The sequence below is a fragment of the Brevundimonas sp. UBA7506 genome (genome assembly GCF_002479495.1).
GTDB lineage: Bacteria > Pseudomonadota > Alphaproteobacteria > Caulobacterales > Caulobacteraceae > Brevundimonas.
In genome coordinates, this window is the sequence record NZ_DLNQ01000007.1 from 1 (window position 1) to 114724 (window position 114724).

103 protein-coding genes and 1 tRNA gene (1 of these 104 cut by a window edge) are annotated in these 114724 nt (G+C 66.7%); 68 read left to right on the forward strand and 36 right to left on the reverse strand.

The window, feature by feature from the left end; translation table 11 throughout:
• From tolB to B3K53_RS06740, 9 genes are all read left to right on the forward strand, one after another.
• Positions 1 to 1114: Tol-Pal system beta propeller repeat protein TolB (tolB, locus tag B3K53_RS06700; RefSeq protein ID WP_292083389.1), on the forward strand; the 1114-nt coding region annotated here is incomplete at its 5' end.
• Between the two features lie 152 nt (positions 1115 to 1266).
• Positions 1267 to 1821 carry a peptidoglycan-associated lipoprotein Pal gene (pal, locus tag B3K53_RS06705; RefSeq protein ID WP_292083390.1) on the forward strand — a complete coding sequence of 185 codons (555 nt, stop codon included), beginning with the start codon at positions 1267 to 1269 and terminating at the stop codon, positions 1819 to 1821.
• Between the two features lie 109 nt (positions 1822 to 1930).
• Entirely contained in the window at positions 1931 to 3082 is a 1152-nt protein-coding gene (locus tag B3K53_RS06710; RefSeq protein ID WP_292083391.1) for a DUF3667 domain-containing protein, read from the forward strand.
• A gap of 56 nt (positions 3083 to 3138) precedes the next feature.
• Positions 3139 to 3981: a tetratricopeptide repeat protein gene (locus tag B3K53_RS06715; RefSeq protein WP_292083392.1), complete on the forward strand. Its 843-nt coding sequence runs from the start codon at positions 3139 to 3141 to the stop codon at positions 3979 to 3981.
• Positions 3982 to 4094: 113 nt separating this feature from the next.
• The gene (locus B3K53_RS06720; RefSeq protein WP_292083393.1) at positions 4095 to 5384 is read left to right on the forward strand and encodes a tRNA lysidine(34) synthetase; all 1290 of its coding nucleotides are present in this window, start codon (positions 4095 to 4097) and stop codon (positions 5382 to 5384) included.
• A gap of 42 nt (positions 5385 to 5426) precedes the next feature.
• The gene (gene ftsH, locus B3K53_RS06725; RefSeq protein WP_292083394.1) at positions 5427 to 7400 is read left to right on the forward strand and encodes an ATP-dependent zinc metalloprotease FtsH; all 1974 of its coding nucleotides are present in this window, start codon (positions 5427 to 5429) and stop codon (positions 7398 to 7400) included.
• A 279-nt stretch (positions 7401 to 7679) separates the two neighbouring features.
• Complete coding sequence (locus tag B3K53_RS06730; RefSeq protein WP_292083395.1) at positions 7680 to 8894, forward strand: acyltransferase family protein; 1215 nt, start codon at positions 7680 to 7682, stop codon at positions 8892 to 8894.
• A gap of 64 nt (positions 8895 to 8958) precedes the next feature.
• Positions 8959 to 9597 (forward strand): hypothetical protein, encoded by a 639-nt coding sequence (locus tag B3K53_RS06735; protein WP_292083396.1) that lies wholly within the window; start codon positions 8959 to 8961, stop codon positions 9595 to 9597.
• Positions 9598 to 9601: 4 nt separating this feature from the next.
• A complete protein-coding gene (locus B3K53_RS06740) occupies positions 9602 to 9904 on the forward strand; it encodes a winged helix-turn-helix domain-containing protein (protein WP_292034477.1) in 303 nt (100 codons plus the stop codon).
• 197 nt (positions 9905 to 10101) lie between these two features.
• Here the strand turns inward: B3K53_RS06740 and B3K53_RS06745 are convergent, their stop codons facing one another.
• A complete protein-coding gene (locus B3K53_RS06745; RefSeq protein ID WP_292083397.1) occupies positions 10102 to 10533 on the reverse strand; it encodes a GreA/GreB family elongation factor in 432 nt (143 codons plus the stop codon).
• 28 nt (positions 10534 to 10561) lie between these two features.
• Positions 10562 to 10705 carry a hypothetical protein gene (locus B3K53_RS06750; protein WP_292083398.1) on the reverse strand — a complete coding sequence of 48 codons (144 nt, stop codon included), beginning with the start codon at positions 10703 to 10705 and terminating at the stop codon, positions 10562 to 10564.
• 284 nt (positions 10706 to 10989) lie between these two features.
• Between B3K53_RS06750 and folP the strand changes: the two genes are divergently transcribed.
• From folP to B3K53_RS06770, 4 genes are all read left to right on the forward strand, one after another.
• Positions 10990 to 11778, forward strand: coding sequence for a dihydropteroate synthase (gene folP, locus B3K53_RS06755; RefSeq protein WP_292083399.1), 789 nt, complete (start codon positions 10990 to 10992; stop codon positions 11776 to 11778).
• Positions 11779 to 11819: 41 nt separating this feature from the next.
• The gene (locus B3K53_RS06760) at positions 11820 to 12164 is read left to right on the forward strand and encodes a DMT family transporter (protein WP_292083400.1); all 345 of its coding nucleotides are present in this window, start codon (positions 11820 to 11822) and stop codon (positions 12162 to 12164) included.
• The gene (gene thiD, locus B3K53_RS06765) at positions 12161 to 12958 is read left to right on the forward strand and encodes a bifunctional hydroxymethylpyrimidine kinase/phosphomethylpyrimidine kinase (protein WP_292083401.1); all 798 of its coding nucleotides are present in this window, start codon (positions 12161 to 12163) and stop codon (positions 12956 to 12958) included. Before B3K53_RS06760 ends, thiD begins: the two co-directional genes overlap by 4 nt.
• Before the next feature lie 225 nt (positions 12959 to 13183).
• A complete protein-coding gene (locus B3K53_RS06770) occupies positions 13184 to 13750 on the forward strand; it encodes a nucleotidyltransferase family protein (RefSeq protein WP_292083402.1) in 567 nt (188 codons plus the stop codon).
• A 267-nt stretch (positions 13751 to 14017) separates the two neighbouring features.
• On the opposite strand, the gene B3K53_RS06775 is transcribed toward B3K53_RS06770, so the two are convergent.
• Entirely contained in the window at positions 14018 to 14392 is a 375-nt protein-coding gene (locus tag B3K53_RS06775; protein WP_292083403.1) for a hypothetical protein, read from the reverse strand.
• 262 nt (positions 14393 to 14654) lie between these two features.
• On the opposite strand from B3K53_RS06775, the gene B3K53_RS06780 reads away from it, so the two are divergent.
• The 18 genes from B3K53_RS06780 to B3K53_RS06865 all read left to right on the forward strand — a co-directional run bounded on the left by B3K53_RS06780 (position 14655) and on the right by B3K53_RS06865 (position 33805).
• Positions 14655 to 14993, forward strand: coding sequence for a hypothetical protein (locus B3K53_RS06780; RefSeq protein ID WP_292083404.1), 339 nt, complete (start codon positions 14655 to 14657; stop codon positions 14991 to 14993).
• Entirely contained in the window at positions 14994 to 15674 is a 681-nt protein-coding gene (locus B3K53_RS06785) for a response regulator transcription factor (RefSeq protein WP_207825428.1), read from the forward strand.
• A 3-nt stretch (positions 15675 to 15677) separates the two neighbouring features.
• Positions 15678 to 17126: a sensor histidine kinase gene (locus B3K53_RS06790; RefSeq protein WP_292083405.1), complete on the forward strand. Its 1449-nt coding sequence runs from the start codon at positions 15678 to 15680 to the stop codon at positions 17124 to 17126.
• Positions 17127 to 17280: 154 nt separating this feature from the next.
• Positions 17281 to 17658, forward strand: a complete 378-nt coding sequence (locus B3K53_RS06795) for a hypothetical protein (protein ID WP_292083406.1) — start codon at positions 17281 to 17283, stop codon at positions 17656 to 17658.
• 227 nt (positions 17659 to 17885) lie between these two features.
• Entirely contained in the window at positions 17886 to 19196 is a 1311-nt protein-coding gene (locus B3K53_RS06800; protein WP_292083407.1) for a hypothetical protein, read from the forward strand.
• Positions 19197 to 19293: 97 nt separating this feature from the next.
• Complete coding sequence (locus B3K53_RS06805; RefSeq protein ID WP_292083408.1) at positions 19294 to 20658, forward strand: hypothetical protein; 1365 nt, start codon at positions 19294 to 19296, stop codon at positions 20656 to 20658.
• A gap of 18 nt (positions 20659 to 20676) precedes the next feature.
• Complete coding sequence (gene ccmI, locus B3K53_RS06810) at positions 20677 to 21492, forward strand: c-type cytochrome biogenesis protein CcmI (RefSeq protein WP_292083409.1); 816 nt, start codon at positions 20677 to 20679, stop codon at positions 21490 to 21492.
• A gap of 33 nt (positions 21493 to 21525) precedes the next feature.
• Complete coding sequence (gene ccmE, locus B3K53_RS06815) at positions 21526 to 22017, forward strand: cytochrome c maturation protein CcmE (RefSeq protein ID WP_292083410.1); 492 nt, start codon at positions 21526 to 21528, stop codon at positions 22015 to 22017.
• Positions 22014 to 24002 (forward strand): heme lyase CcmF/NrfE family subunit, encoded by a 1989-nt coding sequence (locus B3K53_RS06820; RefSeq protein ID WP_292083411.1) that lies wholly within the window; start codon positions 22014 to 22016, stop codon positions 24000 to 24002. The genes ccmE and B3K53_RS06820 overlap by 4 nt, the downstream gene beginning before the upstream one ends.
• Positions 23999 to 24490, forward strand: coding sequence for a cytochrome c-type biogenesis protein (locus tag B3K53_RS06825; RefSeq protein WP_292083412.1), 492 nt, complete (start codon positions 23999 to 24001; stop codon positions 24488 to 24490). The genes B3K53_RS06820 and B3K53_RS06825 overlap by 4 nt, the downstream gene beginning before the upstream one ends.
• Positions 24491 to 24626: 136 nt before the next feature.
• Positions 24627 to 26189: a trypsin-like peptidase domain-containing protein gene (locus tag B3K53_RS06830; protein ID WP_292083413.1), complete on the forward strand. Its 1563-nt coding sequence runs from the start codon at positions 24627 to 24629 to the stop codon at positions 26187 to 26189.
• Positions 26190 to 26255: 66 nt separating this feature from the next.
• Complete coding sequence (locus tag B3K53_RS06835) at positions 26256 to 26927, forward strand: response regulator transcription factor (protein WP_248117903.1); 672 nt, start codon at positions 26256 to 26258, stop codon at positions 26925 to 26927.
• Between the two features lie 260 nt (positions 26928 to 27187).
• Entirely contained in the window at positions 27188 to 28594 is a 1407-nt protein-coding gene (locus B3K53_RS06840) for a sensor histidine kinase (RefSeq protein WP_292083414.1), read from the forward strand.
• The gene (locus tag B3K53_RS06845; protein WP_292083415.1) at positions 28594 to 31506 is read left to right on the forward strand and encodes a bifunctional [glutamine synthetase] adenylyltransferase/[glutamine synthetase]-adenylyl-L-tyrosine phosphorylase; all 2913 of its coding nucleotides are present in this window, start codon (positions 28594 to 28596) and stop codon (positions 31504 to 31506) included. Before B3K53_RS06840 ends, B3K53_RS06845 begins: the two co-directional genes overlap by 1 nt.
• A 65-nt stretch (positions 31507 to 31571) precedes the next feature.
• Positions 31572 to 32198 (forward strand): EF-hand domain-containing protein, encoded by a 627-nt coding sequence (locus tag B3K53_RS06850; RefSeq protein WP_292083416.1) that lies wholly within the window; start codon positions 31572 to 31574, stop codon positions 32196 to 32198.
• A gap of 62 nt (positions 32199 to 32260) precedes the next feature.
• Positions 32261 to 32842, forward strand: a complete 582-nt coding sequence (locus B3K53_RS06855) for an RNA polymerase sigma factor (RefSeq protein WP_292083418.1) — start codon at positions 32261 to 32263, stop codon at positions 32840 to 32842.
• A gap of 22 nt (positions 32843 to 32864) precedes the next feature.
• Positions 32865 to 33284 carry a hypothetical protein gene (locus B3K53_RS06860; protein WP_292083419.1) on the forward strand — a complete coding sequence of 140 codons (420 nt, stop codon included), beginning with the start codon at positions 32865 to 32867 and terminating at the stop codon, positions 33282 to 33284.
• Complete coding sequence (locus B3K53_RS06865; protein WP_292083420.1) at positions 33281 to 33805, forward strand: periplasmic heavy metal sensor; 525 nt, start codon at positions 33281 to 33283, stop codon at positions 33803 to 33805. Before B3K53_RS06860 ends, B3K53_RS06865 begins: the two co-directional genes overlap by 4 nt.
• 67 nt (positions 33806 to 33872) lie before the next feature.
• Here B3K53_RS06865 and B3K53_RS06870 read toward each other — a convergent pair whose 3' ends face one another.
• The 5 genes from B3K53_RS06870 to B3K53_RS06890 all read right to left on the reverse strand — a co-directional run bounded on the left by B3K53_RS06870 (position 33873) and on the right by B3K53_RS06890 (position 40851).
• Complete coding sequence (locus B3K53_RS06870) at positions 33873 to 35033, reverse strand: serine hydrolase domain-containing protein (RefSeq protein ID WP_292083421.1); 1161 nt, start codon at positions 35031 to 35033, stop codon at positions 33873 to 33875.
• A 259-nt stretch (positions 35034 to 35292) separates the two neighbouring features.
• Entirely contained in the window at positions 35293 to 37695 is a 2403-nt protein-coding gene (locus B3K53_RS06875) for an ATP-binding protein (protein WP_292083422.1), read from the reverse strand.
• Between the two features lie 113 nt (positions 37696 to 37808).
• Entirely contained in the window at positions 37809 to 38390 is a 582-nt protein-coding gene (locus B3K53_RS06880) for a hypothetical protein (RefSeq protein WP_292083423.1), read from the reverse strand.
• An 88-nt stretch (positions 38391 to 38478) separates the two neighbouring features.
• Positions 38479 to 38892, reverse strand: coding sequence for a CBS domain-containing protein (locus tag B3K53_RS06885; RefSeq protein ID WP_292083424.1), 414 nt, complete (start codon positions 38890 to 38892; stop codon positions 38479 to 38481).
• Between the two features lie 75 nt (positions 38893 to 38967).
• Positions 38968 to 40851: a vWA domain-containing protein gene (locus tag B3K53_RS06890; protein WP_292083425.1), complete on the reverse strand. Its 1884-nt coding sequence runs from the start codon at positions 40849 to 40851 to the stop codon at positions 38968 to 38970.
• Positions 40852 to 41031: 180 nt separating this feature from the next.
• Here B3K53_RS06890 and B3K53_RS06895 point away from each other — a divergent pair, with 180 nt between their 5' ends.
• The 4 genes from B3K53_RS06895 (at position 41032) to B3K53_RS06910 (ending at position 46359) form a co-directional block, all read left to right on the forward strand.
• Positions 41032 to 42888 carry a monovalent cation:proton antiporter-2 (CPA2) family protein gene (locus B3K53_RS06895; RefSeq protein WP_292083426.1) on the forward strand — a complete coding sequence of 619 codons (1857 nt, stop codon included), beginning with the start codon at positions 41032 to 41034 and terminating at the stop codon, positions 42886 to 42888.
• A 6-nt stretch (positions 42889 to 42894) separates the two neighbouring features.
• Positions 42895 to 44205, forward strand: a complete 1311-nt coding sequence (locus B3K53_RS06900; protein WP_292083427.1) for a nicotinate phosphoribosyltransferase — start codon at positions 42895 to 42897, stop codon at positions 44203 to 44205.
• A 75-nt stretch (positions 44206 to 44280) separates the two neighbouring features.
• Positions 44281 to 44853 carry an NADPH-dependent FMN reductase gene (locus tag B3K53_RS06905; protein WP_292083428.1) on the forward strand — a complete coding sequence of 191 codons (573 nt, stop codon included), beginning with the start codon at positions 44281 to 44283 and terminating at the stop codon, positions 44851 to 44853.
• Positions 44854 to 44907: 54 nt separating this feature from the next.
• On the forward strand, positions 44908 to 46359 hold the full coding sequence (locus tag B3K53_RS06910) for a cryptochrome/photolyase family protein (protein WP_292083429.1): 1452 nt from the start codon (positions 44908 to 44910) through the stop codon (positions 46357 to 46359).
• Here the strand turns inward: B3K53_RS06910 and B3K53_RS06915 are convergent.
• The gene (locus B3K53_RS06915; protein WP_292083430.1) at positions 46356 to 47012 is read right to left on the reverse strand and encodes a class I SAM-dependent methyltransferase; all 657 of its coding nucleotides are present in this window, start codon (positions 47010 to 47012) and stop codon (positions 46356 to 46358) included. The two genes, B3K53_RS06910 and B3K53_RS06915, sit on opposite strands and share 4 nt — an antisense overlap.
• A 134-nt stretch (positions 47013 to 47146) precedes the next feature.
• Between B3K53_RS06915 and B3K53_RS06920 the strand changes: the two genes are divergently transcribed.
• The 3 genes from B3K53_RS06920 (at position 47147) to B3K53_RS06930 (ending at position 48812) form a co-directional block, all read left to right on the forward strand.
• Complete coding sequence (locus tag B3K53_RS06920; protein WP_292083431.1) at positions 47147 to 47551, forward strand: hypothetical protein; 405 nt, start codon at positions 47147 to 47149, stop codon at positions 47549 to 47551.
• Positions 47551 to 47748: a helix-turn-helix transcriptional regulator gene (locus tag B3K53_RS06925; protein ID WP_207825472.1), complete on the forward strand. Its 198-nt coding sequence runs from the start codon at positions 47551 to 47553 to the stop codon at positions 47746 to 47748. The genes B3K53_RS06920 and B3K53_RS06925 overlap by 1 nt, the downstream gene beginning before the upstream one ends.
• 137 nt (positions 47749 to 47885) lie before the next feature.
• On the forward strand, positions 47886 to 48812 hold the full coding sequence (locus tag B3K53_RS06930) for an alpha/beta fold hydrolase (RefSeq protein WP_292083432.1): 927 nt from the start codon (positions 47886 to 47888) through the stop codon (positions 48810 to 48812).
• A gap of 172 nt (positions 48813 to 48984) precedes the next feature.
• On the opposite strand, the gene B3K53_RS06935 is transcribed toward B3K53_RS06930, so the two are convergent.
• Positions 48985 to 49827: an RsiV family protein gene (locus tag B3K53_RS06935; protein WP_292083433.1), complete on the reverse strand. Its 843-nt coding sequence runs from the start codon at positions 49825 to 49827 to the stop codon at positions 48985 to 48987.
• Between the two features lie 20 nt (positions 49828 to 49847).
• Positions 49848 to 50840: a 4-hydroxybenzoate octaprenyltransferase gene (ubiA, locus tag B3K53_RS06940; RefSeq protein ID WP_292083434.1), complete on the reverse strand. Its 993-nt coding sequence runs from the start codon at positions 50838 to 50840 to the stop codon at positions 49848 to 49850.
• Between the two features lie 126 nt (positions 50841 to 50966).
• Between ubiA and B3K53_RS06945 the strand changes: the two genes are divergently transcribed.
• Positions 50967 to 51182 (forward strand): DUF4287 domain-containing protein, encoded by a 216-nt coding sequence (locus B3K53_RS06945; protein WP_292083435.1) that lies wholly within the window; start codon positions 50967 to 50969, stop codon positions 51180 to 51182.
• A 203-nt stretch (positions 51183 to 51385) separates the two neighbouring features.
• On the opposite strand, the gene B3K53_RS06950 is transcribed toward B3K53_RS06945, so the two are convergent.
• The gene (locus B3K53_RS06950; RefSeq protein ID WP_292083436.1) at positions 51386 to 52042 is read right to left on the reverse strand and encodes a hypothetical protein; all 657 of its coding nucleotides are present in this window, start codon (positions 52040 to 52042) and stop codon (positions 51386 to 51388) included.
• Between the two features lie 714 nt (positions 52043 to 52756).
• On the opposite strand from B3K53_RS06950, the gene B3K53_RS06955 reads away from it, so the two are divergent.
• Entirely contained in the window at positions 52757 to 53401 is a 645-nt protein-coding gene (locus tag B3K53_RS06955) for a hypothetical protein (RefSeq protein ID WP_292083437.1), read from the forward strand.
• Positions 53402 to 53411: 10 nt separating this feature from the next.
• Here the strand turns inward: B3K53_RS06955 and ppk2 are convergent, their stop codons facing one another.
• The gene (ppk2, locus tag B3K53_RS06960; protein ID WP_292083438.1) at positions 53412 to 54155 is read right to left on the reverse strand and encodes a polyphosphate kinase 2; all 744 of its coding nucleotides are present in this window, start codon (positions 54153 to 54155) and stop codon (positions 53412 to 53414) included.
• A 307-nt stretch (positions 54156 to 54462) separates the two neighbouring features.
• On the opposite strand from ppk2, the gene B3K53_RS06965 reads away from it, so the two are divergent.
• Positions 54463 to 54666: a cold-shock protein gene (locus B3K53_RS06965; RefSeq protein ID WP_292083547.1), complete on the forward strand. Its 204-nt coding sequence runs from the start codon at positions 54463 to 54465 to the stop codon at positions 54664 to 54666.
• A gap of 164 nt (positions 54667 to 54830) precedes the next feature.
• Here B3K53_RS06965 and gluQRS read toward each other — a convergent pair whose 3' ends face one another.
• Both gluQRS and B3K53_RS06975 read right to left on the reverse strand, forming a co-directional pair.
• Positions 54831 to 55679: a tRNA glutamyl-Q(34) synthetase GluQRS gene (gluQRS, locus tag B3K53_RS06970; RefSeq protein ID WP_292083439.1), complete on the reverse strand. Its 849-nt coding sequence runs from the start codon at positions 55677 to 55679 to the stop codon at positions 54831 to 54833.
• A gap of 7 nt (positions 55680 to 55686) precedes the next feature.
• On the reverse strand, positions 55687 to 56820 hold the full coding sequence (locus B3K53_RS06975) for a cupin domain-containing protein (RefSeq protein WP_292083440.1): 1134 nt from the start codon (positions 56818 to 56820) through the stop codon (positions 55687 to 55689).
• Positions 56821 to 56868: 48 nt separating this feature from the next.
• Between B3K53_RS06975 and B3K53_RS06980 the strand changes: the two genes are divergently transcribed.
• From B3K53_RS06980 to B3K53_RS07010, 7 genes are all read left to right on the forward strand, one after another.
• Entirely contained in the window at positions 56869 to 57525 is a 657-nt protein-coding gene (locus tag B3K53_RS06980) for a DNA-3-methyladenine glycosylase family protein (RefSeq protein WP_292083441.1), read from the forward strand.
• On the forward strand, positions 57522 to 58172 hold the full coding sequence (locus B3K53_RS06985; protein ID WP_292083442.1) for a trimeric intracellular cation channel family protein: 651 nt from the start codon (positions 57522 to 57524) through the stop codon (positions 58170 to 58172). Before B3K53_RS06980 ends, B3K53_RS06985 begins: the two co-directional genes overlap by 4 nt.
• Before the next feature lie 10 nt (positions 58173 to 58182).
• Entirely contained in the window at positions 58183 to 58581 is a 399-nt protein-coding gene (locus B3K53_RS06990; protein ID WP_292083443.1) for an ASCH domain-containing protein, read from the forward strand.
• Positions 58582 to 58717: 136 nt separating this feature from the next.
• Positions 58718 to 59293, forward strand: a complete 576-nt coding sequence (locus B3K53_RS06995) for an HNH endonuclease (protein WP_292083549.1) — start codon at positions 58718 to 58720, stop codon at positions 59291 to 59293.
• A gap of 169 nt (positions 59294 to 59462) precedes the next feature.
• Entirely contained in the window at positions 59463 to 60767 is a 1305-nt protein-coding gene (locus B3K53_RS07000) for a site-specific integrase (protein WP_292083444.1), read from the forward strand.
• Positions 60706 to 61890 (forward strand): Fic family protein, encoded by a 1185-nt coding sequence (locus B3K53_RS07005; protein WP_292083445.1) that lies wholly within the window; start codon positions 60706 to 60708, stop codon positions 61888 to 61890. The genes B3K53_RS07000 and B3K53_RS07005 overlap by 62 nt, the downstream gene beginning before the upstream one ends.
• A gap of 217 nt (positions 61891 to 62107) precedes the next feature.
• Positions 62108 to 63355, forward strand: a complete 1248-nt coding sequence (locus B3K53_RS07010) for a DUF3363 domain-containing protein (protein ID WP_292083446.1) — start codon at positions 62108 to 62110, stop codon at positions 63353 to 63355.
• Between the two features lie 18 nt (positions 63356 to 63373).
• On the opposite strand, the gene B3K53_RS07015 is transcribed toward B3K53_RS07010, so the two are convergent.
• Together B3K53_RS07015 and B3K53_RS07020 are read right to left on the reverse strand one after the other, a co-directional pair.
• The gene (locus B3K53_RS07015) at positions 63374 to 63667 is read right to left on the reverse strand and encodes a hypothetical protein (RefSeq protein WP_292083447.1); all 294 of its coding nucleotides are present in this window, start codon (positions 63665 to 63667) and stop codon (positions 63374 to 63376) included.
• Between the two features lie 190 nt (positions 63668 to 63857).
• The gene (locus B3K53_RS07020) at positions 63858 to 64790 is read right to left on the reverse strand and encodes a HEPN domain-containing protein (RefSeq protein ID WP_292083448.1); all 933 of its coding nucleotides are present in this window, start codon (positions 64788 to 64790) and stop codon (positions 63858 to 63860) included.
• Positions 64791 to 64950: 160 nt separating this feature from the next.
• Here B3K53_RS07020 and B3K53_RS07025 point away from each other — a divergent pair, with 160 nt between their 5' ends.
• A complete protein-coding gene (locus tag B3K53_RS07025; RefSeq protein ID WP_292083449.1) occupies positions 64951 to 65322 on the forward strand; it encodes a hypothetical protein in 372 nt (123 codons plus the stop codon).
• 216 nt (positions 65323 to 65538) lie between these two features.
• Here B3K53_RS07025 and B3K53_RS07030 read toward each other — a convergent pair whose 3' ends face one another.
• Both B3K53_RS07030 and B3K53_RS07035 read right to left on the reverse strand, forming a co-directional pair.
• Positions 65539 to 66666, reverse strand: coding sequence for a serine hydrolase domain-containing protein (locus B3K53_RS07030; protein ID WP_292083450.1), 1128 nt, complete (start codon positions 66664 to 66666; stop codon positions 65539 to 65541).
• An 11-nt stretch (positions 66667 to 66677) separates the two neighbouring features.
• A complete protein-coding gene (locus tag B3K53_RS07035; RefSeq protein WP_292083451.1) occupies positions 66678 to 67442 on the reverse strand; it encodes a hypothetical protein in 765 nt (254 codons plus the stop codon).
• A gap of 205 nt (positions 67443 to 67647) precedes the next feature.
• On the opposite strand from B3K53_RS07035, the gene B3K53_RS07040 reads away from it, so the two are divergent.
• Positions 67648 to 68421 (forward strand): winged helix-turn-helix domain-containing protein, encoded by a 774-nt coding sequence (locus tag B3K53_RS07040; RefSeq protein ID WP_292083452.1) that lies wholly within the window; start codon positions 67648 to 67650, stop codon positions 68419 to 68421.
• Positions 68422 to 68826: 405 nt separating this feature from the next.
• On the opposite strand, the gene B3K53_RS07045 is transcribed toward B3K53_RS07040, so the two are convergent.
• The 9 genes from B3K53_RS07045 to B3K53_RS07085 form a co-directional block, all read right to left on the reverse strand.
• Positions 68827 to 69468: a hypothetical protein gene (locus tag B3K53_RS07045; RefSeq protein WP_292083453.1), complete on the reverse strand. Its 642-nt coding sequence runs from the start codon at positions 69466 to 69468 to the stop codon at positions 68827 to 68829.
• 62 nt (positions 69469 to 69530) lie between these two features.
• The gene (locus B3K53_RS07050) at positions 69531 to 70274 is read right to left on the reverse strand and encodes a hypothetical protein (RefSeq protein ID WP_292083454.1); all 744 of its coding nucleotides are present in this window, start codon (positions 70272 to 70274) and stop codon (positions 69531 to 69533) included.
• Positions 70271 to 72865: an N-6 DNA methylase gene (locus tag B3K53_RS07055; RefSeq protein ID WP_292083455.1), complete on the reverse strand. Its 2595-nt coding sequence runs from the start codon at positions 72863 to 72865 to the stop codon at positions 70271 to 70273. Before B3K53_RS07055 ends, B3K53_RS07050 begins: the two co-directional genes overlap by 4 nt.
• A gap of 9 nt (positions 72866 to 72874) precedes the next feature.
• Positions 72875 to 75403, reverse strand: coding sequence for a DEAD/DEAH box helicase family protein (locus B3K53_RS07060; RefSeq protein ID WP_292083456.1), 2529 nt, complete (start codon positions 75401 to 75403; stop codon positions 72875 to 72877).
• Between the two features lie 54 nt (positions 75404 to 75457).
• Entirely contained in the window at positions 75458 to 76462 is a 1005-nt protein-coding gene (locus tag B3K53_RS07065; RefSeq protein WP_292083457.1) for a restriction endonuclease, read from the reverse strand.
• 465 nt (positions 76463 to 76927) lie between these two features.
• A complete protein-coding gene (locus B3K53_RS07070) occupies positions 76928 to 78604 on the reverse strand; it encodes an ATP-dependent helicase (protein WP_292083459.1) in 1677 nt (558 codons plus the stop codon).
• Positions 78601 to 80538, reverse strand: coding sequence for an ATP-dependent nuclease (locus B3K53_RS07075; protein ID WP_292083460.1), 1938 nt, complete (start codon positions 80536 to 80538; stop codon positions 78601 to 78603). The genes B3K53_RS07070 and B3K53_RS07075 overlap by 4 nt, the downstream gene beginning before the upstream one ends.
• A gap of 148 nt (positions 80539 to 80686) precedes the next feature.
• Positions 80687 to 83221, reverse strand: coding sequence for a DEAD/DEAH box helicase (locus B3K53_RS07080; RefSeq protein ID WP_292083462.1), 2535 nt, complete (start codon positions 83219 to 83221; stop codon positions 80687 to 80689).
• Positions 83221 to 84090 carry a HamA C-terminal domain-containing protein gene (locus tag B3K53_RS07085; RefSeq protein ID WP_292083465.1) on the reverse strand — a complete coding sequence of 290 codons (870 nt, stop codon included), beginning with the start codon at positions 84088 to 84090 and terminating at the stop codon, positions 83221 to 83223. Before B3K53_RS07085 ends, B3K53_RS07080 begins: the two co-directional genes overlap by 1 nt.
• A gap of 1437 nt (positions 84091 to 85527) precedes the next feature.
• Here B3K53_RS07085 and B3K53_RS07090 point away from each other — a divergent pair.
• Entirely contained in the window at positions 85528 to 86295 is a 768-nt protein-coding gene (locus B3K53_RS07090; RefSeq protein ID WP_292083466.1) for an IclR family transcriptional regulator, read from the forward strand.
• A 4-nt stretch (positions 86296 to 86299) separates the two neighbouring features.
• Here the strand turns inward: B3K53_RS07090 and B3K53_RS07095 are convergent, their stop codons facing one another.
• Positions 86300 to 87487 (reverse strand): NAD(P)/FAD-dependent oxidoreductase, encoded by a 1188-nt coding sequence (locus B3K53_RS07095; protein ID WP_292083467.1) that lies wholly within the window; start codon positions 87485 to 87487, stop codon positions 86300 to 86302.
• Between the two features lie 123 nt (positions 87488 to 87610).
• Between B3K53_RS07095 and B3K53_RS07100 the strand changes: the two genes are divergently transcribed.
• From B3K53_RS07100 to B3K53_RS07145, 10 genes are all read left to right on the forward strand, one after another.
• Positions 87611 to 88861 (forward strand): aromatic ring-hydroxylating dioxygenase subunit alpha, encoded by a 1251-nt coding sequence (locus B3K53_RS07100; protein ID WP_292083468.1) that lies wholly within the window; start codon positions 87611 to 87613, stop codon positions 88859 to 88861.
• An 8-nt stretch (positions 88862 to 88869) separates the two neighbouring features.
• Positions 88870 to 89337 (forward strand): aromatic-ring-hydroxylating dioxygenase subunit beta, encoded by a 468-nt coding sequence (locus B3K53_RS07105; protein WP_292083469.1) that lies wholly within the window; start codon positions 88870 to 88872, stop codon positions 89335 to 89337.
• Complete coding sequence (locus tag B3K53_RS07110; protein WP_207826588.1) at positions 89334 to 89663, forward strand: non-heme iron oxygenase ferredoxin subunit; 330 nt, start codon at positions 89334 to 89336, stop codon at positions 89661 to 89663. Before B3K53_RS07105 ends, B3K53_RS07110 begins: the two co-directional genes overlap by 4 nt.
• A 3-nt stretch (positions 89664 to 89666) precedes the next feature.
• Positions 89667 to 90722, forward strand: coding sequence for a gentisate 1,2-dioxygenase (gtdA, locus tag B3K53_RS07115; protein WP_292083471.1), 1056 nt, complete (start codon positions 89667 to 89669; stop codon positions 90720 to 90722).
• The gene (locus B3K53_RS07120; RefSeq protein WP_292083472.1) at positions 90719 to 91414 is read left to right on the forward strand and encodes a fumarylacetoacetate hydrolase family protein; all 696 of its coding nucleotides are present in this window, start codon (positions 90719 to 90721) and stop codon (positions 91412 to 91414) included. The genes gtdA and B3K53_RS07120 overlap by 4 nt, the downstream gene beginning before the upstream one ends.
• A 71-nt stretch (positions 91415 to 91485) precedes the next feature.
• On the forward strand, positions 91486 to 92820 hold the full coding sequence (locus tag B3K53_RS07125; protein ID WP_292083473.1) for an MFS transporter: 1335 nt from the start codon (positions 91486 to 91488) through the stop codon (positions 92818 to 92820).
• A gap of 4 nt (positions 92821 to 92824) precedes the next feature.
• Complete coding sequence (gene maiA / locus B3K53_RS07130) at positions 92825 to 93454, forward strand: maleylacetoacetate isomerase (RefSeq protein ID WP_292083474.1); 630 nt, start codon at positions 92825 to 92827, stop codon at positions 93452 to 93454.
• A gap of 56 nt (positions 93455 to 93510) precedes the next feature.
• Positions 93511 to 94959 (forward strand): alginate export family protein, encoded by a 1449-nt coding sequence (locus B3K53_RS07135; RefSeq protein WP_292083475.1) that lies wholly within the window; start codon positions 93511 to 93513, stop codon positions 94957 to 94959.
• Between the two features lie 288 nt (positions 94960 to 95247).
• Positions 95248 to 98259 (forward strand): TonB-dependent receptor plug domain-containing protein, encoded by a 3012-nt coding sequence (locus B3K53_RS07140; RefSeq protein ID WP_292083476.1) that lies wholly within the window; start codon positions 95248 to 95250, stop codon positions 98257 to 98259.
• A 116-nt stretch (positions 98260 to 98375) separates the two neighbouring features.
• A complete protein-coding gene (locus B3K53_RS07145) occupies positions 98376 to 99167 on the forward strand; it encodes a hypothetical protein (protein WP_292083477.1) in 792 nt (263 codons plus the stop codon).
• On the opposite strand, the gene B3K53_RS07150 is transcribed toward B3K53_RS07145, so the two are convergent.
• Together B3K53_RS07150 and rpmB are read right to left on the reverse strand one after the other, a co-directional pair.
• On the reverse strand, positions 99164 to 100864 hold the full coding sequence (locus B3K53_RS07150) for a M1 family metallopeptidase (RefSeq protein ID WP_292083478.1): 1701 nt from the start codon (positions 100862 to 100864) through the stop codon (positions 99164 to 99166). The genes B3K53_RS07145 and B3K53_RS07150 overlap by 4 nt on opposite strands.
• Positions 100865 to 100974: 110 nt before the next feature.
• The gene (gene rpmB, locus B3K53_RS07155) at positions 100975 to 101271 is read right to left on the reverse strand and encodes a 50S ribosomal protein L28 (protein WP_292083479.1); all 297 of its coding nucleotides are present in this window, start codon (positions 101269 to 101271) and stop codon (positions 100975 to 100977) included.
• 227 nt (positions 101272 to 101498) lie between these two features.
• Here rpmB and B3K53_RS07160 point away from each other — a divergent pair, with 227 nt between their 5' ends.
• Positions 101499 to 102002 carry a DUF3617 domain-containing protein gene (locus tag B3K53_RS07160; protein ID WP_292083480.1) on the forward strand — a complete coding sequence of 168 codons (504 nt, stop codon included), beginning with the start codon at positions 101499 to 101501 and terminating at the stop codon, positions 102000 to 102002.
• Here B3K53_RS07160 and B3K53_RS07165 read toward each other — a convergent pair.
• The gene (locus B3K53_RS07165; protein ID WP_292083481.1) at positions 101999 to 102628 is read right to left on the reverse strand and encodes a DUF2306 domain-containing protein; all 630 of its coding nucleotides are present in this window, start codon (positions 102626 to 102628) and stop codon (positions 101999 to 102001) included. The genes B3K53_RS07160 and B3K53_RS07165 overlap by 4 nt on opposite strands.
• 139 nt (positions 102629 to 102767) lie before the next feature.
• Between B3K53_RS07165 and B3K53_RS07170 the strand changes: the two genes are divergently transcribed.
• Complete coding sequence (locus B3K53_RS07170; RefSeq protein ID WP_292083482.1) at positions 102768 to 103508, forward strand: LytTR family DNA-binding domain-containing protein; 741 nt, start codon at positions 102768 to 102770, stop codon at positions 103506 to 103508.
• A 61-nt stretch (positions 103509 to 103569) separates the two neighbouring features.
• Here B3K53_RS07170 and B3K53_RS07175 read toward each other — a convergent pair whose 3' ends face one another.
• Together B3K53_RS07175 and fdxA are read right to left on the reverse strand one after the other, a co-directional pair.
• Positions 103570 to 104130, reverse strand: a complete 561-nt coding sequence (locus B3K53_RS07175; protein ID WP_105564399.1) for a CarD family transcriptional regulator — start codon at positions 104128 to 104130, stop codon at positions 103570 to 103572.
• A 312-nt stretch (positions 104131 to 104442) separates the two neighbouring features.
• Positions 104443 to 104784 (reverse strand): ferredoxin FdxA, encoded by a 342-nt coding sequence (gene fdxA / locus B3K53_RS07180; RefSeq protein ID WP_207825511.1) that lies wholly within the window; start codon positions 104782 to 104784, stop codon positions 104443 to 104445.
• 171 nt (positions 104785 to 104955) lie between these two features.
• On the opposite strand from fdxA, the gene B3K53_RS07185 reads away from it, so the two are divergent.
• Positions 104956 to 105588 carry a YceI family protein gene (locus tag B3K53_RS07185; RefSeq protein ID WP_292083483.1) on the forward strand — a complete coding sequence of 211 codons (633 nt, stop codon included), beginning with the start codon at positions 104956 to 104958 and terminating at the stop codon, positions 105586 to 105588.
• 143 nt (positions 105589 to 105731) lie between these two features.
• Here the strand turns inward: B3K53_RS07185 and B3K53_RS07190 are convergent, their stop codons facing one another.
• A complete protein-coding gene (locus B3K53_RS07190) occupies positions 105732 to 106019 on the reverse strand; it encodes an RNA-binding S4 domain-containing protein (protein ID WP_292083484.1) in 288 nt (95 codons plus the stop codon).
• A complete protein-coding gene (locus B3K53_RS07195) occupies positions 106016 to 108514 on the reverse strand; it encodes a helicase-related protein (protein WP_292083485.1) in 2499 nt (832 codons plus the stop codon). The genes B3K53_RS07190 and B3K53_RS07195 overlap by 4 nt, the downstream gene beginning before the upstream one ends.
• 263 nt (positions 108515 to 108777) lie before the next feature.
• On the opposite strand from B3K53_RS07195, the gene B3K53_RS07200 reads away from it, so the two are divergent.
• From B3K53_RS07200 to B3K53_RS07215, 4 genes are all read left to right on the forward strand, one after another.
• A tRNA-Arg gene (locus B3K53_RS07200) sits at positions 108778 to 108854 on the forward strand.
• 155 nt (positions 108855 to 109009) lie between these two features.
• The gene (locus B3K53_RS07205; RefSeq protein ID WP_292083486.1) at positions 109010 to 109786 is read left to right on the forward strand and encodes a hypothetical protein; all 777 of its coding nucleotides are present in this window, start codon (positions 109010 to 109012) and stop codon (positions 109784 to 109786) included.
• Positions 109787 to 109938: 152 nt separating this feature from the next.
• Positions 109939 to 113328 (forward strand): type I restriction-modification system endonuclease, encoded by a 3390-nt coding sequence (gene hsdR / locus B3K53_RS07210; protein ID WP_292083487.1) that lies wholly within the window; start codon positions 109939 to 109941, stop codon positions 113326 to 113328.
• A 31-nt stretch (positions 113329 to 113359) separates the two neighbouring features.
• Positions 113360 to 114724, forward strand: partial view of an N-6 DNA methylase gene (locus tag B3K53_RS07215; RefSeq protein WP_414632904.1) — the 5' portion only. Its footprint extends 102 nt past the window's final position; only the first 1365 of its 1467 coding nucleotides appear in the window; it begins with the start codon at positions 113360 to 113362; its stop codon lies beyond the right edge, outside the window.

Here is a 114724-nt window from a genome sequence, read left to right on the forward strand (position 1 = left end):
CGGGCTGACCCTGGCCAATGCGCCGAACTTCCCCCAGTGGGCCTCGACCGGGGCGCGGGCGGTGCTGTACGGCGGGGTGACGCCGCGCGCCGACGGGCGGGTGGACGTGGGTTTCCGCCTTTACGATCCGTACCGCCAGTGCCAGCTGGTCAGCTATCAGTTCACCGCCACCTCGGAGCAGTGGCGCCGGATCGCGCACAAGATTTCGGACGTCATCTATCAGCGCATGACGGGCGAGGCGGGCTTCTTTGACTCGCGCGTCCTGTTCGTGTCCGAGAGCGGCACCCAGCTGAACAAGCTGTCGCGTCTGACCATCGTCGATCAGGACGGCTACAACCCCGTCTTCCTGACCCAGGGCGACGAGATCATCATGTCGCCGCGCTTCTCGGCGTCCAACCCGGACGAGGTCACCTATGTGGCGCTCGGCAAGGACTACAGCCGCATCTATCTGTACAACCTGTCGACGGGCCGCCGCGAAAGTCTGGGCGAGTTCGACGGTCAGGTGCTGGCGCCGCGCTTCTCGAACGACGGGACCAAGATGGCCTTCTCGATCATCCGGGGCGGAAACACCGACGTCTATGTGATGAACCTGCGCACGCGCCAGCTGTCGCGCCTGACCAGCGACCCCGGCATCGACACCTCGCCGTCGTTCAGCCCGGACGGCAACCAGATCGTCTTCACCTCGGACCGTTCGGGTTCGGCGCGCCTCTACACCATGCGGGCCGACGGCTCGGGCCAGCGGCCGATCTCGCGCGGCGGCGGCATCTATACGGCCCCGGCCTGGAGCCCGCGCGGCGACATGATCGCCTTCACCAAGCAGTCGGGCGGACGTTTCCACATCGGCGTCATGAAGTCGGACGGGACGGGCGAGCGCATCCTGTCGTCCAGCTATTTCGAGGAAGGCCCGTCCTGGGCGCCGAACGGCCGATACATCGCCTTTGCGCGCCAGAGCCCGGGCGGCGACACGCGTCTGTGGACCGTCGACCTGTCGGGTCGGGTGGTGGCGCAGGCCGGCTATGACGGACGCGGATCGGACCCGGCCTGGTCGGGTCTGCTGGACGCCCCGCCGGCCAGCCTGGGCATCGGGCAGGGGCCGGATTCCTGCCCTGCCTGATCCGTTTACGGCTTCGTGCGATCACGAGCGGAGCCATTCCCATAAACTGTGCGTTATCGCGTCTGGCGCGACGCGGCGCCGCAGTCTAGCTGACCGCAACAACAGCCAAGCTTGAGGCCGCCGTCCTCAGACCGAACCAAGGAGACGACCCGATGAACACCTCGACCCTGATCAAGCTGGCGACTGTCAGCGCCGCCGTCGCCGCCCTGGCCGCCTGCGCGCCCAAGCCCAAGGTTGAACCGGCCGTGCCGACGACCCCGGCCCAGCCGACCGGCCCGCAATACCCGACCGCCCCGACCGGCCCCGTCACCGGCGGCAACGTCGGCGCCGCCATGCCGGGCTCGGAGCAGGACTTCGTCGTCAACGTCGGCGACCGCGTCTATTTCGACCTGGACTCCTACTCGGTGCGCCCGGAAGCCCAGCCGCGTCTGGACGCCCAGGCCGCCTGGCTGCAGCGCTATCCGCAGGTCACGGTCCGCATCGAAGGCAACGCCGACGAACGCGGCACGCGTGAATACAACCTGGCCCTGGGCGCCCGTCGCGCCGAGGCCGTCCGCACCTATCTGATCCAGCGCGGCGTCCCCGCCGGCCGCATCGACACCATCAGCTTCGGCAAGGAGCGTCCGATCGCCGAGGGTTCGAACGAAGGCGCCTGGGCCCAGAACCGCAACGCCCACACCGCCATCGTGTCGGGCGCCCCGCGCTAAACACCGCGGAAGCGACAGAATGAAGGGAGGCGTCGGCTTTGCAGCCGGCGCCTCTTTTCTTTGAGGGCGTAGCGGATCAAAGTCCGCGCCGAATCCGGGGGGACTTTGCGTGATTGATCTGGAAGCAGCGGGCGGCGCCATGACGGGCGGCATCATCGCGGGGGCCATCGAAAAGCCGACCGGCAAGGCGGGCGAGCATCACACGATCTGCGCCGACTGCGGGGCCGAGGTCAGCGGCAACTTCTGCTCCAACTGCGGTCAGGCGGCCCATGTGCACCGCACCCTGCTGCATCTGGGCGAAGAACTGCTGCACGGGGTCATGCATTTCGACGGCCGCTTCTGGCGGACCCTGCCGCTGCTGATCCTCAATCCGGGGCGGCTGACCCGCGAGTGGGTGCAGGGCAAGCGCACGCGCTACGTCTCGCCCCTGGCCATGTTCCTGTTCACCCTGTTCGTGATGTTCTTCGCGCTCAGCTTCATGCCGCATTCGGAGGTGAAGCTGCAGGGCTTGCCGGAGCAGATCGCCGCCCAGCGCGAGGCGATCGCCGAGGCCGAGGTGGTCGTCGCCGCCGCCCAGAAGGAGGTCGATGAGGCCACGGCGGCGATGGAGCCCGCCGACGGTTCGCCGCCTGCGCCCAACAGCGGGGCGCGGGCCGGGGTCGCCGCCGGGGTTCTGGCCGCCGCCCAGGCCGGGGTGATCAGCGAGAAGGCCAAGCTGGAACGGCTGGAGCATGACGCCGTCGAGGGCCGCAAGGACGGCCTGACGCCCGGGAGCTGGCAGGCGCAGGTGGCCGATCTGGCCGCCGACGTGGGCCAGGACGGCGAGGTCAACGGCCTGACCAAGACCGTGGCCAAGAAGCTGAAGAACCCGGACCTGGCGCTCTACAAGCTGCAGCAGACCGTCTACAAGTTCGCCTTCCTGCTGGTGCCCTTGTCGATCCCCTTCGTGGCCCTGATGTTCCTGTGGAAGCGGGGCTTCACCCTGTACGATCACGGGGTCTTCGTCCTCTATTCGCTGACCTTCATGTCGCTGCTGCTGATGGCGGTGGTGGTGCTGGCCACGACCATCAAGGGGGCGGGGCCCGCCGTGGGACTTGTGGCCAGCCTGATCGTGCCGGTGCATATGTTCGCCCAGCTGAAGGGCGCCTACAGCCTGAAGATCTTCTCGACTCTGTGGCGGACGATCGCCCTGCTGATCTTCTGCGAGATCGCGGCGACCCTGTTCATCGTCTCGATCATCTATCTGGGCCTCGGCCACTGACCTTTGCCTCGAACCCGGCCTTGCGAGCGCCGCAAATCGATGGGACGACTTGAGACATGCTGAAGCTGCCTTTTTCCAAATCCGCCGCCCTGACGGCCATCGGCCTGACCCTGATCGGGGGCGCGGTCGTGGCCCAGGTCGCGCCGATGGAGCCGGTCCAGTGGGACAAGCGCCGTCTGGACCAGTTGGACCGCAATGTCCGCCGTCTGGAGCGCGCCCTGACCCAGAGGAACGCCGCCGGTCAGCCCGTCCTGGTCGAGCCTGATCCCGAGGTCGTGGCCATGCAGGGCCAGCTGCAGATCATGGACCGCCGTCTGGCCGACGTGGAGCAGACCTTCCAGCGGATGAACGCCGACAGCGAGCGTCTGACCTTCCAGCTGGACGAGGCGACGCGCGACAACGCCGCCCTGAGCCGCCGCCTGCGCGATCTGGAAGGCCGGGTCGAGCGCGCCGAAAAGGCGGCCGAGGAAGAGGCCGAGCTGAACGGGCCGATCGTCGCCAACTCGCCGACCGGGGATGCGGCCCAGGACCTGACGGCGGCGCTGCGCCTGCTGGGCACCGACGGCGTGCGCGGGCAGCGGGCGCTGGAGACGGTCATCGTCACCTGGCCCAATACGCCGCAGTCGCGTGAGGCCAGCAGCCGTCTGGGCGACCTGCACGTCGCCGCCCGCGACAACGCCGCCGCCGTGCCCGCCTACGCGGCCGCCCTGAACGGCTGGCCGCGTACGCCTTGGGCGCCGGAAACGACGCTGAAGCTGGCCGAGGCCCTGCGCGCCACCGACCGGGCCACCCAGGCCTGCGGCGCCCTGAACGAGTTCACCCGCCGCTACGCCGACACGGCCACGGCGGCGCAGAAGACCCGCGCCACGCAACTGCGCACGCGGGCGAACTGCAGCTGAGCCCAGGCGACGCCGACAGCCTGACCGGCCGGGTCTTCGCCCGGCTGGACGCGCGGCTGGACCCGGAGCGGGACGAGCCGGTCGCGGTCGCCCTGTCGGGCGGGGGCGACTCCATGGCCCTGCTGCATCTGGTCGCCGACTGGGCCAGGGCGCGCGGGCGGCGGCTGCTGGCCCTGACGGTGGATCACCATCTCAATCCTGCAAGCGCGGACTGGACCCGGTTCGCGGGCGAGGCCGCGCGCGCGGTCGGGGCCGATTGGCGCGCCTTGAGCTGGGATGCGCCCGTCGTCGGGCCGGGTCTGACGGCGCGGGCGCGGGCGGCGCGGCATGGGCTGATCGCCGAGGCGGCGCGGGCGGCGGGGGCGCGGGTCGTGTTGCTGGCCCACACGCTGGACGACGTGGCCGAGGCCGACTGGATGCGGGCGAGGGGCTCGACGATCGGCAGGTTGCGCGAGTGGTCGCCGTCGCCGGTCTGGCCGCAGGGGCGCGGGCTGATGCTGCTGCGGTCCCTGCTGGACGAGCGGCGCGAGGCGCTGCGGGACGATCTGCGGGCGCGGGGGCAGGGTTGGATTGAGGACCCGGCCAATGCCGATGAGCGGTTCGGACGCAGCCGGGCGCGGGCGGCGCTGGCGGGCGTTCCGGCCGTCGCCCTTTCCAGCGTCATCCCCGGCCCTGTGCCGGGGATCCAGACACTCGACGACGAAGGATCATGCGGCGACGGATCAGCATCCAGGGGGATGTTTCTGGACCCTCGGGACAAGCCCGAGGGTGACGGAGAGAATGAGATCCGGGACAGCGAGCTTGGTCCGTTCGTCTGGGCAGGCGTGCTGCACATCCCCCGCGACGTGTCGGGCTCGGCCCTGGCGGCGGCCCTGCTGTGCGCGGGGGGCGGCGCGGTTCCGCCGCGCGGGGAGCGGCTGGAACGGCTGCGGGCGAAGCTGGCGGCGGGCGAGGATTTCGTCGCGGGCCTGGCGGGGGCGCGGGTCGAGGCGGAGGGCGCGACCGTGCTTCTGATGCGCGAGCCGGGGGAGATGAAGCGGCGCCCGCCTGCGCCTGTGGCGCTGGCGCCCGGCGTTCCGGCCGTCTGGGACGGGCGCTTCGAGATCACGGCCAGAGAAGGCGGCTGGCGGGTCGAGGCGGCGGCCGGGCGGTTGGCGCTGTTGGCCGAGGCGGATCGGCGCATTCTTGGGGGGCTCCCGGCGGCGGCGCGCGGCGCCTTGCCCGTTCTGGTTCGGGACGATGGAGACGGCCCGATTCTGGCATGGCGCGGGGCGACGGTGCGGGCCCTGGGCGCGCGGCGTCTCAGCCTGGCCTTGGGCGAAACGACGCAGGAAGCCGACCTCTTTCACCCCATGCATGGCGAAACGCCGCCGACTGACCTATTTTCCTGGAAAGACTGCTGATCGACGGAGCGTCCCGGCGCGCGTCGAGGAACCGAGGACCGAATGAACCTGCGTAATTTCGCCATCTGGGGCGTGATCCTTCTGGGTCTGGTGGCGGTCTATGCCGCGATCAGCCAGAACGGCGGCACGCCCGCCATGCCGGGCGCCCAGGGCGCGGCGGCGGCGCGGCCCCAGGCCATCACCTATTCGCAGCTGATCACCGCCATCAACGGCCAGGAGATCAAGACGGCGACCGTACGCGGCGACACCGTCACGGGCGTGTACAAGAACGACAGCAAGTTCACGACCGTCACGCCCCTGCCCAACATCGACCTGGTCGACAAGATGCAGGCCGCCGGCGCCGCCGTGGACGTGAAGAGCACGCGCCAGCCCTGGTGGTCGGGCCTGCTGGGCCTGCTGCTTCCGGTGGCCCTGATCATCGCCTTCTGGTTCTTCATCATGAACCGGATGCAGGGCGGGGCCAAAGGCGCCATGGGCTTCGGCAAGTCCAAGGCCAAGCTGCTGACCGAGCATAAGGGCCGCAAGACCTTCGACGACGTCGCGGGGGTCGATGAGGCCAAGGACGAGCTGCAGGAGGTGGTCGACTTCCTGAAGGACCCGGGCAAGTTCCAGCGTTTGGGCGGCAAGATCCCCAAGGGCGCTCTGCTGGTCGGCCCTCCCGGCACCGGCAAGACCCTGCTGGCGCGCGCGGTGGCGGGCGAGGCGGGCGTGCCCTTCTTCTCGATCTCGGGTTCGGATTTCGTCGAGATGTTCGTCGGCGTCGGCGCCAGCCGCGTGCGCGACATGTTCGAACAGGCCAAGAAGAACGCGCCCTGCATCATCTTCATCGATGAAATCGACGCCGTCGGTCGCCACCGTGGCGCGGGCCTCGGCGGCGGCAACGACGAGCGCGAGCAGACGCTGAACCAACTGCTGGTCGAGATGGACGGCTTCGAGGCGTCCGAGAACATCATCCTGATCGCGGCGACCAACCGTCCCGACGTGCTGGATCCGGCCCTGCTGCGTCCCGGCCGCTTCGACCGTCAGGTCGTGGTGCCCAACCCTGATGTCTCGGGTCGCGAGCGCATCCTGCGCGTCCACATGAAGGACGTGCCCCTGGCCGCTGACGTGAACGTCAAGACCCTGGCGCGCGGCACGCCGGGCTTCTCGGGCGCGGACCTGGCCAATCTGGTCAATGAGGCGGCCCTGATGGCGGCCCGCAAGGACCGTCGCATGGTGACGCACCGCGACTTCGAGGACGCCAAGGACAAGGTCATGATGGGCTCCGAACGGAAGTCCATGGCCATGAACGACGAAGAGCGCCGCCTGACCGCCTATCACGAGGCCGGTCACGCCATCGTCGCCATCAACGTCAAGATGGCGGACCCGGTGCACAAGGCCACCATCGTCCCGCGCGGTCAGGCTCTGGGCATGGTGATGCAGTTGCCGGAAGGCGATCGCTATTCCATGAAGTTCCAGCAGATGATCGACCGCATCGCCATCATGGCGGGCGGACGGGTCGCCGAAGAGCTGATCTTCGGTCCTGAGAGCATCACTTCGGGCGCCAGTTCGGATATCGAGCAGGCGACGAAGCTGGCGCGGGCCATGGTTACGCGCTGGGGCTTCTCCGAAAAGCTGGGCACGGTGGCCTATGGCGAGAACCAGGGCGAGGTCTTCCTCGGCCACTCGGTGTCGCGCAGCCAGAATGTCTCCGAAGAGACCGCCCGGATCATCGACGAGGAAGTCCGTCGCATCGTCACCGAAGGCTGGGACGAGGCGCGCCGCATCCTGACCGACAAGGCCGGGGACCACGAGAAGCTGTCCCAGGCCCTGCTGGAGTACGAGACCCTGTCGGGCGACGAGATCCGCGACCTGCTGGAGAAGGGGCAGGTTCCGAACCGCGACGACGCCAATGACACGGTGGCCGGCCCGTCGGTCTCGGTGCCGGTGACGCCGGTCTCGGACGGAACCGAGGTCGAGACGGCCAAGCCGTCGGAGCCCGCCGCCGCGCCGACGACGAGCGTGCCGACCGTCTGATCTTTCGGACGGGCTGAAAAGGATGAGGGGCGGGCCGCGAGGCTCGCCCCTTTTTCGTGCGTCCTTTCTTGCCCGCTCATCCCCGCGGAGGCTGGGATCCAGTGCTCTGGCCTCCAGCGCCCTCCGTTGGCCGAACAAGGCGCCGCTACCCCAACTCGGCGTCCGAAGCTCTCACTGGGTCCCCGCCTCCGCGGGGATGAGCGGAAAGTCTTTAAACAGATTAGTTTGTAATTTAGACTAGTCTGTGAAATATGGCGTTATCCGAAACAGGAGGACGCCATGACGGCATCCCAATTCGATCAAACCGAGCGCCTCCACGGCCTCGACGGGCTGCGGGGCGCGGCCCTGCTGCTGGGGGTGGTGCTGCACGCGACCCTGTCCTTCTTTCCCGCGCAGATCTGGATCGTGGCCGACGACCAGAAGTCGGTCTGGGCCAGCGGGCTCTTCTTCGTCATCCACCTGTTCCGCATGGGCAGCTTCTTCCTGATCGCGGGGCTGTTCGGCCACATGATGCTGAAGCGACGCGGTAGGGCCGGCTTTATCAAGGACCGGCTGATCCGCATCGCCGGGCCGCTGGCGGCCTTCTGGGGGCCGGTGCTGGCGGGGATTGTGGCGGTGCTGATCTGGAACGCTTCGCTGTTGGGGCTGACGGCGGCCGACGCCCCGCCGCCGCCGACCTATGACTGGACCAATATCCCCCTGACCCATCTGTGGTTCCTGTGGGTGCTGCTGTGGTTCTACGCCGCCCTGGTGATCGGGCAGGCCGTCGTCGCCCGACTGGATCGGGCTGGGCGTCTCGGACGAGGGCTGGACCGGCTGGCTGGTGGACTGATCACGCCGTGGGGGCCTTTCATTCTGGGCGCGCCGCTGGCGGTCTCTCTGTGGTTCGAGCCGAACTGGATCGCCTTCTTCGGCATTCCGACGCCGGATGCGGGACTGGTTCCCGAGACCTCGGCCCTGATCGGCTTCGGTCTGGCCTTCGGCGTAGGCGTGCTGCTGGACCGTCGGCGCGACCTGCTGAAGCGGATGGAGGTCTGGACCCCGGTCTGGCTGGGGCTGGCCCTGGGCGCGGGGACGACGGCCCTGATGCTGTCGGGCGGGCCGACGCCGGTCCTGACGCCGATGACCGACCCGGCGGCCAAGGCCATGACGGCGGCGGCCTTCGGCGTGGCGACCTATGCCTCGGTGTTCGCGGTGGTCGGTCTGGCGCTGAGGTTCTGGTCGGGCCACAGCACCCTGAGGCGCTATCTGGCCGACGCCTCTTACTGGATCTACATCGTCCATCTGCCGCTTGTGATGGCGGCCCAGGTGGTGGTGAAGGACTGGCCGCTGGTCTGGCCGGTCAAGCTGGCGATCGTCGTGGTCGGGGTCATGGCCGTCTGCCTGGCCAGCTATGAACTGATGGTGCGCCACGGCTTCATCGGGCGCTGGCTGAACGGGCGGCGCGTGCCGTGGCGTCGGGCGCGCGTCAGCATCCCGCTCGCCGCCGAATAGCTTGCCAACCTTGGCGGCTGCGTCCATCCGAAGGGGGCAGCCGCGTCGCGCCAGGAATCACCCGATGACCGACAAGTCCCGCACGCCCGAAGCCGACCTCGCCTTCATGCGCTCGATCGTGGAGGGCAATGGGCGACCGTCGATGACCCTGGCCGTCTGTTATCTGGCGGGGGGGCTGCTGTACGGCCTGCAGTGCCTGTTCCACGTCGGCCAGGTGGTCGGCCTGATCCGTTGGCCCGACCTGGCCAATCTGATCTTCGTCGTCGGCATAACCGTGGCCTTTCTGGCGGTCCTGACCTGGGCCGTTCTGAAGGACCGCAAGGCCGGGACGTCCAACCGGGGGCCACTGGCGACGCGGGTGACCTCGGCCGCCTTCAGCGCCACCGGCATGGCCAACGCCGCCGTGATCATCGTCTTCGGCGTGGGGGCCGTGCGGGACCAGGATTTCGCCGTCTGGCTCTATTACGCCGCCATCGTCTTCGCCCTGCAGGCGGCGGCCTGGTATGTGGCCTGGGTGCTGAAGAAGAAGGGCTGGATGCTGGCGGTGTCGCTGGGCGGGTGGGTGACGGCGGTGGCCCTGGGCGTGCTGGTGCGTCAGCCGGTGGCCTATCTGGGCGTCTGCACCGTGGCCCTCTTCCTGCTGTTCGCCCTGCCGGGCTGGGCCCTGTTCCGGGACGCCCGCGCGGGCGCCAAGGCCGCCTGACGCCATGGGTCTGGCGGACGACTTTGGACGGATCGACGAGGTCATCCACGGCCGCATGCGGCTGGGGATCATGGTCTATCTGGCCGACGTCGAGGCGGCGGACTTCACCGAGCTGAAGACCGTGCTGGAGGCGACCCAGGGCAATCTGTCGGTCCACCTGAAGAAGCTGGAAGAGGCGGGCTATGTCGCCATCAGCAAGAGCTTCGTGAACAACAAGCCCCTGACGCGCATCGCCATCACGCCGGAAGGTCGGGCGGCGTTCGCGGCCTATCTGGACGCCCTGGGCGGGTTGATCGGGCGGAAGTAGGCTTCCCTTCTCCCCTTGAGGGAGAAGGTGGCAGGCGGGCCTGACGGATGAGGGGTGCGAGCGCCGCCTATCCGACGAAGTCCGCAGCACACGGGATTGATCGACGGTCAGACGCTGCGCCGACACCCCTCATCCGAGCGCCTCCGGCGCCCCCCTTCTCCCACAGGGGGAGAAGGGGGTTAGCGGCGCAAGGACTTTCAGTGGGCGGCGGCCTCGATGGGGTCTTCGTCCTCGATCAGGACGGGCGTCAGCTGGCGGGTCTCACCCGAGGGGTCGGGCCAGACGATGGACTGGCCTTCTTTCAGGCCGATGAGGCCGGCGCCGACGTGCGACAGGATGGAGACGCGGCCGGCGTCGATGTCGGCCTCGCGCGGCAGGACCAGCTGGACGCGGCGCACCTCGGGGTGGCGGTCGTCGGCATAGTGCAGCCAGCGGTTCAGGCCGACCACGTCGCGCGGCATGTCGGCGTCGTCGCAGACCTCGGCGCGGTCCAGTTCCTGTTGCAGCAGGCCGGCGGGGCCTGTGCCGGGCAGGTCGCCGACCAGACGGTCCAGGGCGTCGAAGTCCGCGCGGCTGAGGACGATGGCGGGCAGGGCCGGAGGGCGGCCGCGGGGTTTGGCGGTGGTCATGTCGGGTCTCGATGTTGAGTGGAAAAAATCAGGCGGCCGAGGGGCCGTCGTCGTCGCCGTCGTCTGCCTCCGGGGCAGGCGGCGTCGGGGTCGGCGCAGGGCGGCGGCCGGGGAAGGGCAGGATGTCGGCGCCGCGCGGGGGCGCGACGGAATCGTCTTGACGGTGGGTCATGGCAGGCGTGCTCACGGGCGCCGGTGAGGCGAACGCGATCCTGATGGGTTGAAGACTAGGGAAAAAAGCGAAGCGACGCGCCCCGTAGCGGGCGACAGCGCAGGCTGGCCGCTACGGGTTAGATGCCTTCGACGCGGCGACCCGCGTGGGTGAGGCGTCGAGCCTGGCTGACGAAACGTTCCATAGTGGCTAGAGGCTGAGCCTCAGCGCGCGGAAAGTCAAACCGGCGCCCCGGGAGTTCTTGTCGCATGGACCTTCAATCCCTCGTGAAGCCGCCGCTAGTCATGGGTATCGTCAACGTGACGCCCGACAGCTTTTCGGACGGCGGGCGGCACGACACGCGCGAGGCGGCGCTGGCCTATGCGCTGCGGCTGATCGAACAGGGGGCCGACATGCTGGACATCGGCGGCGAGAGCACGCGGCCGGGCTCGGACCCGGTCAGCGAGGACGAGGAGATCGCCCGCGTCCTGCCGCTGATCACCGCCATCCGGGCGCGTTGGGACGGGGTGATCAGCATCGACACCATGAAGCCGGGGGTGGCGCGGGCCGCGGTCCGGGCGGGCGCGACGATGTGGAACGACGTGACGGCCCTGATGCACGACCCCGACAGCCTGACGACGGCGGCCGAACTGGGCTGCGAGGTGGTGCTGATGCACATGAAGGGCGAACCCAAGACCATGCAGGACGACCCGCGCTATGACGATGTGGTCGCCGAGGTGGTCGCCCATCTGGCGGCGCGGGCCGAGGCGGCGATGAAGGCGGGGGTGGCGCGCGAGAAGATCTGGCTGGATCCCGGCGTCGGCTTCGCCAAGACGACGGCGCACAATCTGATGCTGACAGCGCGGCTGGAGGCTCTGGTCGAACTGGGCTTCCCGGTGCTGTACGCCGCCAGCCGCAAGCGGACTATTCAGGGTGTCGATGCGAGCGCGGTGGAGGCGACCGACCGGCTGGGCGGCTCGCTGGCCCTGGCGCTGGAGGGGGCCCGGCGCGGAGCGAAGATGGTGCGCGTCCACGACGTGCGCGAGACGGTTCAGGCGCTGAAGCTGCAGGCGGCGGTGGCGAAGGCAGGCTGAAACCGGTTGCCCCGGGGCGGCCGCTGGGTCATGCAGCGGCCATGTCCTGGCTGTTGTCAATCAATCCGTGGGCGGTGCTGATCGTCGCCGGTCTGTTCGAGGTCATGTGGGCTTCGGGCATCAAGTATGTGGGCGTGCAGCGGCCTCTGTTGTCGCTGGGCGTAGCCGCGGCCCTGGTGGCCAGCATGGTCGGGCTGTGGATCGCCACGCAGAAGCTGCCGGTGGGCACGGCCTATGCGGTATGGACCGGCATCGGCGCCGTGGGCGCGGCGACGGTCGGGGTCCTGGTCTATGGCGAGCCGGCGACGGCGGTGCGGGCGGTCTGCATCCTGTTGATCGTGGCGGGCATCGTCGGGTTGAAGTTGTTTTCGGGAGCGGCGGCGTGAGCGAAGCCAAGGGTCGAGTTCTTATTCTCGCGGGGTCTGATTCCGGCGGGGGCGCCGGCATCCAGGCCGACATCAAGGCGGTGACCATGCTGGGCGGGTTCGCCGCTACGGCGATCACGGCCGTCACCATCCAGAACACCCTGGGGGTTCACGGCGTCTATCCCCTGCCGATCGACGTGATCGAGGCACAGGCGAAAGCCGTGCTGGACGACATCGGGGCCGACGCCCTGAAGACCGGGATGCTGGGCTCGGTCGAGGTGGTCGAGGCGGTGGCGGGGCTGATCGACTACGCCGACAATGTGCCGACGGTGGTGGACCCCGTGATGATCGCCAAGGGCGGCTCGCCCCTGCTGGAGGATCGCGCGGTCGAGGCGGTGCGGCGGTTGATGGTGCCGCGCGCGGCCCTGCTGACCCCCAATGCGCCCGAGGCCGAGGCTCTGACCGGGATCGCCGTGGCCGACCTGGACGGGCAGCGCCGGGCCGGCGAGGCCCTGCTGGCGATGGGCGCGCGGGCGGTGCTGATGAAGGGCGGGCATGTGCCGGGCGAGACGGTGGTCGACCTGCTGCTGACCCGAGACGGCGAGACGGTGCTGGAGAGCGAACGCATCGACACGCGCCATACCCACGGCACCGGCTGCACCCTGGCCAGCGCCTGCGCCGCCGGGATCGCAAAGGGCCTGCCGCTGCAAACCGCCGTGGCCGAGGCCTGGGCCTATGTGGCCGAGGCCATCCGCCGCGCGCCGGGCCTGGGCCAGGGGCATGGGCCGCTGGACCACGGCTGGCCGATCCGCTGAAGCCCTTCTCCCCTTGAGGGAGAAGGTGGGCGCCGCAGGCGCTCGGATGAGGGGTGTCGGCGCGACGGCTAGGAGTTGGGTCGGCCGGGCATGGCGACCTTCATCGGATGCGAGGCGCTCACACCCCTCATCCGTCAGGCTTCGCCTGCCACCTCCTCCCTCAAGGGGAGAAGGGGAGGGGGGAAGGGCTTGGCGGGGCGTTGGAATCGCCGTCTCTGCCGCCCCATGAGCCTTGAGACCCGACTGATCGAGATCGTCCGCGCCGACCCGGCGCTGATGCATGTGCTGACTGTAATGCGGGACCTGGACCTGCCGGACTGGCGGCTGTTTTCCGGCGCCGTCTATCAGGGCGTGTGGAACGACCGGACAGGGCGGCCCGTCGGCTATGGGATCAAGGACTATGACATCGGCTATTTCGACCCGGACACCTCGTGGGACGCCGAGGACGTCGTCATCAAGCGGGTCGCCGCCGCCTTCGAGCCGCCGTTCCGCGATCTGGTCGAGGTGCGCAATCAGGCGCGGGTGCATCTGTGGTTCGAGAGCAAGTTCGGCGAGCCCTATGCGCCCCTGACCTGCACCGACGACGCCCCGGCCCAGTTCGTGGCCCCGGCCTTCGCTCTGGCCGTGCGGCTGGAGAAGGACGACACGATCAGCGTGGCCGCCCCCTATGGCCTGCAGGACGTCTTCGACATGGTGATCAGGCCCAACCCCGTGCGCGGCCTGGCCAGGGGCTGGGACAAGGTGGTCGCCAGCGCGCGCGGGCGCTGGCCTGAAATCACGGTGATTGTCTGACGTCCTTCTCCCCTTGAGGGAGAAGGTGGGCGCCGGAGGCGCTCGGATGAGGGGTGTCGGCGGCGCGGTTGGGTGGTTGTCTATGGCGTTCGGCGGGGGGGCTTCAGCGGATGGGCGGCGTTTGCACCCCTCATCCGCCTCGCTGCGCGAGCCACCTTCTCCCTCAAGGGGAGAAGGGCGTGTACGAAAAGGGCGCGACCCTTGCGGATCGCGCCCCTCGGTCGGGCCTCGGACAGGGAGGGATGAGGCCCGGTTCCCGCTCAGCCGTCAGTGGCGACGGCCGTTGTAGTCGTTGCGCTCATAGCGGACCTTGGCCGACAGGCGGTCGTAGCGACGATCCAGGTCCTCGCGCTCCCAGCGGGTCAGGCCGCCGCGCATGTAGCTGCGCTCCAGACGGACCAGGCTGTTCAACTCGTCCTGCAGACGCGAGGCTTCGCGGCGGCTGAGCTGGTGGTTGCGAATGCCCTGATCGATGCGGCGATCCAGGTTGTGCTTGCGCTGGGAAATCGAGTTCCAGCCGCCGTAGTTTTGTTCGTAGCCGTGGCCGCGCGAGGGACCATGACGGTCGTACGACTGGGCGGCGGCGGGCAGGGCGGCCGAGGCGACGGCGACGGCCAGGGCGGGGATCAGCAGCTTCTTCATGGTCTTGGCTCCTTCGGTTCGTCGCAACCGGATCGGCTGCGTTGACCCCAAAAGACCACCCGGCGGCTGAGCCGCATCTGAACGACGCGTTTCAGACTGCGTTCATCAGCATGAGAAGTTCTTCATCTTCATCCACATGCGCGGCCAAGTCGCATATGGGCGACAGCGACGGAGAATCCGCGCGCGTGCGTTCCTTGTCCGGATGAACAGCGATAGACTGCGTTCAGCCCCCGTTCAGAGGCCCCTGTCTAGAAGACAAACCATGATGCGTATTCGAGCCCTCCTGCTGGCCGGCCTGATCGCCCTCGTCCCCCTGACGGACGCGGCGGCCCAGTCGCGCGGCCGCGACCGGGACCGCGACGAGGACCGTCGCGAGCAGCCCCGGAACTATCCGGGCCAGGGGCTGCGTGATGCGCCCCGCTCGGCGCCGCGCGCAGACCCCGGCGATGTCGCCCGGCGGGTCCAGTCCAACCGTCCCGGCCGGATGCTGGGCGTGCAGGAGCGCGGCGGCGACTATGTGGTGCGCTGGGAATATCCGGGCGGACGCGTGTCGGACATACAGGTTGACGGCCGGTCCGGCCGGGTTCGCGGAGACGACTGAATGCGGGTGCTGCTTGTCGAGGACGACGTCGATCTGTCGCGCCAGCTGAAGACCGCCCTTTCCGACGCCGGCTACGCTGTCGATCACGCCCCCGACGGCGAGGAAGCCTGGTTCCTGGGCGACACCGAACCCTATGACGTGGTGGTGCTGGATCTGGGCCTGCCCAAGATCGACGGGGTGTCGGTGCTGGAGCGCTGGCGCCGTGAGGGTAAAGCCACGCCGGTGCTGATCCTGACGGCGCGCGGCGCCTGGTCGGACAAGGTGGCGGGCTTCGACGCCGGGGCCGACGACTATCTGACCAAGCCCTTCCACACCGAGGAGCTGCTGGCCCGCCTGCGCGCCCTGCTGCGCCGCTCGGCCGGCCATGCGGCGGCGACCCTGACCTGCGGCGGCCTGCGTCTGGACCCGCGCGCGGCGCGGGCGACGGTGAACGGCGAGCCGCTGCGCCTGACGTCGCTGGAATACCGCCTGCTGCACTACATGATGATGCATCAGGGGCGGGTCATCAGCCGCACCGAGCTGGTCGAGCATCTGTATGATCAGGACTTCGACCGCGACTCCAACACCATCGAGGTCTTCGTCGGACGCCTGAGGAAGAAGATCGGTTCGGACCGGATCGAGACGGTGCGCGGCCTGGGCTATCGCCTGTCGCCGCTGGCCGGCGAGAGCGACGCGGCCTGATCCGTGACCGACGCCGGGGCGGTTGAAGCGCCCGCCAAGCCGCACGGGAACGAATGGGGCCGCTGGCTGGGGCGACCGGGCAAGTCGCTGACGCGGCGCCTGATCTGGCTGGCCTCGGCCTGGATTCTGGTGGCGCTTGTGGTCACCGGCGTGGTGCTGACCTCGGTGTTTCAGGAATCGGCGCTGCGGCGGCTGGGCAACATGCTGGGCGACACCATCGACGAGGCGGTGGTGGCCGCCAGCATAACCCCCGAGGGCGAGGTCTTCGTCGGCGAAATCCGCGATGCGCGCACCGAGCGCCTGCTGTCCGGCAAGTACTGGATGGTGGCCGAGCCGGGCCGCGACGGACGGCTGCAGGTGGTGGCGCGATCCGCCTCTCTGGGGCGGGCCGATCTGGAATATGCGCCGGATCTGGATGAGCGGCTGCGCGAAGCCTTCGGCCAGACCATCAGCTACAACGCCGAGGACGGCCCCAAGGGCGAGCCCCTGCGCATCGCCGCCAGCATGAAGCAACTTCCGGGGCGGACCGCGCCGATCGTCTTCTTCGCCGGGGTCGACCGCTCGGACATCGACGCCGACACGCGCCAGTTCGCCACCGTGACCTGGGTGGCCATGCTGCTGCTGGGGGCGGGTCTGGTCTCGGCGGTCTTTATTCAGGTGCGGGTCGGTCTGCGCCCCCTGTTCGACCTGCGCGACGAGATTTCAGACGTGCGCAAGGGCCGCTCGCACCGGGTCGAGGGGGTCTATCCGCTGGAGATCCAGCCCCTGGCCGAACAGGTGAACCGGCTGCTGACCCACAACCAGGAGACGGTGGAGCGCCAGCGCACCCACGTCGGCAACCTGGCCCATGCGCTGAAGACGCCGCTGGCGGTCATGCTGGCTGAGGCGGGGACCAGCGAGGGCGTCCTGCCCGACATGGTGCGCAAGCAGACGCGGGTCATGCAGGACCAGGTCGACCACCACCTGCGCCGCGCCCGCGCCGCCGCCCGCGCCGCCCATGGTCTGGGCGAAACCACGCCGGTGGGCGAGGTGCTGGACGAGCTGGCCGTCATGCTGGAGCGGGTGTTCGAGACCAAGGGGGTCGAGATCGACTGGCGCGCGCCGGACGACCTGGCCTTCCTGGGCGAGCGTCAGGACCTGCAGGAAATCTTTGGCAACCTGATCGAGAACGCCGCCAAGTGGTGCCGGCGCCGGGTGCGGATTTCAGCCGGCGCTTCGATCCCCGGCCAGATGATCGTGGTGGTCGAGGACGACGGCCCCGGCCTGCCCGCCGACCAGCGCGACGCTGCCCTGAAGCGCGGCACGCGGATGGACGAGGACACGCCGGGCACCGGCCTGGGCCTGTCCATCGTCGAGGACCTGACCCGCGCCTATGGCGGCCGCGTCACCCTGGCCGACAGCGACATGGGCGGGCTGAAGGTGCTGCTGGAACTGCCGGCGGCGGAGGGATGAGGAGCTGAGGCTGGAAGCGGGCGTGTCGGGTGTCCGCTAGGGGTGGTTAGCGATCATGGCGATCAATAAATTAAGGTAGTCAGGAGAATTGGGGGCAAGCGATCATCCGCCGGGACTTGCTCAAGCTCTCACAATGGACGTTGGATCGATGAGAATGAAAAAGCAGCCATCGAGCGATATTGTGTTGTGGGTTTGTGTGGCTTCAATACTGTCTGCAATATTTTGTATTTTGATCAAAGAAGAAAATTATCTATTTAACGCTGTTGCATTTATAGCGGGGATATTTACTTTTTTATATGCAATATATTTGGCAGATGAAAGACTTCGCCAAAGAGGGAAGAGCGCGTCGTGGCTTATAATTTTCTTTGGTCCAGCTGTGGCGGCAATTATGTTTTCCCAGCTTTTACCTGAGGGTGAGGACAAGCTGATAATGCTATATATCATAGTATGTTGTTTGCTTGTTGTTCCTCCAGCCGTATGGGGGGTGTGCGAATTGTCGACAAAGCCAAATAATGAGGATAAAATTATTTGATCTTATTAAGGGGTGGTGTTTGATTTTTGTGCCGCCACGCCCTTTGGATTGGCTAAATTAGGCAGTTCAGAAGTCTTTCATGACGTCCGCAACGGGTCGAAAGCAGACCATAGGCCGCTCTGCCGGACGACGAGGGCGGCGCTGTGCCCGCCGCCCTAATATAGTCGCTTGAAGCTTGGCCATATTCGCTGCGGGCCGTGAGGCGGCGTGGGGAATGAGGGAAGGCTATGACGTCGCGTTTTATTTGCGGGCGGTTCGGGCTGGCAGCGGCCTTGCTGTTGTTTTCGGCGACGGGCGCGGCCGCCGGGGAGCGGCCGGACGTCGTCCCGGCCATGGCGGCGTTCGAGCAGGCGCGGGTCCTGTGCGAGGCAGACGGCGGGCGGGCCTGGGGCGTCAGCCTGTGCGGGCCTGTGCTGATCGCCGATCCGGCGACGCGACAGGTCATCGCCAACATGGACGGGGTCGATGCGGCGCTGGAACGCGAGGGCGAGGTCTTCCGGGGCCAATTGCCGGACGCCGTGCCCATCGCCAACACCGCCGTGCGCTGGAACGGCCGGGTCTGGACCATGCTGGTCGCGCCCTTGCCGAAGGATGAGCCGGGGCGGTCCATCCTGCTGATGCATGAGGCCTGGCACCGGATTCAGGATCAGATCGGCTTGAAGGCGACGAACGCCGACCAGCCGCAGCTGGCGACGGAGGCGGGGCGGGTCTCGCTGCGTCTGGAACTGCGGGCGCTGGCGGCGGCGCTGGCGGCAAGCGACCCGGCCGCGCGCCGCGTCGCGGTGGAGGACGCCCTGACCTTCCGCGCCTGGCGACAGGCCCGTTTCCCCGACGCGCAGGCCGCCGAGGACGCCATGGAGCGGCATGAGGGACTGGCCGAATACACCGGCCGCCTTCTGTCGCGCGACGAGGCCATGATCCCGCATCTGGCCGAGCATTTGGGCCGGGGAGACCGGGTCCGCGCCTATGCGCGATCCTTCGCCTATTACACCGGGCCGGCCTACGGCCTGCTGCTGGACGCGGCGGCGCCGGACTGGAGAGCGTCATGGGACCGGCGCGAGGGGCTGCCGCAACTCCTGGCGCAGGCGCTGGGTCTGCAGATCGCCGCCGGGGATGCGACGTTCGCGGCGCGCGGGGCGGCCTATGGGGCGACGACGGTTCAGGCCGAGGAGGCGGCGCGGGCGCTGGAGCAGGCGGCCCGCGTCGCGAGCCTGAGGGCCGGACTGGTGGACGGCCCGGTGCTGGTCGCGCCTGTCGCCGGGGCGAGCTTCAGCTTTGATCCCAACAAGGTGACGCCCCTGCCGCCCGAGGGCACCGTCTACGGCGTCATTCGCGCCGCCGCCGACTGGGGCGTGCTGACGGTCGAGAAGGACGGGCTGCTGTCGACGGACTGGTCGCGGCTGACCGTGGCACATGCAGGGGCGACCCCGACGCAGGACGGGTTGAGGGGCGAGGGCTGGACCCTGACGCTCAAGCCGGAGTGGCGTCTGACGCCCGGGCCGCGCGACGGCGACTGGACGATCACGCGACGTCCGTGAGTTCAGCGTGAGGACAGGCGGCTCCCAATCCCCTGTTAACCCGAAGGGCGCACCCTGACCCCCGTGGCCGGGATTCGGTTCGGCCCGAGGAGAATGCATGGCGGACCTGTCGGCCGCGCAAAGGGCCGCCCTGGCCCAGCTGATCGCCGCTTGCCCGGATCATCTGCTGTCCCAGCTGGAAGCGCTGGCGGCGGCGATGACGGGGGATCGGGCGTGGGCGCTGCGCGACATGGTCGAGGCCGAGGTGCTGGACCGGCGACGGCGGGATACGGCCTTTGCGCCGCTGAGGCCGTTGTTCCGGCGCCGCGAGGACGGGCTGGAGGGCCTAAGCTTTCCCGCAAGCGTGCCGGGGCGGCTGTGGCGGCTGGCCACGCGCAACGAGCCGGAACTGCTGCCGCAACTGGACCGCGACGACGAGCTGTCGCGCATGGTGGCCGATCGCCTGTGCCTGAGCGCGGCCTCGGCGGTGCGCGATCAGGGCGAGGCGCTGTGGCCCGGCGCCAGCGCGGCGCAGCTGGCGGAACTGTCTTCCTGTTTTGATCTGGCGGCCCTGGCGCGCCGGTCCCTGGACTATCTTGAGACCTGGCTGGGACGGCCGGGGCCGGAGGCGGTCGCCGAGTTGAAGCTGGCGTTGCGGCAGGCGGGCTCGATCGCGCCGGACGGGGCGGGACGGCTGATGGAGATGCTGTTCGCCCACATGCCGGACGCCCGCATGATGTTGCGGGTCGTGGCCCAGGCGACGCCGACGGCCGGGCGCGAAACCCTGCTGAGCGAAAGCGAGCTGGCGGTCTTCGTCGATCGGGTGGTGACGGCGCTGGCGCATCGCGCGGCCGAGGCGGCGGCCTTTGATCCTACGGCGCCGGGGGCGGACGCGGCCCTGCTGAAGGCCGATCTGGACTGGTGCGCCGAGACCCTGTCGGAGATCGACATGACCCTGTCGCTGCGGGCGGACAGCGCCTGGGGCAAGGCGGTGCGGCAGGCGCGGCTGAAGATCGCCCTGCGTTTGTCCGAACTGTTCAGCGCGGCCGAGAAGGCGACGGGCAAGGTGCTGCCGGTCGAGCGCGCGGCCATGGCGGGGCGCATGACGCGTCCGGCGCCGCGTCTGGACGAGGCGGTCGATGCGGCGACGGCGGATCGGGCCAAGGCTCTGGCGGCGGTCATCGGCCTGGTGCGCGGCCCGGCCACGGTGTTCGGCTGCGAGGCGGAGCGACGCCAGACGGCGGAAGGTCTGACCGGACGGCTGGCGACCTGGGCCGACGAGGCGCTGGAGCGGCTGAACGACGGCGAGGCGACGGATGAGGGGGTGGCGCGCAAGCGGATCGCCCTGACTGCTGAGCTGCTGGGTCTGATCGGGGCCAGGGAGGCGCAGCGCACGGTGCGGCGGCGGCTGACGGTGGCCGGGGCACCGCCCAGCGTGGCGGTCGAGGCTGCGACCTCGGGAGCCTCGCGTCGGCGCGCCTGATCCGCTAGAGCGGCGGGCATGACGATCTTCTGGATCATGACGGGACTGGCCGCGGCGATGGCCGGGCTTCTGGTGCTGGCCGGCGCGCGACGCGGGGCGGACGCGGAAGGCCTGGTCGATCGTGACGCCGCGGGACGCGAGCTGGCCGAGCTGGATCGGTTGAAAACGCGCGGTCTGCTGGACGAGGCGGGCTGGACCGCCGCGCGGGCCGAGGCCGGCCGGCGGCTGCTGGCGGCGCGCCGCGATGCGCGGGCGCCGGTCGTGGGCGCCAGGGACCGTCTGTGGGTTCTGGGGGGCATTGGACTGACGGCGGCGGCGTCGCTGGCGCTTTATCTGGGGCTGGGCGCGCCGGGCATGGCGGATCAGGCCTATGAGACGCGGGTGCGCGACTGGGCCTCTTCGCCCGAGACCCTGGAGCCGGCCCAGGCGGCGGCGGTGATCGGCCGCATCGTCAAGGACCGCCCCGACGATCATCGCGCCCTGACCATGCTGGGCGCGGCCCGGTTCGAGGCGGGCGACCCCATCGGCGCGGCCTCGGCCTTCCGCCGGGCGCTGGCGATCCAGCCGGACGACGCCCAGAGCTGGGCGCGGCTGGGCGAGAGCCTGGTGCGGGCCAACGAGGGCGCGGTCGGCGGCGACGCCGAGGCGGCCTTCCGCGAGGCGCTGAAGCGGGATCCGAACCAGCTCGGGGCGCGCTACTTCCTCGGCGAGGCGGCGCTGAAGCGCGGCGACAAGGCCGGGGCGGCGGCGGTCTGGGGACCGCTGATCGCGGCGCTGGAGCCGAACGATCCGCGCCGGGCCGAGCTGCAACAAAGACTGGGCGGGGCTGGATGAGCCCGCGCCGCAACCCTTTTGTGATGTCCTGAGATGAGCTGGCTTCCCAAATCGCCCAAGGCGCGGCGGCGTCTCTGGATCGTGGCTGCGGCGGCGCCGGTGCTGGCCCTGGCGGTCGGCCTGTCGCTGTGGGCCATGAAGGACAACGTCACCTACTTCTTCTCGCCGTCCGAAGTGACCGAAGAAGCGGCGCCGGTCGGGCGGGTGATCCGTCTGGGCGGGCTGGTCGAGGCCGGCAGCGTGGTCAAGGGCGCGGACGGGACGGTGGTCTTTGTCGTCACCGACAACGCGGGACGCAGCAAGGTCAGCTATCACGGCGACCTGCCCGACCTGTTCCGCGAGGGGCAGGGCATAGTGGCGCAGGGATCGTTCCGTCCCGACCGCGTGTTTGAGGCCAGTCAGGTGTTGGCCAAGCACGACGAGACCTATATGCCGCGCGAAGTCGCCGACCGCCTGAAGGAAAAGGGCGAGTGGCGGCCTGAAACGGGCGAAGCGCCGCCCGCAACCACGAGCCGCAGCCTGTGATCGTCGAACTGGGGGCGTTTGCGCTGATCCTGGCGCTGGTTCTGGCCGGGCTGACGACGGCGCTGGCGACAGCCGGGCGTTTGAGGCTGAGCCCGGTGCTGGCGGGGGCCGGGGGCGGGGCATTGATCGCCTCGGCGGGGGCGACATTGCTGGCCTTCGCCGCCCTGATCTACGCCTTCGCGGTGTCTGATTTTTCGGTGTCGAATGTTGCTCTGAATAGCCACACAGACAAGCCGATGCTTTACAAGGTGGCCGCCGCCTGGGGCAGCCACGAAGGCTCGCTGGTGCTGTGGTGCCTGGTCATGACCGGCTTCGGCGGGGCCCTGGCGTTGGCGCGGGGTCTGCCGTTCGGGCTGAAGACCTCGAGCGTGGCGGTGCAGGGCGCGCTGTCGACGATGTTCCTGGCCTTCGCCGTCTTCACGTCCAACCCGTTTGCGCGGCTGGACCCGGCCCCGGTGCAGGGGGCGTCGCTGAACCCGCTGTTGCAAGACCCGGCGCTGGCCGTCCATCCGCCCCTGCTCTACGCGGGCTATGTGGGCTTTTCGGTCTGCTTCTCGCTGGCGGTCGCCGCCCTGATCGAGAAGCGGGTCGATCCGGCCTGGGGGCGATGGGTGCGGCCGTGGGCGCTGGCGTCCTGGGCCTTTCTGACGGTCGGCATCCTGCTAGGCTCCTTCTGGGCCTATTACGAACTGGGCTGGGGCGGCTGGTGGTTCTGGGACCCGGTCGAGAACGCCAGCTTCATGCCGTGGCTGGCGGGGGCGGCCCTGTTGCACTCTGCTATCGTCACCGAGCGACGCGGGGCGCTGGCGGGGTGGACAGTCTTCCTCGCCATCCTGGCCTTCACCTTCTCCATGCTGGGGGCCTTCCTGGTGCGCTCGGGCGTGCTGACCTCGGTTCACGCCTTTGCTGTGGATCCGCAGCGGGGCATGGTGCTGCTGGCCATTCTCGGCGTGGCGGCGGGCGCGGCCTTCATCCTGTTCGCCCTGCGGGCGCCGGCCATCCGCTCGGGCGCGGCCTTCGCTCCGATCAGCCGCGAAGGCGCCCTGGTGCTGAACAACCTCTTCCTGACGACGGCGGCGGCGACGGTGCTGCTGGGGACCCTCTATCCGCTGATCCTGGAGGGGATTTCGGGGGCGACCATTTCGGTGGGGCCGCCCTATTTCAACGCGACCTTTGTTCCGCTGCTGGTGGTGGCCTGTCTGATCCTGCCCGCCGGGCCTCTGCTGGCGTGGAAGCGCGGCGATCTGACGGGGGCCTTGCAGCGGCTGTGGCTGGCGGCGGGTCTGGCGGTCGTGGCGGCCTTTGCGGCCTTCCTGCTGTTCGAACCGAAGAAGGCGCTGGCGGCGGCGGGGCTGGGCGTCGGGGCCTGGCTGATTTTCGGGGCGCTGGCTGAGCTGGGCGTGCGGACCAAGGCGTTTCGCGCGCCGCTGGCCGAGACCTTGCGCCGGGCCAGGGGCCTGCCGCTGGGGGCCTGGGGCATGACCCTGGCCCACGCGGGGCTGGGCGTCTTCATCCTGGGGGCTGTGGTCGAGACCAGCTTCAAGGCCGAGGCGGCGACGGCGGTTCCGCTGGGCGGCGTGGTGTCGTCGGGGCCGTGGCGGGTGCGTCTGGACGCGGTCGAGGTGATCGAGGGGCCGAACTATCTGGCCGAGCAGGGGCGGCTGACGGTCATGCCGGTCGAAGGAAAGGCGGTCGAGCGTGTCGTCACCGCCGAGCGCCGCTTCTTCCCGGCGGGCGGGCAGACGACGACCGAGGTGGGCCTCGACTTCCGCGGGCTGGACGACGTCTATGTGGTCATGGGCGAGCGGGCGGCGACCGAGACCAACGAGCAGGCCTGGACGGTGCGGGTCTATTACAATCCCTGGGCGCGGCTGATCTTCCTCGGCCCGGCCATCATGGCCCTGGGCGGGGTGCTGTCCCTGCTGGACCGGCGGCTGCGGGTCGGCGCCGGATCACGCAAGAAGACCTCGGAGGTGAAGGCGTGAGGCGGCTGGCTTCTCTGGTCGGGGCCTTGAGCCTGATGGCGGGCGCGGCCTTGGCCGAACCGCCCCCGGCGCCGGATCGTCCCTTGCCGGATGCGGCGCAGGAGGCGCGGGCGCGGGCTCTGTTCACCGACATCCGCTGCGTCGTCTGTCAGCACGAGTCCATCGCCGACAGCCCGGCGGGCATCGCCGCCGACATGCGCCGTCTGGTCCGCGAGGAAATCGCGGCGGGCAAGAGCGATCAGGCGGTGCGCGCCGATCTGGTGCGGCGCTACGGCGACTACATCCTGTTCCAGCCGCCGGTGCGGGCGGGGACCTGGCTTTTGTGGTTCGGGCCTTTCGCCCTGGTGCTGGGCGCGGGAGCGGTCTTCGTCTGGCGTTCGCGCCGTCGCCGGGTCGAGGTTCAGCCTCTGACGGCGGAGGAAGAACAGGCGCTGGCGGACCTGACCGCCGAACCTGACGAAAGCGAGAGCCTTTCGCCGCGATCCTGACGCAAGCGCGCCTCACGGCGAACGCGGATCGGGAACAACCATCGCGAGGGCGTGCATTGGCTTGGGCCGTAACGCCCTATATTCATGGGCGAACGGAGCTTCTGGAGCTCCGCCTTTCAGGACTGCAAGGACGACGATGCTGAAGCGCAAGGAGTTCATTCTGGGGGCCGCGGTCGGCCTGACCTTCGCCGCCGCCGCGACGGCGGGCGGGGTCATCAGCTGGCCGGGCGCCCACGCCGCGCCCGCCGCCGCACAGGCGGGACGGCTGGTCCCCTCGGCCGGGGCCGCGGGTCTGGCCTTCGCGCCGCCGCAGGGCGCGCCGCTCAGCTTCGCCGACATCTTCCAGCAGGTTGCGCCCGCCGTGGTGCAGATCGACGTCAAGACGCGGGTGCAGCGCCCCAATGGCGGCGGGTTCCTGCAGATCCCCGGCTTCGGCGCCGTGCCCATCCCCGGTCAGCCGCGCGGCGGCGGTTCGGATGAAGACAGTGAAGAGGACAATTCGACCACGGCCCAAGGCGCCGGATCGGGCTTCTTCATTTCGGCCGACGGCTTCATCGTCACCAACAACCACGTCGTGGCGGACGCGATCGAGATCAACGTCAAGCTGAGTGACGGGCGCGAGCTGAAGGGGCGTCTGGTCGGTCGCGACGAGGGAACGGATCTGGCGGTCATCAAGGTCGACGGCGAAGCCTTCCCGTTCGTCAGCTTCGAGGAAACGGCGGCTCCGCGCGTCGGCGACTGGGTCATCGCCGTGGGCAACCCGTTCGGTCTGGGCGGCTCGGCCACGGCGGGCATCGTTTCGGCGATGTCGCGCGACATCGATCCGGCCGGCTACAACGAGTATTTGCAAATCGACGCCGCCATCAACCGGGGCAACTCGGGCGGTCCGACCTTTGACATCTATGGCCGGGTGATCGGCGTCAATACGGCGATCTTCTCGCCGACGGGCGGTTCGGTCGGCATAGGCTTCGCTATTCCGGCGGCCACGGCCAAGAGCGTCACCGACCGTCTGATGCGTGGCGAAAAAATCGAACGGGGCTTCGTCGGCCTTGGCCTTCGCACCCTCAGCGAAGATGGCTGGGAGGCTCTGGGGCAGCCCAGGAACTTTAAGGGCGCGCTGGTGGAAACTGTCACCGAGGGCGCGCCAGCTTCGCGAGCAGGCGCGCAGATTGGCGACCTGCTTGTGAGCGTGAACGGCGAGGCGGTCGCCAATAGCGTCGAGGCGACCCGTCGCGTCGGCGCGGCCAAGCCGGGCGATACTATTCGTCTTGAGGTGATCCGCGACGGTCGCCGTCAGACGCTGAACGTCCGTGCGGGCGTCCGGCCCTCTGAAGATGAACTCGCGGCGGCAGAAGAGGGCGGCGCTGCCCCTGGGGCCGCAAAGCCGAGCGCAAGCGAAACGGTGGAAGGCCTAGGCCTGACGCCGCTGACTGCGGCCGCGCGGTCGCGCTACAGCATTCCCGAGAGCGTCTCGGGTCTGGTGGTGACGAATGTGGCGCAAGGCTCGTCGGCGGCTCGCCTTGGCTTCCAGCCGGGCTTCGTCATCACGCGCGCAAACACCCAGACGGTCAGTTCGGCGGCGGACCTGCGGGCGGTGGTGGAAGCCGCCAAGCAGGCGGGGCGTCCCAGCGTCCTGTTGTTCGTCCGCACGCCGCAGGGCACCAGCGTCGTGCCGCTGCCCTTCGCCAAGTCTGAATAAGGCGTAACTCACAGGATCGGCGGCGATGCGCTAACATCGCCGCCGAATCTATTTTGGGAGGGGTCCATGCGTATTCTGGTGGTCGAGGACGACGCTGAAGCGGCGACCGCGATGGTGCGCGGCCTGAGCGAGGCCGGGCATGAGGTGACGCACGCCGTGGACGGCGCCTTCGGTCTGCTGGAATCGCAGAAGGGCGGCTACGACGTCTATGTCGTGGACCGCATGATGCCGCGTCTGGACGGCGTCGGCATGGTCGAGACGGTGCGCAAGGGCGGCGATCAGACGCCGGTCCTGTTCCTGTCGGCGCTCGGCGAAGTCGAGGATCGGGTGACGGGTCTGAAGGCCGGCGCCGACGATTACCTGGTCAAGCCCTACGCCTTCGCCGAGCTGATCGCGCGGGTCGAGGCCCTGGCGCGCCGTCGCGAGACGGGCGGGGTGCAGACCGTGCTCAAGGTCGGCGACCTGGAGATGAACCTGATCGGCCGCACCGTCCATCGCGGCACGACCGAGATCGATCTGCAGCCGCGCGAGTTCCAGCTTTTGGAGTTCCTGATGCGCCACGCCGGTCAGTCGGTGACGCGCACCATGCTGCTGGAGAAGGTCTGGGAATACCACTTCGACCCTCAGACCAACGTCATCGACGTCCACATCAGCCGCCTGCGCTCCAAGATCGACAAGGGCTTCGACAAGGCCATGCTGCAGACCGTGCGCGGCGCGGGGTATCGGCTGGAGGCGTAGGCCAGACTTTCTCCCTCCACGGTTGGGGAAGGTAGCTTTTGATCCTCCCCTGCGCAGCGGGGGAGGGGGACCGCGCGAAGCGTGGTGGAGGGGGCGACTGCGAACGCCCCGCTTGGGATTTGAAGCATGGACGGCGCAAAGAGGGCAAAGGACGCGGTTGTGGCCGCCCCCTCCACCGCTTTGCGGTCCCCCTCCCCCGTAAACGGGGGAGGATCAGGGGGGCGCGACCACCCTCCCCATGAAGGGGAGGGAGAAGGAGCATGAAACTGCCCTCGCTCTTTCGGCGGACGCCGTTCCGGCTGACGCTGCTGTTTCTGGCGCTGTTCGTGGCCACGGCCAGCGCGGTGCTGGCCTATGTCTACATCGCCTCGGCGTCGGAGGCGCGGGCGCGGGCCGAGGCCAGCGTCAAGGCCGAGGTCGACGCCCTGACCGCCGTCTATCGCACGCGGGGCAAGGACGCGCTGAACCAGGCCCTGGTCGAGCGCGCCATTCGCGGCGGTCCCTACCTCTATGTCCTGAAGGACGCGGCCGGAAAGATCGTCACCGCCAACATCACCGACGTGCCCGAGGGCGTTTCGACCGGCCACTGGGAGACCTTCCGCCTGACCGACACGGATGAGGACGGGCGGGTGCGCAAACGGCAGTCCATCGGCATCGATACGGCCCTGTCGGGCGGCGAGCACCTGTTCGTCGGCGAGGACGTGGGCGACATCGAGGCCTATCTGGCGCGTCTGACCCAGGCCCTGTGGGGGGCCATGATCATGGTTCTGGTGCTGGGCGTCGGCGGCGGTCTGGTGATCAGCCGCCGGGTCGAGAAGTCGATGGGCGGGCTGAACCGGGTGGTGGCGGCGGTGCAGGACGGCGATCTGAAGGTGCGCGCGCCCGTCACCCATTCCGGCGACGAGCTGGACGAACTGGGCCAGGGGCTGAACACCATGCTGGACCGGCTGGAGGCCTCGATGGCCTCGATCCGCCACGCCGGGGACGCCATCGCCCACGACCTGCGCTCGCCCCTGACCCGGATGCGGGCCAAGCTGGAGGTGGCGCTGATCGACGCCGAGGCGGGCAAGGTGTCGGGCGTCGACGCCCTGAGCGTCGCCCTGGACGAGGCGGACCTGCTGCTGAAGACCTTCAACACGGTTCTGGCCATCGCCCGGCTGCAGGCGGGCGGGGCGCCCGATCCCAAGGTGTTCGACGCCGCCGAACTGGCCATCGACATGGCCGAGCTCTATGAGCCCTCCGGCGAGGACAAGGGGCTGGAATTCTCGGCCGAGATCGAGAAGGGGCTGATGATCGAGGGCAACCAGCCCTTCCTGGCCCAGGCCCTGGCCAACATCATCGACAACGCCATCAAATACACGCCCGAGGGCGGGGCGGTGAAGTTCCGCGCCCGGCGGCGGTCGTCCGGCGAGATCGAGTTTTCGGTCACCGACACCGGGCCGGGCGTGCCGGACGAGGATCGCGAGCGGGTGCTGCAGCGCTTCGTGCGGCTGGACAACAGCCGCACCGAGCCGGGCTCGGGTCTGGGTCTGTCGCTGGTGACGGCGGTGGCCGAGGCCCACGGCGGCCGGGTGCAACTGGATGAAGGGCCGGGGGCCTATGGCGGACAGGGGCCGGGCCTGCGCGTGGCCCTGGTCCTGCCCCCGGCGAGCGAGACGGCGGCCTGATGAACGAGGCCCAGAAAGGCGGAATGCTGGGACCGAGGCTGAAGCCGTGCGGGCCGGTGCGCGACGCCGAGGCGGCGGGGCGCATCCACGAGCGGCTGGTCGAGGCGGCGGATCAGGGCGTCTGGCGCGCGACGCTGGACGGAGCCTGGGCGGCGCTGGAGCCGGTGTTCGCGGCCTCGCCCTATCTGGCGGGGCTTGCGCGGCGCTGGCCCGAACGGCTGCGACAAATCCTCGAGACGGCGCCCGAGACGCGGCTGGCCGAGATCCTGGCGGCGACTGGCGCCATCGACGGCCCGGCGGACGAGGCCAGGGCGCCGCTGCGGCATCTGAAGGCCGAGCTGCATCTGCTGACGGCCCTGTCCGACCTCGGCGGGGTCTGGGATCTGGATGCGGTGACGGGCGCCCTGTCGCGCTTCGCCGATGCGGCGGCGCAGGCGGCGCTGCGCTGCGTGGCTTATGACCAGAGGCGGCGCGGCAAGCTGATCTCGGCGGCGGATGACCCGCGCGGGCCTGTGCCCGGCCTCTTCGTCCTGGCCATGGGCAAGGGCGGGGCGTTCGAGCTGAACTATTCCTCGGACATCGACCTGTCGCTCTTCTTCGAGCCCGAGGTGCTGGAAGGGGCGCTGGCCGACGGCGTGGAGGCGCAGGGCTTCGTCAATCGTCTGGCCCAAGGTCTGACGACCTTTCTGACCGAGCGGACGGCGGACGGCTATGTCTTCCGCGTGGACCTGCGGCTGCGGCCCGATCCGTCCTCGACACCGCCGGTGGTCGCGGCGCCCATGGCCTTGGCCTACTATGAATCCGTCGGTCAGAACTGGGAGCGGGCGGCCTTCATCAAGGCGCGGGTCTGCGCCGGAGATGCAGAGGAGGGAGCGGCCTTCCTGAAGGCTCTGGTTCCCTACATCTGGCGCCGCAGCCTGGATTATCAGGCCGTGCTGGACATCCAGTCGATCAAGAAACAGATCCACGTCCACAAGACCGGCGAGGGGTTGGAGGCGGCGGGCGCCAATCTGAAGCTGGGGCGCGGGGGCATCCGCGAGATCGAGTTCTACGTCCAGACCCAGCAGCTGATCCTGGGCGGGCGGGACAAGGGGCTGAGATCCTCGCGGACGCTGGAGGCGCTGGAGGCCCTGACCGAGCGTGGCCATGTGACGCTCGAGGCGCGCGATGAACTGGCCGCCGCCTATCATGAGCTGCGGGCGCTGGAGCATCGGGTGCAGATGCTGGCCGACGAGCAGAGCCACGTCCTGCCGGTCGATCCCGAGCGTCGGGCCGATGTGGCGGCCTTGGCGGGCGAGGGCGAACTCGTCCTGTTCGACGCCGGGGTCGAGAGTCTGCTGATGGGGGTCAATCACCGCTATGGCGAGCTGTTCGAGGGGGGCGAGGAACTGTCGTCACCCTATGGCAGTCTGGTCTTCACCGGGGTCGAGAATGACCCCGGCACGCTGGAGACCCTGAAGCGGATGGGCTTTTCCGAGCCCGCGACGGTGTCCGACACGATCCGCAGTTGGCACCACGGCCGTATCCCGGCGACGCGGACGGCGCGGGGGCGCGAGCTGTTCACGCGGCTGGCCCCGCAACTGCTGACCGCCGTGGCCAGGACGGGGGCGCCCGATGCGGCCTTCCGCCGCTTCGCGGTCTTCTTCTCGGGTCTGAGCGCGGGGGTGCAGGTGCAGGCCCTGTTCCTGAACCAGCCGAAGCTGTTCGATCTGGTGGTCGGGGTCATGGCCTTCGCCCCCAGACTGGCGCGGGCTCTGGGTCGTCAGCCGCAGGCGCTGGACGGGGTGCTGGACGCGCGCTTCATGACGGCTCTGGGCACGGATACCGGCGTGGCCGATCAGGTGGTGCGCGAGGCGCGTGAGGCGGGGGATTTCGAGAGCGCCATGAACGCCGTGCGCCGCCTGCACCGCGAGCAGGCCTTCCGCATCGGCATGCACATCATCACGGGGCGGACCACGGCCGAACAGGCGGGGCTGACCAATACCTCCCTGGCCGACGCCTGCATGCAGGGGCTGGCCCCGGCGGCTCTAACCGAGGCCGAGCGGATGGGCGGGGCCTTGGAGGGCGCGGTCGCCGTGGTGGCGCTCGGCAAGGCCGGATCGCGCGAGATGACGGCGGGGTCGGACCTGGACCTGATGACTGTTTATGCCGCGCCGCCCGAGGCGGTCTCGGCGGGCAGGGGATGGAGCGCGGACCTCTTCTACGGGCGGTTCACGCAGAGGTTCATCGCCGCCCTGTCGGCCCACACCGCCGAGGGCGGGCTCTATGAGGTGGACATGCGCCTGCGGCCGACGGGGTCCAAGGGACCGGTGTCGGTGCGGCTAGAGGCGTTGGAGGCCTATTACGCCGAGGAGGCCGAGACCTGGGAGTTCATGGCCCTGACGCGCGGGCGGCTGGTCTGGGCCAGCGACGCGGCGTTCGGCGCGCGGGTCGAGGCGACGCTGGAGGCGGCGCTGCGGCGGCCGCGTCCCGGTGTGGACGTGGCGCGGGACGTGCGGGCCATGCGTGATCTGATGGACCGCGAACGGCGACCCAAGGGGTTCTGGGATCTGAAGCTGTCGGCGGGGGCGCAGGTCGATGCCGAGTTCGTCGCCCAGTACCGCCAGCTCTGCGCGGCGGCGGCGGGCGAACCGCTGACGGTCTCGACGCTGGAGGCGCTGAAGGACGATGCGGTTCTGGCCGAGACCTGGCGCACGCACCAGCAACTGGGGCAGTTGATGGCCTGCGCCTTCGACGGGCGTGGCGACCCGGACGCCGAGCCGGCGGGCTTCCAGCAGCGGCTGGCGGAAGCGGCGGGGGCGTCCGACTTCGAGACTCTGAAGGCGCAGTTGGTTGAGTTGCGGCTGCGGGCGCGAAACGCGTTCGAGGCGGCGCTGCCGAGCGGGCTGGACGGCGGTCGCGACGGAAACTGATCCGGGCGGCGTTCTATTTCTCGACAGGGAGTTTTTTCGGGCTTCAGCCCGTGGAGACCATCGAGATGAACAAGACCCTTGGTGGCGTGGCCGCCATCGCCGTCCTGACCGTTTTCAGCGGTGTGGCCGTGGCTCAAACCGCCGCCCCGCAGCGCCCGGCGCGCGCCGCCATGGCCCAGCCGGTGTCGCAGGCCGACTTCGTCCAGCGCCGCGTGGAGCGCCTGCGCGCCGCCGACGCCAATCATGACGGCACAGTCACGGCCGAGGAGATGCGCGCCGCTGGCCAGGCCAAGCGCGCCGAACGCCGCGCGGCTCTGTTCGAGCGTCTGGATGCGAACAAGGACGGCTCCATCAGCCGGACCGAGTTCGAGGCGCCGCGCGCGGAAGGTCAGCAGGCCCAGCGCGCTCATCGCGGACCGCGCGCTGAGCACGCCGGTCGCGGTCATCGCGGCGGCATGCATCGCGGGGCCGAGCGCATGGGGCGGGGCGGTGAAGGCCGCTTCCCGATCGTGATCGCCGAGGCCGAGCGCAAGGCGACGGAGGCCTTCATGCGTCTGGACGCCGATCGCGATGGGACGCTGACGGTCGAGGAGCGCCGTGCGGGCATGCAGGCGCGTCGCGCCGACATGCGCCAGAAGCGTATCGAGCGTCGGGCCCCGGCGGCGTCGCCTTCGACGCCCGCTTCGGAGTAGGGTGATGTCGGGGAAGGCGGTGCAGCCGTCGGCCCGTTTCGTGAACGGCGAAAGAGGCTGGATTGGCGAAGACCGCCGACCCCGACGAGGAACTGGTGCGGCGCGTGGGTCAGGGCGACCCCGCGGCGATCCAGGCCATGGTCGCTCGCAAGCTGCCGCGCATGCTGACGCTGGCGCAGCGGATGCTGGGCGACGCGGCGGAGGCTGAGGACGTGGCGCAGGAAGCGATGCTGAGAGCCTGGCGACAGGCGCCCCGCTGGACGCCCGGCCAGGCCAAGTTCGACACCTGGCTGCACCGGGTGGGGCTGAACCTCTGCTACGACCGGCTGCGGCGTCGGCGCGAGATCGCGACGGATACGCCGCCGGATCGCCCCGACGACGGGCCGGCGCCGGATCGGGGCCTGCTGGCCCTGGAGACGGGGGCGCGGGTCGAGGCGGCCCTGGCGAAACTGCCCGAGCGGCAGCGCGAGGCCATCGTCCTGTGTCACTATCAGGAACTGGGAAACATCGAGGCGGCGGGGCTGATGAACGTCAGCGTCGAGGCCCTGGAGAGCCTGCTGTCGCGCGGACGGCGGGCGTTGCGGACGGCTCTGGCGGACATGGCGCCGAACGCGCCGGATGCAGTGAGAGCGGCGAATGGGTAAGGCGGGGGCTGGAACCATGACGATGACGTACGAGCGTTTTGAAACTCTGGCCGACGCCTATGGCGGCGACCTGCGGCGCTGGCCCGAGGCCGAGCGCGAGGCGGCGCGCGCCCTGCGGGATGCAGACCCACGTGCGGCGGTCCTGCTGGCCGAGGCCGACGGCCTGGACGCCCTGCTGGACGCCGCGCCGCGCCCGGTCGCGTCGCACGTCCTGCGCGAGGCGGTGATCGCCAGCGCGGCGGGGGCGGGCCTGCGGTCGCGCCGTCGGGGTCCTGGCCCTCTGGCCTGGCTGTCGGGCGCCGGCTGGGCGGCGGCGGCCTGCGCCGGGGTGGTGTTCGGGATCAACCTGACCAGCCATCTGACCGCCGACGTCCAGGCGGACGCGGTGCTTTATCAAGCCAGTCTGACCAGTGCGGACGACACGGAGGTTCTGGGCGGATGACGTCGCGTAGCTTGAAGATCGCCTTGGCCGTTTCGGTCGCCCTGAACGTTTTCGCCGTCGCCGCTGTGGGCGCGGTCTGGGTGTCGCGCGACAAGATCGAGCACCGCGTGGCCGAGGCGCACAAGTCGGGGCGCAACGAACCGGTCTGGGATGTCATAGAGCGGATGGACCCGGCCGTGCGCGATCAGGTCAAGGCGCAGCTGCGCGCCGCCGCCATGCAGGCGCGGCCGGACTTTGAAGAAGCCCGTGCGGCGCGGCGCGAGGCCATCGCCCTGACGGGCGGCGAGACCTTTGATCCGGTGGCGGTGGCCGCCCTGCTGGAACGCTCGCGGGCGTCCGAGGCGCGCGGCCGCTCGCGGCTGGAGACGGGAGCGGTCGAGACCCTGAACCAACTCAGCCCGGCGGACCGAAAGGCCCTGGCTCCCATCCTGTCGCGTCACAAGGCGAAGCGGGAGGCGCGCAAGCCCGAGAAGGCCGATAAGCCGGTCGCGCCCGTGGCGGCGGCTTCGGCGGCGCGATAATCTCTCCCGTCATCCCGGACGGCTGTCAGGTCGATCCGGGACACAGGTGTCGGTGCAGGGGCTGTCGTCAGTTCTCGACAGCGAGATCGGGGATGTATTGCGCAGCAATCCTGTCGACGAACTTCTGGGGCGAAGCGCCCATCAGGTTCGTCAGAACGATCACCGTCAGGTCGTCCTCGGGGTAGATGAAGATGGCCGCCCGGTCGCCGCCAGTGGGCGTGACCGCGGGATGTTCCGCGCGGCGGATGACCGGCCAGCCGAGCCCATAACCATTGATGGTCCGGTTGAAGCCGCGGTAGCTTCCGTCGGGCAGTTGCTGCGGCGTCCAGAGCTGTTCGAGGCCCTTTTCGCTGACCAGTTTCCGATCCTGCAGCGCGATGACCCATGCGGCCAGATCTCGAGCCGTGGTCTGAACGCCTCCGGTGGGATGCAGATAGGCCGGCCACGTCTCATGGCGCGCCATCGGGGTTTCGCTGCGCTCGACGCCGACGGCCCTCATGCCCTCCATCTTCAGCGTCAGATATGTATAGAGCGAGGCGAGCTCGGACACGGTGTCGGCGGTGTGTCCAAAGCGCGCCTGCTCCATGCCCGCCGTGTTGAACTGCCCGTCGCGAACGAAATCGACGAAGGGCTTGCCCGAGAGCTTCTCGATGATCTTGCCCACCAGGGCATAGCCGGTCTGATTGTAGGCGTACTGCGTACCGGGCGCATATCTCAGGGGCAGTTCCTGCACCTTCGTCCAGGCGGCGTCGGGCGAGGCGCCGTCGATCAGTCGGGTGTTGTCGTCGATGATTTCGGGCAGGCCGGATGTGTGCGTGAGGACGTGGCGGACCGTGATCGCTTCCCACGACGCCGGAAGCCCTTCGAGATACTGCGTCACCGATGCGTCGAGATCGAGTTTTCCGGCCTCGACAAGCTGCATCGCCGCGACGCCGGTGAAGGCCTTGCTGATCGAGTTGACGCCGAAGACCGTGCGTTCCGTTACCGGCTTCGCGGTCTCGAGGTCGGACTGGCCATAGGCGCCGGTGAAGATGATTTCGCCGTTTTTTACGATCGCCAATTGGAGCCCCGGAATACGCCGAGAAGCCATCTCGCCTTGAACCAGTTGGTCAATCGCGGCGGCCCTGTTGTCCGCTTCCGCGACCGGCGTCGCCTGAGCGTCGGCGCTATCGGCAAGACCGCCCATGATCGCAATCAGGCCGATTGCAGCAGAAATTTTGTTCAGCATTTTTTGGCTATCCAGAGCTTTGGGGTATCGGCGTGTCGACCGAGAGAGGGGCCGGTCATGACGTCGATTGAGCCGCTCGCCGCACGCTCGTCCATCGCGGCTCGGTCAATGGCGCGCCTTGATCGGTGAACGGCCGTGCGTCCCGGTGAACGGCCGCCTCAGGGGGGAGCGGGACGCCAGGCGGCCTAGAGCGAACTTCATCCTGGGACGGCGCCGCTGCCTGGCTCCTGGGTCTTGGGCTCGCCGGACGAGCGGCTCGCTAGGCCGCCTGCGACTGAACCCGCTGAACTGGCGCGCCGGCCGGGGCCATGGCGCCTTCGGGGGCGCGCAGCGGCAGGTCGAACCAGACGGTGGTGCCGTGGCCGGGTTCGCTCTCGATCGTCATGCGGCCGCGGTGCAGTTCGATCAGCGACTTGGTCAGAGCCAGGCCGAGGCCGGTGCCTTGCGTGGTCTTGGAATGCTGGCCCTCGACCTGCTCGAAGGGTTGGGCCAGGCGCTCCAGGTCGGCGGCGGCGATGCCGATGCCGGTGTCGGTCACCGAGAGGCGGACATGATCGGCGTCGTGGGGCGCGATGGTGACGGTGACCGCGCCGCCCTCGGGCGTGAACTTCACCGCGTTGGAGATGAGGTTCAGCATCACCTGCTTCAGGCCGCGATGGTCGGCCTCGACCTGCAGGGTTTCGGGGGCGACGAGGCCGAGGGTCAGGCCCGCCTCCATCGCCTTGCCGCGCATCAGGCGGATGGCGTCGTTGCACAGGGCGTTCAGCGACACGGCCTCGTAGTGCAAGGTCAGCTTGCCGGCCTCGATCTTGGCCATGTCGAGGATGTCGTTGATCAGGCTGAGCAGGTGCTGGCCCGACTGGTGAATGTCGGCGGCGTAACCCTTGTAGCGTCTATCGCCCAGCGGGCCGAACATCTCGCCGGCCATGATTTCCGAGAAGCCGTTGATGGCGTTCAACGGGGTGCGCAGTTCGTGGCTCATATTGGCCAGGAACTCGGACTTGGCCTGGTTGGCGGCCTCGGCGCGGGTCATGGCGACCTCGTACTTGCGCGCCAGCAGAGACAGTTTGACCTCGCGGTCCTCAAGCTCCTCGACCATGCCGCGCAGTTCGTCGGCGGCGCGACGGCGCTCGGCCTCCTGACGGCGGATGACGGTGATGTCCGTGCAGATGACCACGGTGCCGCCGTCGCCGGTGAAGCGTTCGGCCATCTGCAGCCAGCGGCCGTCCTTCAGCTCGACCTCGCGCACGCCGGCGCGGCCGCTGGCCGAGGGGTGCTCGGCCTTGATGGCCCCGGCGGCGATGCGGTTCAGGGCGTCCTTCTGGGCCCCGCGCACCACGACGCCGGCGGGGAAGGCGAAGGCGTCCTGGAAGGCCTGATTCCACAGGATCAGACGACCCTGGCGGTCGAACAGGACGAAGGCGTCGGACACGCTTTCGATGCCGTCGCGCAGGCGGTTCTCGGCGGCCTGGGCCTGGGCCTTGGAGCGGCGGGCCTCGGTGATGTCCAGCGCCACGCCCAGCAGGCTGGAGAAGCCGCCGCTGTTGCGCGGCTGGCGCGACTGGCCGCGAGCGTCGATCCAGCGCACCCCGCCCGACTTCAGCGGTACGGGGAAAGTGACGTCGAAGACGCCGTCGGCGGCGGCGCGGTCGATGGCGTCGATCAGGGTCTCGCGATAGCGCGGGTGGACCCGGTCGATCAGGGCCTGGGTGGTCAGGATCTGGCCGGGCTCGGCCTCCAGCATGGCGGCCATGTAGTCGGACAGGACCACCTCGCCGCGCGCCAGATCCCATTCCCAGACGCCGCAGCGGGCGGCCTCGACGGCGACGCGGAAGCGGCGCTCTGTGTCGGCCCACTGTCGGCTCGCGCGGGCCTGGCGCCAGTTCTGCACGGCGAGGACGGCCAGCATCAGCAGGACCAGCAGCAGGGGCGCGGCCAGCATCCAGGCGTCGTCCAGCCAGGCGGACAGGCCGCCGGCGATGGGCAGGGAGGCCACGACCGCCTGACCGGCGGCCCCGAGCGGAGCTGAGGCCGTCAGCCGGAGCCGACCGTCGGCGTCCTTGACCGGACGTCCGGCGTCGGCGGGAGCCTGACCGGCGGGGGTGAGGCTGAGGTCGGCGCCCCCGAGTTCGGCCTTGAGCGGGGGCAGGGGCGTGCGGGCGACGACGGCGCGGCCGTCCCTGAGCGCGCGACGCGTCACCAGGCCGTCGTCGTGCAGGGCATAGGCGGAGGCGGACGACGCGGACCGGGCCGAGGCGGCGTCGGTCTTGCCGCCCACAGCGGCGAGGACGCGTCCTTCGGCGTCCACGACGACGAAGCCGGCTTCGGGCGCGACAAGGCGGGCGCGGTCCAGGGCCTCGACGGCGAGCGCCGGACGTTCGGCCAGATCGCGGGCGATGAGATCGAGCGCGCGGTCGGTCAGGGCCAGGCGGGCGTCGATCAGGCCAGCGGCGCGCTGGGCTTCGAGCCTCAGGGCCTCGAAGCGGACCGCCTCCGCCTCGCGGCGGGGGCGGCTGTCGTCACGGATGACCAGCAGGGCATAGGCGGTGATGACCAGGGCGACGGCGAGCAGCAGGGCGCGCACCCACGGCATATGACCGCGCGTGATCTGGTCCGTGGCCCGGCGGCCCGGCTGATAGCTGCGGCGCTCCTTGCCCTGCAAGCCGACCCTCTCATGCTGAACAGCAGGCGGGAATCTAGGCTGCGTCGCGGATTCCTGTCGAGGCCCGGAGCGAAAGGCTTTTCACCTGGAAGGCGAACCGGTGCAGGAAAGACTCAGACCGCCTCGTCAGCGGCGCTCGTCGTGGCGCGCGGGGCGTCGTCGGGCGCGGCGAGAACATCAGTGATCTGACGCAGGACGTCGCGGGCGCGGCGGGCGAGACGCAGGCTTTCCGGCGGGGCGTCGTCGGGGGCTTCGGACACCGTCTCGACCAGTTCACGGGCCAGATTCATCAGGTCGGGCGACGCGGCGATCAGGCGGGACTGGAACTCGATGCGCTCGGGATCGCGGTCGTATTCGGCGCCCGGCACGCGCCAGCCGCCCCAGTCGGCCTTGTCGGTGACGACGACGGGATAGGAGCCGGGGAAGGGGTGATGGGCGCAGTCAGCCGGTTCCTGCCACTTGTTTCGGGCGCGCAGGACGCGCCAGTCGCCCAGGGCGGTGAGGGCCACATTGTCCTCGGCCGGAAGCTGCAGTTCGGCGGCCTGGAACTCACGGCCGAGGCCGACCTCGTAGGTGATGCGGACAGGTTCGTCGAAGCCCTTGGCCCAGACGGGCAGGACCTTCTCGATCTGGGCCCAGGCGCCGACGCTTTCGACCCAGACCTTCTGGCCTTTCTGGAACTGCGCGCGCGCCATGGACCTCTCCCCGAATGCAGGGAGGCAGCATGGCGCGCCAGCCGTTATCGTCGGGTTCCGCGACGTGGTTAGCGCGCGGTAAGGATCATCAGGCCGAGCGGGAGATCTCTTCGAGGGCTTCGCCGGCGTACTTCTCCTTCACCCGCGTCGATAGGTCGCCCAGGGAGACCACGCCGACCAGGCGTCCGTCCTTGTCCACGACCGGCAGACGGCGCACCTGACGCGAGCTCATCAGGTCCAGGGCGATCTTCAGATCGTCGTCGGCGCGCACGACGAGGGCGTCGCGGCTGAGGAACTCGACCACGCGGGCATTGGGGGCGGCGCCGGCGGCCACGGCGCGCACCGTGATGTCGCGGTCGGTGATGGCGCCCACCAGGTTCTCGCCGTCGGCCACGGGGATGAAGCCGAAGTCGCCCGCCGCCATCCGGGCGGCCACTTCCTGAAGGGTGTCGTTGGGACGGGCCACCTGCACGTCCTTGCTCATCACGTCGCGGATCTTCATGGGGTTCTCCTTGCGCTGCGGCCCTGGGCCGGACGCTAAGAACCCGCGCCGTCGAACCGGGTTCCGGATCGGCGTCTAGGGCTCCCTCCGTTCCGGCAGGGTCTGGGCGGCGCGGACCAGTTGCACGAACTCGGCGCGGTCGCCGTAGGGATCGTCGCCGCGCGCGCCCTGGGCCTGATCAAGGATGGCGTTCCAGCCGTAGTCGGCCGCCATCCAGGGATCGTCGCGCAGTTTCTGACCGAAGGCGGCGACGGCGATGGCCCAGCGCGTGGCCTCCGGCGGCTGGGCGCTGACGCGGCCGTTGGCGGGGTTGGCCAGAACCTGCTGGATCAGTTCGGAACGGGCGACGCCGGGCTGCTTGTAGCGGACCTGGATGAAACCGATCTCGCCGTTCGGATCGCCGGCGCCGGTTGTGACGCGGTTGTCGGGGTAGCGCCGCTCGGGGATCTGGGTCGGGCCGCCGACGGGGGTGATTTCATAGAGGGCGGTGACGGAAGCGCCCGAGCCGACCTCGCCGGCGTCGATCGCGTCGTTGTTGAAGTCTTCCTCGTTCAGCAGCCGGGTCTCATAGCCGATCAGCCGCCATTCGGCGACGCGGGCCGGGTTGAACTCGACCTGGATCTTGACGTCGTCGGCGATGGGGAAGGCGCTCTTGTCGAACTGGGGACCGAACAGGCGGCGGGCCTCGTTCAGGTCATCGACGTAGGCGGCGGTTCCGTTGCCGGCCTGGGCGATGGCCTGCATCCGGGCGTCCTGATAGTTGCCGCGGCCGAAGCCGTAGACCGACAGGTAGATCCCCGTCTTTCGCTTGTCGGCGACATAGTCTTCCAGCCGCTTGTCGTCGGTGACGCCGACGTTGAAGTCGCCGTCGGTGAACATCAGGATGCGGTTGACCTTGTCGCGGCCGAAGCCGGCCTGGGCCTGATCATAGGCGTTGGTCATGCCGGTGGCGCCGGCCGTGCCGCCCGACGCGCGCAATGAGGCGACGGCGCAGCGCAGCTTCAGCTTTTCATTGCCGGAGGTGGGGGCCAGGGTCGTGCCCGCGCCCTCGGCGTAATAGGCGACCGCGACGCGATCCTGGGGCCGCAGGCGGTCGATGATCAGGTTCATCGATTGCTTGGCGAGGTCCAGCTTGTCCGGGCTGCGCATCGAGCCCGAGACATCGACCAGGAAGGTCAGGTTCAGCGGGCGGCGCTGCGCCTCGGGCAGTTCATAGCCCTGCAGGCCGACGTGGACGATCTGGCGGCCGGGCGCCCAGGGCGAGGCGGCCACGGCGGTGGTGACGGCGAAGGGCCGTGCCGCCGAGGTCGGGCGGGCGTAGCCGTAGTCGAAGTAGTTGATCATCTCCTCGACGCGGACGGCGTCGCGCGGCGGGGCGCTGCCGTTGTCGATGAAGCGATGGACGTTGGCGTAGGCGGCGGTGTCGACGTCGATCGAGAAGGTCGAGACGGGCTGATCAGCCGTGCGCTTGACCGGGTTGGGCGTGGCGTCGGGATAGCGCTCGGTATTGGCGGGCGACGGAGGGATCATGCCGCCTGGGGCGTGCGGTCCGATGCGCGAGCCGCTGACGACGACGCCTTCGACGGTCGTGCGGCCGTCCGGCGTCGTCGAGATGACGGCGGGCCGTACCGGGGCCGGAGGAGGCGGCGGCGCGGGTGGCGGCGGCGGTCCATACACGACGACCGGCGGGCCGCTGTATTCCACCCGGTCTTCCTTCCTGGTCGGGCCGATCGGCACGGTGACGGGCGGCGGAGGGCGGCGCACGACGGGCGGTTGGGGCGGAGCGGGCGGCGTCAGGATGAACCCGAATTCCCGACAGGCGGCGTCGGTAGGAGCGCCGTCACGCAGCGGGGGAAGGGGGACGGCCATGACCGGCGCGGGCGCGGCGGTCAGCAGAGCGGCGACGGCGGCCAGCGTCAGACTGTACGGGCTGCGCCTCAAAGGGTTGCGATTGGGCATCGAACGATCTCCTCCATCCCTGTTGCGCCCACTAGCATGACGATGTTCGGCGGAACTGTGGCGAAGCTTTTGTCCTGATCTCGGCAAGGGACGATCGTGGCGTGGGCGCCTCGGCTGCATCGGCCCTCGCAATCGCGACGCTTAGTCCCCACAATGGAGGCTCAATCCAAAGGGTGAGCGATGGCCGAAGCGGCGACAGGACTGGATCTGGGCCATGTGGCGGCTCTGCTGGCGGCGGGGGTCGTGGCGGTGCCGGTCTTCCGCAAGATCGGGCTGGGCTCGGTGCTGGGCTATCTGGCGGCGGGCGCGGCCATCGGACCGTTCGGTCTGGCCCTGTTCCGCGAGCCGGAGACCATCCTGCACGTCGCCGAGTTCGGCGTGGTCATCTTCCTGTTCATCATCGGTCTGGAGATGCGTCCCAAGCGGCTGTGGGGGATGAGGAACGAGATCTTCGGTCTGGGCGCTGCCCAGGTCGGACTGGCGGGTCTGGCCCTGACGCTGGTGGCGATGGCGGCAGGGGTTTCGGCGCCGGTGGCTTTCGTCGGGGCGATGGGCTTCGTCATGTCCTCGACCGCCGTCATCGTGCAGATGCTGGAGGAGCGGGGCGACCTGCCGACGCCGCAGGGGCAGAGGGCGGTGTCCATCCTGCTGTTCGAGGACCTGGCCATTGTGCCGTTGCTGGCCGTGGTCGCCATTCTGGCCGCTTCGGTCGGGACGGCGAGCGAGAGCGCCACGCCCCTGTGGCAGACCATCGGGCTGGCGGTCGCGGCGGTGGCCGGGGTGCTGGTCGCCGGGCGCTATGCGATTAACCCGGCCTTCCGCTTCCTGGCGCGCAACGGCGGGCGCGAGGTGATGACGGCGGCGGCCCTGCTGGTGGTGGCGGGCACGGCCTGGATCATGGATCAGGTCGGCCTGTCGATGGCCATGGGCGCCTTCCTGGCCGGGGTGCTGCTGTCGGACTCGACCTTCCGGCATCAGCTGGAGGCCGACGTCGAGCCGTTCCGCGCCATCCTGCTGGGGCTCTTCTTCCTGTCGGTGGGCATGGCGCTGGACATTGGGGTGGTGATTTCCGACTGGCGCATCGTGGTCGCGGGCCTGCTGGCCTTCATGGTGGTCAAGGCCCTGGTGATCTATGTCGTCGCCCGTCTGTTCAAGGCGCGTCATCATGAGGCGATCGAGCGGGCGGCCCTGTTCGCCCAGGGCGGAGAGTTCGCCTTCGTTCTGTACGGCGCGGCGGCGGCGGGCGGGGTGATCGACGGTCAGGCCAGTGCGGCCCTGACGGCCATCGTCATCCTGTCCATGGCCCTGACCCCGTTGACGACCCTGGCGATGAAGCGCTGGCTGCCGAAGGAGGCGGGCCTGTCGCCGGAAGACGCCGAGGGCGTGGATGCGGCCGAGGGCCTGCGCGGCCAGGTGCTGATCATCGGCTTCGGGCGCTTCGCCCAGGTGGTGTCCCAGCCCCTGTTGGCGCGCGACGTGGACGTGTCGATCATCGAGAACGACGTGGAGATGATCCAGGCGGCCGGGAACTTCGGCTTCAAGGTCTATTACGGCGACGGGACGCGGCTGGACACGCTGCGGGCCTCGGGCGCGGGCAAGGCCGAGGCGGTGCTGGTCTGCGTCGACAAGCCGGAGGCCGCCGACAAGATCGTGCAGCTGGTGAAGTCGGAATTCCCCGGCGTGAAGCTGTTCGTGCGCGCCTTTGACCGAGGCCATTCGCTGCGCCTGATCGCGGCGGGCGTCGACTACCACATCCGTGAGACCTTCGAGTCGGCGCTGGCGTTCGGCGAGGCGGTGCTGGTCGATCTGGGGGTGTCCGAGGACGAGGCGGCCGAGACCATCGCCGACGTGCGCCGTCGCGACGCGGCGCGTCTGGACCTGCAGGTGACGGGCGGGCTGACCGCCGGGCGGTCGATGATGCGCGGCAACGCCGTGACGCCCGAGCCCGAGCCCTACATCAAGCCGGCGCGCGAAGGGCGGCTGGTCAACGAGAGCGAGGCCCCGCCCGAGGCGGTGATCGAGCAAGAAGCGGACTGACCGGGCATGGCGAGCGTCGATCTGGCCAAGCGGGCCTATGACCACGGCTGGCGGCTGGACCCCATCGTCCGCAGCCTGCTGGACACAGACTTCTACAAGTTGCTGATGCTCCAGCTGATCTGGCGCAGGCATCGCCATGTGCCGGTGACCTTCAGCGTCATCAACCGCACCACCAGCGTGCGGCTGGCCGAGGAGGTGGACGAGGCGGAGCTGCGGGCGCAACTGGACCATGCGCGGACCCTGCGGTTTTCGAACCGCGAGCTGATCTGGCTGGGCGGCAACACCTTCTACGGGGTGAAGTCGATTTTCACGCCCGACTTTCTGGCCTGGCTGGCCGAGTATCGCCTGCCCGAGTACGACCTGTCGCGCGGGGCGGACGGGCAGTTCCGGCTGGAGTTCTCGGGCGGCTGGGCGGACGTCACCCTGTGGGAGATCTCGGCCCTGTCGATCCTCAATGAGCTGCGCAGCCGCAAGGCCCTGCGGCGTCTGGGCCGGTTCGAGCTGGACGTCCTCTATGCCCGGGCCAAGACCAAGCTGTGGGGCAAGGTCGAGCGGCTGAGGAAGCTGGAGCCGCTGGCCATTTCGGACTTCGGCACACGACGGCGGCACGGCTTCCTGTGGCAGGGCTGGTGCGTCGAGGCGCTGAAGGAGGGGCTGGGGAAGGCCTTTATCGGCACGTCCAATGTCCTGCTGGCCATGAACAACGATCTGGAGGCAGTCGGCACCAATGGGCATGAGCTGCCCATGGTGCTGGCGGCCCTGGCGGGGGATGACGACGCGGCGCTGCGGCGTGCGCCCTGGCAGGTGTTGGAGGAGTGGCGGGCGACCTATGACGGCAATCTGTTGATCGCCCTGCCGGACGCCTTCGGAACGCGGGCCTTTCTCGCCGATGCGCCGGACTGGCTGGCCGACTGGAAGGGGTTCCGGCCGGACTCGGCGCCGCCGATCGAGGGCGGGGAGGAGATCCTGAGCTGGTGGGCGGCGCAGGGCCGCGATCCGCGCGAGCGGTTGCTGGTCTTCGCCGACGGCATGGACGTGGACACGATCGAGGCGACCCATGCCCACTTCAAGGGGCGGGTGCGGACTAGCTTCGGCTGGGGCACCAATCTGACCAATGACTTCCGCGACTGTGCGCCCGCGCCCATGCCGGAGCTGACGCCCATCTCCCTGGTCTGCAAGGTGACGCGGGCGGGCGGGCGCTCGGCGGTCAAGCTGTCGGACAATGTCGAGAAGGCGACCGGCGACCGGGGCGAGATCGAGCGCTACATCCGTGTCTTCGGCGAGGCGGGACGGGGGCGTCAGACGGTCCTCGTCTGAGGGAACCGCCAAGCTTGGTGGCGCATTTCGCCAGAGGCGACGGACGGCGTCGTCTCACCCAGCGGGATGCGCGTCATGACCACCTATAACGTCGGCTATATCGTCGGTTCTCTTGCCAAGGGCTCGATCAACCGAAAGCTGGCCAAGGCCCTGATCAAGCTGGCGCCCGAGAAGCTGAAATTCCACGAGATCTCGTTCGCGGACCTGCCGCTGTATTCCTATGACTATGACGCCGACTATCCGGCGGTGGCGACGGATTTCAAGGCGGCGATCAAGGGTTCGGACGCCATCCTGTTCGTGACGCCGGAGTACAACCGCTCGATCCCCGGCGGGCTGAAGAACGCCATCGACTGGGCCAGCCGGCCCTATGGCGCCAACAGCTTCGCCAACAAGCCGACAGCGGTGATCGGGACGTCGCCGGGCGCCATCGGCACGGCGGTGGGGCAGCAGGTGCTGCGCCCCATCCTGGGCTTCCTGCAGGCGCCGCAGATGAACGCGCCCGAAGCCTATATCCAGTTCAAGCCAGGCCTGATCGACGACGACGGCAATGTCAGCGTGCCCGAGACCGAGCAGTTCCTGCGCGACTACATGGAGGCCTTCCATCAGTTCATGGCGCGGGTGCTGACGGTCTTGCCGCGCGACGCCTGATCCATCAGGGAGGCGGGACCGTATTCAGGTTCCATCCCGAGTCAGGACCGCCGCTTGCCCGCCTCTCCACCCGTCATCCTGTGGTTCCGCCGCGACCTGCGGCTGGCCGACAATCCGGCCATGCACCACGCTCTTGCGACTGGGCGGCCGGTGTTGCCGCTCTATGTGCTGGACGAGCGGCTGGAGGGGCGCCTCATCGGCGCCGCCTCGCGCTGGTGGCTGGACAAGAGCTTGCGGGCGCTGGACGCGGATCTGAGGACGCGGGGCGGGCGGCTGATCCTGCGGCGCGGGGACGCCGAGGCCGAGCTGCGCCGCCTGATCGAGGAGACGGGCGCCGATCAGGTCTTCATGAACCGGCTGTTCGAGCCCGAGGCCTTCGCTCGCGACGCCGACATCGCTCATGACCTGAAGGCGGACGGGGGCGAGTGCCGGGGCTTCAACGCCAGCCTGATGTGTCGCCCGGGCGCGGTGCTGAACGGATCGGGCCAGCCCTACAAGGTGTTCACGCCCTTCTTGAAGGCGCTGCTGAGCGTCGCCGAGGCCCCGGCGGGACTGGAGGCGCCCGAGGCCATCGCGGTCCCGGATGGGGTGGTCAGCGAGACGGTGGAGGACTGGGGCCTGCATCCGACCCGGCCCGACTGGTCGACGGATTTTGTCGGGATGCCGGGCGAGGCGGGGGCGAAGGCGGCGCTGGACGCCTTCGTCGCCGGAGGCCTGAAGACCTACGCCACCGATCGCGACCGGCCGGATCGGGCCGGGACCAGCGGCCTGTCGGCGCACCTGCATTGGGGCGAGATCGGCCCGTGGCGGGCGATTCAGACAACTCGCGCCGCCGCCGCCGAGGGCCGGGTCCCGGCGGCGGAGGCGGAGAAGTTTGTCGCCGAGATCGGGTGGCGCGAGTTCTCGGCCCATCTGCTGCACCACTTCCCCTATCTGCCTGAGCGGGCGTTTCGGCCCGAGTATGACGCCATGCCGTGGCGGGGCGATCCGGCGGGACTGGCGGCGTGGAAGGCGGGGCGGACGGGCTATCCCCTGGTCGACGCCGGGATGCGCCAGCTATGGGCGACGGGGACCATGCACAACCGGGTGCGGATGGTGGTCGCCTCCTTCCTGATCAAGCACCTGCTGATCGACTGGCGCGAGGGCGAAGCCTGGTTCTGGGACTGCCTGACCGACGCGGATCTGGCCAGCAATGTGCAGAACTGGCAGTGGGTGGCCGGGTCAGGGGCGGACGCCGCTCCCTATTTCCGCATCTTTAATCCGGTTGCCCAAGGCGAGAAGTTCGATCCGACGGGGCGCTATGTGCGGCGTTGGGTTCCCGAGGTGGCGCGGCTGCCGGATCGCTGGCTGCACGCGCCGTGGACGGCGCCGCCTATGGTGCTGAGCGAGGCGGGGGTGAGGCTGGGCGCCACCTATCCCCGTCCCATCGTCGATCATGTCGAGGGCCGCGAGCGGGCCTTGGCGGCGTTGAAGACGGTCAGCGCCAGTCGCGGCGAGGGCGACTAGTCCAGCGACCAGACGCGCGAGCGTTTGACCTCCTGGTCCTCCAGCTCGCGGGTGGTGGGGACGGTGTACTCGGCCAGCAGGGTCAGGCCGGATTTCGGGAAATAGGTGCGGCCGGGGTCGCCGACGATGACGCGGGTTCCGTTGGCCTGCGCCTGTTTCAGCCAGGCCAGGACCGCCTCGGCCATGGGCTTTTCATAGAAGACGTCGCCGGCGCAGATCAGGTCGGCGGGCGGCGGCGGGGCGTCCAGCAGGTCAGCGTCGGTGAAGGCGATCTCGACGTTGTTGGAGCGGGCGTTGGCGGCGACGGCGGCGGCGCAGAAGGGGTCGATGTCGGCGGCCAGAACACTGGCGGCGCCCGCCTTCATCGCGGCGACGGCGACCAGGCCCGAGCCGGCAGCCAGATCGATGACCCGCTTGCCCGCGATCTGATCCGGGTGATCCAGCAGCCAGCGCGCCAGGGCCTGACCCCCGGCCCAGGCGAAGGCCCAGAAGGGCGGCGGCAGGCCCATGGCCCCCAGCTCTTCCTCGGTCAGGCGCCACAGGGGCGTGATCTCGTCCGCCAGCCACAGCGAAATCTCCGGCGCGTGCGGCACGGCCTGCAGCCGGGTGTTGGCGGCGATGAAGTCAGGGGCGTTGGCGGGCGTCAGGCGCATGAAGGGTGTCTAGGGCAGACAGGCTGGCGGCGCGAGTGCTTGGATAAAAATCATGCTGCCCTGACAAAAAGTCAGGTTGACATGACATAAGCAAGACGTAAGGTATGACTTACATTCAGTCAGGAGCGCCTTCCATGTTGACGCTGTCCAAACAGAACACCCCCGCCGGCCGCCGCTATGTGATCCGCACCATGGCCTTCATGGGCGGCTATGTCGCGGTCATGCTGGCCACCATCGGCGGGGCCTTCGACACCATCCAGAACACCCCCGCCGCCTGGGCTCTGGCCCTGACAGTGGCGGCCCCGATCGCCGGTCAGATCTGGGCCACCCTGAGCTTCATGCGCGACAGCGACGAGTTCGTCCGCGCCGTGACGGCCAAGCAGTTCATCGTCGCGGCGGGCGTGGCCATGGCGGCTTTCAGCGCCTGGGGCTTCGGCGAGAGCTTCGCCGGCGCGCCGCACGCCGAGGGCTGGCTGATCTATCCGCTGTTCTGGGCGGTGTTCGGCGTCGTCTCGCCCTTCATCCGGTCGTCGAACTGATGAAGAACAAGCTGAAACTGCTGCGCGTCGAGCGCAACTGGACCCAGGAGCAGCTGGGTCAGGCGCTGGGGGTCTCGCGTCAGGCCGTCAACGCCCTGGAGACCGAGAAGCACGACCCCTCGCTGGACCTGGCCTACCGCATCGCCGCCCTGTTCGAACGGCCGGTGGAAGAGGTCTTCGAAAACCCCCACGCCTGACGTCTCTGTCAGTTTAACCTTACTTTTTCCGCCTCGTTTTTCCGCCGTCATTTCCGGATCCGTCCCGGAAAGCGACCTCGCACGCCCCGAACCCAGGGCGACGACGGCGGGTCCATCTCAAACCGAAAGGAAACGCCATGTCCAAGATCTCCGCTCCCGCCAAGACCCTTCGCGCCTTCGCCCTGGCCGTCGCCGTCGGATGGGCCGCCGGGAGCATCTTCTCCCCGGCGCAGGCTGCCGAACCGACCCGCGTCGAGGCGCCCGCCTTCGCTTCGGACCGCCTGTCGATCGAGGTGATGGGGCAGGGGCCCGACGTCATCCTGATCCCCGGCTTCGCCTCGTCTCGCGACGTGTGGCGGCCGCTGGCCGAGCGCCTGTCGGCGACGCACCGGGTGCATCTGGTGCAACTGGCCGGGTTTGCGGGCGAGCCGTGGAGCCATGGCGACGGGGCCTTCGTCCAGCCGGCGGTGAATGATCTGGCTCGCTACGCCAAGACCTTGAACAAGCCTGCCGTCATCGGCCATTCCATGGGCGCCCTGACCGGGCTGATGCTGGCGCAGCAGCATCCCGAGGTCGTCGGCAGGCTGATGAGCGTCGACAGCCTGCCCTTCTTCAGCGCCCTCTACGGGCCGACCGCGACCGCCGAGACCGCCCGCCCCTTCGCCGAGCAGGCGGCGGCGGGCATCCTGAACGCCGACGCCGCCGGATACCGCGTCCAGCAAGAGCGTACGGCGGGCGGCATGATGCGCAACGAAGCGGGGCGCGCCGCCATGGTCGAATGGTCTATGGCCTCGGACCGTCAGGCCATGGCCTCGGCCATCCGCGACGTCATGACCACCGACGCCCGCCTGGGACTGGCGGCCATGACCACGCCCGTCTGGGCCGTCTATGCGGCGGATGCGAATGGCGGCGTGCCGAGCGCCATGGCCGACGCCATGTGGAGCCGCGAATACGCCGCCCTGTCGGGGGTGAAGCTGGTCCGGGTGGATGACAGCCGCCACTTCATCATGACGGACCAGCCCGAGCGGCTGGGCGTGCTGGTGGATGAGTTCCTGGCGGACTGACCATACCCGCTCATCCCCGCGGCGGGGATCCAGTGAGAGCCTCGCGCGCCGCCTGTGGATGAGCGCCGCCAGCTGTGATCGGTTACGCTTGTAGCCAAAGCACTGGGTCCCCGCCTCCGCAGGGATGAGCGGACGAGAGGGGCGCGCCCGAATTCGGCGCGCCCCCAGCCGCTTACTTCGGCCGCAGGTCGTTGGTGACGTCGCCGGTCTTCAGCGGCTTGCCGCCGAACTCCGACGCATAGGCCGGGGCCAGCAGGGTCTGGAAGGTCGAGGCGGGCAGGGTCAGGTAGTAGGCGCCTTCGACGTAGGGGCCGACCGCATAGGCGTCGAGCAGGAAGGTCAGGCCGCCGGCCTTGCCCGCCGTGTCGCCGGGAGCGAGAACGATGGCCAGGTCCTTCAGCTTGGGACAGGCCCAGGTGTCGCCGCCGACCTTGACCGGGGTGGCGCCGGGGCGGGCCTTCTTGGCGGTGTTGACGGCGTCGCACAGGGCGCGTTCCAGCGACGCCGTGTCGGCGCCCTTGGCGAAGAGGTCGGCGGGGGTGATGCGGCGCTTCTCGGTCTTGTCCCACAACAGGGCCGTGGCCACCGTGTTCGGGTGGGCGCCGCCGGAATAGTCGAAGTCGGTGCGCATGGCGCTGAACAGGCGGCCGGTCTGGACCGGATCGCCATAGACGATGGTCTTCTCATAGGGGCCCATGGCGCTTTCGCCGCCGGCCTCGGTGCGGTCGGCCTGGGCGCCCTCGGCGTACTTGGCCAGGTCGGCGACCTCCTGACGATAGAGGCTGGCGTAGAGCTCGGGCTGGGTCTTGATGGCCTCGGGCAGGGTCAGGCTGGTCTTGGCGTAGGGCGTCGCGCTCTCGTACTTCAGCGGGCCGTCGGCGGCGACGGCGGTCGCGGCCTTGGACGCCTCGGGCGCCTTCTGCTCGTTGCGCTGGCAGGCGGCCAGAGAGGCGCTCAGCGAGGCCGCGACGGCGACGGTGAGGAGAAGAATGCGAGCGGAACGCGAGGGGATCATGCCGGACTCCTAAGGCGAGATCAGAAAGCTAGGCCGTTGAACGCGATGGCGGCCAGAAGGATCAACCCCGCCTCGCGATTTGATTTGAACAGGCGAAGGCAGAGGACGCCGTCCTCGGGTTTCAGCGTCTTGACCTGCCAGGCCAGATGCAGGGCGTAGGCGGCCAGACCGACATAGAAGATCGGGCCGAGGTTGGCGGCGAAACCGGCGGCGCCCGCCAGCAGGACGGCCAGGGCGTAGAAGACGGCCACGCCCGGCTTGACCTGCGCGCCGAGACGGCGGGCCGAGGACTTGATCCCGGCCATGGCGTCGTCCTCGATGTCCTGCAAGGCGTAAATGGTATCGTAGCCGAGGGTCCAGAACAGACCGCCTGCATAGAGCAGAAGGCTGGGCAGGGCCGGATCTTGAAGGCTTGGCAACCAGCCGTCGCTGCTGCTCCACAGCGTGAAGCCGATCAGTGCGGAGCCGCCGCTGGCCGCCGCATAGCCGATAGGGCCGCCGATGTTGAAGGTCAGTCCCAGCCAGGCCTGAGGCCACCAGGTGATGCGCTTCATGAAGGGATAGGCGCCGACCAGACCCAGCGACAGGACGCCGATTATGATCGCAGTCAGGTTCATCGTCAGCAGGATGCACAGGCTGATCAGGCTGAGGCCGGCGACGAAGGCCCAGGCCTGTTTGACGCTGATCTGGCCCGCCGGAATGGGGCGCAGGGCGGTGCGGGCGACCTGGGCGTCGAAGTCGCGGTCGACGATGTCGTTCACCGCGCAGCCGGCGCCGCGCATCAGGCAGGCCCCGATGGCGAAGCCGACGATCAGCCACAGCTCATAGCCGCCGAAGGGCCGGTCGTACTGGTTCAGCGCCAGCATGATGCCTTGCCAGCCGGGCAGCAGCAGCAGCCAGGTGCCGATGGGGCGGTCGAAGCGGCCCAGCTTCAGCCACGGCTTCAGCCCCTCGGGGGCGTAGCGGTCCACCCAGTTCTGGCGGGCGGCGTCGGGAAGCGGGGCTGTGCTCATGCAGGGGTCTTAGACCCTGAGGCGGTGGCGGGTGAAGACCTTGCGTCCGATCCGCGTGATGCGAGGACGCTTGCGGGATGCGGTCAGGCTGCGTTTAGTGGCGCTTCAAACCGGAGGGAGCCGCCGATGACTGAAGCGCCGATCAAGGGCCCCGCGTCCTATTTCCCCTCCATCGAGAAGAAGTACGGGCGGCCCATCGCCGAGTGGAAGGCCGAGGTCCGCGCCCGCTATCCCGCCAAGCACATGGAGCTGGTGACCCTGCTTAAGGACGAGCACGACATGGGCCACGGCCACGCCAACGCCATTGTCGCGCACACCCTGGCGGAAGACGGGCTGAGATAGACGAGGCGGCCTAGGCAGAAGTCTGGAAACGGGCAAGGACTTGAGGTCTGCTCGCGACCCGTTGCGGACCTTCATCGGCGGCCTCAGCCAACCCAAAAGAGCGACTGAATAGGGCTCCGCGGCTCTTGGTGCGCAATCTGTCGGCTTGCAACTTCAAACAGCGCTCGAGCAGATGAGCCTCAGCGCCCGAGCGCGATCTCACGCTATCTTGCTTCTAAGCGACGCGCGACCACCTCCCGCATGATCCGGGCAAGGTGATCATTCCAAACATCGATCCGAGTTTCTGAACGCCCAACAGCATACAAGCGAACTTCCTGCTCGCCATTATACCAACTCAACGCCGTGGTTCGCTCGCCGTCACCGCCGATATAGTATCTGGCGAGAGCCTTTCCAGGACCGAAGTCAGCATTAACGGCTGAATCGGGAATTCTGACACGCACAGTTTGGGTAAGTGGTTGGCGGTAGTCGTTTTCCTGTATGTCGAGGACATAATCCCCGCATTCTGAAACAACTCTATACCCATTTAAGCGTCCATCCGACCGAGCCACGCCCGAGGCTCCCTCTATAATCGTAGAGCAACCTTCCCTATTGAGTATTTGTGCAGAAGCAGCCGCTATAAATGTTTCTGGCGCGACCTGTCGAGCAGATTCCGCTTGCGCCGCCATGCTGTCCACATAAGCCTTGGCTGACGGGAGGTTGCGGTTAAGCGGGTTCGCTGGATCTCCTGCACGACGGCTCTCGATCTCTTGACTTTGATCCGCACGAGCGAACTTTTCTGATCGCTGCAGTTGATACGCGGACACAAGTTCCGTCGACTGCAACTGCGCAACAATTATTCCGACCATAGACCACAACAACATTCTCACCACTCCGAAAGATTGCAGTCAATTGCTTGTGTTACGAAGCATGGAGTGTAACTGGACGCCCCTATATCCACGTAACCCCACCCCTCGGCACTGCACACCAAATCGATATAATCATAGAGTTCATGGTCTGGGCCGACGCCAGAGGTCACGTAATGCTCGCCATCGACAGTCCAGCCTGAACTTCCGCAAAACTGGCACCCCGCGTATGATCTCCATGTCTTGCGCCAAGAATCGACAAATATTCGACTGGGGGCGCTCGCACCAAAAGTATGGACGGACTGAGTCTCCATTTGGACTTTATCGAAAGCGCCGATCAGCGTTGATCCCATCCAGGTCACGCTTTCATTGAACCCGCCACAGTTAGCACGGGAGAGTCCGGTAAGATTGAACGGGCCCGCAAGAGCAAACGTGGGAATACACCACGCTGCACACACCATTAAGCCAAATCGACCCATTGCCTCCCCCGTTGTTAATGCGAGTCGTTTGCATCTGAATAGCTCAGCATAACGCCGCAATCCAGCGCTCTTTCGGCGAAAATCGTCTTCCCTGACGCTCGGACTTAGGTCGAACCTTGGGTTCGGTCCGGTCCCGTGCCGGACTGTCCCGGCCGCCGGGCTTCCGCGCGTCTGCTTTCCGAGGCCGGATGGACGACGGCGTGGTACGACGGCGCGTCGCTGAAGCTTGTCGGCGGCCGATCGGAGGCTGTTCATGACGTTGCGTCCGCGCGGGGGCCGTCCGCCCATCATCCTGTATCTGACCTGGCTGATCCTGATCGGGGCGGCGGTGGGCGGGTTTCTGAGAGAGGCGTTCAGCATCACCTTCGTCGCGGCGGGGACATTGCTGCTGTCGCTGGTTCCGGTCTGGGTGGGCGAGAAGGTGGGAGTGACCCTGCCGACCGCTTTCGTCAGCGCCATCGCCGCCTTCCTGTGCGCCACGCTGCTGCTGGGCGAGGTCGGGGACTTCTATGAGCGCTACTGGTGGTGGGATGTGGCGCTGCACGGCGGCTCGGCGGTGGCCTTTGGGCTGGTCGGGTCCTTGTTGATGCTGATGCTGGTCAAGGGGAACCGGCTGACGGCGGCGCCCTTCACCGTGGCCTTCTTCGCCTTCTGCTTCGCCGTCATGATCGGCGCGGTGTGGGAAATCTGGGAGTTCGCGCTGGACCAGTTGTTCGGCCTGAACACCCAGAAGTCCGGCCTGGTCGACACCATGTGGGACCTGATCGTGGACGCGGTCGGCGCACTGATCGGCGCGGGCGCGGGCTGGGCCTATCTCAAGGGACGTCAGAACGGGCCGCTGACCCAGGCCATCCACGCCTTTGTCGACAAGAACCGCCGCCTGTTCGGCGACGACTGAGGCGTCAGGGCTACTTGGCCAGTCGCCCCTTGGCCTTGTCGGCGGGGAAGACGATCTCGGGATCGGGCTTGCCGGCCTCCAGTCCCGGGCAGTTCAACTGGTGCAGGACGTGGCGGATGATGTTGAGCCGCGCCTTCTTCTTGTTGTCGGTGGCCACCACGGTCCACGGCGCATAGTCGAAATGGGTGCGTTCCAGCATCTGGTCGCGGGCGGCCGAATAGTCGGCCCAGCGCTTCTGGGCCTCGGCGTCCAGCGGCGAGACCTTGAAGCGTTTCAGCGGGTGGGTGGTGCGTTCTTCCAGCCGCCGGTCCTGCTCCTCGCGGCTGATGTCCAGCCACAGCTTGATCAGGGTCGTGCCCGACTGGGTCAGCATCCGCTCGAAATGCGGGGCGTCGTGCAGAAAGCGATCATGCTGGGCGGGGGTGCAGAAGCCCATGACCGCCTCGACGCCCGCGCGGTTGTACCAGGAGCGGTTGAAGAAGACGGTTTCCCCGGCGGCGGGCAGATGGGCGGCGTAGCGCTGGAAATACCACTGGGTCAGTTCGCGGTCGTTGGGCTTGGGCAGGGCGACGACGCGGGTCTGGCGCGGGGCCATGAACTCGGTCATGCGCTTGATGGCCCCGTCCTTACCGGCGGCGTCGCGGCCCTCGAATACGATCACCACCTTGAGCCCCTGTTCGATGGCCCAGGCCTGGGTCTCGACCAGCTGAATCTGCAGGGCTTCCAGGGTGTCTTCGTAGTTGTCCTTGGCCATGGTGGTCAGTCCTGTGCCGCGCGATGAACGAACCTTGCGACCATTTGAGGCCCGGCGCCAGCCCGCGCTGAGGATGGCCCGCATCGGGTGACTCGCGTTCGGCGTTTACCAATCCCTCGCATTGGGGCGTTCGCTTTACAGTTGACGTGCTGTGGATAGTCGGGTGACAACATCGCCGCAGTCCGGATTTCACGTGGGGTCCAAACCCGCGTCTCGCTCCTTCGCCTGAACGAGCTTGTCCAGATGGGCTGACGGATTCTCCTGCATGGAAATCCGCCTGGCAAAGCGCGTTTACGGAGACGCAGATATGGCGACCGGCACGGTCAAGTGGTTCAACCCCACCAAGGGCTACGGCTTCATCCAGCCCGACAACGGCGGTTCGGACGTTTTCGTCCACATCACCGCTGTTCAGAAGGCTGGCCTGCAAGGCCTCGATGAAAACGCCAAGGTCGAGTACGAGCTGGAAAACCAGCGCGGCAAGACCTCGGCTGTGGACCTCAAGGTTCTCTAAGGCCGACGAACCCGAAACGGGTTCAGACGATTGAAAGGCGCGGGACCGAAGGGTTCCGCGCCTTTCTTTTTTGGGTGAAGAGGAGAGCGCTAACGCGCGGCTCGCGGAGCCGCGCTGCTTGAGCGCAGAAGAAGCCCGATCTCCATAGGCAGGTCGAGCGCGCCCTAGAACCCCAGCTCCGCCCGCAGGGCCTCGGGCGTCAGGCCGCCGGCGCGCAGTTCGGCCAGGGTCACCGACTGGTCGCGCTTGGCGTAGCGGCGGCCGTCGGGGCCGGTCAGCAGGCGGTGGTGGCGATAGACGGGAGCGGGCCAGCCCATCAGGGTCTGGATCAGGCGCTGGATGTGGGTGGCCTCGAACAGGTCCTGACCGCGAACGACATGGGTTACGCCTTGCAGGGCGTCGTCGTGGGTGACGGCCAGATGATAGGCGGTCCCGGCGTCCTTGCGCGCCAGCACCACGTCGCCCGCCGTCTCAGGGCGCGCACGAATGACGCCGGTTTCACCGTCCGGGCCTTCGCCCTCCTCGACAAAGGACAGCGCATTCCAGGCGTCTTCGCCCAGAGCCTGTCGCGCCCGATCCAGCGACAGCCGCCAGGCGTAGGGGCGGCCTTCGGCCAGCAGGCGGGCTTCATCCTCGGGCGCATGGGGGCCGGGGCGGACGACCTCGGCCGGGCCGTGTGGCGCGTCGCCGATGGCGTCGAGGATCTCCTTGCGGGTGCGGAAGCAGCGGTAGAGCAGGCCGCGCGCGTTCAGGGCGTCGATGACGGCGGCGTAGTCGGCCAGATGCTCGGACTGACGCCGCACCGGCGTCTCCCAGTCAAGGCCCAGCCAGGCCAGGTCCTCGAAGATGGCCGCCTCGAACTCCGGTTTGCACCGCGTCGGGTCGATGTCCTCTATGCGCAGAACGAAGCGACCGCCCGTCGCCTTGGCCGCGCTCCAGGCGGTCAGGGCCGAAAAGGCGTGGCCCTTATGCAGACGGCCGGTGGGCGAGGGGGCGAAGCGGGTGGTGAACATCGGCCGATCAGAAGCGCTTGAGCGCGCCGGCCTTTTCCGCCTGGTCGACGGCGGCGCGAATATCGGCCTCGGCCACGAAGTCGAACTGGGCGATCAACTCCTCGATGGCGAAGTCCGGCTGGGACAGGGCCCAGCGCATGGCGTGGGCCGCAGGGCCGGTGACGGCGGGGCCGAGCAACCCGGTCGGGCGATAGGCGGTGAGCGTCAACGGCTGGGGCAGGGCGAAGCGGGCCGGGCGGGGGACCAGTTTTTCCTGCGTCATCGCCACCTCGTCACGGAAGGCGGGCAGGGCGATCAGGCGGGCCAGGCGCTGGCCGAGATCGGCGAGGTGGTCCTGCAGGGCCTGACCGCCGTCCCGATCCGCCGGGGGCATGAAGGCGCGGAAGGCCGGGTCCTGCATGGCGATCCGGTCCAGCAGGGAGAAGAGGATCCGCCCGTAGAGGGGCGTGATTGAGAAGGTCGCGTGCAGCGAGGCGCCGTCCTGGGCCAGGGCGTCGTGATACCAGCCGCGCGGCAGGTAGAGGACGTCGCCAGGCCGCATCCGCACCTCGGTCATCAACCGGCCCCGGCTCTGCTCCAGCCAGCGGCGGGTATCGGGCGTGTCAGGGGGGAAGTCGACGGGGTTCTCGGCCCGGTTCTCATACAGGCGCCAGACCTTTTCACCCTCGACCTGCAGGGCGAAGACATCGTGCAGATCATAGTGGGTTCCGAACGCCTGAACGCCCTTGAACGAGCAGTAGAGGTTGACCCCGATGGCGGCGGCGAAGGCGCGGCCCAGCATGGCCGAGGCGTCGGCCAGGCGCGGAGTCAGTTCCTGCGCGTCCCCGGCGACGAGGCTGGCCCCGGTGGCCAGGAAGACGGCCACCTTGGCCGGGTCGGGACGCATCACCGAGCCGGACTGAGTCTGCACCGGACGGCAATACTGGTCCGGCGTCACGGCGACCGTGTCGCGCACCAGTTTCAGGCTCTGGGCGGTCCAGATCGACGACTGGTTCAACAGGGCGTTGAAACCGTCCCAGTCCAGCAGGGTCCGCTTGGCCGCGCCTTCCCCGGCGGGAATGTGCAGCGGTTTCCGGCCGTGAAACTCGGCGAAGAAACGATCGGGGGTGATCGGGTGAAGAAGTTCGTCCAGACTATGCATCGGCCGCGACGCTAGAGCGGCGCCGTTCCCCTGTCGATACGGACCCTCATGGCCACAGCTCCCTCCGCATCCTCCATCGCCGCCGCCCGAGAGGCCCTGGCCGCCGCTGATCCGGCGCTGGCGCGGGCGCACGCCTTGACCCCCGTGTTCGAGTGGCGACTGCGGCCCGGCGGCTATGAGGGCCTGTTCCGCATGATCGTGGAGCAGCAGGTCTCGGTCGCCGCCGCCGCCTCGATCTGGAAGCGGACGGTCGAGGGGCTGGGCGGCGTGGTGTCGCCGGAGGCCGTGCTGGCGCTGGACGTCGAGACCCTGCGCACCTTCGGCCTGTCGGGGCAGAAGGCGAAGTACGGCCACGAGATTGCATTGGCCCACACCGAAGGTCGCATCGACTTCGACCATCTGGAACGACTGGACGACGCCGAGGCGGTTGCGGCCCTCGTGGCCATCAAGGGGGTGGGCAGGTGGACGGCCGAGACCTTCCTGATGTTTTGCGAGGGGCGGCTGGACGTCTTTCCCGGCGGCGACGTGGCCCTGCAGGAGGCGATGCGTTGGGCCGATGCGGGCGAGGCGCGGCCGAATGAGAAACAGGCCTATGCCCGGGCTGAAATCTGGCGGCCGCATCGCGGGGTGGCGGCGCATCTGCTCTGGGGATGGTATGGAGGAGTCAAGCGCGGCGATATCGCGCTGGAGGACTTGAAGACTTGAATCCGCTGACCGACGCCGACCTGACCCGGCCCGAGACCGTCCTGCCGCTGCTGGATTTTGCGGGGGTGGCCGTCTTCGCGGCGACGGGCGCCCTGGCCGCCGCGCGCGAGAAGCACGACCTGGTGACCTTCGCCTTCTTCGGGGCCATCACCGGAGTCGGGGGCGGGACGCTGCGCGATCTGCTGATCGGGGCGCCGGTCTTCTGGGTGCAGGACTGGCGCTACATCGCCGTCTGCCTGCTGGCGGCGGCGGCCTTCTGGATGCTGGGGGCGCGGACATGGCGCTTCCGGGCCCTGCTGTGGCTGGATGCCGTGGGTCTGGCGGCCTATGGCGTCATGGGGGCGGCCAAGGCGGCCTCCCATGACGTGGCGCCCCTGATCTGCGTCGTCATGGGGGTGCTGACGGCCTGTTTCGGCGGGGTGGTGCGTGACGTCCTGGCGGGCCAGCCGTCGATCCTGTTGCGGCGCGAGCTGAACATCACCGCCGCCCTCTTGTCAGCGGGCCTGTTCGTCAGCCTAAAGGCCCTGACCGTGCCGACCTGGCCGGCGGTGGGGGTGGCGGTCCTGGCGGGCTTTGCCCTGCGCGCCGGCGCCCTGAAGTGGGGGTGGAGCCTGCCGGCCTTCCCCAGCGCCCCGACCCGAAACTGAGGACTGAGCCATGACCGACGTTCCCGCCGCCTATCGCGACGCGCCGCGCTGGCCGTTCGGCGACAGTCCCGAACTGGCCGACGAACTGCTGGCCCTGGTGCTGGCGGGCGGCAAGAAGGCCACCTGTTCGTCGCTGGCGTCGTGCGAGGCCGACATCATGCCGACGGTGGGCGAGATCAGCGTCATTCTCGACGGCGCCGGCGTTCCGCGCTGCGCCATCCGCACCACCGAGGTCGAGATCATGCCCTTCGAGCAGGTCAGCGAGGACTTCGCCCGCGCCGAGGGAGAGGGCGACCTGACCTATGAATGGTGGCGCGGCGCGCACGAGGCCTATTACCGCCGCGAAGGCACCTGGGCGCCGGGCATGAAGGTGGTCTGCGAGCGCTTCGAACTGGTCGAGGTCTTCTGAGGCGGCGTCACGAAAACGCTGCATCTCGGTCATGGCGATGAGGGAGAATCGGGCGTAGGCTGAGGCCATAAGACTAGGGAAGGAGACGTGTCCTCACTCCTGTCGCCTCGGTATCCCCCCGTATGAGCGGGAGGGCCTGATGCAGGTCCTGACCCGCCCCCCGTCCGGCTTTCCGGCCCTGGTGCTGAACGCCGATTTCCGTCCTCTGTCCTATTATCCCCTGTCGATCTGGCCCTGGGAAGAAGTGGTCAAGGCCGTCTGGCAGGAGCGCGTCGACGTGGTCGCCACCTATGACAAGGTGGTGCGCAGCCCGTCGATGGAGATGCAGCTGCCCAGCGTCATCTCGCTGAAATCCTATGTCGATCAGGACCGCAAGCCCGCCTTCACCCGCTTCAACGTCTTCCTGCGCGACGGTTTCGCCTGCCAGTACTGCGGCGAGAGCGGTCTGGCCCAGGACCTGACCTTCGACCACGTCATCCCCCGCTCGCGCGGCGGCCGCACCACCTGGCAGAACATCGTCGCCGCCTGTGGTCCCTGCAACCTGAGGAAGGGCGGGCGAACGCCCCAGCAGGCCGGCATGCCCCTGCTGCGCCGCACCGCCCATCAGCCCAATTCCTGGGAGTTGCAGGAAGCCGGTCGCCGCTTCCCGCCCCACTACCTGCACCAGAGCTGGCTGGACTACCTCTACTGGGACATCGAGCTCGAACCCTAGGGTTTACCGGTGTTCCTGTTTGTTGCCCAAGCGCCTGTTTTCGTGGCGCAAAGAGGGCAAAGGGCGATTGCCCGGGATGACCGCCTTATCCTCCGACTTGCTCCGTTCTGGTGGCCATGTGGTGACCAGAAATCGGGCTCTAACCCCGCCGCGGCGGGACGGAGGAAATATGTCTGGTGGCCATGTGGTGACCAAGCGGCTCACGAAAAGGGTAGTCGAGGCTTTGGCACCTCGGGACGAGCGGTACGTCGTGTGGGATTCCGATCTCAAGGGATTTGGCGTCCGGATCTCTCCGCAGGGGCGGCGAACTTACCTCGCCAGGTTCCGAACGCACGGCGGCGCGGACCGGCTGATGGCGCTGGCCCCACACGGGGTCATCACAGCGGAGGAAGCGAGAGAACGGGCTCGGCTCGCCATCGCTGAGGCAGCTCAAGGCGGAGATCCCCAAGCCGACAAGATGGAGCGGCGAGGCGAGATGACGATGGGCGAGTTGTGCGAGCTCTACATGGCTGAGGGCACGGCGATGAAGAAGGCGTCGACTCTCCGGATCGATCGCATCCGTATTGATCGGCACATCAAGCCCCGCGTGGGACGGATGAAGCTGGGCGATGTTTCGCGGGCCGACATCCAGCGCCTGATGATTGATGTCGGGAACGGCAAGATCCGGGCAGAGGCCACGCCCCATACCCGGGGCGGCAAGCACGCGGCTGCGCGTACCGTGGGGCTACTCGGCGGTATCTTCAGTTTTGCGATCGAGCGAGAGCTCATGACCGACAATCCGGTCCGCGGACTGAAGCGTTACAAGGACAATCGGCGTGAACGTTTCCTGTCCGCCGCGGAGATGGCGAGGCTTGGAGACGTGCTGGCTCGGCTTGAGCAGGATGGTGGTGATCCTCGACACGTGGCCATCATCCGCCTGCTGACCCTGACTGGCGCGCGCAAGAACGAGATCGCGCACCTTCGCTGGCGGGAGGTGGATCTTGAAGGCGGGCTGCTGCGGCTGAAGGACTCGAAGACGGGGCCCAAGGTGATCCGGCTGGGCAAGGCTGCGCGGACGCTGGTGGGGTCTCTGCCGGTTCACGATCGCGAGTGGGTTTTTCCGGATCGCCGTCATGCGGGGAAGCCGGTGGCCAATCTGGACTGGGCCTGGGTGAACATTCGCAATCAGGCCGGTCTGCCGGATGTGCGCATCCATGATCTCCGACATAGCTTCGCCAGCGTCGGGGTAGCGGGCGGCGAAGGTCTCACGCTGATCGGCAAGCTCCTGGGACACCAGCATGTGGTTACGACAAGCCGGTATGCCCACCTCTCCGACGATCCCCTGCAAGCTGCAGCAGACCGGATCAGCGATCGGTTGGCGTCAATGATCCTGCCCGCCCCGGCGGATGACGCAGGCAAGTCAGAAAGCCCTGATGGCGGCTTTGGTCGGCCCGATGAACTGGCCGGATTTAACATGTCGGTTTCAACGTGTTAAAAAAGTCGAAAATAACGAACACGTCCGGTTGGCCATGTTAAAACCCACCTATTCCATTCCTCGCCTTCCGCCGAAGGGGGACCTTGAAACGGCCGCGGTGCTTCGCGAAGCGGCTCGCGCGCACCGCCATCTGGCGGAATTGAAGGGGCGCGCCCGGAGTATTCCGAACCAGGCCATCCTCATCGACACGCTCGCGCTTCAGGAGGCGAAGGCGAGTTCGGAAGTCGAGAATATCGTCACGACCCAGGACGAGCTGTTTCAGGCGAGCCTGCACTGGGATGGCGCCGGCTCCGCCGCGGCCAAGGAGGTCGCCAGTTATCGTGACGCCCTTAAGAGGGGGTGGGACCAGCTCCACGTGAACCAGGGGCTGCTGACCAACAATGTCATCGTCGAGATGTTTCAGGTGCTCAAGCGGACGGATGAAGGTTTCCGCGCGACGCCCGGGACGGCTCTGCGCCATCAGGCAACGGGCGAGCTCGTTTACGTGCCGCCACAGGATCGCCGGGAGATCGAGGCCCAGATGACGGCTCTCGAAGCCTTCATCAACGACGACGCGGCAAGCGATCTGGACCCGCTCGTGAAGATGGCGCTCATCCATCACCAGTTCGAAAGCATCCACCCCTTCTCGGACGGCAACGGCAGGATCGGCCGGATCCTGAACGTCCTCTACCTGACGCGAACGGGGCTACTGGACATCCCGGTGCTCTATCTCAGCCGCTATGTGACGGCCAACAAGGCGGACTATTACCAGATGCTGCAGAGCGTTCGGGACAACGGCGACTGGGAGCCCTGGTTGCTCTACATGCTCCGTGCCGTATCCACGACGTCCCGCCAGACATTAGCTCTGATCGACGGCATGAGCGCCTTGATGGCGGACTACAAGCAACGGCTGCGGGCGCACGCGACAATCCGCTATTCGCAGGATCTGCTGAACAACCTGTTCCGGCACCCCTACACGCGGATCGAGTTCCTCCAAAACGATCTCGACGTCACCCGTCAAACCGCTGCCAAGTATCTCGACCAACTCGCCATTGCGGGGTTTGTTGAGAAGCATCAGGCCGGCAGGAACAACTACTACATCAACCGCCCCCTGGTGGACCTGCTGATGCGAGTGTCGGACTGAGCGGGGAAAACGCGGTCTGTCTGTCGGTCATCAGAATCCACCAGCGGTAAGCAGACGCAGAATGAGAGGGGCGGGAGGGCAAGATAAAAGAGGGGCGTGTTCGCTTCGCTTTTATCCTTTCGTTTCCACTCGTTAGTGAGCGTTCTCTACCGGTTCTGCGACTTGTGACGACTTGCGGCGGTTGAGAGCGGCTTTGCACCTCCTGGGAGGCGTCGTCATGACCGTCCGCAGCATCATCGAAGACCGCATGTCCGCCCTGTCCGCCTCGGCGGATGGCGAGCTTCAGGTACGCCTCGCGACGAGCGTGAAGCGAGACGGCTCTGTCCGGACGTCGATGCTGAAGCGGCTCTCGTCGTCGATGCGGTTCAGCTATGGCGCCAGGGCCGGGGCGCTGAAGACGGCCGCGAAGCGATCCGGCATCGCCTTCCGCGTGGACGTGCGCCAGCGGGTCATCGTCAAGGCGCTGGTGTCGCGACACAAGGGCAAGGGCATGGCGCGCGCCGGGGCGCTGGCCGCCCATGTCCGTTATCTCTCTCGTGAGGGCGCCGGCCACGAAGGGAAGGCGGGGACCTTCTTCGATCGGAACGAGGAGGCGGTGGACGGTGCGGAGCGCATCAAGGACTGGGCCGAGCATCGGCACCATTTCCGCTTCATCATCTCGCCGGAGCACGGCGACCGGATCGCCGACCTTCAGGATTACGTGCGCGATGTCATGGGCCGGGTCTGCGCCGACCTAGGCGAACCGGAACTGCCGTGGATGGCGGTCTGCCACTACGACACCGACCAGCCCCACGCCCATGTCCTCCTGCCGGGGCGGCGGGCGAACGAGCGGGACCTGGTCATTCCCCGCGACTATGTCGCCTACGGCTTCCGGGCGCGGGCCCAGGAGGCGGCGCAGGAACGATTGGGCGACCTGTCACGGCTCGACGCGGAACGTCGCGTCTGGCGCGAGACGCAGAGAGATGGCTTCACCAGCTTCGACCGGCGGCTTCTGGCGTCCATGGACGGGGAGGGGGTGGTCGGCGACGCCGTGGGCGGCAAGAGCGCCTGGGCGGCGCTGACCCGTGGTCGGCTGGCCCATCTGGAGGCTCTGGGCCTGGCCGAGCGTGAGGGGCGGTGCTTCAGGCTCAATGAGGACCTCGAGGGCGAACTGCGGCGGCTGCAGATTTCCAAGGACGTCATACGCACCCTCAACCAGCGTCGGCTGGAGACAGGCCAGACCGCCGAGATCTTCCGGGAGGGCAGGGTGACCGGCAAGGTGATGAAGGCGGGCTTCCACGACGAGCTCGGCGTTTCGCCGTTTGCGGTTGTCAGGGATGCCCAAGGCGTCGAGCACTATGCGCGGCTGGCGGTGGGGGCGGCCTTGCCGGCGGTCGGCGCCCCGGCGACGCTGGGCATGGACGCACGCGGCGTGGCGCAGGTCATCCCGGGCATTGGGCGAGGCGGGGAGGGCCTGGGGCTGTAAGCTGAAGCCGCGCCCCAGTCAGGGGCGGGCTTCTTCTCCATGGCGTGGCGCGCTCCATCCGCCCGAGCGCCGGGGCTGGCTGGAGGACGAGCGAAGGGCCGTCAGCTGGCTGCGCGCCCATTCATGCAGCTTCTGGCGTGGATAGTAGGGCGTGCGGCCAAGATGCATGCAGGGCGGGCCGTCGGATCGGGTGCTGAAGATCTTGGCCAGGGTGGCCGGTGAGCGGCGTATGCCCATGCGCAACAGTTCGGTGGACGCCTCCTTGCGGTTCAGCAAGATGTCTTCCGTCTCCCCAAGGTATAGGCCAGTCATTGCGTGTGCTCCTCTGTGAGGGGCTATCCGGCGACGATTATCCACAGGCGGTCAATGCGAGCGCTTGAGGGCGATCACGGACAGGATCGTTTCAGGAATGTTCAGGCTGTTTCAGGCGGTTTCAACACGTCCGATCCGTTCACGCGGTCTCTCGCGAACGTGATGGGAGGCAGCCGTTTGCGTCCACAGATCAGGCGGTCTCGGCCTTCGCTTTCAGCTCGGCGATCCTAGATTGGCAGAGGCTGGCGACGAGGTCGCGCAGGATGCGGGCGCGGGCCGTCAGCCAGTCTAGGTCCTCGGCCGAGGCGTCGTACTGGTCGCTATAACGGGCCTCGACATAGGCGCGCTTGAGCAGTTCGAAGCGGCGACGGTCAGTGCGCTGCTCGCGCGGCCAGGCCTCGACCAAGCGCGTGTCCACGTCCTCGGCGAGCGAGCGCAGGAACTTGATATTGTGGGAGCGCGGGAAATAGAAGGTGTGGACCAGCAGGAAGCAGGCGTAGGCCGCTTCGACAGCCTGGTGGAGGCTGAAGGCTGCGAGCTTACGGAAGCCTTCATCTGAGGCAGCCTTGAGCGTCTGGTATTCTGCCGTGTCGATCCATCTGGTGAGATCGGCGGCTTTAGCCGTGTAATGCCGGATTGCTATCTCGACGGCATCTTCTGGTGTCATCGGCTGCGGCGTCGCCAGCGCATGACCGGGCACGTTGTACAGCGAGACGCCGTCGCGCACGATGTCGGTCCAGAAGTACTCGCCGCGCTTCAGCGCGTCGTTCACCTCCTGGAGGTCATGGACGATGATGTTGACGGTCCGGCCGATGGACGGATCCCGCAGGATCTGATCCTCGGAGTTCCACCAGTAGTCGGCGATGTTGGTCATCTTGGCGTTGTTGACCACGATCAGCACATCGAAATCCGATAGATAGCCGTTCTCCGGCTCATCGACCCAGTCACCGCGAGCATAGGAGCCGAAGAGGATAATCTTCAGCACCGTCCCGCCGCGCCGCCACTCCTGCGTGCCGCCTCCGCCGCCGTTCTTGGCCGCCTCGAACCCGGCCAGCAGCGTGTCCCGCACGCGCTCAAGCTCGCGCTGCTGCCGCTCCGGTAGATGGTGCAAATCAGACCGCATGGGATGAGTCTAACCGAAACGTCTGGGCTGCACCAACCAACGGTCAAGGTCAGGTGATTTACATCCGTAATGCGCCAGAAGCGGTCATTGGCGCAGGTGCGCAAAACGGACATCCGGTCCCCGGCAATCTATGTTATCCCCCGCTTCCAAGGGGGACACCATGCGTCGGCTTACGCTTCTCGCGCTCATCGGTCTTGCTGGTTGCCAGAGCTCAGACCGGTTCGATCTCGTGTGTGAAGGTGTATTGAACGAGAAGGTGACTTTCGGGTCGATCACCACGCACAAGAAAATCGAAGAGCAAACCATGCGTTTCAGCATCGACCTCGACCGGGGCGTTTGGTGCTACACCGATGGCTGCGACGAAGCCGCGCTGATCCCGATTAAAGAAACCAGCTCAGCGGACCTGCTTCTAAACGACAGGGTGAATATCGACCGCAGCAGCGGCTATGTCGAACAGGACTGGGGCACGACCGTCTTCCAAGGTCGCTGTGATAAAGCCCGCTTTACCAAGCCGCTAAAGGCTAAGTTCTGAAGGGCCCCAGCCAACACGAGCGGATGAGGCTGAACAGCGCCAGAAGCGGAACTTGGCGCCGCAGCGGAAAGTGGACGTTAGAATGGGGGATTGAAGGTCGCGCCCGGGAACGGCGGCCACCGAAAACCCACCGCCACAAAGCGGACCATCAGCTCGTTTGGTACAACTTCAGACGCCAGACCGACGCCCCCGCAAGCTTGCTCCCATCCTACCGTTCTAGTCGCTCTGCAAGACGAGGGGTTGGATGGATTCTACCAGCCGCCGTGTCCACACACCCTCGCGCGTCCCGTTGGTCAGATAGATGATCACGTAGTGATCGTTCAGATCGTCGCCGCGGAAAATCAGTCGCACCCGCACCTTGACGCCCCCGTCGTGGCCGACCTCCCGGAATCCCTCACTCTCGCCGTAGTCCCAGCCCGACGCGAAATCGCCCCTCTGCCCGTTCGCCTGGCGATACGGGCGCCACAGGCGGGCCAGCGTCTGTGGCCGCGCGAACCGGCCTTGGGCCACGGCGGTCAGAAAGACCCCCAGATCGTCCGCAGTCGTGAACAGTTCGGCATGGGCGATGCTGTAGTCCGGCCATGGGACCGTCGGATCGGGGACCAAACGTGCGCCCTCGCCCCGGTAGGCGGACACAAGTCGTCCGGCCGGCGCGTTCGCCAGGCCCAGATAGACGTCCCGCAGTCCTAGCGGCTCGGCGATCCGTCGTTGTACGATCTGCCGGTAAGGCATGCCGTGCAGGCGTTCCAGGACGGCCTGTAGCACCAGATAGTTCGTCTGGTTGTAGCGGACCTGCGTACCCGGCGGGAAATCCAGTGGCTTTTCGCCCAGTGTCCGGAAAACCTCGTCCCGCGTCCGCGGAAAGTCCAACCGGCCGTCGGTGCCCTGGAAGTAATCAGGCAACCCCGAAGCGTGGTTCAGCAGTTGCTCAATCCGCGCTTCGCGCCACGCCGGCGGCAGGCTGGCGATGTAGCGGCTGGCAGGCGCCTCCAGATCGATCCGGCCCTGATCGACCAATTCCAGGATCAAGGTGCTGACGAACAACTTGCTCACGGAATAGACGGCATAGACATCGTCCGGCCGGACCGCGCGCTGTGACTCGATGTCGGCGAAACCTGTCTGGCTGCGGTACAGAACCTCGCCGTTCCGCATAACCAAAACCGATTGGGCCGGGATGCCGTGAAGCGAAGCATTGGCCTCAAGTTGAGCGTCGATCTGCGCGCGCAGGTCGGGCGCTGCCGATCCTGTACAAGCCGCCAGAAACAGGCATAGGCCTGCCGCAAACCGGCGGGCCGCCCCGCGGCCGTCCCGCCATTGACGTTGCCAAAGGTGAAGGATCTTCAAAGCCGCCTCCGTCATCGGACGAACACCAGGGTGCGGGCGATGCCCGCGTTGTTCCATCGAGGAGCCCAGGCCCGAATTTCGATCTCGTGAACCCCGGCCGCGGTTGGCTGATAGACACCTTCGAACCGACTGGACGGCCCGGCGTAGGTCAGCGGAACGACCGCGACCTTCTCCCCGACCCGATAAATCCACGCCTCCACCTCCACCCCACCGGCGTCCCAGGTCCCGCCAGGTTCAAATCCGCAGCCGCACATCAGGGTGACGCCTGCGAGCAGATCGATCTCGCCGCCGCGATCCACGAATCCGTGAGCAACCGGCGTAGAGATATCGACGACGAGCCCGGGCATTTCGACCACCCAGCCGTCGCCGTTGGTCAGATGCTTGCCCGGAAGTACCCATTGCGTGCTGATCTGGCGACCCGCGCGGGAAGCCCCTTCAGGGCTACCCACCTCAAGCGCGACCAGGCGGGGCCGATCCATATCCAAGGAGGTCGAAAACACCGCGGCGTTGTCGCCCTGCATTTGGCGAGGCTCGCTGGCCCCTGCGTTCAGAATCCGCGCCGTGTCGCCGGTTCCTCCCTCCGTCCAGCCCCGTATGAGAACCTCGCCTGTGTCGGCATCCCGGAGCGTGATCGGGACGGAGCCGTGGCCCGGGAGGAACTTGGCGCCCCGGGCCAGGACACGCACGTCGATCCGCGTTTCCTCGGCGGCGGCGGGGGCGGTTATACCGCCGCCAGCGACGAGCACGCAGAGCAGAGTTCGGGCGATTGAGTGCATCAGGACAGTCCGATCGAATGCGGCGGGCCGCAACGGTTCGAGGGAAGCGGTTGGTGCTTCGTCGGGCAAATGACATGATGGGACATTCGCTGACTTCCGCCGCCGCGAGACCTGATCAATGACCCCGAACCGTTCGCCCTTCTCACCTGTCCGACATCGCGACGGGGGGCTGCGGTTCGACGGTTACTTGCTCCATCGCCATCCCTTGAGCCTGTGGTTCGGTGGAAAGCGGGTGGAGGTCCCGAGGCAATCTCTGGAACTGCTCGACTATCTGATCGCCTGCCGCGAGCGGGTGGCGACGCGGGAAGAATTGATTGCCCGCTTCTGGTCGGCCGAGCACCTGGGCGCCGATCAGAATCTCAACACCTGCGTGAAACGGCTTCGAAAGGCGCTGATAGAGGCCGGCGGTTCGGATCTGATCGAGACCCAGTCGCGGGTCGGCTACCGCTTTGTTGGCCACCCCGACGCTTCGCCCGCCAAGAGGCGCGGCGGCCAGGCGTCGCTCCTGCTGGCATCTTTCGGAATAGTGGGCGTCGCCGTCGGGGCCGTCTTTCTGATCGGCGCGCCGCATGAGCCGGGTTCTCCGCCTCGCGAGAAAACGGCCCTCGCCGAGGTTCGCGTCGCCGTGCCCCCCGGCCGCAATCTTTGCGATACGACGCTATTCCCGATGTTCATCGACGGACTTACGGAAAATCTCGTGGCCGATCTGCAGGCTTCGTCCGGGGGTGAGGTCGCCTTCCTCAAGGTCGGCGCCGGCGAAACGTCATTCCGGACGCCGGAGGCTCCCTACGTCCTCGACCTAACGGTCCGCCAGATGCCGGATCGCACGATTGCGAACCTGACCCTTCTGTCGTCCGACGATGGAGAGGTTCTCTGGGCCCAACAGATGTCGGAGCCCACGGACCTCGACAACTACCTGAAGACACAGGAGCGCCTGTCATCCCGGCTGGCCCACGCCTTCTCCACACGAGACTCATAGGGCCTCTGGCGACTGCCGCAACGGGAGAGCGTCTCTGCGCCATTCGCGGACATTAGGATCTGCCCTGAAAGCCGACATTCCAAGAAGGAGCTAAAATCCGTTTTGTGGCCGATGCCGATATCGCGATCCCGCCCTCCGTGGACTCTGGGCCGCCCCGCAGTTTTATGAGCCTCGGCAACGACCTACAAGTTGGCCGCTGTGGTCATGTCTGCTTCTCAGTATCTAAGATATTGTGAGACGCCATTCTTCAAGAGCCAGGAGTGATCCCAATGGGACAGCTCGAGGGGGTAGATGGCGCGTCTCGTGTGAGCACGGTCTATTGAGGCAATAGGCCCAGTCACGTGACGGGTTGTCGATCTCGAGGGCCACGACGTGATCGCAGACCCAATGCGCGCGCTTGTCAGGCTAAGTTTTGCCGACACGAGGGAAGGCTTCCGGACCGGAGGCACGAAGTGCTGAGATAATCTCGCGCATCTGCATGTCGTCGATGGTGATGACAGAGAACCAGTCCACCGACCCGTTACCGTTTCGGTAGCCGTCAGGCAGGGCAAACCCTTCAGGAGTTAACTCGGGCCACGAGTCCAGCAGATCGGCGCCATACCGACGGCTATTGTGTTTGAGAGCGTTGTTCAGGTCTCTGACCGCGTCCAGCCGCGCGTGCGGAGTGACCCCTTTTTCCTCGACCCCTCTCCGTAGCTCCGCGTGATCAGCCCTGGCTCCAACTTCGGCCCACTGACCGACCATCCGCTCCCACGAATGATAGAGCGCGATCACAAAGGCCTTACGGATATTTGCGAGCCCTTCATCTACAAGCTCCAGATCGAACTCGTAGGCATCAGACTGGTCCCAAATCTTCCGCCCGTCATCCGCCCATTCGCCGATTCTTTTCCCGCTTGCTTCATACTCAGCGGCCTCAGCGAGGGTTCGGTTGCGGTTTTCGGTTAGCCCGCGCTCCGCCTCAACGAGAGTGTCCTCTAGAACCATCAGGCTCCGCCCATAGTCGTAGCCATGAACGTCGAACCCGAGTCCCTGAAATAGCTTTGCCACAAGCGCCCTCCGTTCGACGTTGCCTCAATCACCTGGGCGACTCGCTCCCCCTCTCTGCATCGTCACGCAGCGATAGCGTCGTCTCGATTAACCCAATTCCGTACCTCGGCATGGAGGGCTTCTATCTCCACGAAGTTCGAGTTCTCCGCCAAAGCGGTGATATCGAAATCGGCGCAGAAGGAGAGGTCGATGAGGGACATGTAGCCGCCATGGATCAGGACCTCGCGGACCTGGTCCTCGATCTCGATGTGTTCCCGCGTCTCCGGGTCAGCTGACTCGGTCAGGAAGGTCCGATAGCCTTCAAGAATGATGTCCTTGCTGTGATCCTGAATCTCGGCCACCGCGCGGATAATCTCCCGGACCTTCGTCGCGAGTTCGGCTTCCGTGCTGAAGAAGATATTGCCGTTCGAGTGCGCAGTCTCGTTGCGATCCTTCACCAGCTTGGTGTAGGCGCCGATCTTGCCGTTGTCGCACTGGATGAGCTTCAGGAAGCGCATGACGTGGCTTTCATTGACCACGTGGAAAGTGAAGGGGCTCGTCGCTTCGAGGAGGTCCTTCTCCATGTCCTTGCCGAAGCCGATCAAGGCAGTCGCGAACGCCTCTGGTCTGATCTGTCTTATCTGCCAGATGTTGAAGTAGACGAAGCTCATCACGAGCATGTGGTAGGCGAGGAAGGCGAACTGGTACTTGCCGTGCTCGACATTTGTTTCGAACGCCTCCCACAGGAAGCGGACATATTCCCGCTCCTTCGGCGTCCGGTAGGACAACGGGAGGAAGCCTTCCAGATGACCAGCCTGCTCGATCATGCCGTTTCTTGATCGCTAGCCTCGCCCCAGACACGGGCGATGGTGAAGTCGATCTTCTTCTCGAAGCGGTCAACGAGGTCGCGGTTGCCGTTAACCAGCACTTGCTCGGCCTCAATTTCAGCGACGATGGCGGCTTGAGTGTCTAGGTCGGGCAACGGTACTTTCAGGTCAGCAAGAATACCTTGTGACAGGTTGCGAATGTTCGCGCCTTGTCCACTCTGCTTCATCTTATCCGAGAAGACGGGTGTTTTGAAGAAGTAGGCGAGATAGCGAGGGTTCACCCTCCCTGCGTCGAACCGGGCGCGAATGGTAAATCCTGAGAACGTCGCGCGTCCGATTTCATCTCCCGCGAGCATGGAGCGGCCCACAAGGTCCGGGTTGCCATTCGAGCGTACGAACAGAATGTCGCCTGGCTGGAGGAGGTAGTCCCGACCTACAGATGCGTCAGGTTGGATGGTTGCCAGACTGTCGGATGGAACCAGCGTGTTAGACTGAAAGTCGCTCACACCTACTATGCGGACCGATTCTCCCTCGTCGCTCTTGGTGAAGTTCAGGCCGTTTTTGAAATCTGCGATATCGGCCATCGGCACAATCGGCCACTCTGGATCAATCGGAATGTGAGGGCGGTAGCTTTCGAGGACAGCCCGGGCTCCGTCGATGACACGTTGATAGCTCTCGATCTCAGCAACGATCTCGCGCTGAATTGCCAATGGCGGGAGGGGAATTCTGAGGGTCTGGAAAAAGCCCGAATGGAAACTTTGAACCGTAACGCCCGGCTTGATCCCCTCCGCTAATATCTCGTCTCCCCGCGCTTTGAGATTCCAGAACAAGAATGGCCCGAGTATCTGACTCTCGTCAGGGATAAGGCCGATCAGGTCTTGGTTGAAGCACAGCTCGCGCGACGTAATCGCGACCGGGAACGAGTGCTGCAAAATCCCCGAACGGACCACCGCCAAGATCGTCCCGGGCGGGACCAACGAAGTGGCACTGCCTTCGACTGCGGCTTCTGAGACGTGATCTTCCGTGTCGACAATCACGTCGACCTTCATGTCTTTTGGTGAAACCCACGGGATGTCACCATTCCAATAGGCTTCATTTGCCTTTGAGGGTGTCCCTCCGCTTACCCGCCTCGTCACATCCCCCAGAGCCACCATCGGCCACACATGCTCAACCGCCGCCTTAGATCGGTATCGGTCGGCACTGAGATTGTAATCCCCATCTTCGGCTAACTTTGCCCGCGCGACAGTGTTGCCAAGTTCGGAACGTAGTTCTTCACCAGGACTCGATCGCGCGGCCTTAAGCCAAGCGCTGAGGTCCGATTTGACTTGGGGCAACTGAGACCCCTTCACCGCCCTGCGCTGTGCGCCAAGACCGAAGCCGTCATTCTCGACCTTGAAGAATGCGACGTGGGTGCTGGCCTTCGCCACTGCCCGATCGAGGATAAGGATCGACGTCTTGACGCCCGAATATGGGTTGAAGACGCCCGCGGGCAGCGAGATGACGGCGGCGAGGTAGCCCTCCACCAACATCTTGCGCAGGGCAACATAGGCACTCTGGCTCTGGAAGATGATGCCCTCCGGCACCACGATCGCCGCGCGCCCGTTCGGCGTCAGGTGTTCGGCGATGTAGTCGACGAACAGGACTTCGCTGCGCTTGGACGGCACCTGAAACTTGTTGTGGGGGATGATCCCCCCCTTCGGCGACATGAAGGGCGGATTGGCGAGGATGACGTCAGCGGTCTCCCCCCACTTATCGTCGCTGGTCAGGGTATCATATTCCTCGACCAACGGCTCCTTGAAGGCGTGAAGGAACATGTTCACGCGGCTCAGGCGCACCATGTCCGGTGAGATGTCATAGCCCTTGATGTTGCGAGCCAGGCGCGCGCGCTCGTCCGGCGAAAGCAGGTCGCCTTTGTAGCGTTGTGGGCTCTCCAGCGCTTGCTCCGCTGCATCGCCCTCGACCCCGTTTCCGTTGCCGTTTGCGGCCCCGGTCGTGCTCCGCTTCAGGATGTGTTTGTAGGCCGAGATCAGGAAGCCCGCCGTGCCGCAGGCAGGATCGAGAATGACCTCGTTTTTCTGCGGGTCGATGATCTCGACCATGAAGTCGATGATGTGGCGCGGCGTGCGAAACTGACCGGCGTCACCCTGACTGCCTAGGACCGACAACAGGTACTCGAAGGCGTCTCCGAGCCGCTCGCTGTGGTCGTAGGTGAAGCCGTTGACCTCGCGCAGGAAGCTCCGCAGCGTTTCTGGGTCCCGATAGGGCAGATAGGCGTTGCGGAAGATGCTGCGGAACAGCTCGGGAAGGTCCGGGTTCTCGACCATTTTGGTCAGAGCCTCGGTGTAGAGGTTCAGCATCTCCTGTCCGCCGACGCCCGGCGCGACCAGCTTGCTGAACCGATAACGTTCGAAGTCGCCGGTGAAGAAGCTGCGCGCCCCGCCAAGCTCCTCGGCCTCAAGGTCCATGTCGTCCATGAACTTGTAGATCAGGGCTATGGTGATCTGTTCGACCTGGCTCTTCGGGTCGGGCACCTTCCCGACGAGAATGTCGCGACAGGTGTTGATGCGGCGCTTGGTGTCTGAATCGAGCATCGGGCGCTTCTAAGGGAGGAAGGGGTTCAGGGACACATAGTCCTTCACATATTCGGGGATGCCCCGGACCCATTCCTTCGGCACCGCCTTCAGGTCGGCGATGCTGAAGACCGGATTGACGTTGAGGTCGGCGATGCGGCCCTCATCGATCAGGCGGCGGACGTTGGGGTCCGTCAGATAGGCCGCAAAGAAATAACGCATCGGCGCGATGCGGTCGGCCTGCTCCGGCTTCTGGTCTAACAGGAATTTCTGAAACTCATCATCGACCAGCTCGGCCTTGGACTTGAGCTTGGGAATATGGCCGAACGCCTTCTCGATCAGCTCGCGCACAGTAATGCGGCGGTCCAGCCCGGAGGCTCGGCGCAGCTTGTCGAGATTGAAGAATTCGTTCGGCTTGTCGAACACGGTCTTCACCACAAGGCTCACCGCCGCGTCCCAGTTCTCCTGTTCAACTAGGTCGGCCAGCGCAGCATCTTCCCGGATTGTGCTTTCAAACTTCTGGAAGAACTCCCGATCAACCCGCATACCCTCCGAGCCGATCTGTTGCTCGGTCTGGAGTACGATCGCATCGGGTCGAGCGGTCTCGAAGCCGTCAAAGGTTCGCCCCGGTGACTCCACGTGACTCAGGAGCGGCTGAGCGGACGGCTTGGGCAGCTTCAGCTCTTCGTCGTAGTTGAAGCGTTCCTCGAAGAACTCGCAGTTCGCGAAGAAGTCGAACAAGCGGAACTGGGTCTTCTCGATGTCAGCCAACTCGGCCTTGCGAGCGGGATCGCGCATCTCGTCGGCGAAGCGATGTTTCCGCGTACCGCGCCCCTTCATCTGCACGAACTCGGACGGGCTAAAGATGGGTCGCATCATCGCGAGGTTGAGAATGTCTGGACAGTCGTAGCCCGTCGTCATCATCCCCACCGTGACGCAAACCCGGGTCTTGCTAGTGACGTAGCTCTCGTCGAACGGGCTGCGCCCGCCGAGATTGTTGTTCGCGAACTGAACCGTCATGGTTTGCGCGTTCATGACCTCGCTGGTCACCTGGGTCGCGAAGTCCGACTGGTATCGCCGGGGCCACATGGCGTCAGCCATGACGTTCAGAATCTGGGTCACCTTGGCGGCATGGTTCTGACTGACGGCGAAGATGATGGCCTTGCCGAACTCGCCCGTGACGGGGTCACGCAGGCCGTGCTTCAGGAAGGTCTGGCAGAACACCTCGTTCGTCGCTTCCGCGAAGAACTTTTTTTCGAAATCCCGACCACCGAACGCTTCCTTGAGCTCGACCCCGTTCTCGTCGGTAGTTTCGACGACAAACCCCTCCTCAGACAGAAGTTGGGTGGTGATATCGGTCCGCGCATCCACCACGTAGGGATTGATAAGAAATTCGTCGCGAACGCCATCGAGCAAGGAATAGCGGAAGGTGGGCTCGCCACTCTCGCAGCCGAAGATGCGATAGGTGTCGAGCATCATCCGGCGCTCGGTTTCGCGCGGATCGCGCGCCGCTCCCCTCGACTGTTTCAGATAGTCCTTGGGCGTCGCAGTCAGGCCCAGCTTGTAGCCGACAAAATACTCGAACACGGCCCGGGCATTGCCCCCGATGGACCGGTGCGCTTCGTCCGAGATCACCAGATCAAAGTCGGTTGGCGCAAAGGCGCGACGGAACTTGTCGTTAAAAAGAAGGGACTGGACGGTGGTGACGACGATGTCAGCCTTCCGCCAATCATCCTTCTGCGCCTTGTAGATGACGCAGGTGAAGTCGTTCTTCAAAAGCGCCTTGAAGGCCTTGTCCGCCTGGATCTCGAGCTCGATCCGGTCGACGAGGAAGAGCACGCGCCGAGCATTCCCCGTCTTCAGGAACAGCTTGATGAGCGCGGCTGAAGTGAGAGTCTTTCCGGTCCCGGTCGCCATTTCGAACAGGAAGCGGATCGCGCCCTTCTTGGCCGCCTTCTGAACGGATTGGACGGCGCGCTTCTGATAGTCCCGCAGGAAGCGGAGCTTGTTCTTATCGATGAATGAAAGGCGCTCGGCGTCATTTTTCCATCCCGCCTCATTGGCGTAGGCTGGCATTTGGGTGAGGGCGATGTAGTCGTTCTCGACGACCTCATTCGCAAGCCGCTCGGCATCAGGCTGAAAGGCGTGGTGGTCTTTGATGTCATCCGGGCTGGGAAACTTGGTGATGAGGCTCGGATTGCCCTGCTTCAAATCCCACAGGTAGTGGAGGTTGCCGTTCGAGAGGATGACGAACCGGGCGTCCTGCTCGCGAGCGTAGCGACGGGCCTGCTCCTTTGCTGAGAGGGGGTTCTTTCCCTCGGACTTAGCCTCCAGGACGATCAGAGGCCGACCGTTGCGATCCAGCAGCAGGAAGTCGATGTAGCCGTTTTTGACCGTCTCGAAATCCTCGCCGAGCGCATCGATTTCCGACTGTTTGATCTTGGTGTTCGGCTCAAGGGCGATATTGGCGGAGCCGTTCTCGTCGTCGAAGAAGCGCCAGCCCGACTCTTCCAGTAGACGATTGATCTTGATGCGAGCAGTTGCCTCTTTCGCTTTCACGATTTCACCCGAGCGAACGCATCATTGGATTGAGGAAGAATCATGTGGTCAGCCTCACTCGCCCTCGGGAGGAGCGGGGAGATAAACTCGCTTCAACGGGACAGCCGCTCGGTAGCGGCTGTCGAACTGCTCGTAGTGCTCGAGAATGAGCTTCACGAGGCTCTCTCCATCGATGAGGCGGATGTCCGGCACCGAGCGGGCGAATAGCTCGGCCTTCGAGCTGATTGTCCCGAGTGTCACGAGTAAGCCCTTCTCACCTCCGGACAAGTTTCCCTTGAGCTGCTTTACTTCCGGTTCACCGATAGAGCCCTCGGTGCTCTTCACCTGAACCTTGATAATCGGGGGTTCGAGACCAAGCGCGTCCTTGTGCGCGATGATGTCGACGCCGCCATCGCCGGACTTCTTGGTGACCCTTGCGCGGAACCCCATCGCTTCTAGCAAATGGGCCACAAAATGTTCCAAGGCATGGCCTTTGAACTCCCGCGCCAGCCGCTTCAGAACGAAGTCTTCGGTGCTCTGCTCGCTCTCCATGACAACGGCGGCCACGGCCTCATCCTCGCTTACTGGGGCGATATAAGTCTCTCCGCTGATCGCCGCTCGGAACTCGTCAGCGAAGTTCTTGACCTGAAACAGGGAGAGGGCCGAGCCGATCTCGTAAAGCGCGCTCTGGCTGAACTTGGTGCGGGGAAAGGTATTCAACCATTCCACAGGGCGGTGGTTGGGGTAGGCCTTTGAGAGCTCGGGCCGATAGACATAATCGCCTGTTACCCGTCCGATCCTGACAGTGCGGTCCAGTTTGGCCGGAAATACCACGAGGTCCCCGACTTTGATTTCTTTTGCGAACCGGAAGAGTTGTCCCGCGGCGACCGGCACGTGCCCCGCACTCTTGGATGGAAAGACGCTGCTGTAGCGCGCCTTAAACGCTTCCCGGCTCGGCTTCATAGCCGATAGATCGCCCATGTCAGGCCAGCCCACCGCGATGCAATTTGATTCGGCGAACAGAGCCTCCGCGTCGCCGGTCTTGCCTGCGTGAATCCCCCAAATAACCTGCTCGGCCATAGACGCGCCCCCTTCGATCAGCGCACCCTATAGGCGAGTTCTCATTGCGACAAAGCGAAGAATGAGGGGCGTTGAAGTGCGGTCGGCCTTGTTACGCGCACCTGTTACACATAGCATTCAAAACGCTGCCTGATCCGGCGTCGGACCTGATATTCCGTAGGATTTTAGCACTTGGTAGAGCCTCGCCTCAGCCCCTCCGGACTTGGACAAGTCATCGCCATACTTGCTCACGAGGGGCAGCTTGCGGCTCCAATAATGTGAACCGTGAGGCCTAACGGTCTGCGCGAGGCTCGGCAGCTGATCGACGCTTTACCCGAAGGCGGACCTCGCCAAAGACCGCTTTGAGTCAGAGGCAGTCCTTCGCGTCATGGTGAGCCACCATGACCGTTTCTGACTCAAAGCGGTAGTCCAGAAGGTCCACTCAGTGGAAGAAACTCAATAGGGTCGAGCCACCCCGAATACCCGCTATGTCGCGCATACCGCCGCTGCTGCGTAGCCTAAGAACTCGAGCTGCGGGGTACGCGCCACGTCCCAACGCGCCCGGGGGAAGTCGGGCGGCCGGGCGCGCTGGCCACAATGGGTCAGGAGAAGGTGTGTTCGGGCTCGTGAGATGCCGACGAAATAGACCGAGCGCTCGCTTGCAAGGCTCGACCAGAAGGTCTGGTTCTCCACGCCGAGGATCACCACGGCCTCGAACTCGAGCCCTTTGCTTTTGTGCATCGACATGATGCGGACAGCTTCGTCGCCGGCAAAACTCGCCAAGGCCAAGGCTGGATCCCCGCCGCGGACAAGTAGGCCGTGCGCCTTGGCGATCGTCTCGGCGATTAACTGATCCAGTCTGTCACCTTGGGCATAGTCGGAGGACATCTCCACAATCCTTTCGCGCCCCACCGATGCGATCACGGTGTGGGCCAGGTCCGTCAGATCGCCTTCGCTCGATAGATCGATCTCACGGGAGGCGATGCGCGCCTGGGTGTCGGCGATCAGCCGGCTCCAGCGCGAGCGCTGCTGATATTCATGCTCTTCGTCGAACCCGTAGCTGAACACGACCTGCTCAAGCAGGCGACGATGGGCGGCCGCCTCGCGCCTTCCGCAGGCCACCAGCAGAAAGTCTACGATCAGCCGCGCCACGGGCTCCGAAGCGAGATCCTGCGTTGAATCCTCATCCCGGTACGGCACGCCGGCGGCGTCCATAGCCGCCATCAGGTCTTGGCAGAAGTACTTCTGTTCGCGGCTTACGAGGATGGCGATCTCCGAGGCGGGCAGCCCGTCATCTGCGATCATGGCGCGCACCCGCACGGTAAGGTCTGCAGCCTCTTCCTTGTCCGTCGCATACTGGAGAACGGTGATCGTCCCCGTGTCGCCCTGGAGTTCACCGTCGTCGCCGGCTGCGGGCGGGTCCATGACCCGGATCATAGCGTTCTGCATCCGACGCAGCCGCGGAGCCGACCGGAAGTTCTGATACAGATTGAGCGGTCGGGCGTCGAAGTCCTCAGCGAAGGTCTCGAAAATCCCTTCCAGCGCTCCGGCCCACCCCATGATGCTCTGCTTGGTGTCGCCGACGGCGGTGAGGATCGCGGGCGAACCCAGGAAACAGGCCTTGATCAACGCGTATTGATCCGAGGTGCAGTCCTGGAACTCGTCGAGGAAGACGTGGCTGTAGGTCTGTTGGACGGCATTTCTGGCGATTGCGCTTGAGGCGATGATGGTCTGGGCCAGAGGCACCATGTCCGAGAAGGTGATCGATTCCCCCTGCACCCGGCGCGCGCCGACAGAGTAGTCAGGATTGAGCGCATCCCGGCCTTTCAGGACGGGGCGGAACCGATCGATCAGACGCTTGGCAAAGGCATGGAAGGTATGGCTGTCGAGCCGAGCCGCTAGGTCCGGCCCGCAGCGCATTCGCACGCGGGCCTTGAGGTTGCGCGCGGCGTCCACCTTGAACGAGATCGCCAAGATTCGGCGCGGATAGCGACATTGCCCGGTCTGCAGCAGGAAGCCCGCGCGCTGGGCCAGCATCTCTGTCTTGCCGGCGCCGGGTCCCGCCGTCAGCGCCAGATTGGTTCTGGTCTCTGTCGCCGCGACCAAGGCGTTGGGCTCCAACGTCAGGCCGGCGGACGGGCGCCAGCGGTCGATCGGAATCATTCCGGCAACGCTTCGAGTTTGACTGCGACCATATCGATTAGTCGTCTCAGCACAGCAGGCATGCTGGCGACCAGGGCGGCGTCGTCGAGCGCGGATAGAGCTGCCACGTGATGCGCCGGCTTGCTGCCGACCTTGAACCGGTCGTGATAGGCGTCGAATAGTTGCTGTTGCGCAGGAGTGTACTGGTCCGCGAAACCGTCATGACGCTTTCCCAGCACCGCCTTAGCCGCGTCGGCGTCGGGTGGGCCCAAGTCGAAGACGGCATCTACGCCATAGGCCTCTGGGAAGGCTTCGATCATCATCAGGTCGAGATCGAGGGGCGAAGAGAAGAAGACTCCGTGGGACTCGAGATACGCGACCCAGCCTAGAGTGTCGTCTAGCAGCCGCGCCGCACCATTCCATGCCGGGATGGAATCGACGCCCGCTTGGGTGGGCGCGTTGTGAACCCGGGACTCGATCAGCTGCTGGGCCGCATAGCGGACCCGGCCCCAGCCGCCCTGCCAGCGCGCGAGATCGAGGTCCAGCAGGGTGACATGGGGGATGCCAAGGTCCGACAGCAGACGCCAGAAGTGGTTCACATGGCGCCCGCCGAGCGGCACGACGGACACTGACGCGTCGTCGGCGAGGATGTCCCTCGCTCCGAGCAGGCGAGGGACGACGATCTCCTCGCTATCGCCTTCACCGAGAATAACCAGCCGCGCAAAGTAGAGTTCCGGGAAGGCTTTGACCGCTTGGCGGACGTACTTCTCCGCCTCGTCTGTCTTGGCGGGCATGGTGATCCTGGACACGAGGGTCCGGCGAAGGCTGTCGAGGCGCAGATATCGGATCGATTCAGGATCGACCCGCCGGAGCAGGGCCGGGGCATGGGTCGCAACCACGGCCTGGGCGTCCCGGCCGGCCCCAAACGCCTTGAGGGCCTGGACGACCCGGCCGAGGTAATGGGGCGAGAGGCTGTTTTCCGGCTCTTCCACCGCGAGCAGGGTGAAGATCGGCGGCCGCAGTTTGTCGATGTCGAACGCGTCGCCTCCCGCGAGCGCCCTGTCACCGATCGCACGCGTGGCCAGGACCAGGCTGATGTAGAGCAGCGATTGCTGGCCGTCGCTGAGGCGGGAGAAATCGACCAGAGGGGCTTCGGGCGCGGGGGTGAAGGAGAGGCTGAGGTGGCGAAGCAGCGCCTCGATCTCGCTGCGCGCGAAGGACACCGCCGGGCTCGCATAGAACCGACCCTTGTGTAGACCCTCCCAGGCCCGGGTGATCTCGGTCCCGATCTCGGCGATGGCGGCGTTGCCGGTCAGGGTCTCGTTGATCTGCCCGGTCAGGGCCGAGACGGTGTCGCGCTCGGTCGTCCAGTTCGCGGCTCGCAGGATCCGCCCGAGCATGGCGTTGGTCGCATAGGAGATGTGGTCCGCCGGGTTACGGCGCGCCGGTAGATAGTGGACCTGGATCGCGTTGCGCTCGAGTTTGGAGACCCGGCTTTCCGTCTCGACCGCGCCGAACGCGTCGAGCTTGATGACGTGGGTGAACGTCTCTTCGATGTCGCCGTCCTGATCGAGAATGGCCTGAAGCCGGAAACGAATGGCGACAGTGTCGTCAGTGGTCTCCATCTGCATGTGCGCGAAGCTGGCGGGAACGGACGCGAGGAGATCAATGACGCCGTCGACCTTGAGCTCCGGGAACTCGAAGTCCGCCTCGATCCACAGCCTGCGCTCGGCCGGCGCATCCTCCGGCGCTTCGCTGGCGGCGATATGGAAGTCAGACGCCCGGATCTTGCGTTGCGCCGGATCGATGCTGAACATTCTGGCGAGGGCTTGCAGCACGGCGGTCTTGCCAGATCCGTTCGGACCGATAACGAAGGTCGTGTCGTCGAGTGTGATCTGGGTGGGGCCGGGTCCGAAGCATCGGAAATTGCTCAACCTCAAGCGTACCAGCTTCATCGTATATTCCCCTCGGCGAACCAGACCATGGCGCACGCCTTGGTTGAGGGATGCTAGCCGATCACCTCGCTCTCGCAAGGGTGTCCGGACCAGAGCGAGGCCTCTTTCACTACCGATCCTGCTTGGACGATGCTGACGCGGTCGTCATTCACCGAATGGTGTCGATGACGTCGCGGACTTCTTTCATCAAGAGAGGAGAAAGGCCGTAGTCGGCCAAGGGCGCGGTGCGAAGCCAACGCCGCGCTGCTTCCACATCGACCAAGGGCTGTTTGGGGAAATCCGCGAGCCGCATCGCGATCGCTCGCGGAATGCCTGCGCTCATCAGACTGATCGTCGTCCTGTCCGAGGCTCCAACCTCGAGAAACAGGGGGATGGGCGGCATCGCTTCGACGAGGTCGGTGCGGCCCAGGTCGATCAGCACCGCCGAGAGCACGGACCCGTAGCAGCTGAACAGACGCCAGCAGTCGTAGCGCACCCGCTTTTCGACGAGCTCCAGCGTCTCGCGCACAACCTCGCGTCGGTTCTTTTCCGGATTGCGGTTCAACTGGTTCTGGATGATCCGGGGAAGCGGGTGCCCCTTCATCCACCGCAGCACGATGATGGCCAGGAACCGGTGGACCCGGCTTTCGTGCCTCATGCCCATGATCAGCTGGTGACAGATCTGCAGTATCGCGGCGTAACAGCCGTAGGCGTGGGTGTCGCGGGGATGCAAAGGCACGAGGGAGCGTGCCGCCACTTCCGACGTCGAGGCCCATTCATGCAGGAAGCGATAGAGCGCCTGCTGCTTGTGGGGGGAGATGTTGGGGCTGCGACGCAGCACCGATGTTGGCAGGGCCACATCGAGCGCCGCATCGGCGACCAGACTCGACACTAGGGCGAAGCCGTCGCCGCCAGCCGGCGACGACAGACGTCCGATTACCTGAGGCATGCGGTCGTGGGCGTGATCGTCGAGAAGCCGGACGAAGGCGGCCTCGAGCAGTTCATTGTTACGGGCCGGGCCCATGCCGTTACGGAATATGGAGGTGAGCTCGTCGGCGCTGGTCGTAAGCGCGGTCTGGAGGGCGGGCACAATGAGCGCATCTCTGGGTTGGCTCAGTGGTTTCCTTCTCCAGCTGTCGTAGTCGATCAGGAATATGTTGCCCTGGAACTCTTTCAGGAGGCGTCCCGCCCGGCCCGCTAGGTTCCAGAAGTCGACGGACTCCAGAGGCTTGTCGTCACCCTTCTCGGGGCGGCACATAAAGATGTTCTTGGCCGGAAGATTGACACCCTGGAGGAGGGTACTGGTGCATACCAGATAGTCGATGTCGCCTGCGACGACGGCCTGCTCGACCGCCTGGCGTACTAAGGCTGGCATGTTGGAATAGTGGAAGGCCACGCCCCGCTGAACGCACTCCACGAGCGCGTAGGACTCGTGAACCGTCTCGGCGGCGAGTTGCGCGAGCGCCGATTGGCGTTTCGTCGGAACCCGTTCCTTGAACAACTTGGCGAGCTCGATGGCGATGTGTTCAGCGTCTCCAGCCCCATTGGCATAGACGAGGTTGGTGGAGCCCATACCCAGCCGTGCGGAGATTTCGATCAGTCGGCGTCGGCGCGATGGGCTACGCCTCTCGAGCTTCACCTTGGTGATTTCCGTCGTCGTCCGGTCGTTCTCGACATAGTGAACGGAGACCTCGTCAAAGCGGGTGCCTTCGGGCCGGACGATGAGGAAGTTCTGCGCGACCGTCGGCTCGCGGGAGGGCAGCTGTTCGACGTCCGACAGACCAAACATGTCGCCGAAAACGTCGAGATTGCGGATTTGGGGGCTGGCGAAGAGGAGCTGGGTATCGGGATTTCGACGCAGCAAGTCCTCAATTACCCATTGTAGCAATATTCCCCGGGCGCCTTCGCCAACAGAATGGGCTTCATCGACGATAACGACGTTCGCCGCGAACTCGGTGTGGGCCGACACCGTCATCTGCAAGCGTTCCTGCGTCATCACGAAGACGGCCCGCACCGGTAAGGGCGTGGTGCGCTCCAGGGGGACGGTCGCGATCTCGACGATGGAGGCAGGCGGTTGGCCGGCCACGATACGCCGCAAGTCGGCGGATACCTGACTGATCAGGGCCCGGGTCGGTACGAGATAGACCACGGTGCGCGGGCGCGCGTCGTCGAACAGGCCGCCGATGAAGTTCTGCAGGATGAAGGATTTCCCGGCCGAGGTCGGCGCGGCCACGGCGACCCGCTCCTTACGCTGCAGGCGCTTCCAGAGATTCCACTGGTAGTCCGTCAGCACGACGGAGCGTTCGCCCAATCTTATCGTGCGGGCGTCCGAGACGACAAGTTCCTCGCCGAAGAGAGGGGCGGGCAGATGGGCCCGCGCCTTTTCGATGGCGCTGCGCGTTCCCATGGCTGGAAAGTTCCCCAGCCGAGCCAGAACGACGCGTATGGCCTGATCCAGGGGCAATTCGTCCGCCCCGAACAGCTCGAACGCCGAGGTCGCGGATCGGAAGGCTTGTTGGCGGTGGGTGGGGTCATCTGAACAGGCTAGGATCGCCGAAGCCCGGATGACCCGGCCTGCCTCTTCGAGCGTCGGAGGGTTCGGGGGATCCACCCCGAGTTCTTTGGCGATCCAGCCCTGCTGTAGCCGAGCAGCGGCGGAGTGAAAGGCCGGGTTGTTCCAGACTTTGTCCGCCAGCGCCTGCACTAGGGCCGCCCCCAGCCGATGTGGTCTTGGAAGCGGATGCGAAGATCCTCGACCGAAGGCACCGGCAGCAAGAACATCTCGACCCGCTGCTGGCTCAGCCCCGCGCGGGTCAAGGCCGCCGCGATCTTCGGTCCGACCTCGGCAAGGTGTTCGACCACGAGTGCCTCGAACCGCGCGCGCGGATCATCATGGCGCCCCAGATCGCCGTAGCCCGCGAAGTCGAAACCAATCAGGCAGGTCACAAGGTCGACGCGGTCGTTATACGCCTCCTCCAGGGGATCCAGATATTTCAGCAGAGCGGCTTCTGCGTCCGCGGTCAATCCGGCGAAGCTGAGGTTCCGGCGCACGAGCTCCAACTCGTGCTTGGCCTTGTCGTGATCGAGGCCTTCCGCGATTGACTTGGCTGCGGAGGCGATTGCACCGTCTATCCGGGAGTAGAGCTTGGCCTCACCGGAATAGAACAGCAGCTTGCCGGTTTCAGGGACGAACTTCACATGGATTCCGTCTGATCCGTGAACCGGCATCTGCGGATTGCTCTTCAGCGACATCTTGGCGATGATCTGGGGGGCACCAATGATCCACTCGGTCAGTAGGAACAGGAGGAGCTCGCCCGCCTCGCCGCTACTCGACGCCGACCGCACCCGCTTGAATAGGGACACCGCCTCCTGATTGAGCCGCGTGGCCGCCGTGTGGAAAGCGAAGCTGTCGAGCTGTTCCTTCTGAGCATAGACCGCCTCCACCTGTTTCCGAGGCAGGCTGAAGTGCGCCATGAAAAGGACGATGATGTCGATCAGGTCGCCGACGCTCGCCTGGGCGTTGCGAAGCGCCGGGTAATGCAGACGCAGGGTCAGGCGGTTGTGGTCGGTCACGACGTCATGGTCGACCTGTCGCAGGCGCGGCGCGAGCAGGGTCCAATCTCGGCCGAGCGCGGCGATCTCCGCCTCAAAGCGTTCCGGGCCTAGAACTGTTTCGTTGTCCTCAGCATGTTCGACAGCGCTGATGTGACATTCCTCGTATAACGACGCTCAATGTCTGTATCCCACTGAACCGGTTCGGCAACAATACCCAAGCTTGCTCCCTACGGCCTGTGGACGCGGACCGGCGTCGGACCCGCCGATGCGGGCCGCCCGGCACAGGCCGACTTGGGCGTGTCAGGCCAGTCCCAATCCCTTGAGCCAAGCGCTAATCTGACCGTGGGCGTTGCTCTCGGGCATGAGCGCGAAAGCTGGATGTCGCGGTCCCGCCGGGGGATCGGCGGATGTCTCACTTGAGGCAGAAAGACAGTGAACGCTCCTAGCATCTACTTATATGCGGTCGGTTCCCAGCCGAGCTTTGTAACGAGACGCGCCGTTAGCAGTTTGCGGGCTGGCGCTGGCCGAGGCCACAGGCCGAACGGCGACCGGGATCCCATCGGGCACTGAGGTCTTCGGGGGATAGCATCAACTCGTCTTGGTAGAGGCAGAGGAAGTCTTCCAGCTCATGATTATCTAGGACACGCAGTGCGTGGGGAAACCGCAGAGCAACGCGCACGCATGGTGCTCTCCACCAAGACTGTGCGGTGGTCCCAAGAGCGCGAGTGGCGGCTCATTCGCTCAGTTCGTGGGCCGGCGGCGTACAAAAGTGTGAACTGTGTTGACGGCGTTTATCTGGGCTCGCGCGTTTCTTCCGACCACCAGAAGGCGGTGCGTGAGGCTATGGAACAGCTCAAAATCCCTCTCTGGCAGATGGAGATCGACAAGTATGCCGTGGCATTTAAGCGCGTGCCTCGCCGAATGACACTTAGGAAGAGTTCTGGTGGCCGCGTCGGATAACCACAGCTGGCGGATGACGCCGACCAGCTTGCCGAACGTCTGGTTTCGGGCTGTTGGTCAATGTCTGCTTCTGGCGCGTTGCAGCCGTTAGCGACGACTTTTCGGCTGGTTTCTGGTAGCCTCTGTCGCGTGCTGGAAATCGCTGCGATTTCCGTCGCCGTGGTGATCATATGGTGACCATGGGCATCGGTCGGATTGTCTGGTGTCGATTTTTATAAATGCTCTCAGGAGTTTATCGGCGCGGATAGGGCGGTTTCAGCTTCCTCTACTGGGACATCGAGCTGGAGCCCTAGGGCGGCGTCCGTCGTCACACGAGCGGCTGGATGTCGGGCGCTCCGTGAAGATGCTCTGCTTGCGTCGTTCCGCGGGAGTCCTTGGCGGCGCCTAGCGGCGGCATGCCGACAAGTCTTGCGGGCAAGGCGACGAACTGGAAAGGAATGGGTTGCGCGGTCGCGAAAAGCTGTACCTTGGCGTTCGTATTGGGGTGGTGACACGATGAGCGAGACAGGCGAGCGGCGGCAGGGCATTCAGTCCGTGGGCATCGGCCTGCGTGTGCTGGAGGTGCTGGCCTCGCAGAACGGAGCGGCGGCCTTGGGCGCGATCGCCCAGGCGTCGGACCTGTCGGCGTCGCAGGCGCACCGCTATCTGGCCAGTCTGATCGCCGCCGGCATGGCGCGTCAGGATGCGGCGACGGGGCGCTATGAGCTGGGCTCGGGCGCGCTGCGTCTGGGGCTGGCGGCCCTGTCGCGGATGGACAGCTTCCGCGAGGCGGCGATCGCCCTGACCGACTATGTCGCCGAGACCGGGCGCACGGTGCAGATGGGCGCCCTGGGGCCCACCGGGCCGATCGTGGTGCGCTGGATCATGGGCACGCCCGCCATCTCGACCTCGCTGATGGTCGGCTCGCCCCTGCCGCTGCTCAGTTCGGCGACTGGGCATGTCTTCCTGGCTTTCCGGCCCGAGGCGGCGACGCGGCAGATGGTCGAGCGCGAGACCCAGCCGCAGTTCCAGCCGGTCGACGTCGAGGGCCTGCGCGCGCGGGTGCGGCGTGACGGCTATTCGGCCATCCGGGGGGATCTGATCCCCGGCCTGCGGGCCACCGCCGTGCCGATCTTCGACCTGCAGGGCGAGGCGGTCTTCACCGCCACGGTCCTGGCCACCGACGTGTTCAAGCCGGAATACGACGATCAGGCGCGCGAACGCCTGATCGAGGTCTGCGACCAGATCACCCTGGCCACGGGCGGGGTGCGCCCGTCGCTCTGACGGCTCAGGCGGCGGCCTTGCGCAGGTCGGCTGCCGGGTCGCTCGCCGTCTCCGCGATCAGCGCCTTGCCCATCAGGCGGCGCGCCGTGGCGAAGTCGCGCGGCTGATCCAGGCAGACCGCGCCGACCAGCACGCCGTCGCGTAGATAAAGACGCACCGCCTCGCCGCGTGACACGACCGCATCGCCCGCCGCCGGATCACCGAGGATCTGCAGGTTGTGCCCGCACTGGGCGGTCCAGAACCAGGGCGTCGGCTCGACCTCTGCCGGCAGCCCCAGAATGGCCAGGGCGGCGGCGCGGGCCGAGGTCTGGGCGTGGGCCCAGGTCTCCATGCGGGCGGCGGCGCCGTCGCGCCTCCGGGCGGCCAGATCGCCCACGGCGAAGATGCGGTCGTCGGCGGGCGAGCGGTAGTCGTCGCCGACCAGAACCCCGCCCGCGACCGGCAGGCCCGCGGCCTCGGCCATCTCGGTCGAGGGGATGATGCCGATGCCGACGACGGTCAGGTCGGCCTCGATGGTCGAGCCGTCGTCCAGCCGCGCCAGAACCGAGCCGTCGGCGGCGTCTTCCAATGATTGCAGCGACCGGCCCAGCTTCACCTCGACGCCGATGCGGGCGTGGGCGGCGGCCAGCCATTCGGCGGCCTCGGCCGGGACGTTGCGGCCCAGCAGACGCTGGCCCGCCTCGATCACCGTGGCGGTCAGGCCCAGCCCGCGCAGGGTCGAAGCCGCCTCCAGACCGATCACGCCGCCGCCGATCACCAGGGCGCGGGCGCCGGGTTTGGCCGCCGCCGCGATGGCGCGGGCGTCGTCGGCGGTGCGCAGGTAGCGGACGGCGGCATGGTCGGGCAGGGGCAGGCGGCGCACGCGACCGCCCATGGCCAGGACCAGTTTGTCGTAGGGTTCGACCGAACCGTCGGCCAGTCGAATCTCGCCCCTGTCACGGTCGATGGCGACGGCCTCGGCGCCCAGTTTCAGGGCCACGTCCAGCTCGACCCAGCGTTCAACGGGCGCCAGCCAGACCGGATCGGCCTCGGCGCCCGACAGGTATTCCTTGGACAGGCTTGGACGTTCGTAGGGGGGGTGGGCCTCGTCGCCCACGACCAGGATCGATCCCGAAAAACCCAGCTCACGCAAGGCGATAGCGGTCGCGCCGCCGGCCTGTCCGGCGCCCAGGATGACGATGCGTTCAGCCATTTGTGATCTCCATTCGTCGTTGCACTAGATGCAACGCGTTTGACATAGATCAAAAACCACGACACCAATGCGGTCAACGGCGACATGAGATCGCCGCTTCGAATTCTTGTCCGGGAGCTTTCAGTGAACATCCCCGTACGCCCGCCGGAGGGCGAGAACAGCCGCGCATGGCCGGCCGACGTCGACGCCGCCGTGCCCTACTGGGTCTATACGGACCCCGCGATCTACGCCGAGGAACTGCAGAAGATCTGGTACGGGCCGCACTGGCTCTATGTCGGTCTGGAGTGCGAGCTGACCGAGGTCGGCGACTGGAAGACGACGACCCTGGGCGAGAAGCCCTGCGTCATGGTCCGCTCGGGCGAGGACGAGATCTCGGTCGTCGAGAACCGCTGCGCCCACAAGGGCGTCAAGTTCTGCCAGACCCGCACCGGCCACTCCAAGGAACTGATCTGCCCCTATCACCAGTGGTCCTATGCCCTGAACGGCGACCTGCAGGGCGTGCCCTTCCGCCGCGGCGTCAAGCGCCAGGGCGGGATGCCGTCGGACTTCGATCCCAAGGACCACAGCCTGAACAAGCTGCGCGTCGAGGTGGTCAACGGCGTGGTCTGGGCCACCTTCTCGGACGAGACGCCGCCCTTCCGCGAGTATCTCGGCGAGAAGTTCTGGAAGCACTACACCCGCGTCTATGACGGCCGGAAGCTGGAGGTGCTGGGCTACAACCGTCAGCACATCCCCGCCAACTGGAAGCAGATGCAGGAGAACATCAAGGACCCCTATCACGCGGGCCTTCTGCATGTGTTCTTCGCCACCTTCGGCCTGTTCCGCGCCGACCAGAAGTCCGCCGTCGATATCGACGACGAGGGCCGCCACGGCATCCTGATCTCGCGCAAGGGCGAGCAGGAAAAGACCGAGGCCATGGCCGATATCCGCAACTTCCAGGGCGATCTGGTGCTGGAAGACCCCCGCGTCATGGACGTGGTGCAGGAGTTCCCCGGCGAGGAAACCGTCGGGATGATCACCATCTTCCCCAGCGTGATCCTGCAACAGCAGGTCAACAGTCTGACCACGCGCCAGATCGTGCCCAAGGGCGTCGGTGGCTTTGACTTCCACTGGACCCACTGGTGCTACGCCGACGACACGCCGGAGATGCGCCTGCGCCGCACGCGTCAGGCCAACCTGTTCGGCCCGGCGGGCTTCGTCTCGGCCGACGACGGCGAGGTTCTGGAAATGACCCAGCAGGGCGCCGCCGGTTCGCCGGACGAGCACTTCATCCTGCAGATGGGCGGCCGCGAGATCGCCCCGACCGACCATCAGGTCACCGAGACCGCCGTGCGCGGCATGTACCGCTACTGGCGCAAGGTGATGGGCCTGTGAGCGACGCCATGACTATTGCTCGTGACGAGATCCGCGACCTGTATGACGCCTATTACGGCGTGCTGGACGATGTCGATCTGCACGCCTGGCCCGACTTCTTCACCGAGGACTGCCTGTATCGGGTGATCCCGCGCGAGAACTACGACGCCGGCTACACCCTGTGCACCATGCAGGCCGAGAGTCGGGGCATGCTGAAGGACCGGGTGACCGGCCTGACGCGGACCCAGATGTATGCGCCGCGATATTACCGTCGCTTTCCCACCGCGCCGCGCGTGACGGCTCAGGACGAGGGGAGCGTCAGCGTCCGTCACAACCTGCTGGTGGTGCAGACCCTGGTCGACAAGCAGTCGGACATCATCCTGTCCGCTGTCTGCCACGACCGCATCGTCCGCGACGGCGACCGCCTGCGCTTTGTCGAGCGTATCGTCGTCTTCGATTCCGAAATGATCCCCAACAGTCTGGTGTACCCCGCATGACCGAAGCCGCGACCCTGTCGTGGGTGGCGACCCTGCCGCCCTCGGCCCTCGAAGAGCACGGCGTCGCCAAGGCCAGCGCCAACGGCCTGAACGTCGCCCTCTATGTCGTGGACGGCGAGTATTTCGCCACCGCTGACCTGTGCACCCACGGCGCCGCCAGTCTGTCCGACGGCTTCCTGGACGGCGAGCTGATCGAATGCCCCCTGCATCAGGGCACCTTCAATGTGAAGACGGGCGCGCCGGTCGATGCGCCGTGTTCGGTCGCCGTGCGCAGCTTCCCGGTCAAGCTGCAGGACGGACTGCTGCACGTCGGCATGGAGGGCTGAGCCATGCACGAGGTCCTGTCCAACGACCAGCAGTCCCAGCTGAACGCCCTCTATGAGCAGATGGAGCCCGAAGGCCTCTATCCCCTGTGGGAAAAGCTGTCGGCCCTGGTCCTGCCCAAGCCGGATTCTCCCGCCAAGGTGCACAAGTGGTCCTATGACAATGCGCGCGACTACCTGATGCGGGCGGGCGACCTGATCAGCGCCAAACAGGCCGAGCGCCGGGTGCTGATCCTGGAAAACCCCGGCCTGCCGGGCCATTCGGGCATCACGCCCAGCCTCTACGCCGGTCTGCAACTGATCCTGCCGGGCGAGATCGCTCCGGCCCACCGCCACGCCCAGTGCGCTCTGCGCTTCGTCATGGAGGGCGGCGGCGCCTATACCTCGGTGGACGGCGAGAAGGCGGTGATGCAGCCCTTCGATCTGGTGCTGACGCCGGGCGGCCAGTGGCACGACCACGGCAATCCGACCGAGACGCCGATGATCTGGCTGGACGGTCTGGACATCCCCACCGTCCGTCACTTCGACGCCAGTTTCGCCGAGGGCTATTCGGAAGACCAGTTCCCCGAACAGGCCCCGGCCGGCGACAGCCTGAACCGCTATGGTCGCAACATGCGTCCGCTGAAGGGCCACACGGCGGATCGCCGTCCGGCGCATCAGCCCCTGTTCCACTATCCCTACGCCGAGTGGCGACCGGCGCTGGACGCCATGGCCGAGAGCGGCGCCGAGATCGACCCGCGTCTGGGCCACGCGCTGGAGTTCATGAACCCGATCAACGGCGGGCCGATCATGGCCACCATCTCGGCCCATGTCCGCCTGCTGCCGGGAGGCTTTGAGTCCAAGCCGCGCCGCTCGACCGACGGCACCATCTTCGTGGTGGTCGAAGGGACGGGCGAGGCGGTGATCGAGGGCGAGACCATCGCCCTGAAGCCGCGCGACATCGTGGTCGTGCCGTCGTGGAAATCGGTCGCCTTCAAGGCGGCCAGCCGACTGGTCCTGTTCGGATACTCCGACAAGGCCTGTCAGGAAAAACTGAACCTCTACAAGGAAGAGAACGCATGAGCCTGCTGTTCCAACCGCAAGCGCCCGTGCTTGCCCCGACCAACACCGGGGACGAATTCCCGGTCCGCCGCATCTTCTGCGTCGGCCGCAACTATGCCGCTCACGCCCGCGAAATGGGCCGCGACCCGGACCGCGAGCCGCCCTTCTTCTTCACCGCCTGGGCCGAGACCGTCGTGCCGGACGGCACGACCATCGCCTATCCGTCCAAGACCGAGAACTTCCACTATGAGGCCGAGCTGGTGGTCGCCATCGGCAAGGGCGGTCGCGACATCGCCGTCGAGGACGCGCTGGACCACGTCTGGGGCTACGCCACCGGCCTGGACATGACGCGCCGCGACCTGCAGCTGGAAGCCCGCGCGCAAGGCCGTCCGTGGGACACCGGCAAGAACGTCGAGCAGTCGTCGCCGCTGGGCCTGATCCACAAGGCGGGCGAGGGCTTTGATCCCGAGAACGGCAAGATCGAGCTGACCGTCAACGGCGAGGTCAAGCAGTCGGCGGACCTGGCCGACCTGATCTGGCCGGTGGCCGACATTGTCGCCTACCTGTCGGGTCTGTGGGAGATCCAGCCCGGCGACCTGATCTATACCGGCACCCCCGCCGGCGTCGGTGCTGTGGTTCCTGGCGACGCCATGACCGTGACCATCGACGGCCTGACCTCCCTCAACATCAAGGTCGGCCCGCCCGCCGCCTGACCCTTTTTTCTAACATCATCAACACAAGGAGAGGCGCGCGACAGACGCGCCCTCCACGGAGGACAACACAAATGGCAGCCATGGGTGAGGGGGGCGGAAACGCCGTCATCGACCGGGCCGAGTTCGGCCCGCTACAGTTCGGCGTCACGGCGCTGTGCTTCATCATCGCCATGCTCGACGGCTTCGACACCCAGTCGATCGCCTTCGTCGCGCCCAAGATCGCCGAGGACTGGGGCCTGGCCCCGTCGGCGTTCGGCCCGATCTTCGCCATCGGCCTTCTGGGCCTGACGGTCGGCGCCTTCACCCTGAGCCCGGCGGCGGACAAGTTCGGCCGCAAGACGGTCATCCTGATCTCGACCTTCATCTTCGGCCTGTTCGCCCTGCTGACGGCCTTCTCGACCTCGATGAACGAACTGCTGATCTATCGCTTCATCACCGGCGTCGGTCTGGGCGCCGCCATGCCCAACATCATCGCCCTGACCAGCGAATACGGCCCGGCCCGTCTGCGCGCGACCCTGGTGACGGTCATGTTCTGCGGCTTCCCGCTGGGCTCGACCATCGGCGGTCTGATCTCGACCTGGTTGATCGCGACCTGGGACTGGCATTCGGTCTTCGTCGTCGGCGGCGTCTTGCCGCTGCTGCTGCTGCCGGTGCTCTATTTCATGCTGCCGGAATCGGTGCGTTTCCTGGTCGCCAAGGGCGCGCCGGAGCACAAGATCGCCCCGATCGTGAAGAAGATCGACGCTGACGCCTCGGTCAGCGAATTCATCGCCGGCCTGAAGCACGAGCAGACGTCGGCGGCCAAGGGCTTCTCGGTCTTCCAGCTGTTCCGTGAAGGCCGCGCCCCCGTGACCCTGCTGCTGTGGGTCGCCTTCTTCATGAACCTGCTGGTCATGTACTTCCTGGTGAACTGGCTGCCGACCCTGCTGAAGGGCGCCGGTCTGCCGCTCGGCATGGCCATCCTGTCCACCGCCACCCTGAACCTGGGCGGCGTCGTCGGCGCCATCGTCCTGGGCCGGATGATCGACAAGATCAGCCCCTACGTCGTCCTGGGTTCGGCCTACGCCGCCTCGGCCGCCTTCATCGCCCTGCTGGCCTTCGGCGGCACGAACCTGACGGTCCTGCTGGTCGGCGCGGCCCTGTCCGGCTTCGGCGTCGTCGGCGCCCAGATCGGCTGCAACGCCCTGACGGCGGCTGTCTATCCGACCGCCATCCGCGCCACCGGCGTGGGCTGGGCCCTGGGCGTGGGCCGGATCGGCGCCATCGTCGGTCCGCTGGTCGGCGGCGTGCTGCTGGCCGCCGGCTGGAGCCCGCAGAACCTGATCCTGCTGGCGGTCATCCCCGCCGTGATCGCCTCGATCGCGGTCTTCACCCTCGGCGGCGTGCGCCGTCGCGCCGGAGTCTGACCCCATGATCCTGCACGGTTATTTCCGCTCCACGGCCTCCTGGCGGGTTCGTATCGCCCTGGGCCTCAAGGGACTGGAGGCCGTGCAGGTCATCCATCACCTGCGCAAGGGCGAGCAGCGGGCGCCGGAATATCTGGCGCTCAACCCGCAGGGCCTGCTGCCCGCCTTCGTCACCGACGACGGCGCGGTCCTGACCCAGTCGCTGGCCATCATCGAATATCTCGACGAGACCTCGCCCGAGCCGTCGCTGCTGCCCGCTGATCCGGTGCCACGGGCCAGGGTCCGCGCCGTGGCCCAGGCCGTCGCCTGCGACATCCACCCGGTGCAGAACCTCAAGGTGCTGCAACGCCTGCGCGACCTCGGTCTGGGCGAAGACGTGGTTCAGGCCTGGGCCGCCACGGTCATCGAGGAAGGCCTCGATGCGGTCGACAAGCTGCTGGCCGACCAGCCGGGGCCCTTCGCCTTCGGCGACGCTCCGACCCTGGCCGACCTGTGCATCGTGCCGCAGCTGGGTAACGCCCGCCGTTTCGGCGTCGAGGTGCGCTGGCCGCGCCTGCTGGCCATTGAAGCCGCCTGCCTCGAACTGCCCGCCTTCCAGAACGCCGCCCCGGGCCGACAGCCCGACGCCGAATAAATCACCCCAATTGAACCGAGCGCGGAGCCAACCGCGCCCTTTCCCGGAGGACATCCATGAGTATCGCCGCTGCGGCCGCCGCCGCATTGCTTTCGCACGCCCCCATGCCCGCCGACGCCGAGGCGGCGATCCAGACCGCGCCCGCTGCGGTTCCGGTCGCCGCGCCTGCCGCCCCGGCCGCGCCGCCGCCGTTCAAGCTGATCAATCACGACGAGAACTACGCTTATCTGGCTGATCCGGCCAGGCGCACCTCGACCTGGTCGAAGTTCAAATATGTGCCGGTCGGCGGCGAGGGCAGCCCCGTCTGGGCCAGCTTCGGCGGCGAGCTGCGCTTCCGCGCCGAGCACCGCGACAATGAGCGCTTCGGTCGCGGCGCTCAGGATACCGGCGGCGACTTCCAGACCCGCGCCCGCCTGTGGGGTGAACTGAACCTGGGCTCTTCGCTGCGGGCCTTCGTCGACGTGCAGGACGCCCGCACCTCGGGCCTGGCCAGCGGCGAGCCGGTGATCGAGGAAAACCGCACGGACCTGCATCAGGCCTTCGTTGAAGCGAAGACTGGTCTCGGCGGAGGCACGGTGCGCGTCCGCGCGGGCCGTCAGGAGTTCGGCCAGGGCGGCTTCCGCCTGTTCGACATGCGTGAGGGCGCCAACGCCCGCGTGGCCCTGGACATGGTGCGGGTCCTGTATGACAGCCCGACCGGCTGGAGCGGCGGCGCCTTCGCCGGCTACGCCCTGCGTGAAGGCAAGGCCTCGTGGGACGACGCCACCAACTTCGATTATCGCCTCTATGGCGCGACGGCGGCCAGGACGCTGGGGCAGGGAGCGACGGCGCCGAAGCTTGAGCTGCTCTACGCCAACACCGACCGTCTGACGACGCCGTTTTACGGTCAGGTCGCGGGGCGCGACGACCGCGACACCCTGTCGGTGCGCCTGTCGGGCAAGGTCGCGCCCTGGGACTATGAGATCGAGGCGGTCAAACAGTGGGGCTCGTTCCGCGATCTCGACATCGACGCCTGGTTCGTCTCGGCGGTCGGCGGGCGCACCTTCTCGAGCGTGAAGTGGTCGCCGCGCCTGGCCGTGCGTCTGGACGTCGGCTCGGGCGACAAGGACCCTAACGACGGCAAGCTGAACAGCTTCAACCCCCTGTTCCCGCAGCCGGCGGCCCTGCGCACCGATCTGGGTTTCGCCAACATGGTGCTGCTGCAGCCCGAGGTGACGGTGCGCCCGTCGCCCAAGCTGACCCTGGGCGCCAACACCGCCGGCCTGTGGCGTCAGAGCAAGGACGACGGCCTCTACGCCCTGTCCGGCATGGTTCTGCGCGGCGCCAATGAAGGACAGTCGTCCTATGTCGGCTGGCGCACCGGCGTCTTCGCCCGCTACGCCTTGACCCCCTATGTCTCGCTGATGGGCGTCGCCAACTACACCAAGGCCGGCGACTTCCTGAAGGAGACCGGGACGGCGGAAGACCAGTCCTATCTCGGGACCTTCCTGACCTTCCGCTTCTGACCATTCGGCTCTGAGCCTGGCGTTACAAATGAGGAGCCCCGTCGCCGCGACGGGGCTCTTTCTTTTTGCGCCAGAGACGATCCGAGGGCTCGGCGCCACGGCGTCAGCACGGGTGCGGCGGGCGTTCCATCGATGCTCGAGGCTGTGGCGATACTGCAACGGCGTTACGTCAAAAGCGTCTTCATTGCGGTTGCGGTGGTGCAATTGCGGCGGTTTTGGCGAAGTTTGATGAACTTGTCGTAATGAAAATGTTGCTGTTCGGACTCGTTGAGAAACGGGAGGGACGGGTTGAAAAAGGACACAGTGATCAAGATGACGCCGCAAAATCGTCTGCGCTATTCCTCCTCGCTCTTCGGCGGCGCTGTAGCGGCGCTGCTGGCGACGAGCCCAGCCTTCGCTCAAACGACGCCGCCGGCCGCCGTGGACGACCAGGCCACCCAGGTTGAAGAAGTCATCGTCACCGGGTCGCGCATCCCGAAGAATGAGTTCACCAGCGCCTCGCCGGTGCAGGTGATCACCAGCGAACGCGCCCAGGCGCGGGGCCTGAGCGACACGGCGCAGATGCTGCAGTCGTCCACCGTCGCCGCCGGTTCGCCGCAGGTGAACAGCACGATTTCCAGCGCCTTCGTGACCGATGGCGGCCCCGGCGCCTCGACGATCTCGCTGCGCGGTCTGGGCGCCAACCGGACCCTGGTCCTGCTCAACGGGCGTCGCGCCGGCCCGGCCGGCACGCGCGGCGGCGTGTCCGCCTTCGACCTGAACGTCATTCCGCAGTCGGCGATCAATCGCGTCGACGTGCTGAAGGACGGCGCCTCGTCCATCTATGGCTCGGACGCCGTGGCCGGGGTGGTCAACCTGATCACCAATCGCGGTCGCGATGGCGGGGAGATGGGCGTCTTCGCCACAGCGCCCCTGGACGGCGGCGGCGAGCAGTACAACATCTCCGGCTCCTTCGGGAAGAAGTTCGACCGGGGCTACATCAACCTGTCGGCCGACTACTATCGCCAGGAGGCGCTGCGCGCCGGCGACCGCGACTTCCTGATCTGCAAGAACCAGTATGTGTTCGAGCCGGGCACCCGCAATCGCGCCGACCGGATCGACCCGCGCACCGGCGAGCCGACCTGTAACGACACCCTGTGGGGACAGGTCTATGTCTATGGCCCCGGCTTCACCGGCCGCGCGGGTCGCTTCCAATACGATTACGACGGCGACCTGGGCAAATACATCCCGGCCCGTCCGACCAATCCGGCCACCAGCGCCCAGTATCCGGTGGCGCCCAACGGCTTCTATCTGGTCAACTACGACGCCGCCTCGCGCGCGGTCGTCAACGCCAGCCACCCCTTCGCACGCGAAGAGTCCATCGTCCCCGAGATCGAGCGCTACACGGCCTTCGTCGATGGCGCCTATGACGTCGGCGGCGGCGTGGAAGTCTATGGTGAGTTCCTGCTGAACCGTCGCGAGAGCCGCACCGACAGCTATCGGCAGTTCTGGAACTACACCTACACCTCGACGGGGCTGGGCTATGGCGGGGATCCCGTCACCGGCTTCAGCGGCGACTACTATCTGAGCGCGACGCCGATCACGGACCACTTCGATCAGTCGCAACGCGTGGACTACATCCGCGGCGTGGCCGGCGTTCGCGGCGATCTGAACCTGTTCTCCAACACCTGGAAATGGGACGTCTTCGCCCAGTACAGCCGTTCTGACGGCGACTACACCTCGGACGTGATCCTGGACGACGCCGTGGCGTCGACCAACTTCAAGACGTCGAGCTGCGTCGGCAGCAACCTGCCGGTCAGCGGCCGCAAGTGCATCGACATGGACTTCACCGATCCTCGCGTGCTGCGCGGGGATCTGAGCGCCGAAGAGCGGGCCTTCCTGTTCGACACGGAAACCGGCAACACCCTCTACGAGCAGACCTATGTGGAAGGCTCGATCGGCGGCAATCTGTTTGACCTGCCGGCCGGACCTCTGGGCCTGGCGCTGGGTTTCCACATCCGTCGTGACGAGATCAATGATACGCCCGGCGAAGTGACCCTGGCCGACAACAGCTGGGGTCTGTCGGGCGCCGGCATCACCCAGGGCAGCGAAGACACCCGCGAAGCCTATGCCGAGCTGGCCGTGCCCCTGCTCAAGGACTTCCCCTTCGTCCAGGGGCTCGATCTGTCGCTGTCGGGACGCTACACCGACACCAAGACCTCCGGCGACGCCTCGACCTACAAGGTGGGTCTGAACTGGGCGGTGAACGACGCCGTGCGCTTCCGCGCGACCCACGGCACCTCGTTCCGCGCTCCGGCCCTGTTCGAACTGTATCTGGCGGACCAGACCAGCTTCGCCGGACAGCGCAATATCGACCCCTGCCTGAACCTGGACACGCGTCTGGCCGACGGCGCCGTGACGCAGAAGCTCTATGACAACTGCCGCAATGCGGCGGGTCCGGGCGGCGGCGTGGCCGGCGACTTCACCGGGGGCAACGCCTCGGCCGAGGTGGTCACCGGCGGCGGTCTGGGCGTTCTGACGCCGGAAACCTCGAAGGCGACGGTGGTGGGCGTCATCATCACCCCGCCCGAAACCGGCATCAGCCTGGCGGTCGATTACTTCGACATCAACATCAACAACCAAGTGACCAACCTGGGCGCCGGCGGGATCCTGACGGCCTGCTATCTGTCGGACAACTTCCCGACCGATCCGATCTGCAACCAGTTCGACCGCGATCCGACCCTGGGCATCACCCAGGTGCGCGACAGCTTCATCAACATCGCCGAGCAGACGAACCGCGGCCTGGACTTCACCTTCCGCTTCATCACCGAGACGCCCTGGGGTGAGCTGACGCTGGACAGCCAGACGACCTGGACCCTGGAGAACTACACGGCGGTGTTCGCGGACAGCTCGGTCGATCCCCTGGGCGAGGTCGGCTATCCTGAACTGGTCGGCAATCTCAACGCCAGCTTCTCGCGCGGTCCGTGGACGGCCTACTGGGGCTTCGACTGGATCGGCAACCAATCCAGCGCGGGCGAGTACCTGGAAAGCAACGGCTCGCTCTTCACCACCATTGACGGCCGTCGCGTCGAAGTGAAGGCCGACGCCGAGTTCACCGGCTTCCACAGCGCCTCGCTGGCCTATCAGTTCGACGACTGGAAGCTGATCGGCGGCGTCGCCAACATCTTCGACGAGAAGCCGCCCGCAGCCTCGACCATCATCGGCGAGTACTCGACGACGGGGAACTCGATCCTCGCGTCGCAGTACACCGAGGCCTATTACGGCCGTCGCGTCTTCGTTCGGATCAGCAAGTCCTTCTGATCGAAAGAACATCTGTGTTCCGGGAGGGCGGCGAGGCTTCTCGCCGCCCTTTCCATTTTTGTGCTGTGCGGCGAGGCGGACCCTGCCTTATCCATAGCTGAGGCTTAGGGGGAAGCATGGCTATCATCACCGGGATCAAGGACACGCTGGACGCCGAGGTGGCGCGGTTCTCACAGACGCCGCTGGCGCAGCCGGTCCTGCTTAACAGCGTGCCCAAGGGCGGCACCCATCTGTTGCGCAACATCGTCAGGATGTTCGTGCCCGTCGAGCAGCACTACGATCGCGACTTCGTGCAGATCCCCAACATGCATCTGCACCTGGAGGCCTTCAATCCGCACGCGCCCAGGCTCAGCGCCGCGCACCTGCTGTTCAGCGACCAGGCCGCCGCCAATGTCCGCACCGCCCGCCATGTCCTGTTGGTGCGCGACCCCTACGACTGGGTGCTGGCGCGCGCCCGGTTCTTTGTCTCGGACACCTTCCATCAGGAGAATCTGGAGCATCTGAAGTCCGGCGTGTTCAACGCCGACATGCTGATGAACTTCATGATCTTCGGCCTGCATGGGAAGACGCCGGCCCTGGCCGACATCTACACGCACAATGCCGCCTCCTGGCTGGGGACGGGGGTCTATCTGGTCCGTTACGAGGATATTCTGGCGGCGCTGGGCGATCTGGATGCGCCGTCGTCAGAGGCCTATTTCCGCGCGCTTCTGGACGCCTGCGGCATCGCCTTGCCGGAAGACTGGAAGGCGCGCGTGCGGATCGGCTCGGACCGCAAGCTGAGCCGGACGGCGCGCGAGAACTTGATGTTGCCGGAAGGCATGACCTTCCCGTCGGAACTGCCAGAGCAGCAAAAGCGGCTGGTGGACTTCCACGCGCCCGGCCTGCGCAGCCTGCTGGGCTACGCCTAGCCGGCGCTCTGAGACGCCTTCCAGACCTCGAGGTACTCCAGGCGGCGCAGCACCTTTGAACCGGGGTCCAGCAGGATGTGGGCGCTGGAGGGCGCCGTGAAGACGGCGCGACCGTCGGTCATGGGCAGGGCGCGCAGACGGCCGTCCACCTCGACCTCGACAGGCAGGGGGAAGGGGCGGCCGTTTCCGGTCTTCCACTCCACGGTGACGCGCTCGCCGTCGCGGGTCATGACCAGATCGGGCAGGGCGGCCTGATAGAGGTAGGCGTCGAAGAACCAGCCCAGATCGCGGCCGGTCACCTGATTGACGATAGCCACATACTCCGGCGTCGTGGCGTAGCGCGGGGCGAAGTTCCCCGGCTTGGGGTCGGGGTGGCCATAGACCAGTCGGCGCAGGGATTCGTAGAAGGCCTCGTCGCCGATGTAGAGGCGCAGGGTGTGGGCGATCAGGGCGCCCTTGTAATAGAGGTCCAGCCCCGGCCCGGTCTCGCCGTTGTAGACCGTGCCCGCGTCCTGGGGCTTGCCCGAGACCACGGGGAAACGATTGGCCAGCGTCAGCCGCATGGTCTGCAGTTCGGACTGCATGGCGCGCTCGCCGTTCAGCCAGCGGGCGTAGAGGGGCTGCATATAGGTGCCGAAGCCCTCGTGCAGCCACATGTCGTCCCAGTCGGCGTTGGTCAGCTGATTGCCGAACCATTCGTGCGCCAGTTCGTGCTGCAGCAGCCAGTCGTAGCCCTTGCCGTCCAGCTTGTAGCCGTTGCCGTAGGCGTTGATGGTCTGGTGCTCCATGCCCAGGTGCGGGGTCTCGACCACGCCCATCTTCTCGTCGCCGAAGGGGAAGGGGCCGATGGTCGCCTCATAGAAGTCGAGCTGCTTGGGGAACTCGGCGAACAGGGCGGCGGCCTTGGCCGGATCGTCCGACGCCAGGCGCCAGAAGCGCAGGGGAATCACATTGCCGAAGCGGCTGGGGTAGTCGGCGGCCATCTCGACGAAGGGGCCGACGTTCAGGCTGATGGCGTAGGTGTCGGGCTGGCGCGCGGTCCAGTTCCAGGTGGTCGTGCCGTCGCCGTTGTCGGTCTTGCCCAGGAAGCGGCCGTTGGCGGGGGCGCTGAGGGCGGTCGGGACGGTGATGTGCAGATCGACGCGGTCGGGCTCGCCCTGCGGATGGTCGATGCAGGGCCAGAACAGGTCGCAGCCTTCGCCCTGAACCGCGCTGGCGATCCAGGGCTGACCATCGGGCGTCTTGGCCCAGACGAAGCCGCCGTCCCAGGGCGCGCGCTTGGCCTGATGCGGGCGGCCGGCGTAGGCGATGCGGACGGAGGCGGTCTGGCCGGCCTCCAGGGCGCGCGGCAGGGGGATGGTCAGGCGGCCCTCGGGATTGGACCAGCCGGTGACCGTCTGGCCGTCCACGGCGATGGAAGTGATGGCGAACAGGGTGTCCAGTTCGACCACGACGGCGCTGGCCGGGGCCGCAGCGGTGAAGTCGAGGACGGCGACGCCCTCGATCGACTGGGTCTCGGGCAGCAGCTTGAACGACAGGTCCGCCTTGTCGAAATGCAGGGCCAGTTGTTCCGACGTGCGGGGCGTGCCGCTGGACAGGGTGAAGGCCGTCGAATCGCGAGCGGGGGCGGCCTCCTGGGCCAGCGCCGGGGCGCTGATCAGGGCGGTGGTCAGGCAGAGGGCGGCGGTCAGGCGCAAGGCTTCGGCTCCGGCAGAGGTCGCGATGACCGTAGCGGGGGGCGACGAGGGCGCAAAGAAAAAGGCCGGTGTTTCCACCGGCCTCTTCAAACTTGGTCAGACGGCGCTGATTAAGCGGCGGTCTGCTCGGCCAGCTTGGCCTTGACCTGGCGCTTGATGCGCTGGGCGGCGACCGACAGCTTTTCGTCGCGAGCCTTGACGATGAAGGCGTCCAGGCCGCCCTTGTAGTCGAGGGTGCGCAGGGCGGCGTTCGAGATACGCAGCGAGAAGGTTTGGCCCAGCGATTCCGAGGCCACCTTGACCGTCTTCAGCGACGGCAGGAAGCGGCGCTTGGTCTTGATGTTCGAGTGGCTCACATTGTGGCCGACCATCGGGCCGATACCCGTGAGTTCGCAACGACGCGACATCTTAAGATCCTCAAGGTCACATCCGCGAGACGTGTGCGGACGCATGAAACAGGTGCACGCAGCGGGCGGACCCCTGCGAGAGAGGGGGCCGTATAGAGGAATGACTCGGAGGCCGTCAAGGCTGGAGTCGAGTCAGGCCAGGGATTCTGGCGGGGATCGAGGCTGTCCGGCGCGCGGGATCGCCTTCGTTCAGCCAGCGTTCAACGACCTGCTATACAGAGGATAGCATGAAGACCCATTGGAAGCCGTTCCCCATGAAGACGCTGCCTGTTTCGTTCGCTCGAGTCCTGGCCCTGGCCGCCCCCGTTGTCGCCGGCGCCGTCATGCTGGGCGCGCCTGCGGCGGCCCCCCAGGCCCAGACGGCGGCCCCGGCCCAGCCGGTCCTGCCGGGCTACTGGGAATACACCACCAGCGCACTGGGCAGCCGCGACACCGAGCAGAAGTGCGTGCGCCCCAGCGAGATCAACCGCTTCTTCGGCGGGCTGTCGACCAACCGCTGGAAATGCACCTATCCGACGCGTCAGGTCGGCGACGGGCGGGCGCGTTTCGAAGGCACCTGCCAGGACAAGAAGGGCCGTCGCGTCAGCGTGCGCCTGAACGGCACCTATCAAACCGAGAGCTTCCATTTCAACGGCGGCGCCCAGCTGATGCGAGGCACCCCCTATATCCCGGCCAGCATCACCGCGCGTCGTCTCAGCGCCCAGTGCCCGGCGAACGCCGAGTATTTCTAAGCCTTTCCTGAGCGGCGCAGCCAAAGCTCCGCCGCGATCAGGTTGGGAACCCAGGCCAGGAATGAGATGGCGCGGTACCAGGGCAGGAAGGGCAGATCCAGGACCATGACCAGCGGCAGGTAGAGCCGCAGGGTTACGGCGGCCAGGGTCAGGGCCCAGGAGCGGATCATCCAGCGGCGGTGCTCGTCGAAGCGGCCCTGCACGGCGGCGCGCCAGCCTAGGAGGGTTGTGGCGATCCAGAGGACGGCGAGGGCGCCGAAGCCGGCCGAGGCGATGGGTCCTGCGTGGGAGCCGGGAGCCAGAATCAGGCCCGCCGAGCCGCCGACCAGGCATCCCGCGCCATAGACCCTCCCGATCCAGCGGTGGGGCGGGCCGGCTGTGCGGCGCAGGACCGGCAGGAACTGGAGCGACCCCAGCGCCAGGGCCGTGACGGAGCCTGCGACGTGGACGAAGAGCCACGGAACGCCGCGTGGGTTGCCCAGGGCCTGGGCGGGCGTTTGCGGCGGTTGCAGCAGATAGCGGGCGGAATAGACGCTGATCCCCAGGCAGAGGAGGGCGAGCAGCGCCCAGCCGATGCGGAAGCGCCAGGACGTGCGGCGGGGCGAAGGCGGGGCGGCGGTGGTCATGCAGGGCCTCGTTGGCGGTTTCGCCGAACGCCATTGCCGGACGGGCGGCGGCTCGCTAGGCCTTGCTTCGCGAGCGGCGCCAGGGTTGCGCGAACGGGGCGGCATGAGCGGAGAGGCGACAAGGACGGGGGCGGCGGCCATGGCGCGGCGATGGGGCGTCGACCTGGCCATGCTGATCGCGATCGGCCTGCTGATGGGATTTTTGGGGCCGTTCGGCTCGGACCGCATCCCGGACGCCTATCGCTATATCTACTGGATGATCTGCATGGTCGGCGGCGGGGTGATCGGGATTACGGCCGATGAGCTGCTGAGCCGTCGCATGGCTTCGGGCTGGCGACGGGTCGCGGTCGTTTCGGTGCTGATGACGCCGGCGGTGTCGCTGCTGGTGTTGAGTACCGAGCACCTTCTCATGGGCGGGCGGCTCGACTGGCAGGGCTTCGGGCGCCTTCTCTGGCAGGTCTGGCCCATCCTGCTGGCGGTGATGGCGGTGCGAGCCCTGGTCTGGCGGCGTTCGCCGGCGCGCGTCGAGACGCGGACCATCATCGCCCCGCCCTTGCCCGAGGCCGAGGCCGCGTTCAGGCGGCGCCTGTCGGCGAAACGGCGCGCGGCGCGGCTGATCGCGATCGAGGCCCACGACCATTATCTGAAGGTCCACACGGATGCGGGGGTCGAACTGGTCGCCCTGCGTTTCGGCGACGCCCTGGAGGAACTGGGCGGCGCGCACGGCTGGCGCGTTCACCGGTCATGGTGGGTGGCGGCCGATGCGGTGGAGGATGTGCGCTGGCGGCGCGGCGTCGGCGAACTGCGTCTGGTCGGCGGCCTGACGGCGCCGGTGAGCCGGACCTACGGCCCTGTGCTGAAAGAGGCGGGCTGGTTCTAGGGCCAAAGAAAAGGCCCGGCGTTTCCGCCGGGCCTTTGTCGTATCCGTCTGTCGCCGTGGATCAGGCGGCTTCGGCCTCGGCCTCGGCGGCGGCCAGTTCGGCGGCGGTCGGGACCGGCTTCTTGGCGCTCAGCGACTTGGCCAGCAGGGCGACGGCGGCGTCCTTGTCGATGCGGTTGGCGGCGGCGACTTCGCGAGCCATGCGGTCCAGGGCTGATTCGTAGAGCTGACGCTCCGAATAGGACTGTTCCGGCTGGGTGTCGGCGCGGTGCAGGTCGCGGACCACTTCAGCGATCGAGATCAGGTCGCCCGAGTTGATCTTGGCTTCGTATTCCTGGGCGCGACGCGACCACATGGTGCGCTTGACGCGGGCGCGGCCCTTGAGGGTCGTCAGGGCCTTGGTGACGGTGTCGTCGGCGGCCAGGGTGCGCAGACCGGCGGTCTTGGCCTTCTTGGTCGGGACGCGCAGGGTCATTTTTTCATGGTCGAAGGTCACGACATAGACCTCCAGCGACATGCCGGCGACTTCCTGAGTCTCGATGGCGGCCACCTTGCCGACGCCATGGGCGGGATAGACCACCGCATCGCCAACCTTGAATTCCAGACCGGTCTTGCTCGTCATGTCATTCCTTTCCCGGAACAGGGGCGAAGCGAGGCGCTGAACGCAGCCGATGGGCGAAAACAACCCCGCCGCCGGAAACTGGTCCCGTCGGTTGGGCGGTCAGGTCACACATCAGAAGCGAAAGCGGATCACCGAACCTCTGGCCGACCCCGTCTGTTCGGCGGGGGACTGTCGCAAACGCGGGCGGCGCGCATGACTGCGGAACCGCCCGTTTCGAATAGGGAGGAACCTATCATAAAATTAGGAAATCTCAAAACATCCACAGGACGACTGAGCGGTTCCGGCACTTTGTGACCGGATTGTGTTCAGGTCTTAGGAGCCCTTGCCGGGCTTCTCGCTGAAGTATTTCTCGAACTTGCCGGTCTCGCGCTCGTACTGTTCGCGGTCGGCGGGCGGCGTGCCCTTGACGGTGATGTTGGGCCAGACCTTGGCGTACTCGGCGTTGACCTGCAGCCACTTGCCGTCCGGCTCGTCCTCGGTGTCGGGGACAATGGCGTCGACGGGGCACTCCGGCTCGCACACGCCGCAGTCGATGCATTCGTCGGGAGCAATGACCAGGAAGTTCTCGCCCTCGTAGAAGCAGTCCACCGGGCAGACCTCGACACAGTCCATGAACTTACATTTCACGCAGGCGTCGGTGACGATGTAGGTCATGGCGGTCGGGCGGGCTCTCTGGCGCAATCAGGGTCGAGGGCGGGCAAATGGCCCCGTCGGAACCAACTGTCAACCGAGGGCGCTGTCGCAAGGGCGCGGGGAGCTTGACCGGGCCGGGTCGCGTCTGCATCCCATGCGATTACCGTTCATCGCTCAGAAGGAGGTTCGCCTATGCGTCTCACCGCTCGTTCCACAGTCGTTCGCGTCGGCGCGGGGGCGTTGGCTCTCAGCCTTCTGGCCGGGGGCGCGGTCGTCGCCCAGGCGGCCCTGACCCGTGTGCCCTCCGAGGTCCAGGCCGGCGACTACAAGCTGGATTCCGCCCACGGCAAGATCACCTGGTCGGTCGATCACCTCGGCTTCTCGACCTATGTCGGCCAGTTCGTGAACGTTCAGGCCGAGCTCAAGCTCGACCCGACCAATCCTTCGGCCAGCAGCCTGACGGCGACTATTCCGCTGACGGATGTGGCGTCGAACTCGGACGGTCTGAACCGCCACCTGCAGACGGCCGACTTCTTCGACACCGCCAACCACCCGGTCGCCACCTTCCGCTCGACCCGCATCATGCTGGACCCGTCGGAACCGAACGAGGCCATGGTGCATGGCGAGCTGACCCTGCGCGGCGTGACCAAGCCGGTGACCATGGAGGTCGAGTTCAATCAGGCGGGCCAGACGCGCGGCGGTTACAAGGCCGGCTTCGACGGCGAGGCCAAGATCAAGCGGTCGGACTTCGGCATCACCTTCGGCCTGCCGGCGCTGGGGGATGAGGTCGAGCTGCACATCGAAGGCGAGTTCGTGAAGCCGTAGAGGGCTTTTTCCTCCCCATAAAATGGGGAGGGGGACCACGGAGTGGTGGAGGGGGCGACGCAAACTTCAGCCGTCGAGACGCCCCCTCCGTCTCGTCGCCTTCGGCGTCGATCCACCTCCCCATTTCATGGGGAGGAAAGAGGTTAGGTTTCCGGCGCGTCGAGCGCCGCATAAAGGGCGCGGGCTTCCTCGGGAGGGCCGCGCCTTTCGCCCAATTGCAACACGCGCACGGCGATCAGCCGCCCGCCCTGGGCGAACAGGATGTCGTCGCCGGGGTGGACGCTGCGACTGGGTTTGTCGAGGCGGGTCTGGACCCCGTGATGGGTCAGGCGAACGGCGCCGCGCTCGACCATGTCGGCCGCCAGACCGTGGGTCCTGGCGAACCGCGCCCGCCACAGCCAGAGGTCGATGCGGCAGCTTTCCGCCTTCACGCGCCGGCGGCCTTGCGCCTCGGGCGGCGCTTGCGGCGCGGGGGCGCGGGCGGCCGGGTCAACTGGGCGAGGGCCGCGAAGGGCGAGTCCTTGGGAGGCGGGGCGGGCTTGCCCGGGCGCGGGGCCTTGTCGGCGCGGGTCAGGCGCAGGGCCGCCTGAATCTGTTTCGCCTGTTCGGCGGTCCAGCCCAGTTCGGTCAGGGCTTCGTCGGCCAGCGGAGCCTTGCCCGCCGCGCGCGACAACTCGGCGAAGCGTTCCAGGGCCTCGACCGGAGCGGTCCATGATCCGACCGCGCGGCGACCGAAGGCGGACAGCGCGCGCGGCGATGGCGCAGGCGCGGGCAAGGGCAGGAGAGCCTCCCCGCCGGGACGGAAGGGCTCGGTCACAAAGGCCTGCGCCAGAAGCCGGGCGCGGGGCTTCAGTGCGCCGGGCAGCCAGACGGAGTGGGCGCCGATGCGGATGGCGAAGGTCTTCACCGTGCGCCGTTCGTGCTGACTCAGCGCCGCCAGATCGCGCTCGACGTCGGCGCGGGGGATGACGCCGCCCGCCTCGATCAGGCGGAAGGCCAGGCCACGGGGCAGGCCGGTCAGGGCGCCGCTGTCGACCGCCTGACGCAGGCGGCGCAGCTCGCGAAGGGCGCGGCCGGCCTCCGACGCCAGCCAGGCCTCGATGCGGCGCTGGGCCCGCTCGCGCGCCGGGACGGGTCCGAGGTCGCCCAGCAGCCGGACGCGCGGGGCGAAGGGATCGTCGTTGACGATGCGGGCCGTCAGGGCGCCCTTCCACAGGACGTCGCCGCCCCCCGAACGCGGATTGGGAATGACGCTGAAGCCTTCGTCTGCTTCCGCCGCCAGTCTGCCCAGACGCCGCGCGATCTCGGGGCCTACGGCGCGGGTCGCGGCCTGCCGCAGCGCCCGGTCGGCCAGGGCCGAGCCGCCGGCGTCGGGGGTGAAGTGGACCCCCTCCAGATGGCCGACCACCTCGCCCTCGACCGTGACCTCTCCGTCGTCGCCCACGCCCGCGACGGTGTCGGAACGCACGTTCAGCGCCCGCATCAGGGCGGTGGTGCGCCGGTCGACGAAGCGGGCCGTCAGCCGTTCGTGCAGGACGTCGGACAGGCGCTCCTCCAGCGCCTTGGTCCTGTCGCGCCAGCCTTGCGCCTGATCCATCCAGTCGGGGCGGTTGGCGATATAGGCCAGGGTCCGCACCCCGGCGAGGCGCGCTGACAACTGGTCGATCTGGCCGTCGTCGCGGTCCAGATCATTGAAGCGCGGGGCCACCCAGTCCTCGGTCAGGCGGCCGCGACGACTGGTCAGGGCGGTGAAGATCTCCTTGGACAGGCGGGCATGCTCGTCCAGCGTCGTCTTCTGGAAGTCCGGCAGCTGGCAGGTCTCCCACAGCCGCATCAGGGCGCCCCGCGAGCGGGCGATCTTCTTGATGTCGTCGTCGGCCGCGAAGCGCCGCAGCAGGGTCTCGTCCAGGGCCTGGGCCGTCAGCCGCAGGCCGAACCGTTCGGGGCTGATGGTCAAGGAGCGCAGCAGGTCGGGCAGGGTGTCGAAGTCCAGCCGCCCGTGGCGCCACTCGGCGGCCTCGATCGGATCGAAGCGGTGGCTGACCACCTGTTCGAGGATGTCCTCGTCCAACTCCTCGGCCTCGCCCGTGACGCCAAAGGTGCCGTCGCGCAGGTGGCGGCCGGCGCGCCCGGCGATCTGGCCGATCTCGGCGGCGTGCAGCCAGCGGGTGCGCCGACCGTCGAACTTGCGAAGCCCCGCGAAGGCGACATGGTCCACGTCCATGTTCAGCCCCATGCCGATGGCGTCGGTGGCCACCAGGAAGTCCACCTCGCCCGACTGGAACAGCTCGACCTGGGCGTTGCGGGTACGGGGCGACAGCGAACCCATGACCACGGCGGCCCCGCCTCTCTGGCGACGCAGCAATTCGGCGATGGCGTAGACCTGCTCGGTCGAGAAGGCGACGACGGCGCTGCGCCGGGGCAGGCGGGTCAGCTTCTTCGACCCGGCGTAGGACAGGGTGGACAGGCGCTCGCGCGTGACGATCTCGGCGTCTGGGACCAAGGCGCGGATCAGCGGAGCCATGGTCCCGGCCCCCAGGAACATGGTCTCGAAGCGGCCGCGCGCGTGCAGCAGGCGCTGGGTGAAGACGTGGCCGCGCTCGGGGTCGACGACCAGCTGGATTTCATCGACGGCCAGGAACTCGACCTGGCGCTCCAGCGGCATGGCCTCGACGGTGCAAACGAAATAGGCCGGGCGCGGCGGGACGATCTTCTCCTCGCCGGTGATCAGGGCGACGGCGGCGGTCCCGCGCTGCCTGACGATCCGCTCATAGATCTCGCGCGCCAGCAGGCGCAGCGGCAGGCCGATTATGCCCGAGGCGTGACCCAGCATCCGCTCGACCGCCAGGTGGGTCTTGCCAGTGTTGGTGGGGCCCAGGATCGCCGTAACGCGCGATGGGGCCAGACCTGCGGAACGATCACTCATGTCGCGTTCAAGGTGGAGAAGCGCCCTGGGTTTCTCAAGCGAAACCGCAGATCGAGGGCAATAATGAACAGATGCTTGCCGGCGCCTGGAACGGGCGCGAAACGAATCATGACCGAATCAGCGACACGGCCCGATTCAGGCTTTGTTCCCTACAAGATATTGTAGCTTAACGAGGATTAATCGCTAGGATTTTCTTGCCGGGTGGATAAGTCGGGCCAGACATCTTTCCCTCGACCTCGCGAGCCGCTAGGGACGGCCCACGTGGCCCCGTAGCTCAGCTGCATAGAGCAAGGCTTTCCTAAAGCCGAGGTCGGGGGTTGGAGTCCCTCCGGGGTCGCCAGATTGTCGAGACAAGCTAAAACCTGCTCAAAACAAGCTAAGACCTGCGCAGGTCGCTCGCGGCCGCACGGCACGCGCCTGGAACCGGCCTGATCTCGCGTGGTGGCTCACCGTTAAGCTTTAAAGGTCAAAAGGGGAGGCAGTGGAGATGCCGTCTTGCCCCGTTCCAAAGTACCGCTTGAAACCCTCGAGCGCTTATCGCGCGAAGCCCGCGTACGTACGCCGAAGCTGTTAGGCAGCAACGTGTCGTGGGGTCTCCTGCGGTGGGGGCTGGCCGCAGCCTTTATGAGCTTTCTGGTTGCTCTCGCGATGGTCATTTTCCATCGGGACGGGCCGGATAGCGTGATCGCTCTGCTTGGCGAGGTTGTAAAATGGCTCGGATTTGCAGGTCTCCTTCTGTCTTTCGTCGGCTTCTTCGCTCCGCTGCTGGCTCTGGCTGCCATTCGTGTCCGCGGCAAAGATCCGCAGGCTATTATGGCCGACCGCCGTCGTGGAGAGGCTTTAAAGTTCGCGCGGTTCCTCGCTGATCGACTGGATCGCTCGTCCATCGACACGGCTAGGCGTGGGGCGACGGCCGAGATTAGCCGGTTCGAGCGGCGCAAATTTATGCATACCCTGTTTGCCGGCGCGGGAGCTGCGGTCGCTACCGTAGCCAGGGGCCTGGGCGGGGAGGCCGCAGTTTGGGTCGATTGGGTAGTCCTTATGGGAGCCGCGTTGGCCTGCGGCATGACCCTTGGGATTTTGGCGACGCTGGACTTTATAGATCGCCTGAACCGGATTCTCGACGCCCTCAATGAGGCGGAAGTAATCCTTGTGGCGCGAGAGACTCGAAAGGCAGTCCCGGATCACGGCCGTTCGGTCCGGTCCGGACTGATGGCTCTGTTTGATGCCGTCGTGCGTCGAGTGACGCAGGGGGCCGCCTACCGCGCTTGAGGCACCTACAAGGTAGGGCTTCGTGGTGGACGGTTTGCAGTGGGAGTTTTCGTCTAAGCGGCAATCTCGGAAGTGGTTGTATCAAATGGTAGCGCTTGCTCCTCGTTCCTAGCGTTGCATCGTTCATCGGATTTGACGCACAGTTGGGCGTTATGGGGGCTGGATCACTCAACTTTGGGTTCTTGGAGCGACACGATCTGCGTTTGGCGCAGATTGCGGCTTTGGCTGAGCGCTATTTTCATGACGATCCGCCCGGTGCTCTGATCCGTCTACGCCAACTGGCCGAGATGCTCAGCAAGGAGATTGCTGCTCGTCATGGGCTCCTGGCGAAGAGCCGGGCGTCATTCGATGAGACACTGACGGAGCTAAAACTGAAGGGCGTCTTGCCCAATGCCGCTTCTGAGGTCCTATACCACGTCAAGCGCGTGGGTAACGCGGCGGCGCACGAGAACACCGGAGCGGCGGATCAGGCGCTTCAGGCGCTGAAGATGATGCGGGCCGTCGCGATCTGGTTTCATCAGGTCTATGGCGGCGAGCTGGGATTCCGTCCGGGACCTTTCGTTCCCCCGCGCCCGCCGGAGGACCTGACAGAGGACCTTAAGCATCAGCTCAAGCAACTCGCGGACAAGGTGGCCGCCAGCTCAGACGAAGTCGCCAAGGCGCGTCTCGCGGCGGAAGAGGCTGAGGCGGAACGTCGGAAGATCGAGCAGGATGCCGCCGTCAGGGCGGAAGAGAGCGCCTTCTGGGAGCAGTACGCGCGCGAGGTCGAGGCCGGAGCCAAGGCGGCGGAAGCCAAGCTCGCCGCTCTTCAGGCCGAGGCGGTCACCGAGCCCGCGCACCAGCTGGACATACTTGCGGGCCTAGCGTTGCAGGCTGCGGCAACGATCGAACTCGACGAAAGATCGACGCGTGTTCTCATCGACGATCAGCTTCGTGCGGCGGGCTGGGAGGTCGACAGCACCCTGTTGCGTCATGCGCGCGGGACGCGGCCCGAGATTGGACGCAACCGGGCCATCGCAGAGTGGCCGACCCGAAGCGGACCGGTCGACTACGCCCTGTTCATCGACGAAAAATGCGTTGCCGTCGTCGAAGCCAAGCGCAGCGTCAGGGATGTGCCGGGCAGGCTCGCTCAGGCCAAACGCTACGCCCGTGACATCCGGCTGGACGTTGATCAGATCCTGCTGGAAGGCCCCTGGTGGGATGGCGACGAGAAGCTGATTGCCCCATTCGCCTTCGCCACCAACGGTCGCCCTTATGTGAAGCAGCTCGACACCAAGTCGGGCATCTGGTTCTGGGATGCGCGCCGCCGCGAGGCACCGCGCGCCTTGGCCGAATGGTTCTCGCCGCGCGATCTGAAAGAGCGGCTTGAACAGACGGTTGGTGCCGGTCACGCCGATCTTGCCGAACGTGAAATCGGCGTGACGGGCCTGCGCCCCTATCAGAAGGATGCGATCGAGGCGGTTCAGGGCGCACTTTCGGACGATCGGCGCGCGATGCTGCTGGCCATGGCGACCGGCACGGGCAAGACGCGATTGGCGATCGCGCTCATGTACGAGTTGTTGCGCACCAAGCGTTTTCGCCGGATCCTGTTCCTGGTCGACCGCAACGCCCTCGGGCGTCAGACTCTGGACGCCATGAGTACGACCGATACGGCGGGCTTCCTCAAGTTCGACCAGGTCTTCCCAGTCGCCGATATGGCGCGCAAATTCCCGGAGGCCACGGACCGGGTGCAGGTGGCCAGCGTGCAGGCCATGATCCGCCGTCTGGCCAGCGAGACCCTTTCCGAGCGACCGACGCCCGGGACCTATGACCTGATCATCGTGGACGAGGCGCACCGCGGCTATACGCTGGACGCAGAGCTTCGCGAGGACGACCTCGGCTTCCGGAGTCTGGACGACTATCTCTCCGCCTATCGGCGCGTGCTCGATTATTTCGACGCGACGACGATCGCCCTGACCGCGACCCCCGCTCTGCACACCAGCGAGATTTTCGGCGCGCCCATCTACCGCTATGGCTATCGCCGGGCCGTCATTGACGGCTGGCTGATCGATCATCGCCCGCCGCGTCGCATCACGACCGCGCTCAGCCAGACCGGCATCTCGTTCGACAAGGGCGAAACGGTTTCGATCGTCGATCCACGTACGGGGCAGGTCGATCTGGCGGATCTGGAGGATCAGGTCGATTTCGAGGTCGCCCAGTTCAACCGGAAGGTCCACACTGAGGCTTTCAACCGGGCTGTGGCCGAGGCCGTCGTGCGCGAATGCCCGCCGGATCAGCCGGGCAAGACCCTGGTGTTCGCCACGCGCGACGACCACGCCGACATCTTGGTCAAGGCGCTGAAGGCGGCCCTGATCGAGGAGTACGGCCCCCAGCCGGACGATTTGGTCGACAAGATCACCGGCTCGGTCGACAAGCCGCTGGATCGCATCAAGGCGTTCAAGAACGACCCCCGGCCCAAGTATGTCGTGACGGTTGACTTGTTGACCACGGGCATCGACGTGCCGGCGATCACCAACCTGGTCTTCGTGCGCCGGGTGAACAGCCGCATCCTGTACGACCAGATGATCGGTCGGGCGACGCGACGCTGTGACGAGATCGGCAAGACCTACTTCCGCATCTTCGACGCCGTCGATCTGTACGCCAACCTGCAGGAGGTCTCGGATATGAGGCCCGTGGTGGTCGATCCGGGGCTGACCTTCGCCCAGCTTGTGACCGACCTGGAGCGCGCGCCGACAGAGGGCGATCGCGTCATCGTGCGCGATCAGATCGTGGTCAAGCTGCGCGGTCGGCTGAAGCGGCTGGATGATCGGGAGCGAGAGGCTCTGGAGGCGACGCTGGGCGACCTCGGCGCCCTGCCGGATCGGTTGAAGGATGCTTCTCCGGCCGACACCGCGGCCCTGTTCGTCGCCCACCCCTCGCTGGCCAGGGTGCTGGACGCCTCGCCGGCCAATGGCAAGCGCGATGGCATCTATATTTCGGAGCACGACGACGAGCTGATCTCGGTCGAGGACGACTTCGGCGCCAAGGCCTCGCCCGAAGACTACATCGAGAGCTTCGAGGCCTTCGTGAAGGCCAATATGAACGCCGTCCCAGCCCTGATCGCCGCGACGCAGAAGCCACGCGATCTGACCCGGGCGGAGTTGAAGAGCCTGGCGCTGGCGTTGGACGAGCAGGGCTTCTCGGAGGCCAAGCTGCGTCGGGCCTATGGCCGCGTCCGAAACGCCGACATCGCCGCCCACATCATCGGCTTCGTGCGCCAGGCGGCGATCGGCGATCCGCTGGTCCCGTATGAGGCGCGCGTGGATTCCGGCGTGGAGCGTCTGCTGGCCGGACGCGTCTGGACCGCGGGGCAGCGCAGGTGGCTGACCCGCATCGGCAAGGCGTTGAAGGCTCAGCCGGTCAGCGATCCAACCCTGCTGGACGAACCCCTGTTCGCCCAGAACGGCGGCTTTGACACCGTCGATCGCGAGTTCGATCACCAGTTGGCGCAGGTGCTGATGGACCTGAACGCCGCCATCTGGGATAGCGGCCACGCCGCCTAGGAGTACGCTTGTGAATCCCTCTTCCGACCTCGTGAACCGTCTGTGGCGCGAGTGCGCCGTCCTGCGAAAGGACGGCGTCACCTACATGCAGTACGTCACCGAATTGACCTACCTGCTGTTCCTGAAGATGTGCTCCGAGCAAAAGGATGAGAGCCGGATTCCCGAAAGCTACCGCTGGGAGGCGATCAGAACGGCCGGCGAGACCGAAGTGCTCACGCGCTATAAGCAACTGCTGATCGACTTGGGTGACGGGACCAAGATCGCTGACCGATCCATCGTGGCCATTTTTAACAATGCCTCTACCGTCATCCGCACGCCTGCCAACCTTAGGAAGCTGATTGCCGCCATCGACGACCTGCACTGGTTCACAGCCGAGCGGGACGCATTCGGAGACGCCTATGAAGGCCTCCTACAAAAGATGGCGGAGGAGACTAAGCGCGGGGCCGGCCAGTATTTCACCCCGCGCGTCTTGATAAACATGATCGTTGGCCTGATGAAGCCCCGGGCCGGTGAGATCATTCAGGATCCGGCCGCCGGCACCGGCGGCTTCCTGATTGCCGCCGATCAGTACATGCGCGATCAGACCGACGACTATCACGACCTTCTCGACAGCCCGCGCAAAATCACGTTCCAGCTCAAGCAGGCCATTAGAGGGCTGGAGAACGTCTCGGACACTTTCCGTCTCTTGCTGATGAATCTTCATCTGCACCGTATCGACCCGGACTACCTGGATCTGAACGATACCTTGTCGCCGACAGGGCAGCAGGCGGCGTTCAAGAACGCCAATCTCATCCTGACTAATCCGCCGTTTGGGCCTGCGGGCAGTCCGCCGACGCGCGACGACCTGACCGTCACCGACCGGGTGTCCTCCTATCAGTTGCCGTTCGTGGAGCATGTGATCCGCGCCTTGGCCCTCGGCGGACGCGCGGCGGTGATCGTGCCGGACAATGTGCTGTTCGACGACGGGCGCGGGCGGCTGCTGCGGCAGATGTTGATGGAGCGCTGCGACCTGCACACCATCCTGCGCCTGCCGACCGGCATCTTCTATGCGCAAGGGGTCAAGACCAACGTCCTGTTCTTCACCCGGTCCCAGGAAGAGGCCCCGACCGAGGCCGCGACCCAGGCCGTCTGGATCTACGACCTGCGCACCGGCGCTCCGGCCTATGGCAAGACCAATCCGATCGGGGACAAGGACTTCGCCGACTTCGTTCAGGCCTTCGGCGACGATCCCTTGGGGCGCAGCGCCCGCACGGATCAGGGCGAGACCGGCCGCTTCCGTCGGTTCACGCGCGAAGACCTTGCTGCCCGCAACGACAACCTGGACATCACCTGGCTGAAGGCCGAGAGCGCCGACCCCGACGACGGCCTGACCGACCCCGACGACATCGCCGCCGCC

Coding starts and splice junctions, on each gene's coding strand:
- B3K53_RS06905 (WP_292083428.1), top strand. CDS start 44,281: ATGACCACCTATAACGTCGGCTATATCGTCGGTTCTCTTGCCAAGGGC.
- B3K53_RS06730 (WP_292083395.1), top strand. CDS start 7,680: ATGACGGCATCCCAATTCGATCAAACCGAGCGCCTCCACGGCCTCGAC.
- B3K53_RS07145 (WP_292083477.1), top strand. CDS start 98,376: ATGGCTATCATCACCGGGATCAAGGACACGCTGGACGCCGAGGTGGCG.
- B3K53_RS06770 (WP_292083402.1), top strand. CDS start 13,184: ATGAGCCTTGAGACCCGACTGATCGAGATCGTCCGCGCCGACCCGGCG.
- B3K53_RS06925 (WP_207825472.1), top strand. CDS start 47,551: ATGAAGAACAAGCTGAAACTGCTGCGCGTCGAGCGCAACTGGACCCAG.
- B3K53_RS07050 (WP_292083454.1), bottom strand. CDS start 70,274: ATGATCGAGCAGGCTGGTCATCTGGAAGGCTTCCTCCCGTTGTCCTAC.
- B3K53_RS06920 (WP_292083431.1), top strand. CDS start 47,147: ATGTTGACGCTGTCCAAACAGAACACCCCCGCCGGCCGCCGCTATGTG.
- B3K53_RS06795 (WP_292083406.1), top strand. CDS start 17,281: ATGAAAAAGCAGCCATCGAGCGATATTGTGTTGTGGGTTTGTGTGGCT.
- B3K53_RS06945 (WP_292083435.1), top strand. CDS start 50,967: ATGACTGAAGCGCCGATCAAGGGCCCCGCGTCCTATTTCCCCTCCATC.
- B3K53_RS06895 (WP_292083426.1), top strand. CDS start 41,032: ATGGCCGAAGCGGCGACAGGACTGGATCTGGGCCATGTGGCGGCTCTG.
- B3K53_RS06840 (WP_292083414.1), top strand. CDS start 27,188: ATGAAACTGCCCTCGCTCTTTCGGCGGACGCCGTTCCGGCTGACGCTG.
- B3K53_RS07055 (WP_292083455.1), bottom strand. CDS start 72,865: ATGCTCGATTCAGACACCAAGCGCCGCATCAACACCTGTCGCGACATT.
- B3K53_RS07125 (WP_292083473.1), top strand. CDS start 91,486: ATGGCAGCCATGGGTGAGGGGGGCGGAAACGCCGTCATCGACCGGGCC.
- B3K53_RS06745 (WP_292083397.1), bottom strand. CDS start 10,533: ATGACCACCGCCAAACCCCGCGGCCGCCCTCCGGCCCTGCCCGCCATC.
- B3K53_RS06735 (WP_292083396.1), top strand. CDS start 8,959: ATGACCGACAAGTCCCGCACGCCCGAAGCCGACCTCGCCTTCATGCGC.
- B3K53_RS06845 (WP_292083415.1), top strand. CDS start 28,594: ATGAACGAGGCCCAGAAAGGCGGAATGCTGGGACCGAGGCTGAAGCCG.
- B3K53_RS06775 (WP_292083403.1), bottom strand. CDS start 14,392: ATGAAGAAGCTGCTGATCCCCGCCCTGGCCGTCGCCGTCGCCTCGGCC.
- B3K53_RS07025 (WP_292083449.1), top strand. CDS start 64,951: ATGCGTCGGCTTACGCTTCTCGCGCTCATCGGTCTTGCTGGTTGCCAG.
- B3K53_RS06955 (WP_292083437.1), top strand. CDS start 52,757: ATGACGTTGCGTCCGCGCGGGGGCCGTCCGCCCATCATCCTGTATCTG.
- B3K53_RS07000 (WP_292083444.1), top strand. CDS start 59,463: ATGTCTGGTGGCCATGTGGTGACCAAGCGGCTCACGAAAAGGGTAGTC.
- B3K53_RS06885 (WP_292083424.1), bottom strand. CDS start 38,892: ATGAAGATCCGCGACGTGATGAGCAAGGACGTGCAGGTGGCCCGTCCC.
- rpmB (WP_292083479.1), bottom strand. CDS start 101,271: ATGTCGCGTCGTTGCGAACTCACGGGTATCGGCCCGATGGTCGGCCAC.
- B3K53_RS06800 (WP_292083407.1), top strand. CDS start 17,886: ATGACGTCGCGTTTTATTTGCGGGCGGTTCGGGCTGGCAGCGGCCTTG.
- B3K53_RS06850 (WP_292083416.1), top strand. CDS start 31,572: ATGAACAAGACCCTTGGTGGCGTGGCCGCCATCGCCGTCCTGACCGTT.
- B3K53_RS06760 (WP_292083400.1), top strand. CDS start 11,820: ATGTCCTGGCTGTTGTCAATCAATCCGTGGGCGGTGCTGATCGTCGCC.
- B3K53_RS07175 (WP_105564399.1), bottom strand. CDS start 104,130: ATGACGAGCAAGACCGGTCTGGAATTCAAGGTTGGCGATGCGGTGGTC.
- B3K53_RS07160 (WP_292083480.1), top strand. CDS start 101,499: ATGAAGACCCATTGGAAGCCGTTCCCCATGAAGACGCTGCCTGTTTCG.
- B3K53_RS07110 (WP_207826588.1), top strand. CDS start 89,334: ATGACCGAAGCCGCGACCCTGTCGTGGGTGGCGACCCTGCCGCCCTCG.
- B3K53_RS07090 (WP_292083466.1), top strand. CDS start 85,528: ATGAGCGAGACAGGCGAGCGGCGGCAGGGCATTCAGTCCGTGGGCATC.
- ppk2 (WP_292083438.1), bottom strand. CDS start 54,155: ATGGCCAAGGACAACTACGAAGACACCCTGGAAGCCCTGCAGATTCAG.
- B3K53_RS06950 (WP_292083436.1), bottom strand. CDS start 52,042: ATGTTGTTGTGGTCTATGGTCGGAATAATTGTTGCGCAGTTGCAGTCG.
- B3K53_RS06865 (WP_292083420.1), top strand. CDS start 33,281: ATGACGTCGCGTAGCTTGAAGATCGCCTTGGCCGTTTCGGTCGCCCTG.
- B3K53_RS06740 (WP_292034477.1), top strand. CDS start 9,602: ATGGGTCTGGCGGACGACTTTGGACGGATCGACGAGGTCATCCACGGC.
- B3K53_RS07020 (WP_292083448.1), bottom strand. CDS start 64,790: ATGCGGTCTGATTTGCACCATCTACCGGAGCGGCAGCAGCGCGAGCTT.
- pal (WP_292083390.1), top strand. CDS start 1,267: ATGAACACCTCGACCCTGATCAAGCTGGCGACTGTCAGCGCCGCCGTC.
- B3K53_RS06890 (WP_292083425.1), bottom strand. CDS start 40,851: ATGCCCAATCGCAACCCTTTGAGGCGCAGCCCGTACAGTCTGACGCTG.
- B3K53_RS06870 (WP_292083421.1), bottom strand. CDS start 35,033: ATGCTGAACAAAATTTCTGCTGCAATCGGCCTGATTGCGATCATGGGC.
- B3K53_RS06750 (WP_292083398.1), bottom strand. CDS start 10,705: ATGACCCACCGTCAAGACGATTCCGTCGCGCCCCCGCGCGGCGCCGAC.
- B3K53_RS06785 (WP_207825428.1), top strand. CDS start 14,994: ATGCGGGTGCTGCTTGTCGAGGACGACGTCGATCTGTCGCGCCAGCTG.
- B3K53_RS07010 (WP_292083446.1), top strand. CDS start 62,108: ATGACCGTCCGCAGCATCATCGAAGACCGCATGTCCGCCCTGTCCGCC.
- B3K53_RS07185 (WP_292083483.1), top strand. CDS start 104,956: ATGCGTCTCACCGCTCGTTCCACAGTCGTTCGCGTCGGCGCGGGGGCG.
- B3K53_RS07095 (WP_292083467.1), bottom strand. CDS start 87,487: ATGGCTGAACGCATCGTCATCCTGGGCGCCGGACAGGCCGGCGGCGCG.
- B3K53_RS06915 (WP_292083430.1), bottom strand. CDS start 47,012: ATGCGCCTGACGCCCGCCAACGCCCCTGACTTCATCGCCGCCAACACC.
- B3K53_RS06835 (WP_248117903.1), top strand. CDS start 26,256: ATGCGTATTCTGGTGGTCGAGGACGACGCTGAAGCGGCGACCGCGATG.
- B3K53_RS07015 (WP_292083447.1), bottom strand. CDS start 63,667: ATGACTGGCCTATACCTTGGGGAGACGGAAGACATCTTGCTGAACCGC.
- B3K53_RS06965 (WP_292083547.1), top strand. CDS start 54,463: ATGGCGACCGGCACGGTCAAGTGGTTCAACCCCACCAAGGGCTACGGC.
- B3K53_RS07135 (WP_292083475.1), top strand. CDS start 93,511: ATGAGTATCGCCGCTGCGGCCGCCGCCGCATTGCTTTCGCACGCCCCC.
- B3K53_RS06715 (WP_292083392.1), top strand. CDS start 3,139: ATGCTGAAGCTGCCTTTTTCCAAATCCGCCGCCCTGACGGCCATCGGC.
- B3K53_RS07005 (WP_292083445.1), top strand. CDS start 60,706: ATGGCGGCTTTGGTCGGCCCGATGAACTGGCCGGATTTAACATGTCGG.
- B3K53_RS06860 (WP_292083419.1), top strand. CDS start 32,865: ATGACGTACGAGCGTTTTGAAACTCTGGCCGACGCCTATGGCGGCGAC.
- B3K53_RS06830 (WP_292083413.1), top strand. CDS start 24,627: ATGCTGAAGCGCAAGGAGTTCATTCTGGGGGCCGCGGTCGGCCTGACC.
- hsdR (WP_292083487.1), top strand. CDS start 109,939: ATGGGGGCTGGATCACTCAACTTTGGGTTCTTGGAGCGACACGATCTG.
- ubiA (WP_292083434.1), bottom strand. CDS start 50,840: ATGAGCACAGCCCCGCTTCCCGACGCCGCCCGCCAGAACTGGGTGGAC.
- ccmI (WP_292083409.1), top strand. CDS start 20,677: ATGACGATCTTCTGGATCATGACGGGACTGGCCGCGGCGATGGCCGGG.
- B3K53_RS06930 (WP_292083432.1), top strand. CDS start 47,886: ATGTCCAAGATCTCCGCTCCCGCCAAGACCCTTCGCGCCTTCGCCCTG.
- B3K53_RS07120 (WP_292083472.1), top strand. CDS start 90,719: ATGAGCCTGCTGTTCCAACCGCAAGCGCCCGTGCTTGCCCCGACCAAC.
- B3K53_RS07105 (WP_292083469.1), top strand. CDS start 88,870: ATGACTATTGCTCGTGACGAGATCCGCGACCTGTATGACGCCTATTAC.
- ccmE (WP_292083410.1), top strand. CDS start 21,526: ATGAGCTGGCTTCCCAAATCGCCCAAGGCGCGGCGGCGTCTCTGGATC.
- B3K53_RS06900 (WP_292083427.1), top strand. CDS start 42,895: ATGGCGAGCGTCGATCTGGCCAAGCGGGCCTATGACCACGGCTGGCGG.
- B3K53_RS06720 (WP_292083393.1), top strand. CDS start 4,095: ATGGCCCTGCTGCATCTGGTCGCCGACTGGGCCAGGGCGCGCGGGCGG.
- gluQRS (WP_292083439.1), bottom strand. CDS start 55,679: ATGTTCACCACCCGCTTCGCCCCCTCGCCCACCGGCCGTCTGCATAAG.
- maiA (WP_292083474.1), top strand. CDS start 92,825: ATGATCCTGCACGGTTATTTCCGCTCCACGGCCTCCTGGCGGGTTCGT.
- B3K53_RS06805 (WP_292083408.1), top strand. CDS start 19,294: ATGGCGGACCTGTCGGCCGCGCAAAGGGCCGCCCTGGCCCAGCTGATC.
- fdxA (WP_207825511.1), bottom strand. CDS start 104,784: ATGACCTACATCGTCACCGACGCCTGCGTGAAATGTAAGTTCATGGAC.
- B3K53_RS06980 (WP_292083441.1), top strand. CDS start 56,869: ATGGCCACAGCTCCCTCCGCATCCTCCATCGCCGCCGCCCGAGAGGCC.
- B3K53_RS07065 (WP_292083457.1), bottom strand. CDS start 76,462: ATGGCCGAGCAGGTTATTTGGGGGATTCACGCAGGCAAGACCGGCGAC.
- B3K53_RS06990 (WP_292083443.1), top strand. CDS start 58,183: ATGACCGACGTTCCCGCCGCCTATCGCGACGCGCCGCGCTGGCCGTTC.
- B3K53_RS06880 (WP_292083423.1), bottom strand. CDS start 38,390: ATGGCGCGCGCGCAGTTCCAGAAAGGCCAGAAGGTCTGGGTCGAAAGC.
- B3K53_RS06975 (WP_292083440.1), bottom strand. CDS start 56,820: ATGCATAGTCTGGACGAACTTCTTCACCCGATCACCCCCGATCGTTTC.
- gtdA (WP_292083471.1), top strand. CDS start 89,667: ATGCACGAGGTCCTGTCCAACGACCAGCAGTCCCAGCTGAACGCCCTC.
- B3K53_RS07070 (WP_292083459.1), bottom strand. CDS start 78,604: ATGATTCCGATCGACCGCTGGCGCCCGTCCGCCGGCCTGACGTTGGAG.
- B3K53_RS07075 (WP_292083460.1), bottom strand. CDS start 80,538: ATGAAGCTGGTACGCTTGAGGTTGAGCAATTTCCGATGCTTCGGACCC.
- B3K53_RS06780 (WP_292083404.1), top strand. CDS start 14,655: ATGATGCGTATTCGAGCCCTCCTGCTGGCCGGCCTGATCGCCCTCGTC.
- B3K53_RS06935 (WP_292083433.1), bottom strand. CDS start 49,827: ATGATCCCCTCGCGTTCCGCTCGCATTCTTCTCCTCACCGTCGCCGTC.
- B3K53_RS07170 (WP_292083482.1), top strand. CDS start 102,768: ATGGCGCGGCGATGGGGCGTCGACCTGGCCATGCTGATCGCGATCGGC.
- B3K53_RS07035 (WP_292083451.1), bottom strand. CDS start 67,442: ATGCACTCAATCGCCCGAACTCTGCTCTGCGTGCTCGTCGCTGGCGGC.
- B3K53_RS07165 (WP_292083481.1), bottom strand. CDS start 102,628: ATGACCACCGCCGCCCCGCCTTCGCCCCGCCGCACGTCCTGGCGCTTC.
- folP (WP_292083399.1), top strand. CDS start 10,990: ATGGGTATCGTCAACGTGACGCCCGACAGCTTTTCGGACGGCGGGCGG.
- B3K53_RS07195 (WP_292083485.1), bottom strand. CDS start 108,514: ATGAGTGATCGTTCCGCAGGTCTGGCCCCATCGCGCGTTACGGCGATC.
- ftsH (WP_292083394.1), top strand. CDS start 5,427: ATGAACCTGCGTAATTTCGCCATCTGGGGCGTGATCCTTCTGGGTCTG.